Origin of the sequence: Alsobacter ponti, from assembly GCF_024294805.1 — a bacterium.
In the GTDB taxonomy this organism is placed as follows: domain Bacteria; phylum Pseudomonadota; class Alphaproteobacteria; order Rhizobiales; family Beijerinckiaceae; genus Alsobacter; species Alsobacter ponti.
The window spans coordinates 57,672-169,549 of the sequence record NZ_JANCLU010000003.1; the positions used below are offsets into that span (position 1 = coordinate 57,672).

Genomic DNA, 111,878 nt, shown 5'->3' on the forward strand with positions numbered 1-111,878 from the left:
GACGAATCAAAGCTTTACATCGCCGATACGGGAGCGACCCACGTCGAGGACGGGCCGCGCCATATCCGCGTTTTCAACGTCGGAGAGGGGGGCAAGCTAAAGGGCGGCGAGGTCTTTGCGACCTGCACCGCCGGGTTGTTCGATGGGTTTCGGGTCGACGAGGACGGGCGAATCTGGACGTCGGCGGCAGACGGCGTCCATTGCTACGAGCCGGACGGCACGTTGATCGGAAAAATCCGCGTGCCCGAAGTCGTCGCGAATGTCTGCTTCGGCGGGCTGCGCCGGAACCGACTGTTCATCTGTGGAACGACTTCGCTGTACAGCTACTACACGCTCGTCCGTGGAGCGAAGACTTACTGACGACCGTCAGCGCAGGCCGAAGAACGACAGGACCGCGATGACGACGACGATAAGTCCGACGATATAGATGACGCTGTTCATGGCGAGGCTCTCCCTTCGAATGCCCCGTCAATGCTTGAACGGGCCGGCGCGTTCCCCGGACGCGCCGGCGAGTTCCTAGGAACCGTCGCGAAAGAACCCGTCTTCGGCCGCGCATTCGGGCCGAATTCGGCGCGGAAAACCGCCGCGATCGACATTTCCGAAACGCGATCGAAACTTCGGGTCGAATTCCGACGCCGGCGGCTCAGTCCAGCATGGAAAGCGACCGCGTGAAGAAGTCGCGCCCGCCGAAATTGCCGGACTTCAGCGCCAGCGCGATGCGGTGGCCGTCGGCGGCGAGAGTCCATGGCACGCCCGGGTCGATCTCGGGGCCGATCTCCAGCATCGTCACCCCCAGCGCGCCGACCACCGCGCCGGAGGTCTCGCCGCCGGCCACGACGAGGCGCGAGACGCCGGCCTCGACGAGCCCTCGCGCCACCTCGCCCAGCAACCGCTCGACCATCGCGCCGGACGCCTCGCGGCCGAACCGCTCCTGGATGGCGCGCACCGCCTCGGGCTCGGCGGTGGAGTAGACGAGCACCGGCGTCGCGCCGAGCCGCGGCTTGGCCCAGGCCAGCACGTCGGCGGCGCTCAGGCGGCCTTCCGCCAGCGCCACGGGGTCGATGGCGAAGGCCGGCACGCCGCGCTCCTCGGCGTCGCGCACCTGCCCGCGCGTCGCCGCCGAGCAGCTTCCCGCCAGCACCGCCGAGAGGCCGCGCGGGGCCGCGAACGGCGCAGCCGCAGCGGCCGGGCGCAGCAGGCCGGCCCGGCGGAAATTCTCCGGCAGCCCGAGCGCGATGCCGGAGCCGCCGGTCAGCAGCGGCGCGCCATCGAAGGCTTCGCCCAGCGTGCGCAGGTCCGCGTCGGTCACGGCGTCGGCGACGCCGATGGCGGCCCCGTCCTTGGCCAGCGCCTCGAACGCCGCGCGCGTCGCCGCCGCGCCCTTGGCCACGGTCTGGTACGGCACGAGGCCGACCGGAAGGCGCGTCTGGCGGCCGAGCACGCGCACGAGGTTGGCGTCGCGCATCGGCGTCAGCGGGTGATCCTTCATCGGGCTGTCGGAGAGCAGCGCGGAGCCGACGAAGAGGTGGCCCTGATACACCGAGCGCCCGTTGGCGGGGAAGGCCGGGCAGGCGATCGTGTAGGCGGCTCCGAGCCGCGCCATCAACGCCTCCGCCACCGGGCCGATATTGCCCCGGTCGGTGGAATCGAAGGTCGAGCAATACTTGAACAGGATCTGCCGCGCGCCCGCCCCCAGCAGCGCCTCGCAGGAGGCGAGCGACCACGCCACCGCCTCGTCGGGCGGGTTGGTGCGCGACTTCAGCGACACGACCACGGCGTCGGCGTCCGGCAGCGCGGCGGCGGAAGCGGGCGTGCCCACGGTCTGCACCACGCGCATGCCCTCGCGGGCCAGCATCAGCGCCACGTCGGTCGCGCCCGTGAGGTCGTCGGCGATCACACCCAGCAGCATCGAAATCTCCTACCAGCGCGCGCCGAAGGCTTCGCGCAATTCGTCGATCCGGCTCTCGTCCAGCGGCGGCAGGCGCGCGCCGCGCGTCAGGAAGACGAGCCTGGCGGTCTCCTCCGCCTCCTCCAGCGCCGCCGCGGCGGCGGAGACCGTCTCGTGCCAGAAGGTCGGGCCGATGCGGGCCAGCATCACGCCCCGGCAGGTGCGCACGTGCGGCGTGACGAGTGCGACCGTCTCCGGCGCGCCCGGGCGCGCATAGGGCAGCAGCGGAATGCGGCCGGCCTTCATCACGTGGTAGGGCGTCAGCGGCGGCACGAGGTTGGCCGGGTCGACGCCCGGCGTCAGCGACAGCGCCACCAGGTGCGTCGAGTGGGTATGGACGATGCCGCGCACGGTGGGGTCGGCCGCGTAGATGGCGCGGTGCAGCAGGATGGTCTTGGAGGCGCGGTCGCCGGAGAGCTGCGCGCCGGCGGCGTCGAGCCGCGCCAGCCGCGCCGGGTCGAGGCGGCCGAGGCACGCGTCGGTCGGGGTGATGAGGAAGCCGTCGTCGAGCCGCGCCGAGATGTTGCCGGCCGAGCCCACCGTGTAGCCGCGGTCGAACAGGCTCCGGCCGACCCGGCAGATCTCCTCCCTCAGCGCGGCGTCGCGGCTCATGCGCCCTCCCCTGTCGCGTGGCGCCGCCACACTGCCCCAGAACGACGCCGGCACCAAGCCGCGTTCAGAACGTCAGGAAGGCGTGTTCGGGGGCCATGGTGAACTTCCACTGACGCACCGGGCCGGCCATGACGTTGAGGTAGTAGAGGTCGAAGCCGTGCGGCGCGCCGACGGGGTGGTAGCCGCGCGGCACCAGCACCACGTCGCGGTCGCCCACCGCCATCGTCTCGTCCAGCGAGCGGTCGTCGGTGTAAACGCGCTGCACGGCGAAGCCGCCGGGCCGGGCCAGCCGGTGGTAGTAGGTTTCCTCGAGGTAGGTCTCGCGCGGCGGGTCGTCGACGTCGTGCTTGTGGGGCGGGTAGCTCGACCAGTGGCCGCCCGGCGTGATGACCTCGACGACGAGCAGGCTTTCGGCGTGCGGGGAGCTGTCGGGCAGGATGTTGCGCACGTAGCGCGTGTTGGTGCCCTTGCCGCGCGTCTCCTGCCCCACCTCGTCCGGGCCGATGACGCGCACCGGCTTGCCGCCCTTCGCCGGCGCGGCGCACACGGCCAGCTCGCACGCTCCTTCGGCGGTCGCCGTCCACTCCGCGCCCGGCGGCACGTAGACGGAGGACGGGCTGCCCTCGAAGGGCGAGGCCCGCCCGCCCAGCACGCCGAGGTCCTGGCCGCCGGCGACGATGCGGGCGCGGCCGGAGACCAGCACGAGGCACACCTCGGTCGCGCCGGTGGGGCGCGTCACCGAGGCGCCGGGCGCGAGGTCGTAGACCTCAAAGCCGACATAGGTCCACCCGGCCGATTGCGGCGTGATGGCGTGGACGCGGCCGGCCGCGTCCGGCCTGGCGGGGTGGACGAGCAGGTTGGGCATGGCGGCTCCTCTCCGGCGGCCGGGCCTCAGGCGAGGCCGGCGGTCTTCAGCGCGGCCTTGAGATGGGCGACGCCGCGCTTGGCGTAGGCGAGCGGGTTGGCCTTCTTGGGGTCCTGCTCGGCCTCCACCACCACCCAGCCGGAGTAGCCGGGCAGCTCGCGGAACACGGCGACATAGTCGACCATGCCGTCGCCCGGCACGGTGTAGACGCCCAGCTCGTCGCCCTTGCCGAGAATGGCGTCGAGGAAGCTCCAGTCGCCCGCGTTGGCCTTCTCCATGATGTCCTTGCGGACGTCCTTGGCGTGGAAATGGCTGATGCGGTCGCGGTACTTGCGGGCGAGGCGCGCCGGGTCGGCGCCGCCCCAGGTGGCGTGGCCGGTGTCGAGCAGCAGGTGGAACGACGGCCCGGTGGCCGCCATCAGCGCGTCGATGTCCGCCTCGCTCTGCACGATCGTGCCCATGTGGTGGTGATAGACGACGCGCAACCCCTCCTCGAGCACGCGGTCGGCGAAGGCGGTGGCGCGGTGGCCGTACTCCGACCAATCGTCTGCCTCCAGCACCGGCCGCCGCGACAGCGGGACGGAGCGGTCGCCGTGGATGGCGTTCGAGGTCTCGGCCATGATGAACACCTTCGAGCCCATCGCCTTGAGCAGCTCGATGTGGTCGCGCGCGGCGGCGAACTCGTCGATGGCGGAGCGGTTGAGCAGGTCCACCGAGTGCCAGCCGGCGACGAGGTCCATGCCGTAGGGGTCCAGCGCCGCCTTCAGCGCCGCCGGCTTGCGCGGGAACTTGTTGCCCAGCTCCATGCCCTCGAACCCCGCCTCGCGGGCCTCGGCGAGGCAGACCTCCAGCGGCGTGTCGCCGCCGATTTCGAGGAGGTCGTCGTTCGACCAGCCGATGGGGTTGGCGCCGATGCGGATTGCCATGCTCGTGTGTCCAGTTGGTTCGGTGCGTACTTGGGTTCAATGAAGTGGGCGGCGTCAGCCGACGATGGTCTGCTTGCCCAGTGCCGCCTCGTAGCGGCGGCGCGCCTCCATCACTTCCTTGCGCTGCGACACCTCCGGCACCGCGACGTCCCACCAATTGCCGCCGGCATCGGTGGATTGCAGCGGGTCGGTGTCGAGCACGATGACGGTGGTGCGGTCGTTGCCGCGCGCGCGCTCCAGCGCCGTCTCCAGCGCGCCGATACCGGCCACCTTCTCGGCGATGGCCCCCAACGAGGCGGCGTGGGCGGCGAAGTCGATCTCGGGCAGGGCCTCGTGGCGCGCGTCGCGCAGCAGGTTGTTGAAGCTCTCGCCGCCGGTGGCGCGCTGCAGCCTGTTGATGCAGCCGAAGCCGCGATTGTCGAGCACGACGATCACCAGCTTGACGCCGAGCATCACCGAAGTGGCGATCTCGGAGTTCATCATCAGGTACGAGCCGTCGCCGAGCATGACGAACACCTCGCGCGCCGGGTCGGCCATCTTGACCCCGATGCCGCCGGCGATCTCGTAGCCCATGCAGCTATAGCCGTATTCCATGTGGTAGCCGCCGGGCGCGCCGGCCTGCCACAATTTGTGCATCTCGCCCGGCAGTCCGCCGGCGGCGCCGACGACGACGTCCGAGGCGCGGGCGTGGCGCTGCACCGCGCCGATCACCTGCGCGTCGGACGGCAGGTCGGCGTTGGTGGGGCCGGTATATTTGGCGGCGACGAGCCCCCACCCGGCCTTCTCCTCGGCGGCGCGCGACGTCCAGCCGGCTGAGGCCTTCCAGCCGCCCAGCGCGCGGTCTAGATCCTCGAGCCCGGCGCGGGCGTCGGCGACGAGCGGCAGCGAGCGGTGCTTGAACGCGTCGAAGGGCTGGGTGTTGAGCCCGATAATGCGACGGCCCGGATTGTCGAACAGCGACCACGAGCCGGTGGTGAAGTCCTGCAGCCTGGTGCCGACGGCGAGGATGACGTCGGCCTCGCGGGCAAGCGCGTTCGCGGCTGCGGTGCCGGTGACGCCGATGGCCCCCATGTTGAGGCCGTGGCTGTCGGGCAGCGTGCTCTTGCCGCCCTGCGTCTCGGCGACGGGCAGGCCGTGCGCCTCGCAGAACACTTTCAGCCGCTCCTCGGCCTGGGAGAAGAGCACGCCGCCGCCGGCCACGACGAGCGGCCGGTGGGCGGACTTCAGCAGCGCCGCCGCCTCGGCCAGCTCGCGATCGTCGGCGCGCGGGCGGCGCGGCGTCCACACGCGCTCGGCGAAGAAGCTCTCGGGGAAGTCGAACGCCTCGGCCTGCACGTCCTGGCACAGCGCCAGCGTCACCGGGCCGCACTCGGCCGGGTCGGTCAGCACCGTCATGGCGCGGTCGAAGGCGGGGATGATCTGCTCGGGCCGCGAGATGCGGTCGAAATAGCGCGACACCGGGCGGAAGCAGTCGTTGGCGGAAACGAGCGCGTCGCCGAAATCCTCGATCTGCTGCAACACCGGATCCGGCCGGCGGCTGGCGAACACGTCGCCCGGCAGCAGCAGCACCGGCAGGCGATTGACGTGGGCGACGGCCGCGGCCGTCACCATGTTGGTCGCGCCCGGCCCGATGGAGCTGGTGGCCGCCATGAAGCGGCGGCGGCGCGAGGCTTTGGCAAACGCCACGGCGGCATGCGCCATGGCCTGCTCGTTATGGGCGCGGAAGGTCGGCAGCGCGGCGCGCGCGGCGTGCAGCGCCTCGCCCATGCCGGCGACGTTGCCGTGGCCGAAAATGGCCCAGACGCCGGCGAAGATCGGCACGGTCCGCCCGTCGATCTCGGTCTTCTGCGCCGCCATCGCCCGCACGAGCGCCTGCGCCATGGTGAGGCGGATCGTCGCCATCAAAGCCTCCTTCGTCCGTTCGTCTCAGGCGGCCCGCGCCCGTTCCCAGGCGGCGGCCAGCCGGGCGAAGCGATCCGCCATCGCGGCGGTCGCGCCCGCGTCGTCCAGCCGCCCCGCCAGCCATTCGCGCGCCGGCTCCGCGAAGATCGTGCGCCCCACCGCGAAGCCTTTCACGACGGGGAACGGCGCGGCAAGCGCGAAAGCGCGCTCCAGCTCCGCTTCGGGCGCTTCGAGGCCGAGCATCATGACGCCCCGGCAGAGCGGATCGTGGCGCTCGATGCTGCCCTGGATGGCGGCCCACGCCGCCGCCGAGGGCTGCGGCTCCAGCTTCCACCAGTCGGGCTTGATGCCGAGCGCGTAGAGCCGGTCGAGCACGGTCGCGACCGTGCCGGAGTCGAGCGCCCCGTGCCGGCCGGCGATGATCTCGATCAGCAGCTCGCGCCCGACCGTGCGGCAGGCGTCGAACAGGCGGCGCAGCTCCGCCTCCTGCGCGTGCTTCAACTGCGCCGGGTCGTCCGGGTGGTAGAAGCACAGCGCCTTGACGGTGTGGATGACGGGCCATTCCGGCAGCTTCGCGCCGACGGCGGCGCTGCCGTCGATCAGCGTCTCCAGCGGGCGCGAGCCCGGCTTCTCGACCGGGCGGCCGATCCAGAACCCGTGGTCGGCGGCGCGGAACAGGGCCTCGCGCCCGTAGTCGCCGTCGAGCAGCATGCCGAAGCCGGGCCGCCCGGCGGCGACGCGGGCGGTGGCGTCGACGGCGAGGCGCTTGAACGCCGCGATGCGCTCGCGCGGCGCGCCGGCCGCGTCGGCCAGCTCCTCGAGCTGCGAGCGGTGGTCGATGGCGAAGGCGAGGATGCGGTCCGCGCCGGGGCGGCGCGTTGTCGCCCAGTGGATGTGGTTGATCGCCTCGTCGCGGCGCAGCGCCCGGTGGGGCGAGCCGTTGGCGAGGAAGAACTGCAGCTCGGCCCAGGTCGGGCTCTCCGGCGAGCACAGCAGGCGCGACACGGCGAACGCGCCGCAAGCGTTGGCGAAGGCGCAGCAGCGCTCGATCGGCTCGTCGCGCAGCCAGCCGCGCAGGAAGCCGGACATGAAGGCGTCGCCCGCGCCCAGCACGTTGTAGACCTCGACCGGGAAGCCGGGGCCCTTGACGCCGTCCTCCAGCGAGGCGGGGATCGGGCCGGGGAACACCACGCAGCCCATCGGGCCGCGCTTGCACACGATGGTGGCGGCGCTGAGCGCGCGCACGGCGCGCAGCGCCTCCAGCGTGTCCTCGGAGCCGCCGGCGATGTGCAGCTCCTCCTCGGTGCCGACGACGAGGTCGCAGCCGGGCAGGATCTCCTGCAGGTGCCGCGTCACCTCCTCCGAGCGCAGATAGCGCTCCTCGCCCGCGCCGTGGCCGGCGAGGCCCCAGAGATTGGGGCGGTAGTCGATGTCGAACGCCACCTTGCGGCCGTGCGCGCGGGCGATCCGCATCGCGGCCTTCTGCGCCGCGGCCGAGGCCGGGCGGGCGAAATGCGTGCCGGTGACGACGACGGCGCGCGCCGAGGCGATGAACGCCTCGTCGATGTCGCTCTCGTCGAGCGCCGCGTCGGCGCAGTCGGCGCGGTAGAAGATCAGCGGGAAGCTCTTCTCGTCGCGCACGCCGAGCACGACCAGCGCCGTCAGCCGCGCCGGGTCGGTATGGACGCCGCGCGTGTCGACGCCCTCGCGCTCGAGCTGCTCACGGATGAAGCGGCCCATGTGCTCGTCGCCGACGCGGGTGACGAGCGCCGACTTCAGCCCCAGCCTTGCGGTGCCGATGGCGATGTTGGCGGGGCAGCCGCCCACCGCCTTGGAGAAGGTCGCCATGTCCTCCAGCCGCCCGCCGACCTGCTGGCCGTAGAGGTCGACCGAGGACCGCCCGATGGTGACGACGTCCAGCGTGGGCTCGGCCATGGCCTCACACCTTGCTCTGCGGGTGCGGCGCGCTGTCGTAGGCGCCGAGCACGGACTGGTCGAAATCGATGTTGGAGCCCGTCATCATGCCGGAATCGTCGGAGGCGAGGTAGGCGACGGCGCGCGCCACCTCGCGGGGGTCGAGCAGGCGGCCGAAGGGCTGCTCGGCCGCCGCCTTCTCCAGCCAGCCGTCCTGCCCGCCGTGGTACTTGCGCACGATGGCGTCCTCGCCGGGCGTCGACATCCAGCCGATGTTGAGGCCGTTCACGCGGATGCGCCACGGCATCAGGCTGTAGGCGGCGTTGCGGGTCAGCGTCGCCAGCGCCCCCTTGGAGACGCAGTAGGCGCTGATGAAGGGCTGGCCGCCATGCGCCGACATCGACTGGATGTTGACCATGGCGCCCTGGATCTTGTCGCGCACCATCATCTTCGCCGCGTCCTGGATGAGGAAGAACGGCGCGCGGCAGTTCACCGCCATGATGCGGTCGTACAACTCCGGCGAGGTGTCGAAGATGGTGCCGCGGTCCGTGTCGCCGGCGGCGTTGACGAGGATGTCGACGCGGCCGAACGCCTTGTCGCAGGCGGGCATGATGGTCGCCGTCTCCTCGACGCTGGCGAGGTCGGCGCGCACGAACTCGGCGCGGCAGCCGGACGCGCGCAGGTCGCGCGCCACCGCCTCGCCGCGCTCGGCGTTGCGGCCGGTGATCACCAGCCCGGCGACGCCGCGCGCCACGAACTCGCGCGCGATCGCCTCGCCCAGCCCCTGCGTGCCGCCCGTGACGACGGCCACCTTGCCCCGCAGCGACGCCAAAGCGCCCCGACCCTCGTGATCCGCCATCGCCATCTCTCCCGCCGCGCGGAGCCGCCGCCCCGGCCGGACCGGCCGTCGCGGACGTCGCTCCGCAGTGTGGTCCCGTGACGCGAATGAAACAAAAATTCGATTACCACGTCAATTCGGAACATGTATTCTCCCGCCCGCACACGGATTTCCGCCCGGCCGCGCCGGGCCGTTGGAGGAGGACACGATGATTCGCATGGGGCTACTCGGCGCGGGCCGGATCGGCCGCATTCACGGCCACAACGTCGCGGCGCATCCCAGGGCCGAACTGGTCGCGGTGGCCGACGCGGTCGCCCAGGCCGCCGAGGCGCTGGCCGCCGAGACCAACGCCCGCGTCGCCTCCATCGACGCCATCGTCGGCGACCCCAACATCGACGCGGTGCTGATCTGCACGCCCACCGACATGCACGCCGACCTGATCGAGGCGGCGGCGAAGGCCGGCAAGGCGGTGTTCTGCGAAAAGCCGGTGGACCTCGGCTCGGACCGCATCCGCACCTGCCTCTCGGTGGTGGCGAAGGCCGGCACGCCGCTGATGATCGGCTTCAACCGCCGCTTCGACCCCAATTTCGCCAGCGTCAAGCGCCGCGTCGCCGCCGGCGAGGCGGGCAATGTCGAGCTGGTGACGGTGATCTCGCGCGATCCCGGCCCGCCGCCCGTGGAGTACGTCAAGCGCTCCGGCGGCCTGTTCCGCGACATGATGATCCACGACCTCGACATGGCGCGCTTCCTGCTGGACGAGGAGCCCGTCGAGGTTCACGCCGTCGGCTCGTCGCTGGTCGACCCGGCCATCGGCCAGGCGGGCGACGTCGACACCGCCGCGGTGCTGCTGAAGACGGCCTCCGGCAAGATCGCCCAGATCTCCAACTCGCGCCGCGCCACCTACGGCTACGACCAGCGCATCGAGGTGCACGGCTCGAAGGGCATGATCCGCGCCGGCAACGTCCACACCACCACGGTGGAGGTCGCCAACGGGGCCGGCTTCCAGGCCGATCCGGTGCAGAACTTCTTCCTGGAGCGCTACGCCGCCGCCTATCGCGAGGAGCTGGCCGCGTTCCTCGAAGCCCTCGCCACGGGCGCTTCGCCGAGCCCGTCGGGCGAGGACGGGTTGCGGGCCCAGATCCTGGCCGACGCGGCGACCGAGTCGGCCCAGACCGGGAAGGCCGTCCGGCTCTGACAGGAGGAGTGGCGGGGCCTCACCCCGCCACCGCGTCCTCCAGCCGGAAGCGCACGATGCGCAGCACCTGCGCCACGGCGGTCAGCGTCTCCTCCTCGCGCGTGCCGCCGACGCGGTTCTCGAACGCGGCGAGGATCTGGTGCTTGGTCGCGCCGCGCACCGCGACGATGAACGGCATGCCGAAGCGCGCCCGGTAGGCGTCGTTGAGCGTCTGGAAACGCGCGTATTCCTCTTGCGTCAGCCGGTCGAGCCCCGCGCCGGCCTGCTCCTGCGTCGATTCGCGGGTCAGCTCGCCGGCGAGCGCGGCTCGGCCGGCGAGGTCGGGATGGGCGCGCAGCAGCGCCATGCGTTCATCGTCGGAGGCGTCCAGCACGGCGCGCTGGAAAGCCAGCACCATCGCCGCGCGGTCGGCGTAGGGCCGCGCCGCGGCGGCGCGCTCGGCCACCCAGGCGGAATGCTCGGCGACGCCGCCGAACGCCGCCATGAAAGCCTCGCGCGTCAGCGCGTTCACCTCGGCCAGCGTCATCGCGCCGTCGCTCCCGTCACTGGCTCAGGAACGCGCCCAGCTTGGCGCGCTCCTCGTCCGTCATGCCCGTCTCGTTGCCGAGCGGCATGGCGCGGCCCTGCACGGCCTGCGCCATGATCTGCGGGGCGTTGCGCTTGATGCCGGCGACGCTGTCCAGCATCACGCCCTTCGGCGGCTCCGAACCCTTGAAGGCCTCGTGCGTCGGCTGCGCCTGGTGGCAGGCGATGCAGTGCGTCTGCGTGATCTTCAGCGCCTCGGCCTCGCTCACCGCGCCCCCCGTGCCGGGCCGGCTCGGCAGGGTCGCGACAATGGCCGCCAGCAGCGCGACCGCGCCGGCCGGGATCGCCCACGCGACCTTGCGCGCCGGCGCGCCGGCGTCGGTCTGGTTGAGGAAATGGCGGATCATGCCGCCGGCCACGACGATGAAGGCGACGACCAGCCACGAATAGCGGTGCGCGTAGAGGAACGGGTAGTGGTTCGACACCATGAACAGCAGCACGGGCAGCGTCAGGTAGTTGTTGTGGAGCGAGCGCTGCTTGCCCATCTTGCCGTACTTGGCGTCAGGGGTCCGGCCGGCCAGCAAATCGGCGGTGACGATCTTCTGGTTCGGGATGATGACCCGGAACACGTTGGCGGCCATGATCGTGCCGATCATCGCGCCGGCGTGGATGAACGCGCCGCGCCCGGAAAACACGTTGGCGAACAGCGCCGACGCCCCGACGATGAGCACGAACACGGAGACGGCGAGCGCCGCCGTGTTCTCTCCCAGCTTCGAGCGGCAGATCGCGTCGTAGACGAACCAGCCGGCGGCGAGCGAGGCCACCGACAGCGCCACCGCCTGCCAGCCCTGCATCGGCAGCACGGCGGGATCGACGAGGAAGGACGAGGCGTTCCAGTAGTACTGAACCGAGAGCAGCAGGAAGCCGGAGATGAAGGTGAGGTAGGCTTCCCACTTGAACCAGTGCAGGTCCGGCGGCAGCTGCGCCGGGGCGACCATGTATTTCTCGACATGGTAGAAGCCGCCGCCATGCACCATCCACGAGGTGCCGAGCACGCCGGGGCTCATCGCCTCGCGCTGGCGCAGGCTGAAGTCCAGCCAGACGAAATGGAAGCTCGCGCCGATCCACGCGATCCCCACCATCAGGTGGAACCAGCGCAGGCCGAGATTGATCCAGTCGATCGCGAAGGCGGTCATGTCAGGCCCCCCAGCCTATCCACGATTCAGTAGGTGATCTTGTCGGGCTTCGCCAGCCAGGCGGCGAAGGCGGCGGTGGCCTCCGGCGTCGGCACGTGCTCCATGCGGATGGCGCGCTCGCCCGGCGGCTTCGGCATCTCGTCGTAGATGAAGGCGTCGTCGAAGCCGATCGCGGCCGCGTCGTCGCGCGTGTTGCCGTAGACGATGCGCGAAATGCGCGCCCAGTAGGCGGAGGCGAGGCACATCGGGCAGGGCTCGCAGCTCGTGTAGAGCGTCGCCCCGTGCAGGCTGAAATCCCCCACCTCGCTGCAGGCGCGGCGGATGGCGACGACCTCGGCGTGCGCCGTGGGGTCGTTGCTCGACGTCACCTCGTTCCAGCCTTCGGCCAGCACCTTTCCGTCGCGCACGATCACCGCGCCGAACGGGCCGCCGAGATTGGCTTCCATGCGCTCGCGCGACAATTGCGCCGCGCGGGCGAGGTGGATCATGTCGTCGTCGTGGCTCATCGCGTGTCCGTGGGCTCGAAGGAAACGGTGGGGCGCCCGGCGGGCGCGAGGTCGGGAAAAGCCATGCTCATCGCGTCCGCGCGACGCGCGCCGGGCGGGCCCGCCGTTCCGCCAGGGTGGCGACAGGGCCCGGCGCGGCCCGCGCCGAAAGGGGCTCGGCCGGCGCGACGCCGGCGGCGAGGCCCCGCCATTGCAGGAGCTGCACGGCGACCGATGCGGCGATCACCGCCGGCTCCTTGCCGACGACGCCCGCCACGCCGATCGGGCAAGCCAGGCGCGCCAGCGCGGCGTCGCCGAGCCCGGCGGCGCGCATGCGTCGCAGGAAGCGGGCGCGCTTCGTCGCCGAGCCGATCAGCCCGACATGCGGAAGGTCGGACCGCGACAGCGCCGCCGTCGCCAGCGCGAGGTCGAGCGGGTGCGAGTGCGTCATGATCATCACGAGCGCGCCGGACGGCGCGGCGGCGATCTCGGCTTCGGGGTCGGCGGTCAGCACGGCCTCGGCGTTGGCGGGAACGAGCGGCGGAAAAGCGTCGGCGCGGCTGTCGATCCAGCGCACGCGGAACGGCAGGGGAGCCAGCGCCAGCGCCAGCGCGCGGCCGACATGGCCCGCCCCGAACAGCAGTACCGGCGTCGCGTCCTCGCCGAACCGCTCGACGAACGGCTCGCCGGCCCGCCGGGGCCCGGCGGCCACCGCGCCCGATGCAGTCCGCAAGGAGCGGCGGACGCGGCCGTCCTCGCCCAGCGTCGCCTCCGTCTCGAACGGTCCCGCCGCCTCGCGCGCCGCCCACGCCTCCACCTCGGCGAGGTCGCGCCGGTCGAACACTTCGGTGAGGGTGGCGACGCGGCCGCCGCAGCATTGGCCGAGCTCGGGGCCGAGCGACCAGTCGCGCAGGCGCGCGGGGGCGGCTTCGGCGGCGAGCAGGGCGCGGGCCTCGGCGATCAGTTCGTGCTCCAGCGCGCCGCCGCCCACCGTGCCCCAGAAGCCGCCATCCGGCCGCAGCACGATGCGCGCGCCCGCCTCGCGCGGCGCGGAGCCCGCCACCATGGCGACGCTCGCCAGGGCGGCGCGGCCCTGCGTCTCGATGGTCTCGCGGATGCGGCTCCAGACGAGCATCGCCAGGGTCCTCAGGCGGCGCGGCGGCGCGGCGTCATCACGCCGCCCCCGCCAGGCCGATGGCCTTCAGGATCGCCTCCGGCGTCGCCGGCGCGTCGAGCGGCACGACGCGCCCGGGCGCGACCGAATGGACGGCGTCGGCCAGCGCCGCGAACACCGAAATCGCCAGCATCAGCGGCGGTTCCCCCACCGCCTTGGAGTGGTAGATCGTGTCCTCCCGGTTGGCCCCGTCGAACAGCGCGACGCGGAAGTCGGCCGGCACGTCGGAGGCGACCGGGATCTTGTAGGTGGAGGGCGCGTGCGTGCGCAGCCGCCCCTCACCGTCGTAGACCAGCTCCTCGGTGGTGAGCCAGCCCATGCCCTGCACGAAGCCGCCCTCGATCTGACCGATGTCGATGGCCGGGTTCAGCGAGCGGCCGACGTCGTGCAGGATGTCGGCGCGCACCACGCGGTTCTCGCCGGTCAGCGTGTCGACGACGACCTCCGTGCAGGCCGCGCCGTAGGCGAAGTAATAGAAGGGCCGGCCTTCGGCCTTGGCGCGGTCCCACGTCACCTTCGGCGTGCGGTAGAAGCCGGCGGCGGAAAGCTGCACTCGGGCCTGGAAGGCGCGGCAAGCGAGGTCTCCGAAGGCGATGCTCTCGTTGCCGGCGAAGACGCGGTCGTCGCGGAACGCCACCTCCTCGGGGGGCACGTCGAACATCCCGGAGGCGACGAGCGCCATGCGGTCGCGGATCTGCCGCGCCGCGATGCGCGCCGCCATGCCGTTGAGGTCGGAGCCCGACGAGGCGGCCGTGGGCGCGGTGTTCGGCACCTTGTCGGTGACCGTCGCGGTGATGCGCACCCGGTCCATGCCGATGCCGAACTCCTCGGCCACCACCTGCGCCACCTTCTGGAACAGCCCCTGCCCCATCTCGGTGCCGCCGTGGTTCAGATGCACCGAGCCGTCCTGGTAGACGTGGACCAGCGCGCCGGCCTGGTTGAGGTGGGTGAGCGTGAACGAGATGCCGAACTTCACCGGCGTCAGCGCGATGCCGCGCCGCAGGATCGGCGAATGGGCGTTGAACTCGGCGATCTCGGCGCGCCGGGCGCGGTAGTGGCACTGCGCCTCGAGCTGGCGCATCAGCGCCGGCGCGACGTCGTGGTCCTCGACCTGCATGCCGTAGGGCGTGAGGTCGCGGCCCTCGCCGTAGAGATTGGCGTAGCGCACGTCGAGCGGGTCGAGCCCGGTGCGCCAGGCGATCGCGTCGATGACGCGCTCCATCGCCAGCATGCCCTGCGGGCCGCCGAAGCCGCGAAACGCGGTGTTCGACACCGTGTTGGTCTTCAGCCGCTTGGTGCCGATGCGCAGCTCCGGCAGAAAATAGGCGTTGTCGGCGTGGAACATGGTGCGGTCGACCACGCCCTGGCTGAGATCGGCCGAGCAGCCGCAGCGCGCCAGGAACTCCATGTCGACGCCGCCGATGCGCCCCTCCTCGTCGAAGCCCACCGACCAGTCGACGCGGAAGTCGTGGCGCTTGCCGGTCATCGCCATGTCGTCGTCGCGGTCGAGCCGCAGCTTGCAGGCGCGCCCGGTGACGCGGGCGGCGAGCGCGGCCATCGCCGCCCAGGTCGACGCCTGGCTCTCCTTGCCGCCGAAGCCGCCGCCCATGCGGCGCACCTCGCACGTCACCATCGCGTCCGGCACCGCCAGCACGCGCGCGCAGACGTGCTGCACCTCGGAGGGGTGCTGCGTCGACGAATGGACGTGCATGGCCCCGTCCTCGCCGGGAATGGCGAGCGCGACCTGGCCCTCGAGGTAGAAATGCTCCTGCCCGCCGATGCGGAACTGGCCGTCGAGCCGCAGCGGCGCGCCGGCGATGGCGGAGGACGCGTCGCCGCGCGTAAAGGCGTAGTCCGGCAGCACCGTCTCGCCGCGCTCCAGCGCGTCCTCGACGGTGACGCTCGGCCGCTCCGCCGCCACCTCGACGCGCCCGAGCCGCGCGGCCCGCCGCGCCGCGTCGCGCGTCGTGGCGACGACGGCGAACACCGGCTGGCCGTGGAACAGCACCTCGTCCGCCGCGAACAGCGGCTCGTCCTTGTGGCTCGGCGAGATGTCGTTGCGGCCCGGCACGTCGGCGGCGGTGAGCACCGCCACCACGCCCGGCGCGGCGCGAACCTCGTCGAGCCGCAGCGCGACGATGCGCCCGCGCGCCACCGGCGCGCCGCCGGGGACGACGTGCAGCGTGCCCTCCGGCTCGGGCAGGTCGTCGATATAGGGCGCGGCGCCGCGCGCGTGCTTGGCGGCGGAATCGTGCGGCAGCTTCTGGCGGACGTGGCGCAGCGCCGGCTCCTCGGCGCGCAGGGCCTCACTCGGCGGCATCGGCGGCCTCCCTCCAGCCGGCGATGCGGGTCGCGGAGCTGGGCGCGCCGGCGATCTCGGCCATCGCCTTGATGACGAGGTTGCGGGCGACCTGCGAGCGGTACGCCGCCGAGGCGCGGTGGTCGTCGAGCGGCGTGAAGTCGCGCGACACGGCGTCGGCGGCGCGCCGCCACGACGTGCCCTCGCCGAGCGAGGAGCCGAGCAGCGCCTCCTCGACATGGGCGGCGCGCTTCGGCACCCCGGCCATGCCGCCGAACGCGACGCGCGCGGCGGTGACGGCGTCGTCCTCGACGGTGACGCGGCAGGCCATCATCACCGCCGAGATGTCCTCGTCGAAGCGCTTGGTGACCTTGAAGGCGCGGAAGCGGTCGTTCGGGCCGAGCTTCGGCACGATGACGCGACGGACATATTCGCCCGGCTCCCTGTCCTGCTTGCGGTAGGCGAGGAAGAAGGATTCCAGCGGCAGCGTGCGGATGTGGTCGCCCTTGCGCAGCTCCAGCGTCGCGCCTAGCGCGATCAGCGCCGGCGGCAGGTCGCCGATCGGCGAGCCGTTGGCGATGTTGCCGCCCACCGTGCCCGCCGTCCGCACCTGCCGCGAGCCGAAGCGGCGCATCAGCTCGCCGAGGTCGGGGTCGATGGCGGCGAGCGCCGGCGTCGCCCGGGCGTGCGTGACCGTGGCCCCGAGGCTCAGCTCGCCCTCGCCGTCCTCGATCCGGTCGAGGTCGCGCACGCGGCCGAGCCAGACGATCTTGTCGACCGGCGCCAGCGCCTTGGTGATCCACAGCCCGACATCGGTCGCCCCGGAGACCAGCGTGGCGTCGGGATGGGCGAGGCACAAAGCCGCCAGCTCGTCCTCGCTCGCCGGGGCGGCGAAGAAGGCGCGCTCGCCGCCGCAGAACGCGCCGGGCCCCGCCCCGATGCGGCGCAGCAGCGCCAGCGTCTCCGCCTCGCGCGCCGAGAAGGCGTCGGCGACCGGCGCGGCGCAGGCCTCCATCGCGGCCTCGACGATCGGCCGGTAGCCGGTGCAGCGGCACAGATTGCCGGCCAGCGCGTCGCAGACCTGCTGGCGCGACGGCGCGCCGCCGTCATGCGCCAGCGCGAACAGGCTCATCACGATGCCCGGCGTGCAGAAGCCGCACTGCGTGCCGTGATGGGCCACCAGCGCCGCCTGCACGGGATGGAGCGCGTCAGCCGCGCCCAGATCCTCCACCGTCACCACCTCCGCGCCGTCGGCCTGGCCGAGAAGCGTGATGCAGGCGTTGACCGGCTCGTAGACGAGCCGCCCGTCGCGCTCGCGGCCGAGCACGACGGTGCAGGCGCCGCAGTCGCCCTCGGCGCAGCCTTCCTTCGTGCCCGTGCGCCGCCGCGCCAGCCGCAGCCAGTCGAGCAGCGTCGTGGCGGGCGCGAAGTCGCGGACCTCCACTACCTCGCCCCGCATCGCCATCCGGATGCCATCGCGGAATGCGGCCACCGGTCAGCTCCCGCGATAGGTGGAGTAGGCGAAGGGCGAGACCAGCAGCGGCACGTGGTAGTGCCCGTCCTCGGCGATGCCGAAGCGCAGCGGCACCACGTCGAGGAAGGCGGGCTCGGGCAGGCTCCGCCCGGCGGCGCGGTAATATTCCGCCACCGAGAAGGCCAGCTCGTAGGTCTCGCCCACTCCTTCCGAGCCGGCCAGCAGCGGCTGGTCGACGCGGCCGTCGGCGTTGGTGCGGACGTCCGCCAGCCTGGCGCCGTCGCGGATGCGGGTCAGGACCACGCGCATGTTCGCCGCCGGCCTGCCGTTCGTCGTGTCGAGGACGTGTGTGGTCAGTCTCATGGCTCCACTGAATCACAGGCCGTGCGCTCGCAAAAGCGCAGAGTTTCGTCAGGAGTGCTCGAAAAACGCGCGCAGCCGCTCAGCCATGGGGCAGATAGCCCGGCAATTCCTGGCGGCAGTGGTCGAAGAAGGCGGCGGGGGCGAGCTTCAGGCTGCGCCCGGCGGCGGCGATCATCATGAAGCGGTCGGACGGCAGGCCGGAATCGGTCAGCCGCAGGAAGACGAGGCTGCCGTCGCGCATGTCGTCGGCGAGCCCCATCGGCGGCATGAAGGCGACCGCCGCGCCCTGCCGCGCCAGCGCCACCATGAACTTCAGCGAGTTGGCCTCGGCGAGGATGCGCGGGCGGCGGCCGAGCGCGGCGAGCCCGGCGTCGAGGATGTCGCGCAGCGACAGCCCTCGGGCGGGCAGCGCCAGCGGGTGCTCCAGGCACTCTGCCAGCGACACCGCCTCCCGGCCCGCGAGCGGATGGGTGGCCGCCACCACCGCGCCGACGGCGAGGTCGCGCCGCAGCGCCACCGACAGGCCGCGCACCGAGGGCGGGTTGAAGGTGAAGCCGAGGTCCGCCTCGCCCGCCTCCACCATCGCCGCGACCGCCGCCGACCCGGTGACGGTGACGCCGACCTCGACGCCGGGGAACCGCTCGGCGAAGCTGGTGACGAGGAACGGCAGCACGCCGCCCGCCACGCTCTCCACCGACGCCACGGCGACGCGGCCACGCTTGACGCCGCGCAGCAGGTCGATGTCGGCGAGCGTGCCCTCGAAGTCACGCTGGGTGTCGCGCACGTGGCGCAGCAGCATCTCGCCCGCGCCGGTCAGCCGCAGCCCCCGCCCCCGGCGCTCGAACAGCGAGACTCCCAGCGCCTCCTCGAGCAGCAGGATCTGCCGGTTCATCGCCGACGACGCGACGTTCAACCGCCGCGCCGCACCGCGAATCGACCCGGCGTCCGCCACCGCCGAGAAATAGAGGAAAGCCGGCGAAAAAAGCGCGCGAGACGGCTGCATGGCGCGAGCGTGGCAGCGCCCGCCGCGCCGCGCAAGGGCGGCCCGGTTATGTGGCCGCGAAGCGGCGCTTCATCAGCCTTTCGCAAGGACGCGCGGGCCGGAGACGCGCATGCGTAACGGGCGGACCTCGTCCGCCCGTCCCCGGAACCCCGGAGCGCAAGCGGAGGGGCATCCGGGGTCCAGCGCATGGATGATGCCGCGAAGCGGCGCTTCACCAGCCTTTTCATAAGGACGCGCTGACGCGCGAAATATTGCGCTGGGTCCCGGCTCCGGTTCCGCTCCGCTGCACCGGTCCGGGAACGGGCGGGCCGGAGGCCCGCCGGCGTCCGCCTCACCTCAGGTCAGACGCGTAGTGGAAGCCGTCGGTGAGGCAGTAGCTGACGCGCCATTCGACGGGGGATCCGTCCAGCGCGATGGCGAGGCGGTCGATCAGCAAGGCGGGCGCGCCGGGGGCGACGTCGAGATGGGCGGCCTGTTCCGGCGGCAGGCCCACCGCCTTCAGGCGCTCGCGGGCGTTGGCGACGGTGACGCCGTAGCCCGCCGCGTAAAGGCCGTAGAGGTTGTTGGGCACCTCGCGCGCGTCCAGGCCGGGGAACAAAGCGGCAGGCAGCGTCACGCGCTCGGAGATCGCCGGGCGGCCGCCCAGCAGCCGAACCCGGTCGATGCGGATCACCTGGGCGCGGCGCTTGAGGGCGAGCCGCGCCCCCTCCTCCGGCGTCGCCGCGCCGCGCGCGATGTGAATCACCCGGCTCTCGGGAAAGGCGCGCTCGCCGTCGTCGGGCGCGAGCTTGAAGAACTGGAAGAGAATGCGCGCCTCGTCGTGCTCGGCGACGAAGGTGCCGCGCCCCTGCCGGCGCACCACCAGGTTCTCGGCGGCGAGCGCGTCCAGAGCCTTGCGCACCGTGCCCTGGCTCACCCCGATCTCGGCCGCGAGCTCCATCTCGCTCGGCAGCGCCTGCCCCGGCGTCCACCGTCCGTCGACGAGCCGCCGCACGAACATGTCGCGCACCTGCTGGTAGAGCGGACGGAAGCCCAGCTTGGGGCTGGCGGCGCCGTCATTGTCAACGTGATCGGTCATCGTTGACACGATACGCCATCTTATATCTTATACAAGACCTCGGAAACGCCCGCCGCACCCCCGCCGGCATCCGCCCGCCTCGCGCGGCGGTGTTTCGACAGGGGACCGCGCCGCTTCCGCGCCCGAGAGGGACATCACGCGCCAGGGACATTTCGCGCCATGAGCATTCCGCACTGCCTCGTCCACAGCCCGAAGGATACGGTCGGCGTCGTGGTCGTCGAGGGACTGACGGCCGGCACCGACATGCTGTGCCTCATTACCGAGAACGACACGACCTTCCGGCTCAAGGCGCGCATGGACATCCCGATCGGCCACAAGGTCGCGCTGTCCAACGTCAAGAAGGGCGACACGATCTGGAAATATGGCGAGGACATCGGCCGCGCCATCGCCGACATCAAGAAGGGCGAGCACCTGCACGTCCAGAACGTCAAGACCAAGCGCTGGTGAGGAGGCCGACAATGGCGAAGGGGACCAAGAAGGCCTCCAGGACGGTGTTCGCCGACCCGGAGAAGGGCTCGGGCAAGGGCACAGGCAAGGCGAAGGCGGCGGCCAAGGGCGTCAACGCCAAGGCGGCCAAGGCCGGCAAGGGCAAGGCCGCGAAGCCCGCCCGGGCGGCGCACCGTCCGGCCGCGCCCGACATCGTCGTCGAGGCGAAGTCGCTCGCGGGCGGCAAGCTGACGTTCAAGGGCTGGCGGCGCGAGAACGGCCGCGTCGGGGTGCGCAACCACGTGCTCATCCTGCCGCTGGACGACCTCTCCAATTCCGTCTGCGAGGCGGTGGCCCACAACGTCAAGGGCACGCTCGCCATTCCGCACGCCTACGGACGGCTGCAGTTCGGCGAGGACCTCGAGCTGCATTTCCGCACGCTCATCGGCACCGGCTCCAACCCCAACGTCGCCGCTGTGGTGGTGGTCGGCATCGAGGACGGCTGGACCGGTCGCGTCGTCGACGGCATCGCCAAGACGGGCAAGCCGGTGGTCGGCTTCGGCATCGAGGGCCACGGCGACATCGCCACCATCGCCCGCGCCTCCTACGAGGCCAAGAAGATGGTGCAGTGGGCCACCGAGCTGCAGCGCGAGGAGTGCGACATCTCCGAGCTGTGGGTGTCGACCAAGTGCGGCGAGTCGGACACCACGACGGGCCTGTCCTCCTGCCCCACCGTCGGCAACATGTACGACAAGCTGATCCCGCGCGGCGTCACCGGCGTGTTCGGCGAGACTTCCGAGATCACCGGCGCGGAGCACCTGTGCAAGGCGCGCGCGGCGACGCCGAAAGTGGCCGAGAAGTGGTACGCCATGTGGAAGGCGTACCAGGAGGACGTGATCGAGGCGCACAAGACCGACGATCTTTCCGACAGCCAGCCCACCAAGGGCAACATCGCCGGCGGCCTCACGACCATCGAGGAAAAGGCTCTGGGCAACCTCGAGAAGATCGGCCGCAACTCGAAGTTCATCGACGCGCTGCAGCCGGCCGAGACGCCGGCCAAGGGTCCGGGCCTCTATTACATGGACACGTCGTCGGCGGCCGCCGAATGCGTGACGCTGATGGCGGCGGGCGGCTATGTCGTCCACACCTTCCCCACCGGGCAGGGCAACGTCATCGGCAACCCGATCGTCCCGGTGATCAAGATCTCCGGCAATCCGAAGACGATCCGCACCATGGGCGAGCACATCGACGTCGACGTGTCGGGCATCCTGCGGCGCGAGATGACCATCTCGCAGGCGGGTGACGCGCTGATCGACATGATCGTGCGCACGTCCAACGGACGCCTGACGGCGGCGGAGGCGCTGGGGCATCGGGAGTTCTCGATGACCAAGCTCTATCGCAGCGCCTGATCCTGGCGCGCCGCGGCATCCTTGCGGCGGCCGCGGCGTTCACGGGAAGTCGCCCCTCGGGGGCAGCAGGGAGACCGGCCGGCCCATGGCTGAACAGGCCCAAACCGGCGGCGTCGCCGCCATGCGCGCGGCGAGCGCCCGCAATCTCGCCCGCGTGCTGGCTCCCGGCGTCGCGCTGTCGGCCGCGGTCGCGGTCGCGTCGGTGCTTGTCGAGCCGCTGACGGGGCGCGCCATCGGCGCGCTCACCGGCCGGGCGGTGGTGGTGCCCGCCGTGGTGGTGGCGCTGCTGATCGGCATGGCGCTGCACCGCTTCGCGGCGCGTCCGCTGTTCGAGCCCGGCATGGCGTTCAGCGTCAAGAAGCTCCTGCGCATCGCCATCGCCCTGCTGGGCCTGCGCATCGCGCTCGGCGACATCTGGGCGCTCGGCTTCGGCACGGCGCTGCTGGTGGTGGCGGCGATGGCCGTGACGGTCGTCTCCGGCGTCGCCTTCGCGCGGCTGTTCGGCCGCGAGGCGGCCTATGGGGCGCTGGCCGGCGGGGCGACGGCCGTGTGCGGCGCGTCGGCGGCGCTGGCCACCGCGTCCGTGCTGCCGAAATATCCCAACCGCGACGCCGACACGGTGTTCACCGTCGTCGCCGTCAACGCGCTCTCCACCCTCGCCATGGTGGCCTACCCGGCACTCGGGCCGGTGTTCGGCTTCGACGACCGCACGCTCGGCATCCTGCTGGGCGCGACCATCCACGACGTCGCGCAGGTGGTCGGCGCCGGGTACTCGGTGTCGGAGACCACCGGCGACGCGGCGGTCATCGTCAAGCTGTTCCGGGTGTTCCTGCTGCTGCCTGTGGTGCTGGGCGTCGGCTGGTGGTTCGCCGGGCGCGGCGGCGCGCAGAACGCGCGCGTGCCCGTGCCGGTGTTCGCGCTGGTGTTCCTGGCGCTCGTGCTCGTCAACAGCGCGGGCCTCGCGCCCGCCGCCGTGAAGGCGGTGGTGAGCGAGGCGTCGCGCTGGGGCCTGCTGATCGCCATCGGCGCGCTGGGGCTCGGCACGTCGATCACCGCCATCCTGCGCGTCGGCTGGCGGCACGTCGCGGTGGTCTGCGGCACCACCGCCGTCATTCTCGGGGCCGTTCTCGCCGGCCTCCTCGTTCTGCGCTGAGGTTCGCCATGGCCGACATCGTGATTTCCGAATTCATGGACGAGGCCGCCGTCGCGGAGCTCGCCACGCGCCACGCCACGCTGTACGACCCCGGCCTCGTCGACCGGCCCGACGAGCTGGCGCGCGCGGTGCGCGACTGCCGCGCGCTGATCGTGCGCAACCGGACGCAGGTGCGCGGCGCGCTGCTCGCCGGCGCGGAGCGGCTGGCAGCGGTCGGGAGGCTCGGCGTCGGGCTCGACAATATCGACGTCGACGCCTGCAAGGCGCGCGGCGTGGCGGTGTTCCCGGCGACGGGGGCCAACGACGTGTCGGTGGCCGAATACGTCATCGCCACGGCGATGGTGCTGCTGCGGGGCGCGTATGCCGTCACGCCGAAGGTGGCGGCGGGCGGCTGGCCGCGCAACGCCCTCATCGGCGGGCGCGAGATTTCCGGCAAGACGCTGGGTCTCGTCGGCTTCGGGGCCATCGCGCGCGAGACGGCGCGGCGCGCCCGAGCGCTCGGCATGGAGGTGGTGGGCCACGACCCCTATGTCGCGGCGGACGACCCCGCCTGGGCGGCGCACGAAGCGCGCTCCGCGCCGCTCGACGCCCTGCTGGCCGAAAGCGACGTGGTAAGCCTGCACGTGCCGCTGACCGCGACGACGCGCAACCTGATCGACGCCGGCGCTTTGTCGCGCATGAAGCGCGACGCCGTGCTGATCAACGCGGCGCGCGGCGGCGTGGTCGACGAGGCGGCCCTGGCCGCGGCTTTGCGCGCCGGCGCGCTGGGCGGCGCGGCGCTTGACGTGTTCGACGAGGAGCCGCTGGACGCGGCGCGCGGCGCGGTGTTCGTCGACTGCGCGAACCTGCTGCTGACGCCCCACATCGCCGGCGTGACGGCGGAATCCAACGTGCGCGTCTCCTCCGTCACCGCCCGCAACGTGCTCAAGGCGCTGGAGGCGGCCCGATGACCCGCTACGCGCTGGACAGAGTTGAGAGCTGGGTCGCCGGCATCTTCGCGCGCGGCGGCGCGAACGAGGCGGCGGCGCGGGCCACTGCGCGCGCCCTCGTCGGCGCGGAGGCGGACGGGCTCAAGGGCCACGGGCTGACGCGCGTTCCGACCTACCTCGCCATGCTCGCGGCGGGCAAGATCGACGGCAAGGCCGCGCCGCGCGCCAGCCGTCCGCGCCCGGGCGTGCTCGCCATCGACGCCGCCGACGGCTTCGCCTACCCGGCGCTCGACCTCGCCATCACCGAACTGCCGGAGATGGCGCGCGCCCAGGGCATCGCGGCGGCCGCCATCGCGCGCTCCAACCATTGCGGCGCGGCGGGGCACCACGTCGAGCGGCTGGCCGACGCCGGGCTCGTGGCGCTGCTGTTCGCCAACACGCCGGCGGCCATCGCCCCGTGGGGCGGCGGACAGGCGGTGTTCGGCACCAACCCCATCGCCTTCGCCACGCCGCTGCCGGGCCGCGCCCCGGTCGTGGTCGACCTGGCGCTGTCCAAGGTGGCGCGCGGCGCGCTTGTCAACGCCAAGGCCAAGGGCGAGCCCATTCCGGAAGGCTGGGCGCTCGGCCCGGACGGCGCGCCCACCACCGACCCTGACGTGGGGCTGAAGGGGACCATGATCCCGCTCGGCGACGCCAAGGGCGCGGCGCTGGCCTTCATGGTCGAGGTGCTGGCGGCGGCTCTGGTCGGCGCGCACTTCGCGGCGGAGGCGTCGTCCTTCCTCGACGACAAGGGCGGCCCGCCGCGCACCGGCCAGCTGCTCATCGCGCTCGACCCGGCGGGCTTCGGCCACGCCGGCTTCGGCGAGCGCATCGCCACGCTGGCGGCGATGATCGAGGGACAGAAGGGCGCGCGGCTCTCCGGCGTGCGCCGGCTGGCGCTGCGCGACGCGGCGCGGCGCGACGGGCTGGAGGTTCCCGCCAGCCTGATCGCCGCCCACGGCGAGCCGTAGCAGGCGGGGCGCTCAGCCCCGCCAGACCGTCTCCACCTCCGGTGCGAAGCCGGTCTCGGCCGTGCTGCGCACCGCGGGGCCGAGCGGAATCGCCGCGCCGTCGCGGGCGAACACCGCCATCTCGTCGAGCGCCAGCCTGAGGCGCAGCACGCAGCCGCCCTCGATCGGCTCGCCGCCCTGCGGGAAGCGCCGCCAGCGCCCGGCCGGCAGGTAGACCTCCACCTCGCCGCCGGGGCGCGGGCAGGCGGCGACCAGCAGGTCCGGCCCGCACATGAATTGCTCGTCGAAGCCCCACGCGGCGGGATCGTCCGGCGCGGCGAGCGGCATGGCCCGCTGCACGGGCATGCCGGTGCGGGTCGCCTCCTCGACGCAGGCCCACAGATAGGGCAGCAGCCGGTAGCGCCACTCCAGCGCCAGCGTCACCGCCGCCTCGGCCTCGGGGCCGTAGGCCCAGGGCTCGCGGGGGCCGATGCCGTGGAAGCGCAGATGCGAGATGAAGATCGCCGCCTGCGTCCAGCGGACGTAGAGCTCGGGGTCGCGGCGGTCCTTGTAGAAGCCGCCGACGTCGCTGGCGTGGAACGGGCCGCCGCTGAGACCCCAGCAGAGGCCGCCGCGGATCGAGGCGGCCATGCCCTCCCAGTCCGCCTGCGGGTCGCCGCCCCACTGCACCGGATAGCGCTGGCTCCCGGCCCAGCCGGCGCGGCCGAACAGGAACGCGCCCGTCGGGCAGTACAGCCGCGCCGCCTCGTCGACGCAGGCGTTGTAGAGCAGCGGATAGACGTTGCGCAGCCGCTCGCCGGAATCGCCGTTGGCGGCGACGCAATCGGGGTCGACCTGCTCGCCGAAGTCCGACTTGATCATGTCGACGCCCAGCTCGAACAGCGGCCGGTGCGCGTCGCGCCAGAAGGCGTAGGCGTCGGGCTGCGTGAAGTCGACGAGGCCGGAGACGGGCAGCTGCGTCAGCACCTGGCCGAAGGGCTCGGGGTCGAAGTGGTAGAGGTACGGCTCGCCCGTGCGCCGGTCGCGCAGCAGCCAGCCCTTGGCGGCCATCTCGGCGAAGAGCGGCCCGTCGCGCGAGACGAGCGGGTATTCCCACACGCAGACCTTGAAGCCGAGCGCCTTCAGCTCGGCGAAGACGGGCTTCGGGTCGGCGTAGCGCGCGGGGTCGAAGTGGAAGTGGAAGCGCGTCGGCGTGTCCTGCCAGGCGCGGCCGTCGAAGGTGATGGTGTCGCAGCGCATGCCGCGCCGGCGCACCTCGCGCGCCGCCTCGAGGATCTCGTCCGCCGTGCGGTAATAGGCCTTGGAGAGGATCGCGCCGAGCGACCAGTAGGGCGGCGCGGGGGCGCGGCCGGTGAGGTCGGTATAGGCGCGCAGCAGCGCCGCGCCGTCCGCGCCGGCGAGGACGAAGAGGTCGAGCGCCGCGTCGTCGATCGCGAGGCCGTAGCTGCGCTGCGACCACAGCGGCGCGCCGACCGCGTGCGTGACGGTCGCGGGCGTGTGGACGAAGACGCCCCAGCCCGAGCGCGACACCGCGCCCGGCGACCACGCGAAGGGCGTGTTCTTGTAGGCGCGCTCGCCGTTGACGCCGAGCGCGTCGAAGACGAGCGAGCGGACGAACTGCCCGCGCTTGTTCAGCGGCCCCCATTTCTCGCCGAGGCCGTAGACCGGCTCCGAGGCGGCGAGGTCGAGCGCCACGAACCAGCCGCCGTCCTCGCGCCGCGCGAAGGGCGGCAGGCGGTGCTCGCGCACGAAGTGCCCGTCGGTGGCGCTGCGCTGCACGATGCGGCCGTCCCGCTCCAGCGCGAAGGTCAGCGGCTCGCGGCCGAGCGTCAGGCGGAAGCCGCCCCACGCCAGCGTCACGCCGGCGTCGTCCTCCGCCAGCGTCGCGCTCTCTTCGGCCGGGTCGCCGGCCAGGATGGGATAAAGCGGCAGGTCAGTGGGGCCGAGCCGCAGGCGGACGCCGTCGGCCAGCGCGGTGGCGAGCAGCGGGCCCGCGGTGGTCGGCAGCGAGATGGTCGAGGCCGACAGCTGCGTGGCCGGCCCGGTGACGGCGAGCGGCGGCAGGCGCGACCACAGCGGCTCTTCAGGCAGGGGAAGGACGGCGCTCATGTCAGCTCCACGATCTCCAGGCCCATGCGCTGGGCGGCGGCGCGCAGCGCCGGGCGGTGCTCGCCATAGGCCAGCGCCACATGGTGCTCCAGCCCCTGCTCCATCATCACCGCCGCCACCTCGCCGGCCGCCCGGTCGAAGCGCACGACGCCCGAGGTTCCGGTGAAGCTCAGCGGCGCGCGCAGCATTTCCGCGCCGGCCAGCACCATCTTCGGCGCGTTCATCGCCTGGCTGATGCGCGCCACGGTGACGCGCCCCGGCCGCAGGCCGAACTGCGCCAGCAGCGGCATGCGGCGGTTGGAGTGGATCTGCGCCTCCGGCGGGGTCGCCGGGTCGGCCATCGAGAGCGGCGCGGAGCCGCAGTGCCAGAACACGCCGGTATCGCTGGCGGCGTCCATGTCGACGATGTCGACGAGCCAGGCGGGCTCGCCGGCGATCTCCTGCAGCAGCAGGGAGGTCACCGTGCCGTAGACGTCCGCCTCGCAGGCGCAGGGCACGCCCTTCTCGGTCATCATCCCCATCGGCCCGCACGCGGCGCAGCCATAGTCGGTGAACATCTCCGGCCAGCAGCGCACCGCCAGGCCCTTGAGGTCGCGGTCGGCGGCGAAGCCCTCGAGCGCGCGATAGACCCGCAGCGAGCGGTCGAGCTGGTCCTGGTCGACGCCCTCGAGCCCGGCGATGTCGCGCGACACGCCGGCGCGCGTCTGCGCCACGGCGTCCGCCGGCATGGCCCTGGCGCGGGCGAACACCTCGTCGAGGCGGATCGGTTCCACCCCCACCCCAGCCAGCGCGGAGAGCGCCGCCGGCTCGTAGCGGCAAGTGTCGAAGCCCGCCGGATGCTCGCCCACAAGGCCGATGCGCGCGCCGCGAAGCGCCGCCAGCGCCGCGTCGGCGCGCCGGCCGTCCTCGGCGGAGGTCGCCTCGCTCCGCGCCACCGGCTCGGCCGCCGGCCCCTGCCCGCCCCGCGCCATGGCGAGGATGTCGGCAGCGGCCTCCGGCGCGTCCGGCGCGGCATAGAGCCAGCCCGCCTTGCGCCCGGCGCGGCCCAGCGCGTGCTTGGCGAGGTTGAGGCCGCAGAACGCGTTGAGCCGCAGCCTTCCGCCGGCGCGCGGCTCCGGGAACGCCCAGATGCCGAGCGGCGCGGCGACGCGCTCGGCGATCTTCACGGTCATGCTGGCGTCGGTGAACGTCACCTGCATCAGCAGCACGAAATCGACCTGCTCGCCGGCCAGGCCCTCCAGCGCGGCCTCGGTGGCGGCGGCGTCGAACAGCAGCTCGCGCGGGCCCACCGTGGCGATGCCGGCGCGGTCGAGCGCGGCGAAGGCGGCGGCCGCCATCTCCTGCGCGTAGGGAACGTCGAAGGTGGGCCGGGCCAGCGGCAGCACGGCGATGCGGGGCGTCATTTCAGTCTCCGAAACCCGAATAGAAGCGCCGGAACGAGGCGTCCGCGTGAGGCGGGCGGACGGAGCCGCCGAAGCGCGGATGCGCGAACCAGGGCACGGCGCGCGCGTCGGTCAGCGCGTTGATGTCGCGCATGTAGGGCACGCTGTCGCGGCGCAGCCCGTCGCGGATCTCGTCCCAATCCGGGAAGCGCTGGAACGGCTTGGCCCAGATGGCGCGCCCGGCGAGGTAGCCCGACGCGCCGGCCTTGTAGGCGTGGGTGAGGACGTTGCGGAACTCGGCCATGCCGGCGCCGGCCGAGAGCATCACCCAGGGCCGACCCGCGAGCCGCCCCATCTCGTCGAACAGGGCCTGCGCCTTCTCGGCGCCGGGATTGCCGACGCCCGGCACGTCGCGCGCCGGCAGCGGGCTCTCCAGCTTGAAGACGTCGATCCCGAACTTCGGGTCGGCGAACACGCGCACGCTCTCCAGCACGAGCTCGGACTTCTTGTCCGCCATCTCGATGTACTGGGTCGTCTGGTTGGCCTCGCCGGGCAGCGGATAGACGAGCAGCTCGAACAGGAACGGGATGTCGTAGCGGGCGCAGGCCTCGCCGATGCGGGCGGTGAAGTCCTGCTGCGCGCGGCAGACCGACGGCCCCGCGTCCGGCCGGTACCACGCCAGCACCTTCACCGCGTCGCCGCCGACGCGCTTGATCTTCTCGACGGACCAATCGTCGATCTCCGACGAGAGGCGGCCCTCGGCCGTCTCGCTGAAGATCGAATCCTCCAGCGTCACGATGAGGCCCTTGGTCGGCGACATCACGCTCAGCCCGCCGGGCAGGGCGAAATGAGGGTCCAGCAGGAGGGCGGAGCTGTCCGCCTGCAGTTCCTCGATCAGCATCAGCTTGAAGCCGGCGACGTCCTCGTAGGGCGCTTCCGGCAGGCCGCGCTTCTCGCGGATCGGGTTCTTGATCGGCGGGCGCTGGTCCACCGCCGTCATCTTGAAACGGCCCTGGGCGTCGGCCATGCGCCGCATCCCCCAGAGCTTGCCGGGCGAAAGGTCCATCAGGGCGTCTCCCTCTCGTATTGCGCGGCCTGGCGCAGGAAATCCTCAAGTTCGCGGCGGGTCGGGCAACCGGCGCGCCCGCCGAACCGCGTGCATTTGATGGCGGCGGCGGCGCTGGCGAAGCGCACCGCCGCACGCTCGCCCATGCCCTCGGCGAGGCCGAGCGCGAGGGCGCCGTGGAAAACGTCGCCCGCGCCGAGCGTGTCGACCGGGGCGATGCGGAAGGCGGGCTCCTGCGCGACGGCCCCGTTCTCGGTGAAGAACACGCCGCGCGCGCCGTCGGTGACGGCGATCCAGTTGGAGGCGGTCGCGGCGAGGCGCGCTAGCCCGCGCCGCGCGTCCTCCTCCCCCGTCATCTCGCGCACCGCCTGGGCCGCGTAGGCGACATGAGTTGCAAGCGGGCTCAGCTCGGGACTCTGCACCGCGCGGTCGGCGTCGAGCACGCCGAAGCCGCCCGAGGCGCGCGCCGCGCGGAAGGCGGCCAGCGCGCCGGTCTCCCACCGCGTGTCGGCCATCACCGCCCGCACGCCCTCGGGCAGGCGGGCCGGCATGTGCCCGGCGTCGTCGGGGGTGGCGGGGTCGGCGTAGTTGATGACCATGCGCTCGCCCGCGCTGTCGACCAGCACGGCGGAGAGCGAGGAGCGGACGCCCGTCGCGCGCAGCGTCAGCGAGCAGTCGACCCCGTCCGCCTCCAGCGCCTTGACGATGCCGTCGCCCACGCTGTCGTCGCCGAGGCGGCTGGCGAGCATGGCCCGGCCGCCGAGGCGGGCCACGGCGACGGCGGCGTTCGCGGCGATGCCGCCGCCCACCGCCGCGAGGTCGCGCGCCCGGTGCTTCTCGGCCCGCGAGGGCATCGCATCCATCCCGAACACGAAGTCCTGCGTGGCGATTCCCACGCACAAAACACCGGTCATTCCGTGCATCCCGGGCGCCCACGCAAGGGGCGCGAGGCGGCGCCGAAGGGGCCGCGACAAGGCGAAATTATCAGGTCTTGTATCTTTTACAAGACTTGGCGATGATAGGGGTGTCCGGGGCCGGGGGCGGCCCAGGCGCAACACCGCGAAAAGCGGAAACGGAGGAACGCGTGGCAGGCGTCGATATCCGCCAGGTGCGGAAGTCCTTCGGCCGTGTGGACGTCATCCACGGCATCGACATCACCGTGAAGGACGGCGAGTTCGTCGTCCTCGTAGGACCCTCGGGCTGCGGCAAATCCACTCTGCTGCGGATGATCGCGGGGCTGGAGGGAGTGAGCGACGGCGAGATCGCCATCGGCGGGCGCGTGGTCAACGACCTCCCCCCGCGCAGCCGCGACATCGCCATGGTGTTCCAGGACTACGCGCTCTATCCGCACAAGACGGTGGCGGAGAACATCGCGTTCGGCCTGCGCATGCGCGGCGCGTCGAAGCCCGACATCGAGAAGCTGGTCGGCGAGGCGGCCGACATCCTGCAGATCCGCCATTTGCTCGAGCGCAAGCCCGGGCAGCTCTCCGGCGGCCAGCGGCAGCGCGTCGCGATGGGGCGCGCCATCGTGCGCCGGCCGCTCGTCTTCCTGTTCGACGAGCCGCTGTCCAACCTCGACGCCCAGCTGCGCGCCGAGATGCGGATCGAGATCAAGAAGCTGCACCAGCGGTTCGGCACCACCATCGTCTACGTCACGCACGACCAGATCGAGGCGATGACGCTGGCCGACCGAATCGCCATCCTCAAGGGCGGGCACCTTCAGCAGTTCGACACGCCGGACGCGTGCTACGCGCGCCCCAGCAACCGCTTCGTGGCCGGCTTCATCGGCTCGCCGCCGATGAACTTCGCGACCGTGGACATCGCCGCCGACGCCTCGTCGGTGACGCTGGGGGCCGGCGCGAGCGCCGCGGTTCCGCAGGCGGCGCGCCCGCGCTTCGACGCGGCGGCCGGACGGCGCGCCGTGATGGGCCTGCGCCCGGAGCACGTGCGCCCGGCGTCCGGCGGCGAGGCCGCGACGGCGCACGGCGCGGTGGAACTGGTGGAGCCGCTCGGGGCGGAGACGCTGGTGCTTCTGCGCGTCGGCGACGCGGCGCTCACCGGGCGCTTCCCGCCGGAAGCGAAGCTGCGCCCCGGAGACCGCGTGCCGCTGAGCCTCGCGCTCGAGCACGCGCACGTCTTCGAGGAGGAAACCGGCCGCGCGCTGGCGCGCGCCGCCTGAACGAACGACCCGGACCACCGGGCGATCCGCAACACGCATGACCATGGAGGGAGTACGGACATGAAGAAAACACTCGTCACGGCGCTGCTGGGCGCCGCATTGAGCATGGCGGCCACGGGCGACCTCATGGCCCAGACGACGCTGCGCATCTTCACCGGCGGCCAGCAGCGCCCGGACGTGATGAAGCAGATCGTCGACGTCTACATGCAGCGCAACCCCGGCGTGAAGGTCGAGGTCGAGGTCGGCGGCGCCACCTCGGAGCAGCAGCAGCAGTACCTCAACACCGTGCTCGCCTCGCGCGACAGCACGCTCGACGTGGTGCTGATCGACGTGATCCGCCCGGCGCAGTGGGCCGCCGCCCAGTGGGCCGAGCCGCTCGACTCCTATCTCGGCGCCGAGAAGGACGCGACGATGGCGCGCTACGTCGCCGCCTACCGCGAGGCCAACATCGTCAACGGCAAGGTCATCGCCCTGCCCTACTTCGCCGACGCGCAGTTCCTCTACTACCGCAAGGACCTGTTCGAGAAGCACGGCGTGCAGCCGCCGAAGACCTGGACCGAGCTGCGCGACGGCCTCAAGAAGATCATGGACGCCGAGAAGAACCCGAACCTCTCGGGCTTCCAGACCGCCGGCGCGCCCATCGAGGGCACGGTGTGCACCTATCTCGTGCCGCTCTGGGAACTCGGCGGGCAGCTCACGGACGCCTCCGGCAAGCTGACCCTCACGGGCGAGACGGCGCGCAAGCCCTTCGACCTGTGGGGCGACCTCAAGAGCTCCGGCGTGCTGCCCAGCAACATCGCCGAGATCGTCACCGACCGCATGCGCCAGAACTACCAGGCCGGCAACCTGATCAGCACCATGAACTGGGGCTATGTCTGGAACCGCGTCGAGAACGACGCCGACTCGGTGGTGAAGGGCAAGACGGGCGTGGTGCCGATGCCCGCTTACGAGGCCGGCAAGTCGGCGACCTGCATCGGCGGCTGGCAGCTCGCCGTGACGGCCTTCTCGAAGAACAAGGCCGAAGCGGTGAAGCTGGTGCGCTTCCTGTCGAGCCCGGAAGTTTCGAAGATGCAGGCGATCCTGGCTTCGCACATGCCGGTCTTCCCGGAGGTCTACACCGACCCCGAGGTGCTGAAGGCGAACCCCTGGTTCAAGGACGCCCTGCCGGTGGTGCAGACGGCGCGCTCGCGCCCGGTGACGCCGCGCTACAACGAGGTGTCGGAGATCATCCGCACCAACATGAACGCCTTCCTGGCCGGCACCAAGACGGCGGACGCGGCGCTCTCCGACATGCAGAGCCGCCTGACGCCGATCTTCAAGTAAAGGCGGCGGACGGCGACGCCGTCCGCTCCGTGACGCGACTGGCGGCCGGGATCGTCCCGGCCGCTCCCCCACCCAGACGAGGGAGCGCAGCATGTCCAGCACGACCGCCGAAGCCGGCGCGCGACACGCCGCCACGCCGCCCGCCCGCAAGGGGCGCGCCCGCCTGTCGCCATTGGAGCGCGCCGAGCGCAGGCTCGGCCTGATGATGCTGGCCCCGGCGGTGCTGCTGCTGTGCGCCGTCGTCGTCTACCCCATCGTGGAGCTGGTGACGACCAGCCTGCGCTTCGAGCACCTGGCGCAGCCCTGGATGGGCACGCCCTTCGTCGGCCTCGACAATTTCGCGCGGGCGATGTCCGACGAGATCTTCTGGAGCTCGACGCTCAACACGGTGATCTACATCGTGGTCACGGTGCCCGGCGCCGTGCTGGTCGGCCTCGGGCTGGCGCTGCTCGCCAACCAGCCGTTCAAGATCAAGTGGCCGGTGCGCCTGGGCCTGCTGCTGCCATGGGCCCTGCCGCTGGTGTTCACCGGGCTGATCTTCCGCTGGTTCTTCGAGTTCAACCAGGGCATCGTCAACAACGCCCTGATGCTGGTGGGCATGTCGCCGCGGCAATGGCTCTCCGACCCGTTCCTCGCCTTCGTGGCGACCTGCATCGCGATCGTGTGGAAGAGCTCCAGCTTCGTCGCCCTCGTGCTGCTGGCGGGGCTGCAGACGATCCCGCGCTCGCTCTACGAGGCCGCCGAGATCGACGGCGCGGGGCGCTGGCAGCAGTTCGTCGAGATCACCCTGCCGATGCTGCGCCCGGCCATCGTGGTGGCGCTGATCTTCCGCACCATCACGGCCATCCAGACCTTCGACATCCCCTACGCCATGACCAATGGCGGGCCCGGCCATTCCACCGAGACGCTGGCCATGTACATCCACAAGACGACCATCGACTTCCTCGATCTCGGCTACGGCTCGGCGCTCGCCGTGCTGATGTTCGCCGTGTCCGTCGTCGCGACGTCCGGCTACCTGCGCTATACGAAGCGCGACCCGCGCAAGGAGGCTTGAGATGACGACCTTCGGCCGCCGCCGCACCGTCTGGCTCGCCGCGCTGATCGTCGCCGCCAACGGCTTCATCCCGGCCATCTGGATCCTGCTCACCTCGCTCAAGACCGAGAGCGAGCTGATGCGCATGCCGATCACGATCATGCCGGACGCGCCGACGCTGCAGAACTACGTGCGCGTGTTCGTCGACCAGCCGATCCTCACCTTCCTGTGGAACAGCATCGCGGTGGCGGCGCTGTCGACGGCCCTGTGCATCGTCGTCTCGGCGCTGGCCGCCTACGCGCTGGTGCGGCTGCGCCTGCCCGCGCCGGGGGCCATCCTCTCGGCGCTGCTCGCCGTCGCCATGGTTCCGCTGATCTCGCTGGTGGTGCCCCTGTTCCAGACGATGCGCACGCTGGACCTGCTCAACACCTGGCCGGCGCTGGTGCTGCCCTACGCGGTGCTCTCGATGCCAGTGTGCGTGATGGTGCTGGTTTCGTTCTTCCAGGACATCCCGAACGACCTCGAGAACGCCGCGATGATCGACGGCTGCACGCGCGCCGGGGCGCTGTGGCACGTCGTCATTCCGCTCACCGCGCCGGGCGTATTTACCGCCGCCATCCTCGCCTTCGTCAACGCCTGGGACGAGTTCCTGCTGGCGCTGACGCTGTCCTCGCGCGTCGCCAAGCGGACGCTGCCGGTCGGCATCACGCTCTACCAGGGCGAGTTCTCGTTCCCGTGGCCGATCATCTCCGCCGCGCTCGTGGTGGCCATCGTGCCCGTGTGCGTGATCATCGCCGTGTTCCAGGACCGCGTCGTCGGCGGCCTCACCAGCGGCGGCATGAAAGGCTAGAGCGGGGGCCGCGCCGCCGCTCGGCCCGTTCACGCAGGCTGGCCGGCGTCGCGGCAAGTCGCCGCCGCCCGGCCTTCGGGCACGCCCCGCCATCAGCCAAGGCAACGCGCCAGATCGCGCCGCGCGCAGTTTGGAAACTTTCCGATGTTTGCGTCGCGGTTGTTTTGCGGTTGCTTTTAGAATTATTCCAAGCGCATATGATCCGGTATCCCGCGATCGGAGATACTCACGTTATGTTCAGTCTTTCCATCGCCCTGCAGTCTGGGGCGATTTTGCTGCGCGAGGGGCTCGAGGCCCTTCTCGTCATCGCCGCCCTCGCCGCCTTCCTCCGCCGCGCCGGCGCCGACGCCGCCATCAGGGCCCTCTACGCGGGCGCGGGCCTCGCCATCCTCGCCAGCCTTGGCGCCGCCGTGGTGTTCGAGCTGTTCCTGAACGGGGCCCACGACGACCGGGTCGAGGCCGTCGTGATGATCGTCGCCGCGGCGCTGATGCTCTACATGAGCGGCTGGCTGTTCCTGCGCCAGGATCCGCACGCCTGGACCGCGGAGCTGAAGGCCAGCGCCGACCGCGCGCTCAGCCGCGGCGCGAGCGTGTCGCTCGGCCTCATCGCCTTCCTCGCCGTGTTCCGCGAGGGCGGCGAGACGGTGCTGTTCATCCATGCGCTGGCCGGCACGTCGGGCGGCTGGACGCCGGGACTGCTGGCCGGGCTGATCGGCGCGGCGGCGATCCTCGCGGCCATCGCGGTCGTCATGCAGCAGGTGGCCGTGCGCCTGCCGCTGCGTCCGGTGTTCGTCGCCACCTCGGCGCTGCTCTTCGTGATGGGCCTGCGCTTCATCGGCGGCGCGATCCAGGAGATGCAGGAGCAGGGATACCTGCCCGTCCACGATCTCGACCGGCTGGCCGACACGCTTCTGGCGCTGGGCTTCAACGCCACCTGGGAAGCGGTGGGCGCGCAGATCGCGGTGGGCCTCGCCGCCGTCGCCAGCGTCGCGGCCGTGCTGCTGGCGCGCCCCACGGCCCGCGTCGCCGGCTGATCCTTCCGACGCGCAACAAGAACGCCGCGACCCTTGCGGGGCGCGGCGTTTGTCGTTGCGGAGGCCGGCGCGAGGATGCGCCCGCCTCGCTCAGGACAGGCGGTATTCGCTGAGCTGCCGGTAGACGTGGCCGGGACGCAGCACCGGATCCGGGAAATGCGGCTTGTTGGGGCTGTCTGGGAACACCTGCGGCTCGATGGCCACGCCGCCGAAGGCGCCGTAGCGCGCGCCGCCGAGGCCCGCTACCGGAACGTTGAGCTTGGAGCCGGTATAGACCTGGATGCCCGGCTCCGTCGTGTGGACCTCCATCTCGAGCCCGCTCTTTCGCGAGCGCAGGGAGAGTGCGTGCCGCAGCCCGCCCGGCGCGGGGCGCGCGCCGGCCAGCACCCAGTTGTGATCGTAGGGGAACGGACCGTCCTGTCCCGGAAACCGGATCGGCCGGGGCGTGCGGAAGTCGAACGGCGTGCCGGCCACGGGTGCGATCTCGCCGGTGGTGATGAGGTCGGCGTCGACCGGCGTGTAGAACGCCGCGGCGATCTGCATGTCGTGGTCGAGCACGTCGGCGGAGCCGTCCAGGTTCCAGTAGCTGTGATGCGCCAGGTTGACGAGGGTCGGCGCGTCGGCGACGGCGGTCATCTCGACGCGCAGGGTCGCCGTGTGCACGAGCGAGTAGCGGGTCGTCACCGTCATCGTGCCGGGAAAGCCCATATCGCCGTCTGGGGAGACGAGCGTCAGCGTCACGGAATTGTCGTCGGCATGGGCGAGCTGCCACACGCGCTTGCCGAACCCCTTGGAGCCGCCGTGCAGCGTGTGCAGGCCGGCCTGGTTGCGGTCGAGCTGATAATGGTCGCCGTCGATTGAGAAGCGGCCATGCGCGATGCGGTTGGCATAGCGCCCGGCCGTGATGCCGAAGGACGGCGAATGCGCCAGGTAGTCCTCCATGCGGTCGAGCCCGAGCACGACGCGCTGCTCGCCGCCTTTCGCCAGCTTGACGGTGAAGTCGCGCACCAGCGCGCCATAGGTGAGGATGCGCGCCTGCGCGCCGGCGGCCGAGCGAATCGTGACCTCGTGGACGGGCTGCCCGTCCGCGGTTCCGAAGGAAGTGACCGTCATCGGTGGGACGTCTCCTGCTGGGCGCGGGCCGGCGTCGCGCCGGCCGGCCCGTTTCTATCGTGTCTGCGAAAGGGGGCTCACCACGTGCCGGTGTTGGGCATGGACAGCCACGGCTCGGCGGGGGCGAGTGGGTTGCCCTTCTGCAGCAGCTCGAAGGAGATGCCGTCCGGCGAGCGGACGAAGGCCATGTTGCCGTCGCGCGGCGGGCGGTTGATGGTGACGCCGGCCTTCATCAGGCGGTCGCACAGGTCGTAGATGTTGTCGACGCGGTAGGCCAGGTGGCCGAAATTGCGGCCGCCCGTGTAGGCGTGCTCATCCCAATTGTAGGTCAGCTCCAGCAGGGGCGCCTTGGTGTCGCGCGCCTTCTCCACGTCGCCCGGCGCGGCCAGGAACACGAGCGTGTAGCGGCCCTTCTCGTTCTCCGTGCGGCGGACCTCCACCAGCCCGAGCTTGTTGCAATAGAAGTCGAGCGAGGCGTCGAGGTCGGCGACGCGGACCATCGTGTGGAGATATTCCATCGGTTTCATCCCTGAACGGTTCGAAGGGGCGCTGCTGTTCCCGCCGCGCGGGCGGCGCACTAGGATGAACTTATAGGCCATCGCGCGAAGGAGCCAAGGTCGTGACGGGCATAACGGACATCGACGGCGGGCGGGACGGCGACGAGCCCGAGCCGTCGGCGACGCCGCCGTCGCCCTCAGTCGAGGCTGGCGCCGTGGTGGTGACGCGCGGCGGGGCGGTCGAGCCCGCGTCCCGCGTTCTCGCGGCCGAGACGCCGGTGTCCGTCACCTATAACGGCATCGCCTACGCCGTGATGATGGCGAGCCCGTGCGACATCGAGGACTTCGTCACCGGCTTCTCGCTGACCGAGCAGGTGGTGGCCGAGGCCGCCGAGATCGAATCCATCGACGTGCGCGCGCTGGAACGCGGGCTGCTGGCCCAGGCGCGCATCCCGGCGGCGCGCGGGCGCGGGCTGGTCGAGAACCGCCGCAACCTCGTCGGCCAGACCGGCTGCGGCATTTGCGGCATCGTGGAGCTGGACCAGGCGGTGCGCAGCTACGGCGTCAACGCCACCCGCCCGGCGATGGACGCCGACGCCGTGTTCGCGGCGCTGCGCGCGCTGGCCCCGCGCCAGGCGCTCAACGCCGAGACGGGCGCGACGCACGCCGCCGCCTTCGCCGACGCCGAGGGGCGGCTGCTGGCGGTGCGCGAGGATGTCGGCCGCCACAACGCCCTCGACAAGCTGATCGGGCATCTGGCGAGGACCGGGATTTCGCCGGCCGGCGGCTTTGTCGTCATGACGAGCCGCCTGTCGTTCGAGCTGGTGCAGAAGTGCCTCGCGACCGGCGTCACCGCGCTGGTCGGCATTTCGGCCCCCACCGAGCTGGCCGTGCGGCTGGCGCGCGAGCACGGGCTGACGCTGGTCGGGCTGGCGCGCGAGGACAGCTTTCAGGTGCTCTCCGATCCCTTCGACCTTTGGCGGGCGAGCGCCGGCGGCGGTTGACCTTGCCCCCCTGTTCCCGCTACGCGGGTTCTCCAACAGGGGCCATCTCATGTCCGATCACGCGCACGCCAAGGAACAGGCCGCCTTCTGGTCGATCGTCGCCAGCGGGCTGCTGACGCTCGGCAAGCTCGTGGCGGGGCTGATGTCGGGTTCGCTCGCGCTGATCTCCGAGGCCGGGCACGGCCTGCTCGACACCGGCGCGACGATCCTCACCTATTTCGCCATCCGTGCGGCCGACAAGCCGGCCGACGAGGAGCACCATTACGGGCACGGCAAGATTGAGGCCGTCGCGGCGCTGATCGAGACCGGGCTGCTGATGGTGCTGGCGGCCTACGTGCTGATGGAGGCGGTGCGCCGGCTGATGGGCCACCCGGCCGAGGTGGAGGCGACGCCGCTCGCCTTCGCGGTGCTGGTGATCTCCATCGTCGTCGACTTCTTCCGCTATCGCGCGCTGATGCGGGTCGCCAAGGAGACGCGCAGCGACGCGCTGGCCGCGGACGCGCTGCATTTCTCGTCCGACCTCGTGTCCTCGACGCTCGTGCTGATCGGGCTGGGCGCGACCAAGTTCGGCTTCGCCCAGGGCGACACGCTCGCCGCCGTGGGCGTCGCGCTGTTCATCGGCGTGGCCGGTTATCGGCTGGGCAAGCGCACCCTCAACACGCTGGTCGACGCCGCTCCGGCCGGCACCGCCGAGCAGATGCGCGCCATCGCGGCCGAGACTCCCGGCATCGTGGCGGTGGAGAGCGTGCGCGTTCGCCCCGCCGGGGCCCACGTCTTCGCCGAAATCGTGGTGTCCGTGGCGCGCACCCTGCCGCTCGACCGCGTGCTGGCCATCAAGCAGCGCCTCGCCGAGGCCATCGAGGTCGCGATCCCGGAAGCGAGCGTCAGCGTCACCGCCAACGGCGTGGCGCTCGACGAGGAGACGGTGCTGGAGCGCGTGCTGCTGATCGCCGCGCGGCGGCGCGTGCCGGTCCACCACGTCACCGTGCAGGACCTCGGTGGGCGGCGTTCCGTCAGCCTCGACATCGAAGTCGACGGGCGCATGAGCCTCGGCGCCGCGCATACCGTGGCGAGCCGCTTCGAAACCGCGATTCGGGAGGAACTTGGGCCCGACACCGAGGTCGAGACTCATATCGAGCCGCTGGTGGTGGCCAGCCTCGCCGGGCGCGACGCCGACCCGGCCGAGGCGGAGCGGGTGCGCGAGTCGCTGGTGCGCCACGCCGCCGAAACGGGCGCGATCAAGGACGTGCACAGCGTGCGGGTGCGCGAGACGCCGCACGGGCTCGTGGTCAACTACCACTGCCGCGTCGAGCCCACGATGGACGTCGCCAGCGTCCACGAATGCGTCGACCGCATGGAACACGGCGTGCGCTCGGACGCGCCGCGCATCATCCGCATCGTCAGCCACACCGAGCCGGTCCGCCCCGCGGCCTGAGCCGAATTGCGCCGCTCCGGGTTGAGACGCCGCGCGCGCCGCGCGATAACAACGCACGGCCCCGCGACCTTCACCCCGGACAGGACATGCGCACCGATACCGCCACCGTCATTCGCCTCGAGGACTACCGCCCCGCCGACTGGCTGATCGACACGGTCGACCTGACGGTGAGCCTGCATCCCACGGCGACCATGGTGCGCGCCACGCTGGCGCTGCGGCCCAATCCGGCCGGCGCGGTCGACGCTCCCCTGGCGCTCGACGGCGACGAGTTGACGCTGGTCTCGGCAGCGCTGGACGGCGCGCCGTTGGGCCTCGACGCCTACACCGCCACGTCGCAGGGCTTCACCCTGCCCCACCCTCCGCGCCGGGCGTTCACGCTGACGTTCGAGACGCTGCTGAACCCCACCGCCAACACCAAGCTGATGGGCCTCTACCGCTCGTCCGGCGTGTATTGCACGCAGTGCGAGGCGGAGGGCTTTCGCCGCATCACCTATTTCCTCGACCGGCCGGACGTGATGTCCGTCTACACGACGCGCATCGAGGCCGACGCGCGGGAGGCGCCGGTGCTGCTGGGCAACGGCAACCCGGTGGAGAGCGGCCCGCTCGACGGGGGGCGCCACTACGCCGTGTGGCACGATCCGCACCCCAAGCCGGCCTATCTGTTCGCGCTGGTCGGGGGACGGCTGGCGCGGGTGGGCCGGCGCTTCACCACGCGCTCCGGCCGCGAGGTGGAGCTGGGCGTTTATGTCGAGCCCGGCAAGGAGGACCGCGCCGGCTACGCCATGGACGCGCTGGTGCGCTCCATGCGCTGGGACGAGACGGCGTTCGGCTGCGAGTACGACCTCGACGTGTTCAACATCGTCGCCGTGTCCGACTTCAACATGGGCGCGATGGAGAACAAGGGCCTCAACATCTTCAACGACAAATACGTGCTGGCGAGCCCGCAGACGGCCACCGACGCCGACTACGCCAATATCGAGGCGATCATCGCCCACGAGTATTTCCACAACTGGACGGGCAACCGCATCACCTGCCGCGACTGGTTCCAGCTCTGCCTGAAGGAAGGGCTGACCGTGTTCCGCGACCACGAGTTCTCATCGGACGAGCGCTCGCGGCCGGTCAAGCGCATCGCCGACGTGCGCAACCTGCGCGCCCACCAGTTCGCGGAGGATTCCGGCCCCCTCGCCCATCCGGTGCGCCCGAACGCCTATCGCGAGATCAACAACTTCTACACGGCGACGGTCTACGAGAAGGGCTCCGAGCTGATCTCCATGCTGAAGATCCTGATCGGGTCCGAGGCGTTCAGGGCCGGCATGGACCTGTACCTCCGGCGCTGCGACGGCACGGCCGCCACCGTGGAGGAGTTCCTGGCCTGCTTCGCCGAGGCGAGCGGGCGCGACCTCTCCCACTTCGCGCTGTGGTACCGGCAGGCCGGCACGCCGTCGCTGATGGCCAAGGGCGCCTATGACGAGGCGGCGCGCACCTACACGCTCGAGCTGGCGCAGGCGACGCCGCCCACGCCCGGCCAGGAGACCAAGGAGCCCGTCGTCATCCCCGTGCGGCTCGGCCTGATCGCCGCCGACGGCGAGGAACTTCAGCTGCGCCTCGCGGACGGGCGCGAACTCGCCGACGGGCTGTTCGTGCTCGACGCGCCCGCCGCCAAGCTGACCTTCGTCGACGTGCCGACGCAGCCGACGCCCTCGCTGCTGCGCGGCTTCTCGGCCCCGGTGAAGCTGCGGATCGACCTCGACGAGGACGACCTGCTGCGCCTGTTCCGCCACGACAGCGACCCCTTCAACCGCTGGCAGGCGGCCCAGAGCGTGGCGACGCGGCTGCTGCTGCGCGCCGTCGACGCCGTGAAGAGCCAGGGCGAGCCGGGATTCAGCCCGCGCTTCGCCGAGGCGCTCGGCGCGTTGCTCGCGGCCACCGACGACCACGCCTTCGCCGCGCAGGTGATGGCGCTGCCGAGCGAGGCCGACATCGCGCGCGAGATCGGCCAGGACATCGACCCGGACGCCATCCTGGAGGCGCGGCGCGCCTTGCGCGCCAGCGTCGGCCGGCTGATCGGCCCGCGCCTGCGCCAGGTCTATGACGGGCTCGCCTCCGGCGAGGCCTACAGCCCGGACGCGGCGAGCGCCGGGCGGCGCGCCCTGCGCAACGCGGCGCTCGACCTGTTCGCCGCGGGCGACCCGGAGGCGGGGGCGGAGCTCGCCGCCGCGCAGTTCGAGGCGGCCGACAACATGACCGACCGCTTCGCCGCGCTGGCGGTGCTGGCGCAGATCCCGGGAGAGCGGCGCGAGCAGGCGCTGGCGCGCTTCGCCGCGCTCTACGAGACCGACCCGCTGGTGCTCGACAAGTGGTTCGCCCTGCAGGCGGCCATCCCCGAGCCGGGCACGCTGGAGCGGGTGCGCGCGCTGATGAGCCACCCGGCCTTCTCGCTCGCCAACCCCAACCGGACGCGCGCGCTGATCGGCAGCTTCGCCATGGCGAACCTGTCGCAGTTCAACCGCGCCGACGGCAAGGGCTACGACCTTCTGGCCGAGGTGGCGCTGAAACTCGACGACGCCAACCCGCAGCTCGCCGCGCGCCTGCTCGGCGCCTTCAGGAGCTGGCGTTCGCTCGAGCCGGGCCGCCGCGCGAAGGCCGAGTCCGCGCTTCGACGGGTGGAGGCGAAGACGCCGCTTTCCGCCGACGTCGCGGATATCGTGAGCCGCTGCCTCGCCTGAAAAAGGCCAAGCGAGTCAACGGCTTTGCGCGAAGTCTGTGGCTTCGTGGACATACCGCGGCACGCGCTGTAAAATTAGCCCGTCAATGGATCATTAACCACTTGCCAAATCGGCCGGTGGAGATTCAGATCACGTTGATTCGGACAGATGCGGCACGTCTTCCGAAGAGGCGTTGGGGATCCGAAAGGGGCTGTAATGGCGCGTTCGCTCGCGGCCATGGCGTTCGCTCGTGCGAGCGCGATACCGGGAATTGCGCGACCTCTCGCGCATCCGGCCTATCTTCGGATACGCGTCATCGAACCGTGGCTGCGGATCATCGTCCCGGCCCTGATGATCCTCTTTCTCGCGGCTCTCGGCAGCATGGCGTGGATCCACGCCACCAGCACCCGCGCCGAGACGCTGGACGACGCCTTCGGCGACATCGACGTCCTCGCCTCCCTCGTTGCGCTCGACCTGCGCGGTCGCTCCGGCGGCCCGCTGGCCGACCAGCTGACCACGGCCGTCCCCTCGCACGCCCTCAAGGAAGGGCGCGTGCTGCTGGTGACGGACGACGCCGGCCGCGTCGCCGCGAGCCTGCCGGCCGGCGTCGCCTCGGGCGCGTCGCTGGTCGAGGTGCTGGGCGGCGCGCAGCCGCTCACCACCTTCGCCGACCGCGCCGGGGTGATGCAGATCGTGCTGCCTGGCGGCGTCAAGGCGATCGCCACGGTTCGCGCGCTGGCCGCGCCCAACGGACAGCTGGCGGTGGTGCAGCCGGTGTCCGGCGCGCTCGTCAACTGGCGCACCAAGACGACTTCCTTCGTGCTGCTGCTCGGCGCGGCGGGCCTCGTGCTCGCCGGCATCAGCACGGCCTATTTCTGGCAGGCCTGGCGCGCCAGCCACGCCGACACAATGTGCGACCGGGTGCGCAAGCGCCTTGACACCGCGCTGTCGCGCGGCCGCTGCGGGCTGTGGGACTGGGACATCGCGCGCGGCCAGATCTACTGGTCGGACTCGATGTACGAGATGCTCGGCTACGAGCGCCAGAACGAGTTCCTCTCGTTCGGCGAGGTCAACCGCCTCGTCCACCCGGAGGACGGCGACCTCTACGCCCTCGCCGACCAGCTCGCCAGCAACAAGTCCACCAATGTCGACCACGCCTTCCGCATCCGGTCCGCTCAGGGCGACTGGGTGTGGCTTCGCGCCCGCGCCGAACTGGTGCGCGACGGCGACGCGCGCGACCCGCATCTGATCGGCATCACCATCGACATCACCGAGCAGCGCCGCCTCGCCCAGGAGACGGCGACGGCCGACATGCGCCTGCGCGACGCCATCGAGACGATCTCGGAGGCCTTCGTGCTGTGGGACTCCGAAAACCGGCTGGTGATGTGCAACTCGAAGTTCCAGATGCTGCACAACCTCACGCCCGAGCGCGTCGTCCCCGGCACGCCCTACGAGGCGCTGGCGGACGCGCTGACGCCGCCGGTGGTGGAGACGACCCTCGACAAGCGCGTCCCGGCGCGCGCCGGCTCGCGCAGCTACGAGGCGCAGCTTCCCGACGAACGCTGGCTGCAGATCAACGAGCGCCGCACCAAGGACGGCGGCTACGTGTCGGTGGGCACCGACATCACCATGCTCAAGCGGCAAGCGGAAAACCTGCTGGACAGCGAGCGCCGCCTGACCGCGATGATCCAGGACCTCAAGCGCTCGCGCCAGACGCTGGAATTGCAGGCGCAGCAGCTCGCCGACCTCGCCGAGCGCTACCTCGAGCAGAAGGCCGAGGCGGAGAGCGCCAACCGCGCCAAGTCCGAGTTCCTCGCCAAGATGAGCCACGAGCTGCGCACGCCGCTCAACGCCATCCTCGGCTTCTCGGAGATCATGGAGTCCGGCATCTTCGGCGCGCTGGGCTGCGACAAGTACACCGACTATTGCCGCGACATTCGCAAGAGCGGCGAGTACCTGCTGGGCCTGATCGCCGACATCCTCGACATGGCGGAGCTGGAAGCGGGCCACGTGCGCATGGAGCGGCGCACCGTCGAGCTGGCCGACGCCGTGCGCGAGGCGCTGTCTCTCCTCAACGCCGAGAGCCGCAGCCGGGACGTGACGCTCTCCGCCGACATCCAGTCCGACGTCACGGTTCACGCCGACCGCCGCGCGCTCGGCAAGATCCTCGGCCAGCTCCTCGCCAACGCCGTGAAATACTCGCAGGCCGGCGGGCGCGTCTGCGTCCGCGCGCGCCGCATCGGCGACTCGGTCAACCTCTACGTCGAGGACAGCGGCGTCGGGATCCCCAAGTCGGCCCTGCCGAAGCTCGGCCGCCCGTTCGAGTGGGTCAGCATGGACGCCTCGAAGCCGACGGAAGGCTCGGGCCTCGGCCTCGCCATCGCCCGCTCGCTCGCCGAGTTGCAGGGCGGCGGCATGCGCATCCGCTCCTGCGAGGGCGCCGGCACCATCGTGCTCGTGCAGCTTCCGGCCAAGCCGCAGACGGGCCTGGAGATCGTCTCCGCCCGCCACTGAGGCGGCGGCGCGGCGGCCTATCCCTTCATGAAGCGCTGGTAGACCTCGCGGACTTGCGCCCGCGTGTCGGCGAGGTCGCGCGCCAGCACCTTGAAGTCCGGCAGGCCGACGACGGTCGCCATGCGGCGCTTCAGACCGGAGGCGGCCTCGTTGGGATCGAAGCCGCCGCTGACGCTCAGGCGCTGCCACTGGAACAGGTCGCGCATCAGCGCATAGCCCTGCCGCAGCGTCTCGCCGTCATTGGCGTCGATGAGGCCGAGCCGGACGGCGCGCGACAGCACCTCGCCGGTGGCGGTGGCGGCGATCTCCGGATGGGCGGCGGCGTGGGCGAGCACCAGCGTCTGCGCCACGAACTCGATGTCGAGCAGGCCGCCGGAGACCAGCTTGAGGTCCCACGGATCGGCGTCGCCCTTCTCCCGCGCGATCAGCGCGCGCATGTCGCGCGCGTCGGCGCGCAGCTTCGCCGGATCGCGAGGCCGGGCGAGGACCGCAGAAATCGCCGCCTGGGCGTCGGCGATCAGGCCGGCGTCGCCCGCCACCGGGCGCGCGCGCACCAGCGCCAGGTGCTCCCACGTCTCGGCCTCGCTCTGCTGGTAGGAGACGAAGCCCTTGAACTGCGTCGCCGCCGGGCCCTTGTTGCCCGAGGGGCGCAGCCGCATGTCGACGGCGTAGAGCACGCCCTTGCGCGTCGGCACGGTGAGCGCGCTGATCAGGCGCTGCGTCAGGCGCGTGTAGTAGACCACCGCGTTGAGGGGCCGCGGCCCGTCGCTCTCGGCGCGGTCTTCCTCGAAATCGTAGAGCGAGACGAGATCGAGATCCGAGGTCGCGGTCATCTCGCGCGAGCCCAGCCGGCCCATGCCGACCACCGCCATGCGACCGCCGGGCACGCGGCCGTGCTCGGCCTCGAAGCGGCGCGCGACATCCGCCAGCGCCACGCGGATCACCGCTTCGGCGACGTCGGCATAGGCCGCGCCGGCCTGCTCCAGCGACAGCGTGCCGGAGATGGCGCGCGCGCCCACCACGAAGATCATGTGCTGGCCGGTCTCGCGTAGCCGGTCCAGCGCCTCCTCCAACAGTTCCGGCTCGCCGACCGCCTCCGCGAGACGCGCCGTCAGCGCCGCCGCGTCCGGCGGCGGCCCGGCGAACGCGGGATCGATGATGGCGTCGAGCAGATGCGGCCGTCCCGCCACTTGTTCGGCGAGGCGGGGCGCCGAGCCCAGGATATCGGCGAACAGCCGCAGCACGGATTTATGCGACTTGAGGATGGAGAACAGCTCCACCGCCGCCGGCATGCGGCCGAGCGCCCTGTCGAAGGCGACGAGCGCGCCATCCGGGTCGGGCGTCTCCCCGAACGCGGCGAGCAGTGGCGGCACCAGCTCGGTCAGCACCTCGCGGGCGCGGGGAGACGTGACGGCCTGGCGACGGCCGAAATGCCAGCCGCGCACCGTCTCGGCGACCTCTGCGGGGTGGATGAAGCCCATGCGCCGCAGGGTCGTCAGCGTCTCGGGGTCGTCTGTCGTGCCGGTGAAGACGAGGCTGCCCTCGGCGACGGTGAGTTCTCCGCCCTCCTCGAACAGCCGCGCGTAGTGCTTCTCGACGCGCTGGGCCTCGTCGGTGAGCGCCTTGGAGAACCGGCGCACGTCCGCGTAGCCGCAGAACCGCGCGAAGCGCGAGAGCGCGTCGGCGTCGGAGGGCAGCGTCTGGGTCTGCTCGTCCTCCAGCATCTGCAGCCTGTGCTCGAGCGTGCGCAGGAGCCGATAGGCGTCCGACAGCTCGGCCTCGGCCTCGGGCGAGATCCAGCCGTCCGCCCGCAGCGCGCCGAGCATGTCGAGCGTGCGCCGCCCGCGCAGGTTGGGACGTCGGCCGCCGAAGACGAGTTGCTGCGTCTGCACGAAGAACTCGATCTCGCGAATGCCGCCGCGGCCGAGCTTGATGTTGTGCCCGGCCACCGCGATCTTCTCGTGGCCGCGCACCGCGTGGATCTGCCGCTTCATCGCGTGGATGTCCGCGATGGCCGCGAAGTCGAAATATTTGCGCCAGATGAAGGGAGCGAGGTCGGCGAGGAACGCCTCGCCGATGGGCAGGTCGCCAGCCACCGGGCGGGCCTTGATCAGCGCCGCGCGCTCCCAGTTCTGCCCCACCGTCTCGTAATAGGCGAAAGCGGAGGCGAGCGCGATGGCGGTGGGCGTCGAGGCGGGGTCCGGGCGCAGGCGCAAATCGGTGCGGAACACGTAGCCGTCGGCCGTGCGCTCCTGCATCAGCTTCACGAGCCCCTTGACCAGCCGCACGAAGAACGGCCCGGCCTCGATATGCTCGGCCAGCGGCGCCCGTTCGGCGTCGAAGAACACCACCACGTCGATGTCGGAGGAGTAGTTCAGCTCGCGCGCGCCGTGCTTGCCGAGCGCGATGACCACCATGCCGCATTCGCGCGCCGGGTCGTCCGCGTCCCTTGGCAGACAACGGCCGCTCTCGGCGGCCTGCGCCAGCAGGAAGCGCACCGAGCAGGCGCAAGCGGCGTCGGCGTAGGCGGCCAGCGCCTCGGTGACGCGCTCGACGCCCCACGCTCCGCCGATGTCGGCGAGGGCGACGAGCAGCGCCAGTTCCTGCTTGCCGAGCCGCAGGGCGCGCATCACCTCGCTCTCGTGCGGCGAGCGCCAGGCGGCCTCGGTCGCCGCCAGCAGCGCCGCGAGGCGCTCGCCGGGGTCGGCGGCGAACAGGGCGGCGAGGCGCGCCGGGTCGAGCCGGCAGAGCCGCCACAGGAAGGGCGAGTGATCGGCGAGCCCCAGCAGCACGTCGCGCACGGCCGGCGACGCCTCCACCAGCGCCGGCAGCTCGGTCTCGCGCGCCTCCTCCAGCAGGTCGGCCAGGCGACGCTCGGCCGCCTTGCGGTCGGCTACGCGCGGCGCGGCGACCAGCGCCGACGCCAGACTCGTCGGACTCACGGCATCCATGGTCGGCGCACCCCCTCCTCGGCCCGGCGCTGCTTTATCACGCCCGCGCGGGTCTTTGAGGGGGAACCTTCGGCGAAGACGGGCGCACCGGCAAGGTCAGCACGGCGCGAAGTCCGGGCGCGTTGTCCTCCAGCCGGAGCTCGCCGCCATGCAGTCGCGCCACGGCCGCCGCGAGCGACAGGCCGAGCCCGAAGCCGGGGCGCGAGCGCGCCGTCTCCAGCCGCACGAAGCGGTCGAGAACGCGGCCGCGATCCGCCTCGGGGATGCCCGGACCCCGGTCGGCCACGACGATCTCCAGCGCGCCGTCGCGGGGCGTCGCGGCGATCGTCACTCCTGCCCCATGCGGCGCGTGGGCGCTCTCGCCCGCCGCCTGCGTCACGCGGGCGTACTTGATGGCGTTGTCGACGAGGTTGGCGAGCGCCTGGCCCACCAGCTCGCGCGACCCGTGCATGGGCATGCCTTGCGGCACGTTCACGGTAAGTGGCACGCCCGCCTCCTCGGCCAGCGGCTCGTAGAGCTCGGCAACGTCGCGCGCCACCTCGGCCGCATCGAAATCGACCATGCCCTCGCGCGCGCTGCCGGCCTCTGCGCGGGCGATCATCAGCAGGGCGTTGAACACACGGATGAGGTTGTCGGCCTCCTCGATCGTGCCTTCCAGGGCGTGGCGGTACTGCCCGGGGTCGTCGCTGCCGCGCAGCGCCTGCTCCGCGCCGTTGCGCAGACGGGTGAGCGGCGTCTTGAGGTCGTGGGCGATATTGTCTGACACCTCCTTCAGCCCCGCCATCAGCAGCTCGATGCGGTCGAGCATGGCGTTGAGGTTGGCCGCCAGCCGGTCCAGCTCGTCGTGCGAGCCGGTGACGGTGAGGCGGCCGGCGAGGTCGCCTTCCATGATCTGGCGCGTCGTCGCGGTCATCGCGTCGATGCGGCCGAGCACGCGGCTGGTGACGAACCAGCCGCCGATCAGCGCCAGCACCACGACCAGAGCCAGCGCGCCGCCGAAGGCGCGGCGGATCACGCCGCGCAGCGCCTCCGCCTCGGACATGTCGCGGCCGACGAGCAGGCTGAGCCCGCCCGGCAGGTCGAACACCTGGACGAGCGCCAGGCGCGGGCGCGAGTCCGGCTCGTCGTTGAGGGAATACATCGTCTCGCGCAGGCCCGGCTGGCTCAGCAGGTCCGCCGGCAGGCGCTCGACATTGCCGGCGATGCGCTCCCCGCGCGCCGAGGTGAGCAGATAGAGCGAGGAGCCCGGCTGGCGCGACCGCGCCTCGATGGTGCCGATCAGCCGGCGCACGCCGCCCGCGCCGTACTGCTCGGCGAGGCCCTGCACCTCCGCCTGCACAGCGCCGGCGACCTGGTCCGCGATCAGCCGGCGGGCATTCCAGGCGACGTAGCCGAGCAGGAGAAAGGCGAAGACGGTGAAGATGACGAGATAGGCCGCCGAGAGCTTGAAGGCGGTCGTGCGGACGAGTTTACCGAGCGCTGTCACGGACCATGTACCCCGCACCGCGCACCGTATGGATCAGCGGGCGGTCGAAGCCCTTGTCGATCTTGCCGCGCAGCCGCGAGAGATGCACGTCGATCACGTTGGTCTGGGGGTCGAAATGATAGTCCCAGACGTTCTCCAGCAGCATGGTGCGCGTCACCACCTGCCCGGCGTGCTTCATCAAATATTCCAGCAGGCGGAACTCGCGCGGCTGCAGGTCGACCGGCTTGCCGGCGCGCGTCACGCGGTGGGACAGGCGGTCGAGCTCGAGGTCGCCCACCTGGTAGCGCGTCTCCTCGGCGCGGCCGCCGCCGCGGCGACGGGCCAGCACCTCGACGCGGGCCAGCAGTTCCGAGAAGGCGTAGGGCTTGGCGAGATAGTCGTCGCCGCCGGCGCGCAGGCCCTTGACCCGGTCGTCGACCTGGCCGAGGGCCGAGAGGATCAGCACCGGCGTCTCGACCTTCTGCTCGCGCAGGCCGTGGATCAGCGAAAGCCCGTCGAGCTTCGGCAGCATCCGGTCGATGATGAGGACGTCGTAGTCGCCCTCGCGGGCCATGGCGTAGCCGTCCAGGCCGTCGCCGCTGTGGTCGGCGACGTGGCCGGACTCGCGGAACGCCTTGACGAGATAGGCCGCGGCTTCGGAATCGTCTTCGACTATGAGCAGCTTCATGACCATGGAACGTACTCCATGAAGCGGGACTGTGAAGGGTCTCCGCCCGTCGCGCGCGCTGTCATGAACGAAAAACGGCAGGCCGGAGGGGCTCCCGGCCTGCCGCGCGGGGACCCGCCGCCAGGGGCTTGGCGACGGCGGGTCCGTTCGGGGGCGATCAGCCGCGGCTCTCGGCCTTCGGGAAGGCGAGCGCGACGAAGCGCGACTGCTCGCCGGACTTCAGGCGCATCAGCACGGCCTTCTTGCCCTCCTTGCGGGCGTCGGCGAGGGCCTGCTTGACCTGCGTCGGCTCGGTCACGGCCTTGCCGCCGATCTCGAGGATGACGTCGCCGGCCTTGATGCCCTGGTCGGCGGCCGCGCCCTCAGGGTCGACCTGCGTCACCACCACGCCCTGCTGGCCCGCGCCCTTCACCGACTTGGCCGGGGCGAGCGCGAGGCCGAAGCTCACGCCTTCCTGCGTGTCGGCGCCGGTCTCGGCCTTCGCCGTCTTGTCGCCGGGCAGCGCGCCCAGCTTCAGGCTCAGCGTCTCCTCGCGGCCGTCGCGCACCAGGCCGACCTTGACGGCCGAGCCGGGCTTGAGCGTGGCGATCTCGCGGGACAGCTCCTTGGGACCCTGCACCGGCTTGCCGTCGACCGACACGATGGTGTCGCCCGCCTTGATGCCCGCATCGAGGGCCGGGCCGTCCTTGGCGACCTCGGCGACGAGCGCGCCCTTGGTCTCCTTGAGGCCGAGGCTGTCGGCGATCTCGCGGGTCACGGGCTGGATCTGCACGCCGATATAGCCGCGCGTCACCTTGCCGGTGTCCTTGATCGACTCGATCACGCTCTCGGCGGTCGAGGCCGGGATCGCGAAGGCGATGCCGACATTGCCGCCGGAGGGCGAGTAGATGGCGGTGTTGACGCCCACCACCTCGCCGGCCGCGTTGAAGGTCGGGCCGCCCGAGTTGCCGCGGTTCACCGCCGCGTCGATCTGCATGAAGTCGTCATACGGGCCGGCGCCGATGTCGCGGCCGCGCGCCGAGACGATGCCCGCCGTCACCGTGCCGCCGAGGCCGAACGGATTGCCGACCGCGATCACCCAGTCGCCGACGCGCGGCGAGGCCTGGGCGAACTTGACGAAGGGGTAGTCGCCGGCCTGCTTCACCTTGAGCAGCGCCAGGTCGGTCTTGGGGTCGGTCCCGACCACCTTGGCGTCGACCGTGCGGCCGTCGTCCATGGTCAGCGTGACCTCCACGGCGTGATCGACCACGTGGTTGTTGGTGACGACGTAGCCGTCAGGCGTGATGAAGAAGCCGGAGCCCTGCGCCATGCCGTACTGGTGGCCGCGCGGGGTGTTCTGGCCAAACGGCGAGCGCTGGCCGCCATTGCCGTTGGGCATCGGCATGCCGAAGCGCTTGAAGAATTCCTCCATGCCCGGGGGCAGGTTCTGAGGGGCTCCGTTGTCGTCGCTGTTGTCGTCGGCGACGCCGCCCGAACGGTCGGCCGCCGTCTCGACCTTCACCTTCACCGACACCACAGCCTTGCGCACCTGCTCGGCCACGTCCGCGAAGGACGCGGGGCCGGCCTGCGGCGCGAGCGGCGCGGTCACCGCCGGCGCGGACTGGGCATGGGCGGCGCTGTCGCCGAAGAAGACGTTCTGGCTGGCGCCGAAGCCGACTACGCCCAGCGCGCAAACGCCGGCCAGCAGCGAGGCGCGCAGGCGGCGGGACTTGGGATGAGACTCGTTCATTTTCGAAACCTCCGTCAGCAATGCGAGTGCCTTGCTTGCAACGGAGATTTACGTCTCGGGGCTTACGACTGCTTCACGGGCGCATGAAACTTTGGAAAGGTTTGCGGATGCCCGAGGAGATCTGGGAGGCGATCAGTGAATTCCTGACTTGCGGCCATGCTCGACAGCGCCGGGTACCCGCGCGACGTCGGATACCCACTGGTGCAACGCGTCGCCTTCGGAAGGCTGAGCGCCCGCCAGCGCCGCGTCCAGCGCGGCTCTCAATTTCTGCAGGTCGGCGCGGAGCGCCTGGCTGAGCTCGGCTTGCGACTGCAGCAACTCGTCCTGCCTACGGATCAGGTCGACCAGCTTGCGCCGCTCATCACCGATTTCGCGCGCAAAGCTGCCGGGCTCGGGGACCGGGCGGCCGAGCCTTCGTGTCTCGTCGCACCATTCGACAATCGCGTCGCGAAGGTTGGCGATCGCTTCCTCCGGCGTCTCGCCATCCGACATGCAGCCATAGAGATCGGGCGCATAGGCCGCGTATCCGCCGCCATCCTCATCGGCCAGCGCGACGACCACAACCGGATAGAACGCTTCCTTCATTCGTCAGTCCCCTCGGCCGATACACGCTGATGGGAAGTCAACAGGGCCACAAGCTGCTTGATGTACATGGGCTTTATAGGCCTTTTCGCGGGAATTGGCAGTACGCCCCGCAACAGCGGGCTCGACACGCGGAAGTGACTTCCCGAGCTCGGCGGCGTGCAGTTCACGCCACATTCGCGACAGACCCTCTGAACGTCTTCGATACGCCAGTCGCGTGGATTGTTCCGCATCTCCTCGAGGGTCTTCGAGGGTCGCGGCGCGCCGCCGGGGCGCTGCTTTCCAACCAATGATCGCTCTTGAAATCCAATCATCAAATTGGGAACGAGCGTATCGCGTCAGCCGAAACACCGCAATCGGGCTACCTCCCCGCTACTTCCTCCAGTTCCCGCTTCTCCTCGTCCGTGAGCGCGGACGGGGCGGCGGGGCGGCGGCGCCGGGCGTTGGCCCAGACCACGGCGGCGCCGCCGATCAGCACGGCGAAGGGGCCGAGCCAGAGCAGCGCCGTGCCCGCGTTGAAGGGCGGTCGCAGCAGCACGAACTCGCCGTAGCGGTCGACCAGGAAGGTGCGGATTTCGGCGTCGCTGGCCCCCTTGGTCAGCTTCTCGCGGACGATGAGCCGCAAATCGCGCGCAAGCGGCGCGTCGCTGTCGTCGATGGACTGGTTCTGGCAGACGAGGCAGCGCAGCTCGGCCGAGATGGCGCGGGCGCGCGCCTCCAGCACCGGGTCCTTGAGGATTTCGTCGGGCTGCACTGCGAGCGCCGGCGCGGCCTGGGACAAAGCGGCGAAGGCGAGCGCCAGGACGGCGGCGGCGAGGCGGCGGGCGCGCATGGGCGTCACTCCGCCGGGGCCGGAACGGCGGCGCGCGCCGGAGCGGGCGCGCCGATGCGGGCGCGCCGGTCGAGCAGCGACAGCCCGCCGCCGAGCGCCATCACCACCGCGCCGAGCCAGATCAGCAGCACCATCGGCTTCCAGTAGAGCCGCAGCCCCGCGGCGTTGGGCTCGATCTCGCCGACGCTCGCGTAGACCTGGCCGAGGCCGAGCGTCATCAGCCCCGCCTCGCTGGTCGGCATCGAACGGCCCACCATGACGCGCTTGCCCGGTTCCAGCACGCCGAGGGACTGGCCGTCGCGCGTCACGCGCAGGCGCGCCACCGTCTCGCGGTAATCCGGACCGTTGCGCGGCGTCACCGCCTCGAGCGTCACGGTGTAGTCTCCCAGGCGCGTGCTCTGGCCCGGCTGGAGCGTCACGATCGACTCGACGCCCCACGCCGTCGCGGCGATGCCGATGACGGTGACGCCGACGCCGGCGTGCGACAGCGCCGTGCCCCAGGCCGAGCGCGGCAGACCCGCCGCGCGGCGCAGCATCACGCCGAGCCCAGCGCCGCGCCGCCAGGCGCGCGTCGCGATCTCGGTGGCCGAGCCGAGGATGAGATAGACGCCGAGGCCGACGCCCACCGGCGCGAGCACGGGACCGCCCACCGTCAGGGCTAGGATGACGATGGCGACCACCACGCCCACGGCGATGGCGAAGGCGAGGCGCTGCGCCACGCCGAGCAGGTCGCCGCGCTTCCAGGCCAGCGACTGGCCGAACGGGATGGCCAGCATCAGCGGGAAGGCGAGCGGCAGGAAGGTGGCGTTGAAGAAGGGAGCGCCGACAGAGATCTTCGACGGATTGTCGGGGCTCCACCAGCCGGTCACGGCCTCCAGAGCCAGCGGGTAGAGCGTGCCGACGAACACCGTCGCGCACGCCGTGGCGAGCAGCAGGTTGTTGAGCACCAGCGCGCCCTCGCGCGACACGGGCGCGAACACGCCGCCCTGCCGCAGCACCGGCGCGCGCCACGCGAACAGGGTCAGCGCGCCGCCGATGAACACGACCAGGATGGCGAGGATGAAGACGCCGCGCGCGGGGTCGGAGGCGAAGCTGTGGACGGACGTCAGCACGCCCGAGCGCACCAGGAACGTGCCGATGAGCGACAGCGAGAAGGCGAGGATCGACAGCAGCATCGTCCAGACCTTCAGCGCGTCGCGCTTCTCCATCACGACGGTGGAATGCAGCAGCGCCGTGCCCGCCAGCCAAGGCATCAGCGAAGCATTCTCGACCGGGTCCCAGAACCACCAGCCGCCCCAGCCCAGCTCGTAATAGGCCCAGTAGGACCCCATCGCGATGCCGAGCGTCAGGAAGCACCAGGCGGTAAGCGTCCACGGCCGCACGAAGCGCGCCCACACGGCGTCGATGCGGCCCTCGATCAGCGCGCCCACGGCGAAGGAGAAGGCGATCGAGAAGCCGACATAGCCGAGGTAGAGCAGCGGCGGGTGGATCGCCAGGCCGGGGTCCTGCAGGATCGGGTTCAGGCCGTCGCCCTCGAACGGGGCCGGCGCGACGCGGGCGAACGGGTTGGACGTCGTCAGGATGAACAGCAGGAAGGCCGCGGCCACCGCCCCCTGCACCGCGAGCACGTTGGAGAGCAGGCGCGCCGGCATCCGCCCGCCGCGCGCCGCCACGAGGCCCGCGAACAGCGCCAGGATGAGCACCCAGAGCAGCATCGAGCCCTCGTGGTTCGCCCACACGCCGGAGATCTTGTAGGCGAGCGGCTTCATCGAGTGCGAGTTCTGGACGACGTTCATCACCGAGAAGTCCGAGCCGACATAGGCCCAGGTGAGCGCGCCGTAGCTCAGCGCCACCATCACCAGCATGGCGAAGGCCGCCGGACGGGCCACGGCCATGAGCGCGGGATCGCGCGCCGCGGCGCCCCACATCGGCACCACGGCGAGCACCAGCGAGAGGGCGAAGGCGAGGACGAGAGCGTAATGGCCGGCTTCGACGATCATGAGCCTGTTCCGTCGCGCCCGGGTTTGAAGGCCCGAGCCGGGGTCCCGGTTACTTCTGGGCGGAGGCCGGCGTGGCCCCCGTCTTTTCGGGCGCGTGCTGCCACACGCCCTGCTTCTTCAACGCATCCGCGACCTCGCGCGGCATGTATTTTTCGTCGTGCTTGGCGAGCACGCTGTCGGCCTTGAAGACGCCGTCGGCCTCCAGCACGCCTTCCGCCACCACGCCCTGCCCCTCGCGGAACAGGTCCGGCAGCAGCCCCCGGTAGCGAACGGGCACGTCCTTGGCCGTGTCCGTCACCTCGAAGCGCACCGTCTGGTCCGGCCCGCGCTGCAATGTGCCTTCCTTGACGAGCCCGCCGATGCGCAGCCGCGTGCCGGGCTGTACGCCCTTGGCCGCGATCTCGCTGGGGCCGTAGAAGAACACAATGGTGTCGCGCATGGCGAAGAGGACGAGCCCGGCGGCCACGCCGATTACGGCGAGCGCGGCGCCGATCACCGTCAGCCTGCGCTGCTTGCGCGTCATGGCTCAGGACCCTCCGATGTTGAGTTCGCGCCCGAGGCTGTCGAGCCGCCCCCGCCCGGCCTCGTCGCCGGAAAGCGCCGCGCGGCCGCGCGCCAGCGCGTCGCGCGCCTTGTCTGGCTCGCCGAGCACGGCGTAGGAGCGCACCAGCCTGATCCAGCCCTCGACGTCCGACCCGTCCTGCGCGAGCCGCGCGGACAGGTTCTCGACCATGCCGCGAATGGCGGCCATGCGCTCGCCCTCGGGCATCGCCGCGATGGCGCCGGCGGGCGAGTCCGCCGTGTCGGCCGGCGGCGCTCCCAGCGACGCGAGGCGGGCGTTGAGCGTGGCGGCGAGCGCGCTGCCCGCCGGGGCCTGCGAGGCCAGCGCGCGATAGGCGGCGATGGCCGCCTGGGCGTCGCCCTCCTGCTCGGAGGCGAGCGCCCGATAGAAGCGCGCCTTGACGGTCGCGGGGTCGATCTTCAGCGCGCTGTCGAAGGCCTGCCGCGCGTCGGCTGAGACGATGCCGTTGTTCGAGGCGACCAGCGCCTCGCCGTAGTTCTCGAGCCGGCGCGGCGTTTCGCCGAGGATGCGGATGGCGTTGGACCAGGCGCGCGCCGCGTCGTCGTAGCGGCCGGCGTTCATGTAGACCGGCGCGATGACCTCGTGGCCCTGGCCGTCGTCGGGCTTCTGGGCGAGATGCGCCTCGATGCGCGCCATCGCCTCTTGCAGGTCGATCTGGCCGGGATCCCTGGCGCGGTCCACCCTGGCCGAAAGCGGCATCGAGGGCATGTCCGGCTGGCCCAGGCGCAGGTAGAGCGGCAGGCTGAGGAGCGGAATGCCGACCAGCGCCAGCAGCGCGGCCACGCGGCGGCGGCGCAGGGACGCTCCGCCTCCGGCGTGTTCCGTCGCCTTGTCGCGCCGCGCCGCGCCGAGCAGGCGGCGCGCGGCCTCGACCCGCGCCGTCTCGGCGTCGGCGGGGTCGATGAGCCCGCGCTCGGCGTCGCGCTCGATCTCGGCGAGCTGCGTGCGATAGAAGGCGGCGTCGGTGGCCGTCTCGCCGGGCGCGGACGCCGCCGGGGCTTGGCGCGACAACGGCAAAAGGACGGCGAAAACCGCCGCCCCCGTCAGCAGAGCCAGGACGATCCAAACGAACATGGCCATCGCTTACAGGCGCTTTAAGGCAAGGTCACGCCCAAATTGACGAAGGCCCGGTCCGGGCTTTTCCGGACCGGGCCAATTCTCGCGAGCGCGAGGGGTCGGACGCTACCGCGCTTGGCGGATCAGCTCACGATTTCCCACGAGCCGTCCGGGTTGCGGCAGGCGGTGCCGGAGCCGGACTGCGGACGCCCGTCGATATAGATCGTGTGGGTGTAGCGGCGGCAGGTGCCGGAGTTGTCGACATAGACCGGGCCCGGATCGACATAGCCGTAGGCGCCGCTGGGGGCGCGCCACTGCGAACGGGAGCCGCTGGCGACCGCGCTGTACTGCGCGTTATAGGCGCGCGCCTGCGCCTCCTGGTCGAGGTTGCGCCCGATCTGGTTGCCGAGGAAGCCGCCGATCATGGTGCCCGCCATCACGGCCGCGACCTTGCCCGCGCCGCCGCCGAAGCGGCTGCCGATCAGGCCGCCGGCCACCGCGCCGATCACGGTGCCGCCGGCCTCGTTCGGACCGGTCTGTGGCGAACAGCCCGCCGCGCCCAGCGAAAGAAGGACCGCCATGCTCGCGGCGATGATTTTTGTCTTCATGTCGAGAATCGCTCCGGGTGAATGAGTCGCAGGGCACCAGCAAAAGTCGATCCGGCCTCCTGTCAAGCGTAGGCTGGACGCTGATCTTGCCCGCACGATGGCGAAACCGACCCGCGAACAGGCCGGAATGTGCGCGAATTCACGCCGGCGGGCGGCGCGGGGCGTCGTTTCGGGCGAAGCGGCCGGAGAATTCTCACACGGCGGGCAGGACGAGGCTGGCGCGCAGGCCGCCCAGCGGCGAATCGTCCAGCGTCAGACGGCCGCCATACAGCCCGGCGAGGTCGGCGACGATGGACAGGCCGAGCCCGGAGCCCGGCTTCGACTCGTCCAGCCGAACGCCCCGCCGCAGCATCTCGTCGCGCACGTCGCCGGGCAGGCCCGGGCCGTCGTCGTCGACCAGCACGCGCAGGAACGGCCGGCCGTCCTTGTCCGGCGCGGACCCCACGGTGACGAGCACGCGGCTCGCCGCCCATTTGCCCGCGTTGTCGACGAGGTTGCCGACCATCTCCTCGAGGTCCTGCCGCTCGCCGCGGAAGCGCAGCTCCGGCTCGCCCTCGCGGGCGAAGGCGACGTCCCGGTCGCGATAGATCTTGGCGGATGTGCGCAGGATGCCGTCGACCACGGGGGCGATGTCGGTCGCCGCGCCCACCGAGCCGGCGCGTGCCGCGGCCCTGGCCCGCTCCAGATACCAGCTCACCTGGTCGCGCATGATGGCGGCCTGCTCGCGCACCTTGTCGCCCAACGCGCCACGGTCCGGCGCGGCCTCGTTGACGATGACTGACAGCGGCGTCTTCAGCGCGTGGGCGAGGTTGCCGACCTGGGTGCGGGCGCGGTCGAGGATCTCGCGGTTGGAGTCGATGAGCAGGTTCACCTCGGCGGCGAGCGGCGACAGGTCGTCCGGGTAGCGGCCCTCCACGCGCTCGGCCTGGCCGCGCCGGATGGCGCCGACCTCGGCCGAGAGGCGCGACAGCGGCATCAGGCCGAAGCGCACCTGGAACAGCGTCGTGGCGGCGAGCGCCAGCGCCAGCAGCACGAAGGTGAAGCCCAGCGCCCAGCGGAAGCTGGTGATCGTGCTCTCGATTTCCGCCGCGTCGGCGGCGACCTGGATGAGGAAGCGCCCGTCCTCGCCGAGGTCGATGACGCGCTCCACCATGCGCAGCTGGCGCTCGTCGGGGCCGACGGCGTAGCCTTCGCGCAATTCGCCCGGCCGCGAGCGCTGCGTCGTCTGCGGCAGGGGCGGCAGCCGGCCGCCAAACAGCGAGGTCGAGCCCTTCACCTCGGGCGGCAGGCGGTCGATGCGGGTGATCTGCCAGTACCAGCCGGAGAGCGGAAGGTCGAAACGCGGCTCGCCGAGGCTGAACGGGTCCGGCCGGTCGCTCTCGTCGGGCGAGGCGACCACGGCGACCAGCGACTTCAAATAGACGTGCAGGCGCTCGTCGAAGCCGCGCTCCGTGTTGGAGCGGTAGATGGTGGAGAGGATGACGCCGGCGATGAGCAGGATCGCCAGGCTCCATGCGGCGGAGGAGACGAACAGGCGACGCGCGATCGACTGGTCCTGGAGCGACAGCTTGCGCCAGGTCCGGCTCAAGGCGCGGCCCCGCCCTTGCCGCCCGGCGGCTGCAGGATGTAGCCGAGCCCGCGCACGGTTTGGATCACGTCGACGCCGAGCTTGCGCCGCAGCCGCCCGACGAACACCTCGATGGTGTTGGAGTCGCGGTCGAAGTCCTGGTCGTAGAGGTGCTCGACGATCTCGGTGCGCGACACGACGCGCCCGGCGTGGTGCATGAGGTAGGCGATCAGCCGGTATTCGTGCGACGTCAGCTTCACCGGGTTGCCGTCGACGGTGACGCGGCCGGCCCGGGTGTCGAGGCGCACGGGGCCGCAGGTCAGCTCGCTGGTGGCGTGGCCGGCCGCGCGGCGCAGCACGGCGCGCACCCGCGCCAGGATTTCCTCGATGTGGAACGGCTTGGTGACGTAGTCGTCCGCGCCGGCGTCGAAGCCCTGCACCTTGTCGCTCCAGCGGTCGCGCGCGGTGAGGATGATGACGGGCATGACGCGGCCGTCGCGCCGCCACGCCTGGAGCACGGCGACGCCGTCCATCTTGGGAAGGCCGAGGTCGAGGATCACGGCGTCGTAGGGCTCGGTGTCGCCCAGGAAATGACCCTGCTCGCCGTCGAAGGCGCGGTCGACGGCGTAGCCCGCCTGTTCCAGCGCGGCGACGATCTGGCGGTTCAGGTCCTTGTCGTCTTCGACGACCAGCAGACGCAAGGCGAAATCCTCACTTCTCTGCGACGATGCGGCCGGACGTCGCGTCGACGAGCACCCGCACGACCTTGCCGTCGCGCTTCAGCGCGGTGATGGAATAGACGAGCCCCGCGTCCGAGCGGCACAGCCGCGCCCGCACCGCCTCGCCCCCCACCTGCGAGCGCGCGGCCCGCAGCGCGGCGACCTGCGCGATGACGCGCTTGGCCGCCACTTCCTCGCGGATTTCGGCCTCGTTGAGGCAGCCATGCGTCTTGCCGGCGGAAGCGGCTTCGGCGCCTTGCGCGGCGATCAGCGCAAGGAAGGCGGGAACGAGAGTCCGGGCGAACGTCATGGCCGGCACTCTAGCACCGCTTCGCATGAACGCTTGCTGAATTTCGCGTGCGCAGGGCCGGGGCTTCCCCCCTGGCCCGCCTCCGCTATCCTCCTCCGCACAACCTGGAGGCGCGAGATGAGCGACCACACCCATCACGGCGAGCACGAGCCCGCCTGGAAGCACGACGGCGTCCGCGTCATCAAGGGCGACCGGCTCGACTCCAACACGGCCCAGACGCCGGGCATGTTCCGGCAGGCGGCGATCAACCACGCCCGCGTGGGCGCGCAGAAGATCTGGGCTGGCACGGTGTCGATCCAGCCGGACGCCAAGACCGGCGTGCATCACCACGGCGCGCTGGAAAGCGTCATCTACGTCGTGCGCGGCAGGGCGAGGATGCGGTGGGGCGACCGGCTGGAGTTCGTGGCGGAGGCCGGGCCGGGCGACTTCATCTACGTGCCGCCCTACGTGCCCCACCAGGAGATCAACGCCGACCCCAACGAAGTCCTCGAATGCGTGCTGGTGCGCTCCGACAACGAGGCCGTGGTCGTCAACATCACGGATGTCGAGCCGGTCGAGAAGCCGGAGACGGTCTACTGGGTGGACCCGATCCACAAGCATCCCTGACGTCGCGGCGGTGGTCCCGCGCCCTCGCCCGGTGCATGGCGGCGGCGCGAAGGCGCGGCTTGCAAGGCCCCGTTCGGCCCGCCACTCTCGCCCGGCCGCCCCGCCAGAGGACGGCGCCGGGGACAGGGGAAACACAGATGGGACGGGCTGCCGAAATTCGAGTCGCCACCTTCGACGGGCCGGGCGCGCAGCCGGTGATCAGGACGGTTCCGTGGCCGAACGTGCCGCGCAAGGCGGCCCTGCTGCAGATCGGCGCGTGCGGCGTCTGCGGGACCGACCTGCACATCCTCAAGGGCCACTGGCCCAAGCCCCTGCCCTGGCCGTTCACGCTGGGGCACGAGGTCGGCGCGGTCATCGTCGAGAAGGGCGCGGACCTCACAGAGGACTTCATGGGCAAGCCGCTCGATGTCGGCTCCAAGGTGATGATCCCGCCGCTGATGCCGTGCGGGCGCTGCCACTGGTGCCTTCACTACCCGCAGACGGCGAACAAGTGCCTGACGCCCGTCTATTACGGCCGCTACCTGGGCTTCGAGAAGGCGCCGCATCTGTGGGGCGGCTGGGCCGAGTACGTCTATGTCGATCTCGACATGCTGCCGGGCACCAAGATCTACAAGCTGCCGGACGACATGTCGCTGCGCCTCGGCGCGCTGTCGGAGCCGTTGACTTCGTGCATCAGGGGCTTCAACCGGGCGGCGCGCGCCGGCGGTTTCACCTGGGGCGACACCGTGGTCGTGCAGGGCTCCGGGCCGATCGGCATCCTCGCCGTGGCGGCGGCGCAGGAAATGGGGGCCGGCAAGGTGATCTGCGTCGGCGCGCCGGAGAAGCCCCGCCTCGAGCTCGCCCGACGCTTCGGCGCGCACGCCACCGTCGACATCGAGACGTTCAAGACGTCCGACGAGCGCATCCGGCGCGTGCGCGAACTGGCCGGCGGCTATGGCGCGGACGTGGTGATGGACTGCTCCGGCCATCCCACCGCCGGGCCCGAGGGCATCGAGTTCCTGCGCGACGGCGGCACCTATATCGAGATGGGTCAGTTCACCGACGCGGGCTCCATCGAGACCTCCTGGCACCGCATCTGCACCAAGGACATCAACCTGCTCGGCTCGTGGGGCTTCACCGCCAACGACCTGCCGCTCGGCGTCGACATGCTCTACCGCGCGCGCGACAAGTACCCGTGGCTGGACATGCAGACGATCTATCCGTTCTCGGAGCAGGGCATCAGGGACGCCGTGGCCGACGCGCTGGCCATGAGGACGGTGAAGTCGACCATCGTGCCCTTCCCCGAACTCGTCTCCTGAGCGCGAGGTCGGGGGCTCGGAGGCGTCATTGCCAAGCACGAGCCGCCACCGCTAGTTTAGCGGGCCCGCCGTGACGGATGGCCGATCGGAGCCACGACGCCGATGGATGGACTCACCGCGCCCGACGGAGTGAGTGACGGCCCGGCGCTGGAACGGCGCCTCGCCGCCATCCTGGCCCTGGACGTGGTCGGCTTCAGCCGTCTCACGGGGCTCGACGAAGAGGGGACGCTGGCGGCTCTCAAGGACCATCGGCGCAACCTCATCGATCCCACGATCCTGGCCGCCCGAGGCCGCATCATCAAATCGACCGGCGACGGACTGCTGGCGGAATTCTCCAGCTCCGTCGCCGCCGTTCGGGCCGCCGTGGTGATCCAGAAGGGCATCGTGGACCGCCAGCAAGGCCGGCCCGCAGATCGGCTCATGGCCCTGCGGATCGGGGTCCATGTCGGGGATGTGGTGGTCGACGACGCGGACCTGCTGGGCGACGGCGTCAATATCGCCGCCCGCCTGGAGGGGATCGCCGATCCCGGCGGCGTGACCATCTCGGAGGACGTCTGGCGACAGGTCCAGGGCAAGGTGGCGGTCGAGTTCGCCGACGCCGGCGAGGTGCGGCTGAAAAACATCCTGCGGCCCCTGCGCGTGTTCCGCCTCGCGAGCGCCGAGTCGCCCGGCCCGGCGGCGTCCGGCCCGGCGGCGCCCGCCCCCGCGGGGCTGGCGCTTCCGCCGCGCGAGCTGCCGTCGCTCGCCGTCCTGCCATTCCAGAACATGAGCGGCGACCCCGAGCAGGAGTACTTCGCCGACGGTCTCGTCGAGGACATTCTCACGACGCTGTCGAAGCTGACCGGCCTTCGCGTCATCGCCCGCAACTCGAGCTTCGTCTACAAGGGGCGCGCGGTGGATGTCCGCGACGTCGGCAAGCAACTGGACGTCCGCTATGTGCTGGAGGGCAGCGTGCGGCGCGCCGGCGGCCGCGTCCGGATCACCGCCCAGCTCATCGAAGCCCGGTCCGGCGACCACGTCTGGGCGGAGCGCTACGACCGGCCGGTCGACGACCTTTTCGCCGTTCAGGACGAGATCACGCTCGTGCTCGCGACCGAGCTGCAGGTGAAGCTCACCGAAGGCGAGCAGGCCCGCCGGCACTACACCACCGCAGTCAATGTCGAGGCGTGGTCCTTGTGGATGCAGGGCCTGTCGCTCTATCGCGCGGCCGTCTCGAAGGACAATTGCAGCCGGGCGCTCGCCCTGTGGCGGCAGGCCCTGGCTCTGGATCCGGACGCGCCCGCCCTCAACGCGATGGTCGGCTTCATGCATTGCGCCGACGCGCGATTTGGCTGGTGGGAGGACCGCGCGGTCGCCATCGCGCAGGCCAGAAGCTTCACCGACAAGGCCCTGCGCGGCGACCCCGAGAACCCGGACGCGCATATTTGCCTCGGCATGATCTCGATGATCGAGGGCGACTGGCCGAACGCGGTGGCCCATGCCCGACGTGCTGTGGCGGCGGCGCCCGGTTCCGCCGACGCCTCCGCGCTGGGCTCGTTCCTGCTGGCCTGCGCCGGCCATCCGCATGAGTCCGTGCCGCTGATCGAGCGCGCCATGCAGCTCAGTCCCACCTACCCGGCCAACTATCTGGGGCACCTCGGCAACGCCTACCGCCTGACGGGGCGTTTCGAGGAAGCCATCGCGGCGTTCAAGGCGTTCGATGCGCGAGCGGCGGGCTTCGGCCTCACGGACCTCGCCATCGCCTATCAGCAGACGGATCGCCCGGACCTGGCGCGGGAGACCGCAAGGCGGCTCCTGAGCCTGCGCCCCTGCTTCACGCTCGCCGGGTGGCGCGCCACCCAGTTCCGGCGCAACCAGGCCCTCCTCGACGCCGAAGTGGAGGCGCTGCGCCTGGCGGGCCTCTCCTGAAACCCGTCGCCCGGCCGCCTCCGGCCGCTCAGCCGCGAGCCACGGCGATGCACTCGATCTCGTATTTCAAGCCCGCCAGGCACCCCGTGAGCGTCGTGCGGGCCGGCAAAGGCTGCGCGAAATAGGAGCGGTAGATGCTGTTGTAGGCGGCGAGGTCGGCTGGGTCGGCTACGTAGTTGCGGGTCTGCACGACGTCGGCCAGCGTGCAGCCGGCCGCCTCCAGCACCTGTCGCATGTTGTCGAGCGAGCGCCGCATCTCCCCCTCGAAGCTGTCGGGCACGATGGCGCCGCTGGCGTCGACCGAGGCCTGCCCGGACACGAAGACGAACCCTCCCACCTTGACGCAAGGGGAAAACGGCAGGTGCGAGCGCGGCGTGTCGGCGCGCGCCGGATACTCGGGGACGAGGGTCATGCGGGCCTCCATGGCGGGTCGAGCGGGAAGATCGGGCGGCGGATCTTCCGGTAGGGCAAGGTGGTGAGATCGCTCGGGCACGGACCCGGCGTCCTCACCCAGTAGCTGCGGCCGCCCAGCCGGTCATAGGCGCGGCGGTGGGCGACGGCCGCCTTCACGCCGACGAACGAGAGACGTTCCGGCTCGATGCCCTGGGAGCGCAGCTGGCCGAGGTCGAAGGGCGGCGTCTTGCGCGAGGTGAGCAGGATGGTGACGCCGCCGCAGCGCACGGTCGCGGACGGCCCCATCTCGATGTTGACGCCCTGCGCGGCGGCGAGATGGCTGTTCACGTCCTCCAGGCGGAAACGGCCATCCGAGCGCGACAGCAACTCCATCTCGAGCTCCAGCGGGCCGGGATCGAGGCGGCTGCTGCCGCCGATGGCGCGGCGGATGCGCGTCCCCGGCGCGACAGCCGAGAAGGCCTTGACGGCCGCGGCGTCGGCGATCACGACCGCGGCGTTGTCGAGCCCGCGCGCGACGAAGGCGCGCAGGATGCTGGTGCAGTCGCCGGGCGCGCCGCCGCCGATATTGTCGGCCGGCTCGACCAGGATGCACGGCCCTGCCGGCGGACGGGCGAGCGCGTCGTCGATGGCCGCGTCGAGCTCCCATTCGGCCGGGACGCCCAGCTCGCGCTCCCGCACGGCGATCTCGCCGATGGCGTCGAGGTGGCGTTCGGCGGCCGCCGCGTCGCCGTCGGTGATGACGACGGCGGCGACGCCCGTGTGGAACGTGTCGGCGAAGGAGTAGCCGCCGACGATGCTGACGGCCCACACGGCGGGATCGTCCCTCTCGATGGCGCGGGCGCACTCGCTCATCGAGCGCATGGGCCGGTCGGCCGTGCCGGTGCCCGTCGGTGGCCAGACGAGCGGGTAGTTGCGCGACACCATGCGCGGCCGGACCCGCGTGCGCAGCGAGCGCGCGAGGAGTTCCGCCGAGAGCACCGCGGCGTCGCGTGCGTCGGCGTGCGGGTTCTCGCGGTAGCCGACGAGCCCGTCGGCGAAGCGCGCCATGCGCGGCGTGAACGTGGCGTGCAGGTCGAACACCGCGAAGAGCGGCAGGTCCGCCGCGCCGGGCAGCGACCGGATGCGCTCCAGCAGCTCGCCTTCCGGGTCGTCGGAGCCTGTCGTCACCATGGCGCCGTGCAAGGCCAGCCAGATGCCGTCCAGGCCCTCCGCCAGCGCGGGCCGGGCCATCGCCTCGAAGCGCGTCCAGAAATCCTCGAAGATGGCGTGGTCCAGCGTGCCGGAGGGCAACGTCATCGTCTCGAGCGTCGGCACGACCGTCCAGCCGTGGCGCTCCGCGACGGCGAGAAAGCCGTCGACCGTCGAGGCGTCGCCGCGCCGCGCCAGCAGCTCCGCTCCGACGCGCGTGTGCATCGCGTCGGCGCGGGTGATGTCCTCGACGAAGGTGTGCGTCTCGTGGAAGAGGCCGCCGAGAAGGATGCGTGTCATGGGGACCCTTTCTGCCTGGTGGGATCGAGCAGGCTGCGGCGTGCTTCGTCCAACGTCTCGACCAGAAGCTCCCCGATGCGCTCGCGCGTCGCGGGGCTCATGCGTGTCAGCGGCCCGGCGATGCTGACCGCCGCGATCGCGTGGCCGCTGGCGTCGAGGAGGGGCGCTCCCACGCAGGCCGCGCCCAGCTCGTTTTCCTCGACCTCTTCGACGAAGCCGCGTGCGCGGCACAGGTCGAGAATGGCTTCGAGGCGCTTGCGGTCGATGGTGGTGCGCGGCGTCACCGGCGCCAGCTGCTCCATGGCCAGGATCTGCCGGCGGGACTGCGCGGGATCGTGCGCCAGAAGCGCCCGCCCGCAGGCGGTGGAATGATACGAGGCGCGAGTGCCGGCATAGGAGGTGACGCGCAGCGACTGCGAGCCCTCCAGACTGTCGACGATGAGCACGTCGGAAGGCCCGGGCAGCGCCAGGTTCACGGTCTCGCGTGTCGAGGCGCACAGGCGCACCAGGAACGGCCGCATGAAGCCGATAAGGTCCGTGCGCCGCTCGACCGCGCGGCCGAAGGCCATCAGCTCGATGCCGAGGCGATAGGCGCCCTGGGCCGGGTCGTGCTCGACCAGCCGCACCTCGACGAGCGCCATGACGAGGTTGAACACCGTCGTCTTCACCAGCCCGGTGGCCGCGGCGATCTCGCGCAACGTCACCCAGCCGGCGTCATGGGCGGCGAGCGCCTCCAGGATCGCCTTGGCGCGGGCGATCGACTGGATGCGCGCGGTCCCCGGCGCGGCGCGGAGCGACGCGGCGCGCCTTGCGGTGTCCCGGCTGAGTGTGTCCCGGCTGAGTTCGTCGTGAGCCACGCCGTTCTCCCCTCGCCCCGGCGTCGAGGCATCGTCCTACAATATAGGACGACATTTGATGCTGTCTTCCGGCAGTGAACAGGGCTTTGCCTTGCATTTCAAGGTCCGAAGGACGGATGTTCTTCTGTATTCGCGAGTCCGCGATTGACAGCCCGCGCCGCCAAGACAATCATCGTCCTGCAAGCCTGTCTTACATTCTGCGACGGCGACGGAGCCAGGTCCGGCATGGGCGCGGACCGAGCCCAAGGCCGGCGGCAGTCAGGCCAGCCAGGGAGGGATGGTGATGCGCGACGGCGAGGGAATGCTCGAGGGTCTTGGGGAAGCTCTGAGTCGCGGTATCGAGCGCAGGACCGCGCTACGCCTCCTCGTCATGGGCGGCACGCTCGCGGCGAGCCCGCGCCTGCTGGCCCAGGGCGCCGCCCCCAAGCGCGGCGGGCGGCTGACGATCGGCGCCGACGCCGACCCCATCGGCCTCGACCCGGTGACCACCGCGGCGTTCTCCTCCTACGACTTCACCTCGCTGCTCTACACCGGCCTGCTGCGCTGGAACGCCGAGATGAAGATCGAGCCGGACCTCGCCGTCGGCTTCGAGCAGCCCAACGAGACGACCTACGTCTTCAAGCTGCGCAGCGGCGTGAAATTCCACAACGGCAAGGCGCTCGACGCCGAGGACGTGAAGGCGACGTTCGACCGCATCAAGGACCCCGCCTCGGCCAGCCCCAACGCCACGCTGTTCTCGAACATCAAATCCGTGACGGTGGTGGACCCGCTCACCGTCAGGTTCGAGCTGAGCGCGCCGAGCGCGACCTTCCTCAGCTTCCTGGCGACGAACCCGATCGGCTGCATCACCCCGCGCGGCGTCGGCGATCTCGCCACCAAGCCGGTCGGCACCGGGCCGTTCGTGTTCGAATCCTACGAGCCGAACCAGCAATTCCTGCTGAAGGCCAATCCGAACTACTACGAATCCGGCCAGCCCTACCTGGAGTCGGTCGCCTTCCGGTTCTTCAAGGACCAGGCCTCGCTGACGACGGCCCTGCGATCCAAGGCCATCGACATGACGTGGTTCAAGGACCCGCGCGTGTCGGCGCAGATCGTGCGTACCTCGCCCGATCTCGTCTCCGCGCCGGGCAAGACGACCCGCACCTTCCCGGTGTGGATGAACATGAAGGACAAGCCGCTGAACGACGTGCGCGTGCGCCGCGCGCTCAGCCTCGCCGCCAACCGGCAGGCCTGCCTCCAGACGGTGCTCGGCGGATCGGGCAAGGTCGCCGCGATGATCCCGGAGAGCCATGTCGGCGGGTATGACGGCGTCGGCGATATGCCCTACTACAAGACCGATCCGGCCGGCGCGAAGGCGCTGCTGGCGGAGGCCGGCTATCCCAACGGCATCGACCTCGGCGAGTACATCGTGGTCGCCGCCAACCCGCTCGACGTCAGCTGCGCCCAGATCCTGCAGCAGCAATGGGCGGAGGCCGGCATCAAGGTCGCGATCAAGCCGATGGAGACCGCGCCCCTGCTCGCGATGTGGGTGAAGGGAGAGTATCCGACGCTGCTCTCGGTGGCGCTGTCGTGGAGCCCGGACCCGGACGCCATCGTCTCGCGCCTGCTCTCGAGCAACGCCTATGGCAAGTCGATGGGCATGAACGACGCCGAGCTCGACGCCATGATCGTGGGCGCGCGCGCCATCCTCGATCCGGCCAAGCGGGCCGCCGCCTACCAGCAGATCCAGCGGCGCATCTGCGACCAGGCCTACGTGCTCGACATCTACCAGTATCCCCTGCGCTGGGAGGCGTGGTGGAGCTACGTGAAGGGCTACGTGCCGCTCGCCTCCAACATCCGCTCCTTCGTGCGCACCACCTGGATCGACAAGTGAGCGAAGGCGGGCGGCGGGGGCGCTAGCATGGGGGCCGGGACGATGGGGCGGATGGTGCTGCTGCGCCTCGCCCTGACCATTCCGATCCTGCTCGGCGTGTCGGTCGTGGCGTTCATGCTCATGCGCGCCCTGCCGGGCGACTTCGCGCAGGCCGCGGCCGGCACGACGTCGATCTCGGCGGAGGCGCTCGACACCATCCGCCGCCAGCTCGGCATCGACCGCCCGCTGTGGGAGCAGTACCTCGCCTGGCTGTCCGGCGCGCTCGTCGGCGATCTCGGGCGCTCCTTCGTCACCAAACGGCCGGTCGCCGCCGATCTGCTGCCGCGTTTCCTCGTCACCGCGCAGCTCACGGCGATGGCCGGCGTCATCGCGTTCGTGCTCGGGTCGGCCACGGGGCTGGCTTCCGCGCGCCTGCGCGGCAGCGCGGACTGGCTGGTCCGCGGCCTCAACAGCCTGCTGCTGGCCGTGCCCAACTTCGTCGTCGCCACGCTGATCGTGCTGCTGTTCGGGCTGTATTTCCCCAGCGTCGGCATCTTCAACTACACGCCCTTTATGCAGGATCCGCTCGCCAACCTCACCAGCCTGCTGCTGCCCGCCCTGTCGCTCGGGCTCACGGTGTCGGTGACGATCTCGGAGAACACGCGCGCCGCCGTGCTGGAGGTCTCCAGCCAGGACTATGTGATGGTGGCGCGCGCCAAGGGCCTGCCGCGCCGCGCCATCCTGCTCCACTACCTCGTGCGCAACGCGCTGACGCCGGTCATCACCGTCGCCGGCCTGCAGCTCGCCGCGCTGCTGGGCGGCAGCATCCTGATCGAGACCATCTTCACCATCCCCGGCATGGGGCAATATTTGTTCGACTCCGTCACCACGCGCGACTACCCGGCCATCCAGGCCATCGTGCTGGTCGCCGCCACCGTCGTGCTGCTGATGAACGTCGCCGTCGACATCGCCTACGCGCGGGTCGACGCCAGGGTGTCCTATGAATGACGCCGCGCCCCGGCCCGGCGCGCGTGGACGCCTGCTGCTGACGATCGGGCTCGTCATGCTCGCCGTGCTCGTGGCCGTCATGGTGCTGGGGCCGTCGCTCGCGCCCTACAGCCCGTCGCGGACGACCCCCGACTCCCTGGCCGGGCCGACGGCGCAGCACTGGCTCGGCACCGACTCGATCGGACGCGACCTGCTGAGCCGCCTCATCGTGGGCGGACGCAGCACGCTGCTCATCACCTTCGCCTCGGTGGCGCTGGCGCTGTGCGCCGGCCTCGTGCTGGGCCTCGCCTCGGGTTATCTGGGCGGGCGCGTCGACCTCGTCGTCATGCGCCTGCTCGACGTCATCTTCGCCTTCCCGGTCTTCCTGCTCGCCATCGCCGTGGTCGCGGCGCTGGGGCCGACCGTGCCCAATCTCATCCTCACCATCGCGATCGTCTACACGCCGACGCTGGCGCGCGTGGTGCGCGCCCCGGTGCTCAGCGTGAAGCGGTGGGACCACGTGGAGGCGGCGCGCAGCGTCGGCGTGCGCGAGTTCGACATCGCGACGCGCCACGTGCTGCCGCTGGTGGTGTCGCCGATCATCGTGCAGACCAGCCTGACGCTGGCCAACACCATCTTCACCGTCACGGCGCTCTCCTTCCTGGGGCTCGGGCCGCCGCCGCCCGATCCCAACTGGGGCAGCATGCTGGCGGAGGCGCGCCAGTTCATGGAACTCGCGCCGCTCACCGTGATCGGCCCCGCCATCGCCATTGTGTTCGCCTCGCTGACCTTCATCGTGCTCGCCAACGGGCTGCGCGAAGCCCTCGACGTGGGGAGCCGGTGATGAGCGACGCCGGCCCGCTCCTGCAGGTGCGCGACCTGACGGCCGCCTTCGGCCGCGCCGGCGCGGCCGCGCCGGTGGTCAAGGGAATCTCGTTCGACGTCGCCCCGGGCGAGGCCGTCGGCTTCGTCGGCGAGTCCGGCTGCGGCAAGAGCGTGACGGCGCGCGCCATCCTGCGGCTGGCGCCGGAAGGGGCCTCGGTGACGCTGGGCGGGCGCGTGGCCTATCGCGGGCGCGACCTGCTGCAGCTTCCCGCGCGAGAGATGGAGCAGGTGCGCGGACGGCGCATCGCCATGGTGTTCCAGGACCCGATGGCCTCGCTCAACCCGGTGATGACCGTGGGCCAGCAGATCGACGACATGCTGCGCCATCACCAGAACTTGTCGCGCCGCGCGGCCCGGCGGCGCACCGTCGACCTGCTCGGGCTGGTGGGCATCCGCGACCCCGCTTCGCGCGCCGACGACTATCCGCACCAGTTCTCGGGTGGCATGCGCCAGCGCGTCATGATCGCCATGGCGGTGTCGTGCGAACCCGACCTGCTGATCGCCGACGAGCCGACCACCGCGCTCGACGTGACCGTGCAGGCGCAGATCCTGCGGCTGCTGCTGCGGCTGCGGCACGAGCTGGGGATGGCGCTGATGCTGATCACGCACGATTTCGGCGTGATCGCCGGCATGGTGGAGCAGGTCTTCGTGATGCACCGGGGCGAGATCGTCGAACGCGGGGCGGTCGACGCGATCTTCCGGGATCCGCAGCACCCCTACACGCGCGCGCTGCTGGCGGCGATCCCGCGCATCGAGACGGCGAGGCGGAGCTCATGATCGAGGAGCCCCTGCTCAGCGTGCGCGACCTCCGCGTCACCTTCCCGCCGCGGCGCGGGCGGCCGGCCGTGCGCGCCGTCGAGGGCGTCTCCTTCGATTTGCGCCGCGGCGAAACGCTCGGGCTGGTGGGCGAATCCGGGTCGGGCAAGACGACGACCGGCCGCGCCGTGCTGCAATTGCAGCGGCCGAGCGCGGGGTCGGTGCGGCTGCTCGGGCGCGAGTTGACCGACATGGCCTCGGGCGACCTGCGCGCCATGCGCCGGCACATGCAGTTCGTGCTTCAGAACCCCTATACCAGCCTGCACCCGCGCATGACGGTCGGGCAGATCCTCAGCGAGCCGCTCGCCGTCCACCGCGCCGTGCCGCCGAACCGACGCGCCGAGCGCGTGGCGGAACTGTTGTCCCTGGTCCACCTCGACCCCAAGGTCGTGGACCGCTATCCGCACGAGTTCTCCGGCGGCCAGCGCCAGCGCATCGTGATCGCCCGCGCGCTGGCGGTGAACCCCGACCTCGTGGTGTGCGACGAACCCGTCTCGGCGCTCGACGTGCGGACCCAGGCGCAAATCGTGCAGCTTCTGTCGGAGCTGCAGGACAAGCTCGGCTTGTCCTACCTGTTCATCGCCCACGACCTCGCCATCGTGCGCTCCCTCGCGCACCGGCTCGCCGTGATGTTCGGCGGGCGGATCGTCGAGCTGGGCGACGCCGACCGCATCTACGAAACGCCCGTCCACCCTTACACGCAGAGCCTGCTCGACGCCGTGCCGATTCCCGATCCCGCGCTCCAGCGCGCGCGCCTGGCCCGCGTCGCACCCGAGCCCCACATCCCCCGGCACGAGGCCGACCTGTCCCCCTGCTGCTTCGGCGAGGACCACCGCGCCACCGGTCGCCCGCGCTGGCACGAGGTGGGCCCGGGCCACCACGTCTCCTGCCATTTCTGGCCGACGGCCCAGGCCGGCGCGGACGGCGCGAATGCCGGCCAGGGATAAGGCTGCTTCGGCGGCGGAAACTCGTCGCGCCTCTTTGACAAATGCGGCCGGGCCTGCACAGTTCTGCAACTTACCCGAGCATTGGTTGTAGGCGTGGTCGATCAGGTAGAAACCGAACTGCCGGGTCGGCCCTGGTACCAGGAATTCGCGGCGGGCATCTCCGTCGCGACTGTCAGCATTCCAGCGGCGCTCGCCGCGGGCGTGCTCAGCTTTTCCGCGCTCGGATCGTCCTACCTGTTCGCGGGAGCCGTGTTCGGCCTGCTGGCCGGCGCCATCTCGGCCCTGCTTTCCGCGGCCGTGTTTCGCGCGAGCGCCGTCGCGGGGCCGGTCTCGACGGTTTGCGTCACCCAGGCCATCCTGATCTCGTCGCTGGCGTCCCATCCGGCCCTCGCCAACGACCCGCTCCGAATGATCGCCCTGATGACCGCCGGCGTGCTGTTCACCGGCCTCGCCCAGCTCGGCCTTGCGATGCTGAAGGCGGGCAGCATCATCGAGTTCACGCCGTACCCCGTGGTCGCCGGGTTTCTCAACGGCGTGGCGTTCCTCACGATCAGCTCGCAGGTGCTGTTCGTCCTCAACCGCTCGTCCCTCGGCGATCTCGTGACCCGGCCGCCGGCGGAACTGGCCGCGTGGGCGCCGCTCGTCTTCCTCGTCGTGTTCGTCAAGATCGGGCTGCTGCTGCCGCGCCTGGCCCCGCGCCTGCCCGCGGCGGCGGTGAACTTCGCCGCCGGCATCGCTCTCTACTACGCCGCGCTCACCGTGGTGCCGGAGCACTGGCTGGGACCTCGCCTGTCGGTGGCGGAAGGCCCTCTGGACGCCGTCCTGACCGGACCCTCCGAGCTGCTGGTGGCGCTCACGGGCTTGCCGAGCGCGGTGTTCGTAGACCTCGTGCTGGGCGCGCTGACCGTCGCCGCCATCGGCATTGTCGAGACGAGCATGACGGCCCGGATGGTCGAGAACGCGTCCCACCACCGGGTCGACAAGTACCGGCTGCTGATGTGGCTCGGCCTGACCAACATGCTGGCCTCGCCCATGGGCGTCCCCTCCAGCGGCAGCATGTCCCAGACCGCCGCGATGTGGCGGTCCGGGGGGCTCGGCCCGGCAAGCGACCTCGTTCGCGCCGGAGCGATGATCCTCGTCGCCACGGTCGGGATCGGACTGCTGAATTATGTTCCCTTCGTCGTGGTCAGCGGGCAGCTCGTGCTGATCGGCATCGGCATCTTCGACAGCTGGAGCGTCCGTCAGGTCATCCGGATGGCCCGCTCGCCGGACGACGCGTCCCGCCACATCGCCAAGCGCAGCATCGCCGTGATCGCGATCGTCATGGTCGTGACAGCCTCCGGCTACGTCGTGCTGGGCGCGGCGCTGGGCATGATGGCGGCATGCTGGATCTTCATCGCGGATTCGGCCAGCCTGCTGATCCGCTCGCGGCACTGGGGCGACGTGGCGCGCTCGAAGAAGACGCGGTCGATGCGCGACGTCTCCTACTTGCGCGAGCACGCGAAGGAGACGCTGGTTCTGGCGCTCCAGGGCCCCGTCTTTTTCGGCAACGTCGCCGAACTGAGCCGCGACACCCTCCGCGTCGATTCACGAACGAAGAATCTCGTTCTGGACCTTCGCCGGGTCACCTCCATCGACGCGTCCGCCATCGCGACCTTCGGCGCCATCGTTCGCCGCTGGCGATCCACCGCGCGCTCGGTTTCGGTTTGCGGCGTGCCCGTCGGCCTGGCATTCGCCCTGGAGGAGCTGAAGAGCTACGACCCGACGAACGATCAGCTCTTCTTCGTCGATCGCGACGCGGCGCTGGAGGCCTGCGAGGAGCGCATCCTGGGCCGCCTGGACGACAGGACCCATCCCAGTCTCGGGGCCACGCTCGGCGAGCTGGAAGTGACACGCGGCTTCAGCGCGGAACAGAACGAGAAGTTCGGGCGGCGACTGAGCGCCTTGAGCCTCGCCGGCGGCGACCTCCTGTGTCGCGAAGGCGACGACGGCGACGCCATATGGATCATCGTCGAAGGTTCGGTCGGCATCTGGATCAATGTCGGTTCGCAGGGAAAGGCCATCAGGGTCGGCAGTTACGGGGCGGGGACGGCGGTCGGTGAGATGGCGTTCCTTCGCGGCGCGCGCCGCACCGCGTCCATCGTCGCCGAGGGCCCATTAAGCTGTTTCGCCCTGTCGCAGGCCGATTTCGACGCCCTCGGACGGGAGGATCCCCTGCTCGCGACGCTGTTCTTCAAGAACATCGCCCGCATCCTGGCCGAGCGCCTGAGCGTGACCACCGATCAGATCAGGGCCGCCGAGGACGCCTAAGCGATGGTGGGCGGCATCGCTTGCCGGAAACGGGGTTCGGAGTGGGCGTCCCCCCGAGGCAGGCTTTCACGCGAGCCGAGCCCTCACGATCCGCCCCTGTGGCCCAGGTTCAGCGCCACTGCTTCCGCGATCAGGGCCTTGAAGGCGTCCTCGTCCACTGTCGCGCCTTCTCGGATGTCGATGGCGCGTCGCGTGCCGCCGCCGAAGCCGGCGTTGAACAGGCCCGCCGGGTCCGGCAAGGCGGCCCCCCGGGCGAAGGTGAGCTTCACGGTGGCCTTGTACACCTCCCCGGTGCACAGGATCCCCGCGTGCTCCCACGTGGGCACGCCCGAGGGGTTGGTGGGCTTCACCCATTTCACGGCCTCCACGACCTGCGGATCGGCCTCGTGGATCAGGGCGCGCATGCGCGCCAGCACCCCGCCTCGCCAGTCGGAAAGGCCGGTGACGATGGCGTCGATGCGGGCGGAGGGGGTGAGTGCGTCGGTCATGTGGGCTCCGGGGGATGTCGTGCGAGCGCTCGCCGGTCGGAAGGCTGTTCCTTGCCGGAGCGCTTCGCCGCCGCTAGCCTTCTCACCGGCGCGATGCCCGAGAGCGCTCGTCGCTGTTCCGCGTCGACGAAGGCGCGACCAGCAGCCTCGGTCAGGAAAGGATCACCTTCAAGCCCATTATGGGCGACCAGGGATCGGTCTGTGGATCGGTGAGTTCCGGCGTCGACGGCTCGGCCATGACCGATGGCGTGTCGTCCCGGCGGTCGGCCGGGCGCTTCCTCCGCTCCGGGCGACGTGCGAAGGGGCCACGCGAGACGAGATGAAGAGGAAGCGGAACCATGGATGGCACGCGTTCGGACGCCGTGATCGCCTTCATCGACATCGCCGGGTTCAGCGCGGCGACGGACGTCTACGGTGACGAGACCGCCCTCGCCATGCTCTCGGTATTCGAGGCCATCGTTCACGAGAGCCTGGGGAGCACCGCGCCTCTCAAATGGATCGGCGACGAAGTCATGCTGGCCTTCGACGATTGCGAGGCCGCCCTGTCGACGCTGGGAACCCTGCTCGGCCGCTGCCGGGAGGAGCCGCGAATCCCGCTGACCAGGACCGGCGTTCACTCCGGGTCCGTCCTCCGGCGGGGCTCCGATGTCTTCGGCGCGACCGTCAACACGGCGGCGAGGCTGACCGCGCTGGCGGGTCCCGGCGACCTGCTGGCCAGCGAAGCCTTCGCGGCCGCGGCGAAGGCCGCTGGCGTCGCAGTGGAAGACCGTGGGCCGCACCAGTTGCGCTCGCTGTCCAGCCCGATCGGCGTCTTCTCCATCGAGCTCGCGCGAGCCGCCGATCCCCGCTGGATCGATCCGGTCTGCAAGATGCACGCGCCGCTGTCGGCGTACAAAAGGGCCGACAAGGGACTCTGGTTCTGTTCTCCGCTTTGCGCGGAGGCCTATGCGCGCAATCCGTCGGCCTACCCGGTCTGAGCGCAGCCCGGGCGCAGGCGAGCAAAAAGGCCGGCGCGCGCCAGCCGGTCCGGACCCGTGGCCCGTGCCTTTGAAAAAATCCTCGATCCCGCGATCCGTTTTGGCGATGCGGAACGTCTTGGGATGGCGGGGCGCGTTTTGCCCCCGCTTCGATCCCACAGGAGCATCCCCATGGAAACCGGCACCGGCGCGCCCGTCACGCTCATCAACGTCCTCTCGGTCGACCCCGACAAGCAGCGGCAACTGGTTGATCTGCTGCGGGAGAACACCGAGACCGTCATCCGCACCCTCCCCGGCTGGATCGCGACGAGCCTGATCGCCAGCACCGACGGAAAGCAGGTCGTGATCCATTCGCAATGGGAGACCCCGGGCGACGTCGAAGGGATGCGGGCCGACCCGCGCATGCGCGCCTATTTCCCGAAAATCGCGGCGCTCGCCACCATGGCCTCGACGACCGGCACGGTCGTGATGGCGCATCGCCGCTGATCGGGCGCGACGGGGAGGCCGGCATGGCGGACAATGCGGATATTCGGGAGCGCTGCGCGGAACTGCGGCCGAGGCTTCATCGCTATTGCGCGCGCATGGTCGGCTCCTCCATCGAGGGCGAGGACATGGTGCAGGACGTGCTCCTGCGCGCGCTCGAGGCCGCGACGCGCGGCGAGACGATCGACAACCTGGAGGGCTGGCTGTTCCGGGCGGCGCACAATCGCTGCCTCGACCTGCTGCGGGCGCGGGCGCGCCATCCGCTCTCGCCGCTGGAGGGCGACCTCCCGGGGCCCGCTGGCGAGGCCCGGCCGGGGGAAGCCAGCCTGGGGTTTCGCCTGTTCCTGGAGCTTCCCGTCCTGCAGCGCTGCGCCGTGGTGCTGAAGGACGTTCTCGGCCACTCCGTCGAGGAGATCGCCGAGGTGGCCGGCTGCACCGTCCCGGCGGCGAAGTCGGCCTTGCAGCGCGGCCGCCTTCGGCTGCGGGAGCTGGCCCGCCGGCACGAGGGCGACCTGCGACTGCCGCTGCTGTCCGACGAGGACCGCGCGCGGATGCTGGCCTATGTCGGCTCGTTCCGCAGCGGAGACTTCGACCGCATCCGGGCGATGCTGGCGGAGGATGTCCGGCTCGATCTCGTCAACCGGCTCGATCTGCACGGACGCGACCGCGTCGCCCCCTACTTCACGCGCTATGCGGAGGCCACGCAGTGGCGCTTCGCCTTCGGCGCGGTGGAGGGACGCCCGGCGATGCTCGTCTTCGACGAGGCCCGCCCCGCCGACCCTCCGGCGCATTTCGTCCTGCTGGAGTGGCGCGGCGACGCCGTCGCGCGCATCCGGGATTACCTGTTCGCGCCCTACGTGATGGACGGCGTCGACTGGACCCGGCTGGGATGACCCGGCTGCACGTCAGCTGGCGATGACGTGCGCCCAGATCGCGGCGGCGGCGAGCGTCAGCACGCAGGACGCGACGGCCGCCGCGCGCTCGGCCGGCGTCCACAGGCGCCAGGTCAGCAACGCGCGCTGCAACGTTCCGCGAGAGGGGCGCTCGGCGCGCGGGCGGACAGAGCGGGGCGTCGCGAACATCGCCCGGCCCGGCAGGGACGACACACTGGCGAAGCTCTGGACCGACATCGACGTCTCCCCATCCGAAGGGCCGCAGCCCGTTGAGACATCAATTTAACGAAATGCATCGTCTCGACCAGCGAAACGCATTTTTAACGTTACGAACGCGAGGCGTTGCGCAAAGCAGAAGCTGCCGACGTGCCTAAGGCTCATCGTACGATTCTGAACCCTTGATTTAACGAAGTCTTGGCCGCCCGTCCCTAGCGTCGAGGGCATGACCCTGGAGGCGAAACACTTTCCCGGAGAACTGGCGACAGTCGAGGAGTTGTTCGCTCTCGCCGAACTTTACCGCGAGGCGGCCCAACTCTTGCAGCAACAGGGTTGTCGCGGACGCCCCTTGACCCGCGCCCCGTTCCGCTTCGCCGCCATTCATGCTCTCGAACTTTATCTCAACGTCTTTCTCCTGCGCCACGGCCACAGTCCCGCGCGGCTGCGGGGGCTGCAGCACGATCTGGGCGCGCGCACGACGCTGGCCGCCGAAGCCGGGCTCAAGCTGCGCGAGCGCACCGCCGCCCACCTCGCGACGCTGAGCCAGAGCCGGGAATATCTCGTCACGCGCTACGGACCGGAACGGGTGGCGACAGCTTCACCCCCGAACAGGCTCACAGCGACGCTCGACGAAGTGGCCGCGAAAGTCGCCGTGGCGCTGACGCGACCTCCGGCGCCGCGCGCCAGGCCCGGGGCGGCCGGCGCGGAACGCGCCCTCGGCGTGGGCCTCCCTGCCGCTTGAGCCTGTCCTTTCCCGCTCTTCGCCTCGCCGGATGACGCAACCATCCGTGGCGGCGATCGGTCGCATTCCATCCTCTCATTGGCATTCCGGGCGCGGCGCTGGCACAACGTGCTGACCCCGATACCCAGCCGGAGCCTGCCATGCCGCGCATTCCCTACGAGACGGTCGACGTCTTCACCGATCAGCCCTTCGGCGGCAATCCGCTCGCCGTGTTCACCGACGCGCGTGGGCTGAGCGACACCCAAATGCAGGCGCTGGCGGCGGAGATGAACTACAGCGAGACGACCTTCGTGCTGCCGCCAGAGGACCCCGCCCACGACGCCAGGGTCCGCATCTTCCATCGCACGGCGGAGATGCCGTTCGCCGGGCATCCCAATGTCGGCACGGCCTTCGTGCTGGCCCGCCATGGGCGCAACCGCGACGGCGTGCTGCGCTTCGAGCAGAAGGCCGGGCTGGTCGAGATCGCCGTGCGGCGCGACGCGGCGGGCGCGGTGACCGGCGCGGAGATCGCCGCGCCCCAGCCTCTGTCGCTCGGCCTGGAGCTGCCGGCCGACGCCATCGCCGCCTGCGTCGGGCTGGCCGCCGGGGATGTCGTCACGACGGCGCACGCCCCGGTGCAGGCCTCGGTCGGGGTCACGTTCGTGCTGGCGCAGGTCGAGCCCGAGGCCCTGGCGCGGGCCACGCCCGATCTCGCGACGTACCGCAAGCTCGCCGGGCTTCATCCCACGCTCGCCGGCCGCCTGTCGCTGTTCCTCTACACGCGTTCGGGGAGCGCGGTGCGGGCGCGCATGTTCGCGCCGCTGGCCGGCACCTGGGAGGACCCCGCCACCGGCAGCGCCAGCGCCGCGCTCGGCGCGCTGCTGCTGTCGCTCGACGGCGGCGATGAGGCGCGACTGACCGTGACGCAGGGCGTCGAGATGGGCCGGCCGAGCCTGCTCCACGTCACGTCGCGGCGCGCGGAGGACGGCGTCCGCTCCCGCGTCGCCGGCAACTGCGTCCCGATGCTGCGCGGCGAGGCGCTGCTGTAGGAGGGCCGCCGCCGCCCACCGGCATGGCGGCGCGGCGACGCGATGAGGCAGAGCGGGCTGCCGACTTTGGCTTCGTTTTCCTGGCCGACGCAATCCCGGCCTTGCCCGCCGCAGGTCAGCGCCCACTGCCGAACGAGGTTCCCCCGTAGCCGTAGTACGGCCGCCCGTCCTGGGCGGCGCCGGGAGTAGGCTGGACGGGCGCCGCGCAGCCGCCCACGCCCGCCGCTGCGCTCAGGCACGCTCCAAGTAGCAGCGCGCGCGCAACAGGTCTCCGTGTCCTCGCCCGTCTGACACTCATCCCAGTCCTCCCACGTGCAGGACTTCGAATTGCTGATCCCGTGCCTGCGGCAGATGTCTCCAATCGTAACCGCCGCCCGGTGCTCCTCAAGGATCCCGATCTGATCCTCAGTGAACCCGCTCTTGCTCATCCTCCGTCCCCTGTCGACGAATCCTAGGTTCTGAGCGGGGTCATTTCAGAGGGCAACGCCACGGGCACCAGACAAGCATGGCGACGTCGGCCACGAAGCCGACGAAAACACCACTGCCTCAACGGCCTGCTACGCCGTCCAGCACTGGTCAATCCAACGCGCCAGCAGTTCAACCCACTATTCTTACCTGCGCCTGCGCGATCAGGATGGTTTCGGTGATATCAAAAATGCTGACCGAGACATAGCCTGTACTTCCTGTCGCGACGGTCAGCATTGCCTGCGCCATCAATGTCGATTGCGGGGGAACCGGTTGGAAATCGATGGAGATCCCGGCCACTGTACTTTCGTCGAGCCCGGCACCTTTCACCACCGTACTGACAGCAGCATCGGCGAGAGAGGCGATTGCCGCCCGCCACGCGGTCGGCTCGATGTTGCGCTGACCGAGTTGCGTCGTCAGCCTTGCCGAGTTTTGGCTTTGATCCAAAACCACATGTTCTGGAGACGAATTGCGGCTGCGGCGCGCTTGCGCTGTCCGAAGCCGCGGCGGCGACAGTCCACCGCCATGGAAGCCGCCAGTCACAAACTTCATGTAGACGTCAACCACCCACCCCGGTAGGCGCGCCGGCTTGGCACTCCGAAAGCAGAAGCGGTAGCTGAGGTAGTTTCTGGCAGACAGAAGAATGTAGACCAGAACTTCCAGTTCGTGCGGTTCGAAGCCCCTCAGTTCCCCCTTCTGCGCGGCCTTTTCCAGCGCGCGCGTGTACCCTCTGGCCATGTTGGCCATATGGTCTCGGTATGCCTTGGGCGCGAAGGCCTCCGCATCGTTTAGCACGCGGTAGAAGGCGGGTTTTGACTCCAGAAAGGCGAAAAACGCCCGAAAGCCGAGTTCCTCCCGCTTGAGACTCTCACTCTCGGGGGAAACCCGTTCGCGAATGAACTCGATCAGTTCATTACCCATCGAGGGAAGCAGCTGGTTGAACAAATCCTCCTGAGACTCGAAATAGTTATAAAAGGTTCCTTGGGCAACGCCGGCCATTGCGGTGATCTTGCCCACCGACGCGCCGGAATAGCCAAATTCGCCAACCGCCTCGGCCGCCGCGGCGAGAAGCTTTCGCCGGGTGTCCTCCTGCCTCTCGGCCCTCGACATGCGCGAGAGCTTTTTCCGGTTCGCAACTACATTTCTCATCATTGATGCCTGCGCGTCGGTCGTGTCCAAGCTTCAATGCGGCACCGAACTGCCCGGCGACTCCAGTGGAGACCGATCATTGGGCCTTGAATGCTTCGGGAAGAGCAGTGGCCACCGGAGGGTACAGGAAAACCAGCGCCATGATGGCGAAGGCGCCGATCAGGAAAATGGACGATCCGGCAAAAATCTCGCCGAGTGATACCTCCTTGAAAATGCCCTTCATGACATAAACGTTGAAGCCAACTGGAGGAGTAATGAGACCGATCTCGATCGCAATGCACATCAGTACGCCGAACCATACGAGGTCAATATTCAGGGCGGTCAGGACGGGGGTCAGGAACGGCAGAGTCAGGAAAAGGATCGCATTCGACTCGAGAAAGCAACCCATCACGATTACGACAAAAATGAGCATAAGGACAATCACGTTCGAAGAAAGCCCAAGCCCCTTGAAGAAGTCTACAAGCAAGAAGGGGAGCCCGCCCATCGTGATGAACTTGCTGAAAATCGTTGCGCCGAGCACCACAAGCATAATGATCGCGCTGATGCTGACCGCTGCGCCCATCGAACGCGTTACCGTCCTGAACGTCGCGCCGGGAGTAGTGAGCACCATGAGGAACGCGACAAGCGCACCGAGGCCAGCGGCCTCCGTAGTGGTTGTCAGTCCGCTGTAGATTCCGCCGAGAACGACGAAGATAAGGATGCCAGGACGGGCCAAAAGCTTGAGGCTTTCGAAGCGCTCCAACCAGGAAGACCGGACCACGCTTCGGGGCGCATCCTGCGGACGCAAGATCGCCCAGCCCACGGCAACCGCCGCGTAAAGTGCGGCTGCCGCAATTCCTGGGATGATCCCGGCGATGAACAAGTGGGCGATCGGCACCTGGGTCAACATGCCATACACGATGAACATGGCACTGGGCGGGATGAGAATTCCGAGTGTGCCTGCGGTGGTCACGCTGCCTATTGCAAGTTTCCAACTATAGCCACTCTCACGCATTTCGGGGATTGCGATCTTGCCGACAGCGGCAGCAGTGGCGGTGCTGGAACCACAAATCGCGGCGAAGACGCCCGCGCCCAATATGCTCGCAACCGCTTCTCCGCCCGGGAGCCAGCCAAACCATCTCCGAAACGCATAGAACATTTTCGACACACCGCTCGCCGCGGCAAACTCGCTCATGGCGAGGAACAACGGCAGCACGATCAGTCCGTAAGCGATGATCGACGAATACGGGATCGTTCGCATCAGGCTGTCGACTGCCCTGCCGCCCCCAATAAGGTAGATGCCCCCGATGCCGACGATTGACATCGCGTGAGCGATGGGCACTCGAGCAACGAGGAGCAGCAACATCAAGACGGTGCCCAGAGCCGAAATCACCAGGGGATCCGAAAACAAGGGCAGTTCCTTTCTGCAAGCCGCGTCGAACTTCGCTCAGTGCGGAACCGCTGGCTCAGGCGCCTTGGGGTGTCGATAGGGATGGACGAAGGAGTAGGCTTGCCGCGGGATTGCCGCGATCGATCGGGCGAGTTCGTCCATGCGGTCCAGCAGGGCGTCCTCTGCCCCGTAGTCGAATGGATCGCCCAGTTGCCTCTCGATCTCGCCTCCGGGATCCGGGGGATGATCGCGGTACCAGGCGACCGTGCGGGCAATCGCCTCCTCGAACGGAACAAGGTCCTGGTAAGCCAGCAGGCGCTTCGCCTTCGAGATGTCCAGCATGCGGTGACCGGCCACGAAGGGGTCGCGGGCATAGGGAAAGCTGGGGAAAGCAAGTTGATAGGGCACGGAGACGAGATCGACATCGCGCACACCCAGGGCAGCGGCGATCGTCATCACCCACTCCCTCATCGTCGTCGTCCTTTCGTCCGCCGCATTGAAGACCTGCCCTGCGGCCTCGCGTGGATGGTCGAGGGCGAGCAGCATCATGTGGGCGGCATTCGCCGCATAGGCCCGCGTCTCCGCGATCATCCCGCCGTCGGGGAGAATGATGCGCCTGCGCTTGTCGATGAGCCGACGTATGATGGCCCACTCGACGCCAGCCAAAGCCCGCGGACCATAGATGCGCGGCAGTCGAAAATGACTCAGGGAGAACGCTCCCCGATCATGTAGTTCCCGGACGTGCTGCTCGGTGGCGACCGCCTTGCGCAGAAAGCTCGCCGCGGACTCGGAGGCCAGCGGGTGGTCCTCGTTGGCCGGCATCGCCAGCGTCGAGTAGACCACGTCATCCTCGCCCCTCACGGCGGCGTCTCGCCTGCTCCATCCCCGATAGAACACGCCGCCGCTGGAGATGAACTGGCCCGTCCGACCAGCCATGTGGTCCGCGACGTACCGCAGCCTGCCGTACAAGGCGAAGGTCACGTCGAATTCACGGTTGCCGAGCGCCGCCGCGATCGTCTCGGGAAAATGAGCGTCGCCGTGGATGTGTTCGACCGGTTCGTCGAACTCCACCTCATGTCTTCCGCTGTGGAAGATCGTGACGTGGTGGCCGCGGTGAATGAGGCCATTCACCACAAAGGGGCCGGTCACCCCGGTACCGCCGACCACGAGCACTTTCTTCGCTGCCATCGAATGACCCCTCGGCGATCGGTTAGATGATTCCGTCCACGCGCAGCGCCTTGATCTCGTCCTCGGAATACCCGATCTCCCGCAAGACTTCGTCGGTGTGTTGCCCCTTCTGAGGCGCCACGCGCTTCAGTTCGAACGGCGTTTCACTGAATTGGATCGGGAAGCCATTCCCCTTGATCTGGCCAAGAACGGGATGGTCCACATCGACGATATAGCCGTTGATCCGCGCCTGCTCATCGAGCACGGCCTCCTGCATCTCGTTGATCGGAGCATGGACCACATCCGCACGGCTCAGTGCGTCGATCCAGTGGTCCCTGGCCTTGGTCAGGAACAAAGCCTCGAGGAGGAGAATCAGGTCACGCGCATTGTCGGCCCGGAGACTTGGCGTCAGGAAACGAGGATCCGAAATGAGGTCGGGCCTGCCGACCGCTCCGCAGAACGGTTCCCAGTACTGTGGCTGTGCGCCGCCAATGAATATCCATTTCCCGTCGCCGCAGCGGTACTCCAGGTTGATCGGGGTATTGGTCTCATAGCGAGGCAGCTTGACGTACTGCTTACCAGTAACAAGAGTCGTGTAGACGTTGAGCTGCTGAAACCAGAGCATACTGCCGAACTGCGACGTCGCGATATCCTGACCAAACCCATGTCGCTCGCGCGCCAGGAGGGCGGCGAGGACCGCAATAACGTTGATCTCGGCCGCCTGCATGTCCGCGAAGGCGCCGATCGGGTATCGCGGCTCGGTGCCCGGCGGCGATGCAGCCAGCATGAAGCCGGACCGAGCCATGCCGACCGGGTCGAAAGCAGGGAGCCCCGCCTCCGGACCGTCTCGTCCCACGCCATTGGTAAGCAGCCTGATGATCCGGGGGTTCACCTGCTTCATCCGCTCGTAGGTGAAGCCCCACCGGTCCTCGACGGACGCCCGCCTGAGATTGCTGATGAACACGTCGCAGGTCTTCAGAAGCCGGAATGCAATTTCCTGCCCCTTGGGCTTACCGACATCGAGGGTAATCCCCCTCTTGCTCCGGTTCATCATGTCGATGTCGAGGTGGAACGGCTTTCCGTCGACCTCGATCTGCCGCTGGCTGCCCCACTGCTTCGCAGTCGCGCGGACCAGGTCTCCAGTAACCGGGTGCTCGATCTTGATCACATCGGCGCCCAAATCGCCGAGCATGGACGCGGCGAGAGGGGCCTGGCCAAAAACACCGAGTTCCAGCACCCGAATCCCATCGAGGATTTTCATGTGGCCGAATCCACATTGCCCAGCGACCGGTGCATTTTCCCGGTCAGGTATAGTCTCGTTGCATCGAGCACGAACTGTAGACACAGCAGCAGGCTGCCCAGCGCCAGCACGAAGCGCGACGGCCAGAACGGTACCTTGATCTTATCGTCGGACGCCTCGTGGGAGAGCCATGAGTCGAATGCCTGAGCAAAGCCGTACCAAGTGATGATGCCGATCGCGACGAATCCAACGAGCAATCCGAAGTAATCCGTCAGCACGATGCCCCGCCTCGGAAGGACCCCGTCCAGAATACCGACATGCAGATGAACGCCGTTGGCTTGGGCGTAAACGATCCCGCCGAATACCAGCCCTGCAACGAACAATTCTGTAATGGGCACTCCGCCCGGTAACGCGTAGCCGAATTTCCGTGAGATCGCGTCCGCGCTGACCAGAACCATGGCAAGGAGGAGGCAGATGATGCTCAGCCCGAGCATGAACCTGGCATTCAGGTCCGTCAGTTTCTCAACAAGCTTCAACATCACCTGCCTCGTCGATTTCATTCGTACTTCGACAGGGTCTTGCGGAACGCATCGAGCAGTTCCTGTCCAGGCACTCCGGCCTCCTTCATGCGCGTAACCCAGATTTGCACGCCCTCGTCACTCACCTTCTGGGACACGGCTGTTATTTGCGGTATTTCTTTGAACGTGACCCCATTGGCTTTCATCTTGTCAAAGAATTCGGAGAGACCGGCCTCATAGTCGGCAATCTGCTTGTCAAGGAACTCAGCACTCGTTTGAAGGATGATCTTCTGCATCTCGGGTGAAATGCCGTTCCAAACGTCCTCGTTGATCACGTAGATGAGCGGCGGCCCGAGCGGAATTCCGAGCGACCAACCGAACTTGGCGTAGTCCGTCCATTTCCACTCGTAGATGTCCTTGACCGAGCTGCTCAATCCATCAACAGTGCCCCTCTGAAGGGCGGTGTAGACGTCGGCGGCCCCCATGGTCACCACCTCGGCGCCCATTGCGCGCAGGATGTCGGCTCGCAGCCCGCCGGGCGACCGCAGGCGCAGACCCTTTACGTCGGCCGGTCCGGCGACCGGCTTGGTCGTCACGGCCATGCTCGGACCGTGATGGCCGAACACGGTGAGGCCGATCATCTTGCGCTTGTGCAGTTCCGCGCGAAGCGTCTTGTCGTTCTGGACCATGTCGGCAAATGCACGAATGGCGCCGACGCTTGTCTTCGCGACGGGGAGATCGAACACGCCGAGCGCGGGCACGAACGAGGCGTCGTAGATGTATACGTTCGAACCCATCTCCGGATAGCCCTTGGCGACACCGATGGGAATGTCCTTCCCGCCCACCAGGGCGCCGGCCCAATACGGTCGGATCTTCACGGCTCCGTTCGTCCGCTTCTCGATCTCATTGATCCACCACTCGACGTTCCGGGTCCGGATGGTCCCGGCAGGCTCGATATCGGCGTAATTCAGGACGAGTGGCTTATCCTTCGTCTGCGCAAGTCCGACGCCCGTCATCGCAACGGTCGCCATGAGCATGGACAGCAACGACACGATTTTCCGCGACATGAGTTTGTCTCCTCCCTCCGATGTTCGTTGTGCGCAGGCCAGCAGAGCGAACTCAGTCGACAAGTTCAAAGACGGGAAGTGTCAGGTCATTCTCGATCTGCTTGAAGGCTACCCTCACGGGCGCCCCGACCCTCATGTTCTCGTCCCGCGCATTGATGATGTTGGTGCCGAGCAGCGGTCCCTCGTCGAGTTCGACGATTGCGACCTGGTAAGGGACGAGGGCGCCGGGAAAGTACGGGCGATGGATAACTGCCCAAGACCAAAGCGTCCCGCGACCGGGCACCTCGGTCCAACTTGCGTGCGTGCTGAGGCAGCGCTTGCAGCAGGGCACCGGCGGGAAACGGTGACGACCGCAACCTTCGCAGCGAAGCACCATCAGCCTGTTCTGCTTCGCGCCGTCCCAGAAGGGTCTGTTTTGATCGGTGATCTGGGGCGGCGGCAGGTTGTAATGACTTGCGTTCACATCGTTCATGGCGCCCTCACACAGAGTATATGATAGTGCTCATGGGCACACCTGGGTTGGAATACTGTGCGATTTCCGCGTCTTTGACCTGCCGCGCACCGCACTCTCCACGGAGCTGACGAATGCATTCCGCATGGTGCGTCCAGCCAAGCAGGTAGCTCTCCGACAGGTGGCCGCCATGCGGATTGATGGGCAGATCGCCGCCCACCCGAATACGACCGCCCGCGATGAAGTCGGGCGCTTCGCCCTGCTTGCAGAAACCCAGGCCTTCGAGCTGGAAGAAGATGGTGGGCGCGAAATGATCGTAGGCGCACAGGAGATCGATGTCTCCGTGACTGACGTCGGCCATCTCGTAAGCCTGCTTCGCGGCCCGCTGCGTCCCCGAGAACCCGAAGTCGGGTCCCCAGAGGAGATCGTGCTCCTCGAAGTCCTCGAACTCGCCAAATCCGGCGATGTAGACAGGCTTCTTCTTCGCATCGGCCGCGCGGTCCTTGCGCGTCAGAATCAGGCAGACCGCCCCGTCGTTCACCAGGCAGCAGTCGTTGCGCCTCAGCGGCTCCACAATCCAGGGCGCGGCCCAATAATCGTCCAGCGTCATCGTCTTGCTGTGCATGATCGCGGCCGGATTCAAATTGGCATGATGCCTGAATGTCAGCGCAATCTCCGCGAGTTGTTCAGGCTTCGTGCCGTAGAAATGGGAATATCTGCGGTACAGCATCGCAAGCCGTGTCACCGCAGCCGTGTAACCCCACGGCTCGAAGGGGTCCTGCATGGGGCCCTTGCGAAAGCTCGGTCCACCGTAGACGTGGTTGCGCGATCCGCCATCGTCCGCGTAGATCAGCGCAATGCAGTTCGCGAGGCCAGCCTCCAGCGCCGCGACCGCTTGAATGACCTCGACACCGCTTTGAGCACCCCATCCGGCAGGGTGGCTCATGTATCGGGTCCTCAGTCCCAGCATTTCACTCATACGCTGGATGTGTGGGGCCCTGTGGACGACGAGGCCGTCGATTTGATCCCTGCTCACCCCACTGTCGTCGAGTGCTGCCAGGAACGCATCGACGCCCAGCGCCGTGGCATCCTTGTCGGGGAATTTCCCGTAAGCGCTGGTGCCGACCCCGACGACGGCAACCTTCCGCGACAGTGATTTCAGCCTGTCCATTTTCCCGCTACTCGCTCAGGTCGCCGTCTTTGATGGGATGGCCTTCACGTGGCCCAGTGCTACGCACGTCTGGCTCGACATCCGGCAGGCCCGACCATGGATCGTGCTCGTAGAGCAGATCGGCCAGGATCGCGGTGGTTCGCTCACCGGCCCGCCGGGTCGACAAGGTCTCACTGCTCGCAAGGCGACGCGCCAGTTCGAGCATGTCGCGCGCCGTCTGGAACTCGTCCGGGCTCATCGCTTTTGGACCTTCAGTTCGTTGGCGGCCGCTTCGCGAGAGCTGCCGCGGTCATCGGTCCATCTCCTGGCCTTGGTCTGTTCGAACCTGGGGAGGCTGCCTTGCTCGGCATCCGACAGGTCCATGGACACGTCGGTCATCGCCTTGATGCTGTCTCGCATCGTCTGCAGCACGAGCAGCCTCTCGTCGGGGGAGAGCGTGCCGCCGCGGAACTCTATGCGCACATCGACCCGCTCGCGCCCATCTTGGTCGATCCAGATGCGTCCCTGGTACTCCTCCGATGCGGGATGTTCGAAAATCACGGAATCGACGGCGTCGGGCCAGACGTTCTGACCGCGGATCTTGATCATGTCGTCGACCCGCGCGATCGAGCCGCACTCCACGCCGTGGAACGGCCGTCCGCAATCGCAATAGCTCGCAGGACGAAAACGGGCCCGATCGAAGGTCCGGAAGCGAATGATCGGGAAGTCTTCGTTGTACAGATTCGTGAGGAAGACTTCCCCGTCCTCGCCATCTTCCGCAGGAAGTCCGCTGCCGAATTTCAGGATGTCGAAGTGAATGCGATGCTCGATATTGTGGAGCATGCGGGGACGACCGTCCTGGAAGTGCAGCCCGGAGCACGAGAACATGTGGCTTCCGCCAGCCTGGGTGCTGCCATACCATTCCCCGAGCCTGGCGCCCCAGAACTCTTCCATGCGCCCGACCCATGCCGGCCCGCTATGCGCTTCACCTGCGATGAGGATCGCTTTCAGTTCTGGAAAAGCACGGCGGGGGTCGATGCCGGCCTCGCGACACATGATGCTGAGCCGCGTGAGATAGCTCGGTTGCGTCATGATCAGGTGAGGCGATGCGCTGGCGAGTGTTCGCAGCCGCTGCGCATTGTCGTATGGAGCGAGCTGAAATTGCACCAGCCCGAAGCGCTCACTCGCATTCTTCAACCAGTTCCCGCCGGCCTCCATGGCCACCCGGTTGAAATGAACGACGCGATCCCCGGGCTCTATGCCCGCCCACACGCATTGATAGAAGAACGCCGAGGACCAGAACTCCGTGTCGATCTCCGAAAGGCAGTGAAATTCCTGCCCCGCACCGCTCGTACCACTTGTATGGAAGACTGAACCCAGGCGCACGCCCGCTCCCTGGGCCCGGAGGCCGAACGGCGGATTCTCGCGCTGATCGGCAAGCAGAATCTGCTTGTCGATCGGAGGGATTCTCTTGCGAAAATCATCTATCGTCTTGATATCGTCAGGAGATACTTTCGCGCCGTCGTACAGAGCTCTGTAGAACGGGTTTTTCTCATACGCTCGAGCAACAACCCGCTGGATACGGCGCAGCTGCAATCCCTCGATTTCTGTTCGAGAGGCGCACTCTAGCCGCGGATTTACATAGGCACGCCGAGTCGCGTTGCGCATTGTTGCGGGCGCTCCTCTCAGGGCGTCGTCTTGTCGCGACGCCATATCTGAACGTTAGGCCCGCGCCCGCGCCGCTGTCAACTCCATGAATAATGATTCACGAGTCGCATCCACGATCAGTTTGTGTATGCTCTGGAGACCCGGCAACCGATCGAGATTGGCCTGATGGACAATTGGATCATGAGGGCGTCCGCGATTTCCGATTCCCAGGCGCGTCGATGCAAAGGCAAGCCGCGCAGGGCGGCTCGTTCTGAAGTCAGGCCGACGACTTGTCCCGCCAGCGTTTCTGTCGCGCCCATCGTGACGACGACCGATCCGGCGGGGGCATCCAGACACCTGCGCATTCAACGGAAAAAGCCGAGGCACACGTGTCCGCCAAGCCGATGAATACATCGAGACGGGCACAGGCCGGCAAGGCCGTCGACTTGCCCGCGCTGTACAAGTCCATGCTGCTGATCCGGCGTACCGAGGAGCGCCTGGCGACACTCTTCGCCGATGGCGAGGTCCCTGGCTTCATTCATCTGAGCATCGGACAGGAAGCCGTATCCGCCGGCGTGATGTCCAACCTGACGAAGGCCGACACCATCGCCTCCACGCACCGGGGACATGGACATGCGCTCGCAAAGGGCCTCTCGCTCGAAGGCTTCTTCTCGGAGCTCCTGGCCCGCCGTGAAGGACTGTGCCAGGGACGCGGCGGTTCGATGCATGTGGCCGACATGTCCGTCGGGATGCTCGGAGCCAACGGCATCGTCGGAGCGGGCCTTTCGATCGCACTTGGCAGCGCCCTCGCCCACAAGCGCCTGAGGCCCGGCACCATCGCGGTCGCCTTCTTCGGCGACGGCGCTCTCGCCGAGGGTCTTCTGCACGAAACCCTCAACATGGCGGCCCTCTGGAAGCTGCCTCTCCTGTTCGTTTGCGAGAACAACGGCTGGAGCGAATTCCTGCCGTCCGAGAAGCAGATTGCCTTCACTCTCGAGAGGCTGTCCGCCGCGTACGCGATCCCTTACGAGCGCGTCGACGGGAACGACGCGGAGGCCGTGGCCCTCCGTTCGCGCGAGATCATCGAGGCGGTGCGGCGCAGTGGGCCGGCGGTGCTGGAATGCGCCACGGTCCGCGTTCGGGGTCACTTCGAAGGTGATGCCCAGAAGTATCGGGACAGGGCAGATCTTGAAGACGTCGCCAAGGTCGACCCGATCATGCGGTGCGAAGCCGTCCTGAAGAAGACGCGGATGTCCGACGAAGCGCTCCAGGCGCTCGATGCCGACGTGAGGTCTGCGATCGAGAACGCCATCTCGGTCGCCCGTGCCGGGCAGGATCCCGACTTCGAGCGTGCCCGCGAAGACGTCTACACGCCACAAGGCTTCGCAAGCCCATGACCGAGATCCGCTACCTGCGCGCCATCAACATGGCGCTGGCCGACGCGATGGCCGAGGATGACACGGTCGTGGTGTTCGGCGAGGACGTCTCCGAGGCTGGAGGGTCCTTCGGCGCCAGCCGCGGCTTGCGTGATCGGTTCGGGCCGGACCGCATCTTCGACACCCCGATATCCGAGGCCGCCATCGCCGGAGCCGCCGTCGGCGTCGCCATGAGCGGTCTTCGCCCGGTGATCGAGATCATGTTCATGGATTTCATCACCCTGACCATGGACGCGCTGGTCAACCAGGCGGCCAAGGCGCGGTTCATGTTCGGCGGGCAAGGATCCGTCCCGATGGTCCTCCGCACGCCCCATGGGGCGGGACTGGGAGCAGGACCGCAACACTCCCAGTGCCTCGAAGCCTGGCTCGCCCATGTTCCCGGTCTCAAGGTCGTGTGCCCGTCGGACCCGGCTTCCGCCTACGGCCTCCTGCGAGCTGCGATCCGCGACCCCGACCCCGTCATCATGGTCGAGAACAAGGCCCTCTACGGGATGAAGGCCGAAGTCGCCGATGAGCTCCCCGTCCTTCCTATCGGAAAGGCGGCCATCCTGCGGAGAGGAAAGGAGGTGACGCTCGTGTCGTACGGCGCATCAGTGCACATCTGCAGCGCAGCCGCCGCCCAGCTCGAAGCGGACGGGATTTCCGCCGAAGTGATCGATCTGCGTTCTCTACAGCCTTGGGATGAGGCGACTGTGCTCGAGTCTCTCTCGAGCACTCATCGGTTGGTCGTGGTGCACGAGGCCGTAGAGGCCTTCGGCCCCGGCGCGGAGATCGCCGCCCGCATGGCCGATGTGGGTTTCGACGAACTCGACGGTCCCATCGTCCGCGTCGGAGCCCCTTTCATGCCCGTGCCGTTCTCGAAGGCCCTCGAAGGCCGCTATCTGCCCGACGCAGCCAAGGTGGTGGCAGCGGTCAGGCGTACCCTCGCGTGAAGGATCTCGCCATGGCGGACCTCGTCAAGATCGACCGGGAAGGCTCCATCGCCGTGATCACGATCGATCGCCCGGCGACTCTCAACGCCCTCGACATGAAGACGCTGGATGCCCTCGCGACCGCTGTCTCAGACTGCGACCGCGACCCCGAGGTGAAGGTCGTCGTCTTCACCGGCGCTGGCGACCGCGCGTTTGTCGCCGGCGGAGATATCGCCGACCTGAATTCGCGGCAGGGTCTGCCCCATTATCTCGAACTGGCCGAGAAACTGCACACGGTCTTCCGGGCGATCGAGCTCCTGGACAAGCCCACCATCGCCGCGATCAACGGCTGGGCGCTTGGCGGCGGCACGGAGTTGCTGCTCGCGATCGATCTGAGGATCGCGGCCCAGTCCGCACGCTTCGGTCTGCCCGAGATCACGCTTGGCCTGTTCCCGGGCGCCGGAGGCACGCAGCGGCTCATTCGTCAGGTGCCGCTCTGCAAAGCGAAGGAACTGATGTTCATGGGAAGCCGGCTCACGGCCGCGGACGCCGAGCGCATCGGCCTGATCAACAAGGTCGTGGCCGACGCCGATCTCATGACCGAGGTGATGTCGATGGCCAGGGCCATCGCGGAAAAATCGCCGCTGGTCCTCAAGCTGCTCAAGCGCACCCTGAACGATGGCGCGGACATGCCGCTTGGGGCCGCGCTTCGGCATGAGCAGGCGATGATCGGGCTCGTGCTCGACAGTGCGGACGCTCACGAGGGGTGCACGGCGTTCCTCGAAAAGCGCCCGGCTCAGTTCAGAGGGACGTGATGTCGGACCCGTCGGCGATCCTGATGCCGAAGCTCGGTCTGACCATGACCGAGGGCGTTCTGGCGAGTTGGTTGGTGAAGCCGGGTGAGCAGGTCCGGGAAGGCCAGACGATCTTCGTCGTCGAAACCGAAAAGATCTCGACCGAAGTCCCGGCCAACGCGGCCGGCGTGATCGTCGAGTTGCTCGTCGGGGAAGGAGAGACGGTCCCCGTCGGCGCCACGGTCGCACGCTGGACGTCCGCGGGCGCCGGCTTGCCGCCCACGACGGGCCGCGGCGCTGTCCCGGCGGCGACGGACACGGCGCAAATCCCGCATTCTCAATCGGGCGCGCATGCCCCGTCGCCGGCGGCAGGCGAACGCGTCCTCGCCACCCCACTGGCAAGGCGCATCGCGCGCACCCACGGGGTCGATCTTCGCACGCTCACCGGCACTGGCCCGCGAGGGCGGATCAAGGCGGCCGACGTCGAAGCAACCATCGTGGCCAGCGCCGCCAAAGGTCCCGAAAGCCTCGCGCAGGGCGATGCCGGGGCGGCGCAATCCGGCCGGGTCGGGCCTGGACGATCCAGGCCACTCAGCGGCTTCCAGAAGACCATGGCCCGCCGCCTGACGGAAGCCAAGCAGACCATTCCTCATTTCTATGTGCTGGCCACGGCCGACATCACCGATTTGCTGGAGTTGCGCAGGCGGCTGAATGAAGACAGTGCCGCTCCCAAAGTGAGCGTCACCCACTTCATCCTGATCGCCGTGGGCCGCGCCTTGCGGGACGATCCAGGTTTCGCGGCGGTATGGGTAGACGATGGCGTCCTCGAACTGGGCACGACGGATGTGGGCCTGGCGGTCGACACGCCGAGGGGGCTGCTTGCACCCGTGGTTCGGGATGTCGGGTCGCGCTCCCTCAACGGGCTGGCGACAGAGGCCGAGAGTGTCATCGAGCGTGCCAGGAGCGGAGCGCTTTTGCCCGACGATTTCCACGGTGGGGCGATCACGGTCTCCAATGTCGGGATGCACGGCGCAGCGTTCCTGGTGCCGATCATCAACCCCGGGCAATCCGCCATCCTCGGCGTGGGGGCGGCGAGCCGCGTGTTCCGCCCGGACAAACAGGGGGCGCCTCGGCTCCGCGAAGAGCTCGGCCTCGTACTGTCGTGCGACCACCGCGTGACGAACGGCGTCAGCGCCGCCCGCTTCCTTAACAGGATCGTCGCCGCGCTCCAGAACCCACTGGGGCTTCTACGCGGCTCATCTTAAGGACAAGAACGATGGATTTCGATCTCACACCTGAACAGGCCATGCTCGTCGAGACGGCGCGCAAGGTCGGCGAGCAGTATGGGCTCGACTACTGGCGGGAGATCGACGCGAAGAAATCCTATCCCCACGAACTCTGGCAGGCTGTCTGCGTTTCGGGGATCGCCGGTGTCGCCATTCCACAGGAGTTCGGCGGTTCTGGCCTCGGCATGGTGGAGATGGCGCTCGCCATCGAGGCGCTGAGCGCCGCAGGTGGAGGCTCCACCCTCGGTCAGCTCTTTATGGTGAACCCCATCTTCGGCGGGATCACCCTCAGCCGGTTCGGCTCGGATGCGGTGAAGAAGGCGCTCCTGCCCGGCCTGGTCGACGGCTCCGTGACGTTCTGCATGGCTCTGACGGAGCCCGACGCCGGAACGAACTCGCTTGCGGTCAGGACGTTCGCGACCCGCGACGGTTCGGGATGGCGTCTCAACGGACGCAAGATCTGGATCACCTCCGTTCCGCAAGCGACCAAGATGCTGGTGGTCGCACGGACGAAACGGCTCGAAGAGGCCCAACGCAAGACCCACGGCATTAGCCTCTTCTGCATCGACGTCGAGCGCGAAGGCCTGACCCACTCCCCGATCGAGAAGCTCGGGACGAACACGCTGCCCTCGAGCACTGTCTACTTCGATAACGTGCGCGTAGAGGCCGACGAGATCATCGGTCCGGAAGATCAGGGCTGGTCATGTCTGCTGGAGACGCTCAACACGGAGCGCATCGTGACCACGGCGGGTCTCGTCGGCACAGCCACGCTGTCGATCAAACTTGCCACGGAATACGCGAAAACCCGAAAGGTTTTCGGGGAGGCCCCGATCGGATCCTATCAGAGCCTGCAATTCCCACTCGCAGAAGCCTACATGCAGGCCGAATGTGCACGCCTGATGAACCACAAGGCGGCTCAACTCTGCGATCTTGGGCGCCCTTACGGCAGCGAAGCGAACATCGCAAAGTGGCTTGCTGGCCAAGCTGCCGCTCACGCCACCGACAGGGCTATCCAGACCCTCGGAGGCATGGGCTATTCGAAGGAGTACCACGTGGAGCGGCTCTGGCGCGATGCACGACTCTTCCGGGTTGCTCCTGTCTCCGAGGAAATGATCCTCAACTTCGTCGCGCAACATGACCTCGGCATGCCACGCTCCTACTAGCCAGCAGGCAGAGCTTGCCTTGCCTGGTGATGAGCTGGACGACGTCGACAGGTGATCGGCTGGAATCAGGTTCCTGGCTGACCTCCTGGAACATGCAGTCCGGACGCGGCTCAGTCCGCTCCGGTCATGCGGATGGCGGCGAAGGCGGCCTGGAGCCGTTGCGACTGGTCGGGCGAGAGCGGGCGGAACGGGGCGCGGCATTCGCCGCAGTCGACGCCCAAGGCCTTCAGCAACGCCTTCGTGCCGGGAAAGACGCCAACCTCGATCAGCACGTCGATCAGCGTGTTGGCGCGCACCTGCAGGGCGCGGGCGCGCGGCAGGTCGCCCACCCGGAAGGCGGCCTCCAGCGCGACGAACAGGTCGCCCATGACGTTGTAGGTCGTGCCGATGGCGCCGTCGGCGCCCATGGCGAGCCCGGCCAGGCACATCTCGTCATAGCCGTTGAAGATCACGGCGTCCGGCCGGTGGCGCTTGAAGCGCTCGAGCAGATAGAGGTCCTGCGAGGTGTGCTTGACGCCCGCCACCTTCGGCTCGTCGAGCAGGCGCAGCAGGTCGTCGGCGGTGAGGCGGCCGACGCGACCGCCAAAATTATAGACGATCAGGGGGAGAGACACCTCTTCGACGAGGCGCATGTAGTGGGCGAGGAGGTCGTCGCGGGAAAAGTCGTAGTAGAAGGGCGGGATGGCGGAAACGGCGTCGTAGCCGGCCTCGGCCGCCGCCGCGCCCATCCTCAGGCTGTCCTGCGTCGCGATGGCGCCGACATGGGCGATCAGCCGGCCCCGGCCGCGCGCGGCCCTGGCCACTTCGCGCAGAACATCGATGCGCTCCTGGGGCGTCTGGAGAAAGGCCTCGCCGGTGCTGCCGCCGACATAGAAGCCGTGCACGCCCTGCGCCAATTGCAGCTCCACCAGCGCCGGGATGGCGTCGAGGTTGACGGCCCCGTCCGGCCGGAACGGCGTGACGAGTGCGGAGAGGATGCCGCCGAGGCGCGGCGTCGCCGGGGATGTCATGGCCTGTCCTTTCTGGCGCGGCGCGGTCACGGCGAGACGTAGCGCGCCCTGGCGTCGTTGAGATGCTTCGTCATCGCCGCCACGGCGTCGGCCATGTCCCGGCGCTCGATGGCGGCGAGGATGGCGGCGTGATCGGCATAGCTCTTGCGGTTGTTGGCTTCGACGTTGGGCAGGATGGGCCGCTCGTTGATGATCCACTCCACCACCGCGTCGTGCAGGGCGACGAAGATGGGGTTTCGCGGCATCTCGGCGAGCGCGCGGTGGAAAGCGACGTCGGTGGCGACGAATTCCGGCCCGGCGCCGATCGCCGCCTCGTTGGCGGCGAGGGCCGCGCGCAGCGCCTCGATGTCGGCCGGCGTGGCGTAGCTGCACGCGTGCGTCACCAGGAAGACCTCCAGCGCAAGGCGCGCCTGTTCGAAATGGTCGAGGCCCTGCGGCTGCTCCAGCAGGCGGCGCGCCTGGGCGCCGAGTTCGTTGAGCAGATGCTTGGGAGACGGGCGCACGACCTTGGGCCGCTCGCCCGCGCCAAGTTGCACCAAACCCATCTTCTGCAGCGCGAACAACGCCTCGCGCACCGAGGGCCGGCCGACGCCGAACAGCGCCATCAGCTCGCGCTCGGGCGGCAGCGATGCGCCCGGCTTGTAGGCTCCGCTGCGGATGGCGGTCTCGAGGCGCTCGGCGACCTGATCCGAGAGCTTCCGCTTGCGGACGGGACCCAGCACCGCCTGGCGCGCCATTCGTCTCCTCCCCCGGCCCCGCGACCGCGCCGAGCCCCGTCGACCTTACGGTGAAGCCTATCGCCGCCGCGCCGGGCTTGACAAGGAAATCCTGGTATAGCTGTTATACCAAAACGGGGCCGACAAGCCGCTCCAAGGGAGGGACGTTCCATGACAAAGCTGAGCCGACGCAGCGTCACCGCGGGCCTCGCGGCCGGCGTGTTCCTCCCCGCCATCGGCGCCCGCGCCCAGGCCACCACGATCCGCTGGGGCGAGTCGCTGGCGGCCAATCACCCGCAGGTGATCATGGCCGAGCGCATCGCCAAGGAGGTCAAGGAGAAGAGCGGCGGCCGGCTCGACATCCAGGTCTTCCCGACGTCGCAGCTCGGCACCGGCAAGGAAATGATGGACGCCGTCTCGGCGGGCGTGCTGCAGCTTACGACCGAGGGCGCCGGCGCGATCTCGGTCTTCCTGCCGCAGCTTTCGGTGTTCGAAGCGCCCTATCTGTGGCGCGACGCGGCGCACCTCGCCAAGGCGCAAAGCTCGCCGCTCTTCGGCAAGATCAACGAGGAGCTCGCCGCCAAGCGCGGCATGCGGCTCATCGCCGTCACCTATTACGGCAAGCGCCACCTGACGACCGGGGCCAAGCCGGTGCGCACGCCCGCCGACGTGGCGGGGCTGAAGCTGCGCGTGCCGCCGGTGGACGTGTTCCGCGCCATGGTCGAGGCGTGGGGAGCGCAGGCGACGCCCATCGCCTTCCCCGAGCTCTATCTGGCCTTGAGCCAGGGCGCCGTCGACGGCCAGGAGAACCCGCTGCCGACGATCCAGAGCGGCAAGTTCTACGAGGTGCAGAAGAACCTCGTGCTGACCCAGCACGTCATCACGCCGCGCATGCCGATGATCAACGAAGCGTTCTGGAAGGGCCTGCCGGCCGCCGACCGCGACATGATCCGCGCCGCCATCGATTCCGCCGCGGCGTGGCAGGACAAGGAATTGCTGGCGCAGGAGGCCTCGCTCGTCGGCACGCTCAAGGCGGCCGGGATGAACGTGGTCGAGCCCGACATCGAGCTCTGGCGCAAGCCCGTGCTCGACTCCGTGCCGAAGCGCTTCGAGGAGCGCTGGGGCAAGGGCACCTTCGACACGCTCGCCAACCTCTGATCCGGACGTGCGTTGGCGCCAGCTCCGCGCGGCCTTCGACCGCGCCGTCGCGGCTTTCGCCGCGCTCCTGCTCGTCGTGCTGCTCGCCGTGGTGACGCTCGGCATCGTCACCCGCGCGCTGGCGCGTCCGCTGAGCTGGACCGACGAGATGAGCGGCTATCTCATGGTGTGGGTGTCCTGCCTCGGCTGGATCCTGGCGACGCGGCACAACGCCCATATCCGCATCCGCTATTTCCAGGACAAGCTGCCGCGCGCGGGCTGGCGGGCGACGGAGATCGCGATCCAGGCGGCGATGGCGGTGGCCGGGCTCGTGGTCGGCTACGAGAGCATCCTGCTCGTGCAGCGCAACGCCGACATCGAGGCGGTGAGCATCCCGGTCTCGACCGCCTGGATCTACGCGCCGCTCATTCCCGCCGGCTTCGTCACCGCCGCGCAGGCGATCACCGACCTCGCGGGACGCGCCGTCCGCGGCCCGGCCCCGACCGGGGCGGCGCCGGACCACGTGCCGGAGCACGGCGCATGATCCCGCTCATGGTGAAGATCTCCGGCGCGTGGCTCGTCGCCATCATCGCCGGCATGCCGCTCTACGCCTCGATGGTCGTGGCCGCGCTGGCCTTCCTCTATCTCGGCGGCGTTCCCATCACCCTGCTGCCGCAGAAGATGGCGGGAGCGATGAACTCCTTCCCGATCGTGGCGGCGCCGCTCTTCATCCTGATGGGCAACATCCTGGCGCGGGCGCAGATCACCGACCGCATCGTCGCTTTCGCCAGCGCGGTGATCGGCTGGGTGCGCGGCGGCTACGCCCACGCCAGCATCCTCACCAGCATGATCTTTGCCGGCATGGTCGGCTCCGCCGTGGCCGACGCGGCCGGCTCGGGCGCGATCGAGATCCGCGCCATGGCCAAGGCCGGCTACAAGCCGGAGACCGCCGCCGCGATCACGGCCGCCGCCGCCACCATCGGACCGATCATCCCGCCCTCGCTGCCCATGGTCATCTACGGCGTCTCGGCCGACGCCTCGATCGGCCGGCTCTTCGTCGGCGGCCTCATTCCCGGCGTGCTGATGGGCCTCGCCCTGATGGTGATGGTGAGCATCGTCGCCCGGCGCGAGGGCATGACGCGCAAGCCCTTCGCCGGCTGGCGGGAGGTCGGCCGCACCTTCCTCAACGGCTCGGGCGCGCTGATGACGCCGGCGCTGATCCTGGGCGGCATGTTCTCGGGCGTCTTCACGCCGACCGAAGCGGCGGCGGCGGCGTGCCTGTGGGCGCTGTTCCTCGGCTTCGTGGTCTACCGCACGCTGAAGCTGGAGGATCTCGGGCCGATCCTGGTCGAGACGGTCGAGACCACCGGCCTCGTCACCGTGCTGGTGATGGCGGCCGGCGCGCTCGGCTGGTGCATGTCGATCTCGCGGCTGCCCCAGACCCTGGCCCCGGCGATCGTCCACACGATCGAGAGCCCCCTCGCCTTCCTGGTCCTGTGCAACGTCATGCTGCTGGTGATCGGCTGCTTCATGGAAGCGCTGGCGGCGATGCTGATCCTGATCCCCATCCTCGTCCCCGCCGCGCACAGCTACGGCATCGACCCCACGCAGTTCGGCGTGATGGTGATCCTCAACCTGATTTTGGGGACGATCCACCCGCCCATCGGCGTGGTGCTGTTCGTGGTGACGCGCATCGCCAACGTCTCCTTCGAAACGATGTCGCGCGCCATCCTGCCCTGGCTCATCCCGCTCCTCGTCGTCCTCGCCGCCATCACGCTGTGGCCACCGCTGACGACCTTTCTGCCCAAGCTGGTTTTCGGGTAACGCAGCGCGCCTTGCGCCAGTCGGTCCGACTCTACCCGTCGTCCAGCTGCTCTACTCCCGTCTCTGCTCCCCATCCGCCAAGGCGCATGGATGCGCTGGCGCCTGCCGGACCGTTGGAGCTCTTCAGCCGGCCCGCCAGAGACGCGCCGGCCAGAGCAGCCGCGAGCATCGGCGCGGTCGCCGCGAAAACGGCATGCGTGCCGGCGGCCGCCGCCCTCGCGGGGCGGCGGCCGGGGGCGTCAGACGAGCTTCTTGGTGGCGAGCACGCGGAACACGGTGGAGGCGATGAAGCCGCCGGCGGCGATGGCCTGGAGGATGGCGTCGGTCAGCGCGCCGGTGTCGACGCCGGAGGTCTGGAAGCCCAGCGCGGAAAACGCCAGCGCCGCCAGGCCCACGATGTTGGACAGCACGGTGCGGCTGCCGAGGATCGACTTGAGTCCGTCCATGAAATTCTCCTTCTTCGAGGTGGAGACGGGGGCGGGGGAAGGTTTGGGCGGGGCTGCCCCGGTTATCGCCACGGCGCGCGCGGTGACGGCGGCGACGCGCCGTTCCCAGCCGCGGCCGAAAATGGCGAAGCCGGCGAGCCGGCGCAGAAAGCCGCGCCGCGCCTCGGCCAGCGCGGCGGCGAGGCGCGCCGGGTCCGCGCCGCGCGCGGCGGCCAGCGTCAGCGGGCCCAGCGCGCCGTCCGGCGTCACGCCGAGCGCGCGCTGCAGCAGGGTCACGGCGCGGCGCGGGCCGGAATTGACGGCGAGGTCGAACACGGCCAGGTCGATCCCCGCCGGCAGGTCGTCGCCGCGCACCGCGTCCCAGTAGAGGGCGCGGTAGATCTCGGCCGTTTCGCGCGCGCCGAGCGCCATCAGTTCGGCGCGCGACACCGGCCGGCCGCGCCAGGCGGCGAGCGTCTTCAGGGTCACGCCGCGCTGGGTGGGGCCGCCGGGGTCCAGCCTGTGGTCGCTCCAGCCGCCCTCGTGGCGCAGGACCTCGGCGAGCGCGATGTCGTAGTTGTCTTTCATGAGGGCTCCTTGCAGGGGGGCTCTTGGCTTGCGGGCTTCTTCACGGCGGGCCGCCCTAGAGCTCGGCGGCGTAGTCGTAGGGGCCGGTCCCGCTCTGCGTCGGCGTGGCGCGCATCTCGTAGGCGAGGTCGGCGGTGGAGAGCGCCGTCGCGGAGCGGCGGAAGAACCGCCGGCACAGCAGCAGTTCGACGGCGAACGGGCGGCGCTCGAACGGCGTCGCCACCGGGCTTTCCTCGATCTGCACGTCGGCGAGGTCGAGCGTGGCCGCGCTCGCGCCGCCGAGCACGAAGCGCAATGCCGTGTGCGAGCCCGCGCCCACCGTCTTGCCGGAGGTGGACGGCAACGCCACCGAGAAGGCGCGCCGCGTCCAGCCGCTCGCGGCGGCCAGGGCCGTGGGCTGGATGCCGGTGACGGCGGCGCTGCCGCCCGAGCCGAAATTCTGCGCCAGCTCGACCCGGAACCCGGCCGCCGTGGCGCGATACCAGAACGACACCGAGACCGTGCGGCCGCCGAGCCGCGTCACGTCTTCCAGCCGCGTCTGCAGCTCAGGCAGCGCTGTGGCCGTGGTGACGGTGACGGCGAAGCGGCCGTAGTACCGGCCGACCTGGGCGGTCACGCCCGCGCCGAGCCCGGCGCGCGAAAAGGAGGCGGTCGCCCCGCCCGCCTGCGCGATCTGCCAGCGGTCGAAGCCGAACACGGCGGCGGCGGCCAGCGCGAAGGGCCCGCCCCCGCGCTGGGCGACGGAGAAGTCGCCGTTGACGACCTGGTTGCGGAAGCCGCCGATCGATCCGCCGCCGACGTCGGCGAGGCCGCCGGGAAGGTTCACCGCGCCGGTCGCCGGATCGGCCACGAAGCTGTCGCGCCAGGTCGCGCCGTCGGCGGACACCTTGATGCGGTAGCAGTCGTCGCCCCCCAGCCCGGTTTCCGCCCTGCCCGACCAGCCCGACTGGTAGAGGTGCGAGACGACGTTCGCGCCGCCTTCGCGGTTCAGCGTGACCCGCAGGTTGCCGGAACCGCCCTCCCCGACGCCCCGCGCGGTGACGAACATGGCGTTGAGCTTGGCCGCGATGGGGTTGCCCGCGTCGGGCGCGACGCCGACGCCCAGCGCCGTCACGGAGGGCAGCGCGCGGACACAGGTTCCCGCGTCGCGCCACGCGCTTCCGTCGTGGACGACGAGCACGCCTTCCGACACGACGAGCGCGACCCAGCCGGCGCGCGGCGTCAGGAAGCGCCACGCGCCGTCGTCATAGGCGGCGAGCTTGCCGGCCTGCCCGGCGAATGCCCCGGTGGGCGACGCGCCGATCAGGTAGCGGTCGCCCTCGGCCGGTGCGTCGGGCGGCGCGGCGCGGTCGCGCGCGATCACCGCGAGCTGCACCAGCCCATCGAGAATCTGCAGGGCCTCGTTGTGGGTGACGTGCTTCTGCGACTGGGCGGCCGCCAGATAAGGCAGCCCCAGGCGGGTCGTGTCCGTCATGTCCTGTCCTTTCAGGCGGAGGGGTTGGCCACGGCGAGCGTGGCCGCGAGCGCCGCGCCGCGGCCGACGACGGCGCTGAGGGCGGCGACGCGCAGCGTCAGCGCCGCCTGCGCCGCGCCGAAATCGGCCAGCTCGGCGGCCGTCTCGTAGAGGGCGAACGGTTGATCGCAGGCGAGCGTGCGCTTCACGGGCGCGCCGAGGGCCGGCCCGGCGAGGATGTCGACCTCGTAGCGCTCCGCCGCCTCGTCGAGCGGGATGTCGAGGGGCTCCCAGGAATCGGCGTCGACGCGGCCCCGGCGCAGCCAGGAGATCGCCACGCCCGCCGGCGTGCGACGCGCGGCGGCGCGCACCGGGGCGAGCGGGCGCAGCGCGGCAGGGCCGGCGGCGGCGGAGAGCGTCGTCACCGCGTCGCCGCCCGTCCCCGCATCCGCCGCGCCGACGCGGTAGCGCCAGGCCCGGCCCAGCGCGTCCGGCCCGGTGGCGACGGGGAACAGGCGCTCGTCGAGCAGCACGACGGCGCTGTCGGCCGGGACGGCGCGCGCGGCGCAGGGCTCGGAGCCGCCGAGCCCGCGCAGCAGCCGCGTCAGCCGCCAGCGGCGCGACCCCACCAGTTCGGCGCGGGCGAAGGCGATGGCCTCCCACGCGCCGTCCGGGCCGCGCACCGCGACCGCCGAGACGCCGGCCAGCGCATCGATGTCGCCGGCGGCGGCGAGCGCGTCGTCGGAGAGCCGCACGTCGAGGACCGCGGCGCGGTCCCACCGCCACAGAGGACCGGGCGGCAGCGGCGCGCAGGTGACGCCCACCGTGGCGGGCGCGTCGACGAGGCCGAGCAGCGTGTCGCTCGCCCCGTCGGCCGAGCGCCAGACCGCCATCGCGCCCGGCCACGGCTCCGCCGCGACGGCGAGCGATTGCAGCACGGGCGGGTTGGCGAGGCCGGCCGGCCAGTCGACCGCGACCACCGCCGGCGCGCCGGCGACGTCGGGCCCGCCGCGCCCGGCGGGACGCGAGGCCGGGCGCGCTCCGCCGCCGGCCGGGCCGGCCCAGGCGGCGCGGGCCTCCATCTCGCGCGCTCCCGCGTCGCGGATGCGGGTGATGCGGAACGGGCGCTCGCCTTGGTCGAGCGGCAGGCCGACCACGTCGCCGACCTCCAGCGCCACCAGCCCGGGGCGGACTGCGAAGCTCGCCGTCTCGCGCCCGATCCAGACTTCGTGCAGCGCCGCCTCGGCGAGCCGCGCGGCCTCGGCGCGCGGCAGCACGGCGGCGACCTCCAGCGACGTCTCGCGCCGGCTCGGACCCTCGACCCGCCGCGAGGCCGCGGAGGCGATGGCGTAGTCGCCCTCCCCGTCCGCGAACGACACGGCGAGCGCGCGCGGCAGCTCGCTGGCCTGGGCGCGCGACAGGCGCAGCGTCGCGCCGTCGCGGTCGGGCACGAGGTCGTCGGGGCCGAGCGCGGCGACGGGCCGCGCGGCGCGCCCGGCGAAGCGCAGCCGGCCGCCGCTCGCCACCGCGTCGAAGCCGAACAAAGCGGCCAGCGGCTCCAGCGCGGCGCGCGCCGTCATCGGCCGGTCCACCACGTAGCCCTCGACGAAGCCGTCGAGCGCCAGTTCGGCCGCTTGCGGCGCGCCGAAATCGGCGAGGATGGCGGCGACCAGACGGTCGAGCGGCGCGCCCTCCAGCCGTCCGTTGAGCCAGTGCCCGACGTCCCACGCCGGCGCGTCCGCCCACACGTCGGCGAGCGCCGGGAAGGCCGGGAAGGGCCGCGCGTCCCACGCCCAGACGAAGACGCGCGAGGGGTCGACCATCGGCCCGCCATAGACGGGCGAGAGCGGGTTCGCGCCGGCGGGATGGCCGGGCGCGGCGGGGTCGAAGCGGGTCAGCGTGGCCGCCACGGCGCGGGCCTGCATCAGGTCGTCCCGCGCCCCGCTCGAGAACGGCGGCAGGCCGCCCTCGGACGATTTCGGGTCCGGGAAGGCGTTGGGCCCGTTCGCCCCCTTGTCGACCGCAGGGCAGCCGGTCTCGGTGAGCCAGATCGGCTTCGATTGCGGCGTCCAGGCCGTCGGCGAGGCCAGCTCGACCCCGCCGACGCGCTCGACATGCGGGTTCGACCACCAGCCGACGAGATCCTTGACGCGCCAGACCCACGGCTTGCCGGCTCCGTCCGCGATCGGCGAGCGGCGCTGCGCGGCGCGGTCGGCGTCGTCGGCGTAGTACCAGTCGAAGCCCTCGCCAGCCGCCTGGTTGGCGAGCAGATAGGCGGGGTCGTGGACGCCGCGGGCGCGCGCGGCGTCCGCGTGCAGCGGCCCGTCGCGCCAGTCTGCGAGCGGCCACCACGCGTCGACACCCACGGCGTCGATGTCGGGGCTCGCCCACAGCGGATCGAGAGGAAAGCGCAGCTCGCCCGGCGTGGGCGCGTGCGCGCCGTATTCCGTCCAGTCGGCGGCGTAGGAGATGCGCGTCGCCGGGCCGAGCACGGCGCGCGCGTCGCGCGCCAGCGCGGCCAGGTGCGCCGCCGCCGGGTAGACGCCCGGCGCGGAGCGCACGCGGGTGAGGCCGACCAGCTCCGAGCCGATCAGCAGCGCGTCGACCCCGCCCGCCGCCTTGGCCAGGTGCGCGCAGTGCAGCACCAGCCGCCGCCACGACCATTCGTCCGAGGCGCAGTCGATCCGGTCTCCCCGGACGGTGAAGGCGGAGGCCGGCACGGCGCCGAAGAAGGCGGCGAGCTGGCCGCCGGCCGCCGCCGTGGCGTCCGGCGTGCCGGGACGCCCCGGCGCGGGATCGCAGGTGACGCGCCCGCGCCACGGATAGGCCGGCTGCGAGGCCGCCCCCGTCCACGGGTCCGGCAGGGCGTTGCCTTCCGGCACGTCCATCATGGCGAAGGGGTAGAGCGTGACGGCGAGGCCGCGCTCCTTCAGCGCGCGGATAAGGGCGATGACGCTGGCGTCGTCCGGCGTGCCGCCGAAGGCGGGCCGGCCGTCGACCTGCGAGACGACGCGCGCCTGCGCCCGCGCCAGCCCGCCGCCGCGCCACTCGCGGCCGGCGGCTCCGGCCGAGGCCGTCTCGACGCGCGGCGCGATGCGGCACGCGCCGGCGCGCAGATCGTCGCCGAACCAGCTCACCACCAGCGACACGCGCTCGAGCCGCGGGCACAGCGCCTGCAGCGCGTCGAGCGAGGCGGCGATGTCGCTCGAACGGGTGAGCTGGCGGCGGTTCAGCCGCCGGCTCGCGCCCAGCGCGTCGGCGGCGAACACCGGCTCCTCGCAATAGACGAACTCCCCCGCGCCGGGGATCAGGCAGACGGCGCGGATGCGCTCGGCCAGCCCGGCGACCGGCTTCACCACCTCGAAGGAGAGCTGCGGCACGCGGTTGCCGAAATCGGCGAGCGGCAGGTCCTCGAACACGACGTAAGCCGCGCCGCGATAGGCGGGCGCGGCGTCCGCGCCTTCCTTGGCGACGATCAGCGGGTCGGGCTCCTGCGCCTCGTCGCCGCGATAGACGCGCATGACGAGGGTGGAGAGGTCCAGCTCGCGCCCGTCGGCCCAGACGCGCCGGACGAAGGCGATCGGCCCCTCGCACAGGCCGACGGCGAGGTTGGCGGTGTAGGACCAGGTGGTGGCGCGCACCTTGCCGGTTCCCTTGCCGCCGCTCTTGGTCACCTTGCGGCTCTCGCGGAAGCGCGTCGCCCAGATGAGCTGGCCGCCGACGCGGGCCCGGCCGTAGACGCGCGGCATCGGCGCGCCCTCGGTGGAGGCGAGGCCCGCCATGGCGGAAAGGCGCGGCCCCTGGACGCGGCGCGCCGGCGTCGCGGCGTCGAGGAGCGCGCTGTCGATGGCCGCGCCGGCCGCCGCGCCGACCGCCTGGCCGATGACGCTGCCGACGGGGCCGCCGAGCGCCGAGCCGACGAAGCTGCCGACGGCCTGAAGGACGAGCGTGGTCATGGCGACGGCCTCGCGGGATCGGGGAAGCGGAAGACGCCGACGAGCCGCCGGCGCCAGACGCCGAACGGCGTCTCGGCCACCGACGCGCCCTCCTGCGCGTGGATCATGCGGCCCGGCGCGCTCATCACGCCGAGATGCTTGGCCGGCGCGCCGGCGCGGAAGCGGAACAGCAGCACGTCGCCCGGCTCCGCCGCGTCCGGCGGCAGCGTTGCGAGCCAGCGGGCGAGCGCGTCGCGCAGCGCCTCGGTTCCGCCGGCCTCGGCCCAGTCGGGGGCGTAGGGCGGCGGCGGCTCCGGCTCCGCGCCGTGCAGCGCCCGCCAGACGCCGCGCGCCAGGCCCAGGCAGTCGCAGCCGACGCCGCGCAGCGAGGCGGCGTGGCGATAGGGCGTGCCGATCCAGCGCCGCGCCTCGGCCAGCGCCGCCTCGCGCGTCGCGGCGCTCACCGGAACAGGCTCCCGCCGTCGAGGCCGGGCTCGCCGTCGCGCGCCACGCGGACCACGAAATCGTTGCCGGGGATGTGCGGGAAGCCGCGGAAATTGACGCCGTTGCCGAAGCGCGCGCGGCAGGTGGCGAAGCTCTTGTCGCAGCCCGCCGTGACGTCGAACACGTCCCCCGGCGCGATCGGCGCGGCCATCGCCTCCCACAGCGCCAGCGTCGCGCCGTCGGGCTCGCGTCCGTGCGCCTTCACCTCGACGGCGACGCCGGCGTTGGCGCCGCCGGCGAAGGTGACGAGGCCGCCGGCCAGCACGCCGGAAGCGAAGGCGTCGAGCCCGCTTGCGACGATCCACGCCGCCCCGTCGGTGCGCGCCACGACGCCGCGGCCGCGCCAGGCGGCGAGCGCGACGCCGCAGCGCGCGTCGCCCAGCTCCGCGTCGCAGCCGGCCTGGAACAGCCGGCCGCGCGTCTCGTCGAGCCGGTGCGCCAGGCCGCGCAGCTCGGCGGTGAAGGCCGCGCCGGCGCGGCGCACCTCGCCGAGCGAGCCGACCTCCAGCAGCAGGCGGTTGTCCGGGTTCTCCCAGTCGACCAGCCACAGCTCGACGGCGGCGTCGTCCCAGCGGCCCGCCGCCAGGTCGGCCTCGGCGAGCCCCGGCGCGGAGAGCGCGCCCGACACCTCGCCGCCGCCGACGGCGAAGCCCAACTCGCTCTGCAGGTCGGCGGCCTCGAGCCCCGTGCCGGCGGCGTGGACGAGCCCGCCGAAGGCGATGTCGCGGTCGTGGTCGGTGAAGCCCAGCGTCAGGCCGTCGCGGCGCGCCAGCCGCCAGCAGCGGGCAAGCGTCGTCGCGCCGCCGGCGAGCGCGGCGGCGAGTCCTTCCGGAAGGTCGCGCATGGGGGCCTCAGGGCACGATTTCGATGAGCGGGATGCGGGGGATCTCCCCCGCGGCGAAGGCGTCGAGGTCCACCGACAGCTCGTCGGTGTCGAAGCGCACCGGCACGTCGAACAGGTAGCCCGCCGTCACGCGTGCGCCGGCCGGCGGCGTGAAGCCGGGCGCGAAGGCGACGACGCCGGTCGTGGGGTCCACGCTCACCTGGGCGTCCGTCCGCACGACGCCGTCGACCGCCACGCGCACGCTGCCGGGCACGGGCTTGACGATGGGCCGCGTATAGGCGGAGGGCCCCTCGCCATAGGTCTTCACGAGCTGGAAGCGCGAGCGCGCGCCGTCGCCGACGCCGATCGCCTGGTCGAGCGCGGTCGGCTCGCGTCCGGGCGCGCAGGAGCGGTCGTCCAGCCGGTCGCGCCAGCGAAAGCCGGTGAGGCGGCCGCGCCGCTCCTCGAAGAAGGCGACGATGGCGGCCAGCGCCTCCAGCGTCTTGACCCCCGAACCGGCGTCGTAAACGCGCCGCGCATGCGCCCAACGGGCGTTGCGCTCCTCGCGGCCCGAGCCGGTGGCCACCACGTCGGTCCGCCGCCTCGGCCCGCCGCTGCCGCGCAGCGCCACGTCGAGCGGAAACCGCACCTCGTCGAAGGGCGATGCCATCGTGTCTCCGATTTTCGCGTTGATCCTGCTCAAGGCGGCGCGGCGACCCGCGCGCTTGGATACGGGTCGACCCACCCCACAGGAGCCTGAGAATGTCCCACGTCCCCCATGGCCTGCACGAGGAGTTCCCCCTCTCGGCGTCGGCCATTTCCCGCCTGCGCATCGGCGACGCCCATTTCGCGCGCATCGCCGAGAGCTACGAGACGGTGAATCGCGAGATTCACCGCATCGAGTCGGACGTGGAGCCGGCCAGCGACGCCACGCTGGAGGACCTCAAGAAGAAGCGCCTGAAGCTGAAGGACGAAATCGCCGCCATGCTCCGCTCCGCCGCGTAGGCGGAAGAGGGCCACGCCCAAGCGCCGCCGCGCTGCGCCGGCCATTGAGCCGGAGCCCCAGCTTCCGTACCCTAAGATTTCCGAAGCGCGGACGAAGCCCGCCCGTCCCCGGACCGGTGCAGCGAAAGCGGAACCGGATCCGGGGCCCAGCGCAATATGTCGCGCGTCAGCGCGTCCGTATGGAAAAGGCTGATGAAGCGCCGCTTCGCGGCATCATCCATTCGCTAGGCCCCGGACACCCCTCCGCTGGCGCTCCGGGGTTCCGGGGACGGGCGGACTGGCGTCCGCACTTTGCGCTGGCGCTCCGGGGTTCCGGGGACGGGCGGACTGGCGTCCGCACTTTGCGCTCCTTCAGCCGCGCCCTCACCCTCGTCGCGAATTCACCTCCGCACGCCGCCTCACAGCGCCCTTTGTCCACGCGCCACGGCGCGGGCGAGGGCGGCGGAGATTTGGGCTTCGGAGCGGCGGAAGCTGTCGGCGTCCGGCGTGGCGATGCTGACATTGACCTGCACCGGCCTTGCGCCGCCCGAGGCCCGCACGCCGAGGCGGCCGTCGGAACCGCGCGACAGCGGCAGGATCGCCTCCGGCCCGGCCTCGCCGGCAAGCCCCACGTCGCGGCCGAGCGGGAACCAGGTCGGAGAGGCGATGACGCCGCCGTCGGCGAACGGGCGCACGCTGGCCCCGCCTGCGCCGCCGAAGCCGCCGGCCAGCGCCGACGCGGCGCTCCTCAGCACGCCCGACAGAGCCGCCTCGAAAGGCTGCATCGCCGCGCGCAGGCCGATGTCGATCAGCCGCGCGCCGACCCCCTGCAGCACCTGGTCGAAACTGCGCCCGCGCGCCACGCCGCCGGCGAAGGCGGCGGTGAGCGCCCCGCCGAAGCGTTCGGCCGAGCGCGTCAGCGCGTCGAACCGCTCGGGGTCGAGGCCGGGCAGGTCGGTGAGAGGGTCCATTCCGCTCTCCATCAGTTCAGGCGTCGGGGTGGGCGCGCATCAGCGCGGCGAGCGCGTCGCGGCCGGGCGGATCGCCGGAAGCCGACCGGCCGCCCGCGCCGCGCGCGGCGGCGGCCAGTTCGCGCAGCGTCATGCGCCAGAATGCGTCGGAAGAAAGCCGCAGGACGCCGAACCCGAGGGCCAAGGCCTCGTCCCAGGGGAACGGGTGGGAGGGAACGCCCTCCCCCGGAACGCGTCGGCGTCCTGCGGCGCTCAAGGGCGGACGGCTGACGCCGCCACGCCCGAGTCTACCCCGGACCCTCGCGGATCGGGGTCGCTCCCAATCGGCGGCGCGGGCGATGGTTCCGGCCGGTCGTCGGCGAATGTGGCGTCCAGCAGCCGCGCCGCCGCGTCGACCCAGGCGGCGAGCCCGCCGCCGAGCGGCAGCGCCGCGATTTCCGCGTCGGTGAGCGCCGCGCCGCCGCCGCGCGCGCCCGCGCCGAGAATGCGCAGCAGGTCGCGCGAGGACAGGCCGCCGCGCGCCAGCCTGCGGCCCAGCGCCGACAAATCGTCGACGCCGAACGCGGCCTCCAGCTCGGCCAGGGCGCCGAGCGTCAGGCACAGAACGAAGCGGCGGCCGCCCAGCTCGGCCTCGACCTCGCCGCGGCGGGGATTGGCGCGGCGCCCCTCGGGAAACGCGGACATGGCGGCCTCCTCAGGCGGGGGTGAAGGCGAGCGCGCCGGCGCTCTCCAGCGTCAGGTCGAAGGTGAGTTCCGTGGCGTGGTCGCCGCGATAGTCGAGCGCGCGGATCTGGAACGGGCCCTGGATCACGCCGAATCCGGGCACCACGATCTGCCAGTCGCGCAGCGCGTCGGCGAAGAAGCAGGCGCGCACCTGCGCGTCCGAGGCCTCGTTGCGGAACACGCCCGCGCCGCTGACGGTGGCGCGGCGCACGCCCGCCCCGGCGAGGAGTTCGCGCCAGCGGCCGGCCGACTCGGCGTGGGTGACGTCCACGGCGTCCGCGCCGAGGCTGATCTGGCGCGCCCGCAGCCCCGCCACGGTGACGAACGCGCCCGCGCCGTCGCCGAGCTTGAGCAGCAGGTCCTTCCCCTTCTGAGCGGGCATGAGCGGTCCTTTCTCGATGGTCAGAGCGGTTCGGTAAGGGCGGCGAGGCGCAGCGTGACGCGGCGCAACCCGGCGCGGTCCGGGCGCGCCGTCTCCAGGCCGGAGACGGAGAGCAGCACGAGGCGGTGCCCCTCCAGCGTCAGCGTGGCGTCGTCGAGCAGTTCCTCGAGCCGCGCGGCGATGGCGAGCGCCTCGGCGTCGCCGCCCTGGCGCGACCAGACGACGAGGCTGAGCGCGTGGCGTCGGCCGGCGACCGCGCCGGCGTTCCACGCTGCGGCGGAGGCCGGGCCGAAGGTGACATAGGGCGGCTCGGCGGCGCGCGGCGGCTCGTCGTGGACGCGCGGGCCGCCGAGCAGCGCCAGCAGCGCCGCGTCGTCCACGAGGCGCTGCCGCACGGCCTTGCGCAGGGCGGAGACGGGACCGGTCACGGCTTCACCTCCTCGCACAGGCAGACGAGGTCGCGCCGCCTCTCGTCGGGATCGAACACGGCCTGCACGGTGAACAGGCGCGCGCCACGCTGCAGGCGCATCGAGGCGTCGACGCCGCTGTCGCGGCGCAGCGTGACCCGGTGCGTCACGACCTGCCCCGGCGCGTCGGCGACCTGCGCGTCGGCGGCGCGCAGCGGCTCGAACGCGGCCCAGACGCAGGCGCGCGGCGAGAAGCTGCGCAGCACGCCGCCGAAGCCGTCCGGCGTCTCGACCGGGGCGAGCAGCGTCACGCGCGCGCGGCGGTCGGCGATGGCGGGGCGGCTCACAGGCGCACCCGGCGGAACGGCGCGACGAGCGCCAGCGCGGCGGGCGGAAGCACGGTGGATAAGGTCGACGACGCGTCGCCGCGCGCCTCGTAGAGCGCGGCGAGCGTGATCCGCACGGCCTGGATCAGCGGCGCGGGCACGGCCGCCGGCGCGCCGTAGCCGGCGGCGAGGTCGATTTCGACGCCGCCAAGCCCGGGCCCGGGCGGCGGCGGACCGCGCCACGCCAGCCGGGGCGGGTCCGACGCGGCGTCGAGATCGAACGCGTCGGCGGCGAGGTCCGTCACGAGCCCCGCCGCGTCGCGCACCCGCGCCGCCACGACGGCGCGCACCGGCGCGACCGGCAGGGCGAAGGGCGACATCGCGGGCCAGGCGTCGAGGCTCCATCGCCAGGATTGCGCGACGAGCAGGCGTCCGCTCGCCGCCTCGACGGCGGCGCGGGCGGCGGCGACGAGCGCGCCGATCAGCGCGTCCTCCTCGTCGCCGTCGACGCGCAGCCACAGCTTCGCCTCGGCGAGGGTCAGCGGCTCGGCGGCGGGCGGCGCGATTGGTGTGAGGGCCATGACGAAGCTCCGGCGCGGCTTGC

At 70.5% G+C, this 111,878-nt stretch carries 104 protein-coding genes (1 of these 104 only partly in view); 39 read left to right on the forward strand and 65 right to left on the reverse strand.

What is annotated here, in order from left to right:
* A protein-coding gene (locus NK718_RS04095; RefSeq protein ID WP_254738894.1) for an SMP-30/gluconolactonase/LRE family protein crosses the window boundary here: on the forward strand, positions 1–360 show its 3' end. 570 nt of this gene lie to the left of the window's left edge; only the last 360 of its 930 coding nucleotides appear in the window; the start codon falls outside the window, past its left edge; it ends in the stop codon at positions 358–360.
* Positions 361–643: 283 nt separating this feature from the next.
* Here the strand turns inward: NK718_RS04095 and otnK are convergent, their stop codons facing one another.
* The 7 genes from otnK to NK718_RS04130 all read right to left on the reverse strand — a co-directional run bounded on the left by otnK (position 644) and on the right by NK718_RS04130 (position 9,026).
* Positions 644–1,909, reverse strand: a complete 1,266-nt coding sequence (gene otnK, locus NK718_RS04100; protein WP_254738896.1) for a 3-oxo-tetronate kinase — start codon at positions 1,907–1,909, stop codon at positions 644–646.
* A 9-nt stretch (positions 1,910–1,918) separates the two neighbouring features.
* Positions 1,919–2,560 carry a 3-oxo-tetronate 4-phosphate decarboxylase gene (gene otnC / locus NK718_RS04105; RefSeq protein WP_254738898.1) on the reverse strand — a complete coding sequence of 214 codons (642 nt, stop codon included), beginning with the start codon at positions 2,558–2,560 and terminating at the stop codon, positions 1,919–1,921.
* Between the two features lie 64 nt (positions 2,561–2,624).
* A complete protein-coding gene (iolB, locus tag NK718_RS04110) occupies positions 2,625–3,425 on the reverse strand; it encodes a 5-deoxy-glucuronate isomerase (protein ID WP_254738900.1) in 801 nt (266 codons plus the stop codon).
* A 26-nt stretch (positions 3,426–3,451) separates the two neighbouring features.
* A complete protein-coding gene (gene iolE, locus NK718_RS04115; RefSeq protein WP_254738902.1) occupies positions 3,452–4,351 on the reverse strand; it encodes a myo-inosose-2 dehydratase in 900 nt (299 codons plus the stop codon).
* A gap of 54 nt (positions 4,352–4,405) precedes the next feature.
* Positions 4,406–6,253: a 3D-(3,5/4)-trihydroxycyclohexane-1,2-dione acylhydrolase (decyclizing) gene (gene iolD, locus NK718_RS04120; RefSeq protein ID WP_254738904.1), complete on the reverse strand. Its 1,848-nt coding sequence runs from the start codon at positions 6,251–6,253 to the stop codon at positions 4,406–4,408.
* 24 nt (positions 6,254–6,277) lie between these two features.
* Positions 6,278–8,188, reverse strand: coding sequence for a bifunctional 5-dehydro-2-deoxygluconokinase/5-dehydro-2-deoxyphosphogluconate aldolase (locus tag NK718_RS04125; RefSeq protein WP_254738906.1), 1,911 nt, complete (start codon positions 8,186–8,188; stop codon positions 6,278–6,280).
* Positions 8,189–8,192: 4 nt separating this feature from the next.
* The gene (locus NK718_RS04130; RefSeq protein ID WP_254738908.1) at positions 8,193–9,026 is read right to left on the reverse strand and encodes an SDR family oxidoreductase; all 834 of its coding nucleotides are present in this window, start codon (positions 9,024–9,026) and stop codon (positions 8,193–8,195) included.
* Positions 9,027–9,213: 187 nt separating this feature from the next.
* Here NK718_RS04130 and iolG point away from each other — a divergent pair, with 187 nt between their 5' ends.
* A complete protein-coding gene (gene iolG, locus NK718_RS04135; RefSeq protein ID WP_254738910.1) occupies positions 9,214–10,200 on the forward strand; it encodes an inositol 2-dehydrogenase in 987 nt (328 codons plus the stop codon).
* 19 nt (positions 10,201–10,219) lie between these two features.
* Here the strand turns inward: iolG and uraD are convergent, their stop codons facing one another.
* The 9 genes from uraD to NK718_RS04180 all read right to left on the reverse strand — a co-directional run bounded on the left by uraD (position 10,220) and on the right by NK718_RS04180 (position 19,797).
* On the reverse strand, positions 10,220–10,726 hold the full coding sequence (gene uraD / locus NK718_RS04140; RefSeq protein ID WP_254738912.1) for a 2-oxo-4-hydroxy-4-carboxy-5-ureidoimidazoline decarboxylase: 507 nt from the start codon (positions 10,724–10,726) through the stop codon (positions 10,220–10,222).
* 16 nt (positions 10,727–10,742) lie between these two features.
* Positions 10,743–11,921, reverse strand: a complete 1,179-nt coding sequence (locus NK718_RS04145) for a urate hydroxylase PuuD (RefSeq protein ID WP_254738914.1) — start codon at positions 11,919–11,921, stop codon at positions 10,743–10,745.
* Between the two features lie 26 nt (positions 11,922–11,947).
* On the reverse strand, positions 11,948–12,427 hold the full coding sequence (locus tag NK718_RS04150) for a nucleoside deaminase (RefSeq protein WP_254738916.1): 480 nt from the start codon (positions 12,425–12,427) through the stop codon (positions 11,948–11,950).
* Between the two features lie 67 nt (positions 12,428–12,494).
* A complete protein-coding gene (gene xdhC / locus NK718_RS04155; RefSeq protein WP_254738918.1) occupies positions 12,495–13,541 on the reverse strand; it encodes a xanthine dehydrogenase accessory protein XdhC in 1,047 nt (348 codons plus the stop codon).
* 37 nt (positions 13,542–13,578) lie between these two features.
* Entirely contained in the window at positions 13,579–15,900 is a 2,322-nt protein-coding gene (gene xdhB / locus NK718_RS04160; protein WP_254738920.1) for a xanthine dehydrogenase molybdopterin binding subunit, read from the reverse strand.
* Entirely contained in the window at positions 15,887–17,371 is a 1,485-nt protein-coding gene (gene xdhA, locus NK718_RS04165; RefSeq protein ID WP_254738922.1) for a xanthine dehydrogenase small subunit, read from the reverse strand. Before xdhA ends, xdhB begins: the two co-directional genes overlap by 14 nt.
* Positions 17,372–17,374: 3 nt before the next feature.
* Positions 17,375–17,716, reverse strand: a complete 342-nt coding sequence (gene uraH / locus NK718_RS04170; protein WP_254738924.1) for a hydroxyisourate hydrolase — start codon at positions 17,714–17,716, stop codon at positions 17,375–17,377.
* 79 nt (positions 17,717–17,795) lie between these two features.
* Complete coding sequence (locus tag NK718_RS04175; RefSeq protein WP_254738926.1) at positions 17,796–18,719, reverse strand: LysR family transcriptional regulator; 924 nt, start codon at positions 18,717–18,719, stop codon at positions 17,796–17,798.
* 331 nt (positions 18,720–19,050) lie between these two features.
* The gene (locus tag NK718_RS04180; protein WP_254738928.1) at positions 19,051–19,797 is read right to left on the reverse strand and encodes a GntR family transcriptional regulator; all 747 of its coding nucleotides are present in this window, start codon (positions 19,795–19,797) and stop codon (positions 19,051–19,053) included.
* Between the two features lie 159 nt (positions 19,798–19,956).
* On the opposite strand from NK718_RS04180, the gene NK718_RS04185 reads away from it, so the two are divergent.
* The 5 genes from NK718_RS04185 (at position 19,957) to NK718_RS04205 (ending at position 24,724) form a co-directional block, all read left to right on the forward strand.
* Entirely contained in the window at positions 19,957–20,244 is a 288-nt protein-coding gene (locus NK718_RS04185) for a UxaA family hydrolase (protein ID WP_254738930.1), read from the forward strand.
* A gap of 11 nt (positions 20,245–20,255) precedes the next feature.
* Positions 20,256–21,632, forward strand: a complete 1,377-nt coding sequence (locus tag NK718_RS04190) for a UxaA family hydrolase (protein WP_254738932.1) — start codon at positions 20,256–20,258, stop codon at positions 21,630–21,632.
* Between the two features lie 85 nt (positions 21,633–21,717).
* Positions 21,718–22,785: a YeiH family protein gene (locus NK718_RS04195; protein WP_254738934.1), complete on the forward strand. Its 1,068-nt coding sequence runs from the start codon at positions 21,718–21,720 to the stop codon at positions 22,783–22,785.
* A gap of 8 nt (positions 22,786–22,793) precedes the next feature.
* Positions 22,794–23,735: an NAD(P)-dependent oxidoreductase gene (locus NK718_RS04200; RefSeq protein ID WP_254738936.1), complete on the forward strand. Its 942-nt coding sequence runs from the start codon at positions 22,794–22,796 to the stop codon at positions 23,733–23,735.
* Positions 23,732–24,724 carry an Ldh family oxidoreductase gene (locus NK718_RS04205; protein WP_254738938.1) on the forward strand — a complete coding sequence of 331 codons (993 nt, stop codon included), beginning with the start codon at positions 23,732–23,734 and terminating at the stop codon, positions 24,722–24,724. The genes NK718_RS04200 and NK718_RS04205 overlap by 4 nt, the downstream gene beginning before the upstream one ends.
* 12 nt (positions 24,725–24,736) lie before the next feature.
* On the opposite strand, the gene NK718_RS04210 is transcribed toward NK718_RS04205, so the two are convergent.
* Genes NK718_RS04210 through NK718_RS04225 form a run of 4 tightly spaced genes read right to left on the reverse strand, consistent with a single transcriptional unit; the run spans position 24,737 to position 30,195 of the window.
* Complete coding sequence (locus NK718_RS04210) at positions 24,737–26,833, reverse strand: glycoside hydrolase family 31 protein (protein WP_254738940.1); 2,097 nt, start codon at positions 26,831–26,833, stop codon at positions 24,737–24,739.
* Positions 26,830–28,236 (reverse strand): L-fucose/L-arabinose isomerase family protein, encoded by a 1,407-nt coding sequence (locus NK718_RS04215; RefSeq protein WP_254738942.1) that lies wholly within the window; start codon positions 28,234–28,236, stop codon positions 26,830–26,832. Before NK718_RS04215 ends, NK718_RS04210 begins: the two co-directional genes overlap by 4 nt.
* Position 28,237: 1 nt before the next feature.
* A complete protein-coding gene (locus NK718_RS04220; RefSeq protein ID WP_254738944.1) occupies positions 28,238–29,281 on the reverse strand; it encodes a tagatose 1,6-diphosphate aldolase in 1,044 nt (347 codons plus the stop codon).
* Positions 29,281–30,195: a PfkB family carbohydrate kinase gene (locus tag NK718_RS04225; RefSeq protein ID WP_254738946.1), complete on the reverse strand. Its 915-nt coding sequence runs from the start codon at positions 30,193–30,195 to the stop codon at positions 29,281–29,283. The genes NK718_RS04220 and NK718_RS04225 overlap by 1 nt, the downstream gene beginning before the upstream one ends.
* Before the next feature lie 170 nt (positions 30,196–30,365).
* Between NK718_RS04225 and NK718_RS04230 the strand changes: the two genes are divergently transcribed.
* From NK718_RS04230 to NK718_RS04250, 5 genes are all read left to right on the forward strand, one after another.
* A complete protein-coding gene (locus NK718_RS04230; RefSeq protein ID WP_254738948.1) occupies positions 30,366–31,460 on the forward strand; it encodes an ABC transporter ATP-binding protein in 1,095 nt (364 codons plus the stop codon).
* Between the two features lie 60 nt (positions 31,461–31,520).
* Positions 31,521–32,783, forward strand: a complete 1,263-nt coding sequence (locus tag NK718_RS04235; RefSeq protein ID WP_254738950.1) for an ABC transporter substrate-binding protein — start codon at positions 31,521–31,523, stop codon at positions 32,781–32,783.
* A gap of 91 nt (positions 32,784–32,874) precedes the next feature.
* Positions 32,875–33,837 (forward strand): carbohydrate ABC transporter permease, encoded by a 963-nt coding sequence (locus NK718_RS04240; RefSeq protein ID WP_254738952.1) that lies wholly within the window; start codon positions 32,875–32,877, stop codon positions 33,835–33,837.
* Between the two features lies 1 nt (position 33,838).
* Complete coding sequence (locus tag NK718_RS04245; RefSeq protein WP_254738954.1) at positions 33,839–34,666, forward strand: carbohydrate ABC transporter permease; 828 nt, start codon at positions 33,839–33,841, stop codon at positions 34,664–34,666.
* 233 nt (positions 34,667–34,899) lie between these two features.
* Positions 34,900–35,700, forward strand: coding sequence for an FTR1 family protein (locus tag NK718_RS04250; RefSeq protein ID WP_254738956.1), 801 nt, complete (start codon positions 34,900–34,902; stop codon positions 35,698–35,700).
* A gap of 90 nt (positions 35,701–35,790) precedes the next feature.
* Here NK718_RS04250 and NK718_RS04255 read toward each other — a convergent pair whose 3' ends face one another.
* Together NK718_RS04255 and NK718_RS04260 are read right to left on the reverse strand one after the other, a co-directional pair.
* Positions 35,791–36,813 carry an aldose epimerase family protein gene (locus NK718_RS04255; protein ID WP_254738958.1) on the reverse strand — a complete coding sequence of 341 codons (1,023 nt, stop codon included), beginning with the start codon at positions 36,811–36,813 and terminating at the stop codon, positions 35,791–35,793.
* 77 nt (positions 36,814–36,890) lie between these two features.
* Positions 36,891–37,331 carry a VOC family protein gene (locus tag NK718_RS04260; RefSeq protein ID WP_254738960.1) on the reverse strand — a complete coding sequence of 147 codons (441 nt, stop codon included), beginning with the start codon at positions 37,329–37,331 and terminating at the stop codon, positions 36,891–36,893.
* A gap of 101 nt (positions 37,332–37,432) precedes the next feature.
* Here NK718_RS04260 and fdhD point away from each other — a divergent pair, with 101 nt between their 5' ends.
* The 4 genes from fdhD (at position 37,433) to NK718_RS04280 (ending at position 44,968) form a co-directional block, all read left to right on the forward strand.
* A complete protein-coding gene (gene fdhD, locus NK718_RS04265; RefSeq protein ID WP_254738962.1) occupies positions 37,433–38,314 on the forward strand; it encodes a formate dehydrogenase accessory sulfurtransferase FdhD in 882 nt (293 codons plus the stop codon).
* 49 nt (positions 38,315–38,363) lie between these two features.
* Positions 38,364–39,749, forward strand: coding sequence for a cation diffusion facilitator family transporter (locus NK718_RS04270; protein WP_254738964.1), 1,386 nt, complete (start codon positions 38,364–38,366; stop codon positions 39,747–39,749).
* Positions 39,750–39,835: 86 nt separating this feature from the next.
* Positions 39,836–42,475, forward strand: coding sequence for an aminopeptidase N (pepN, locus tag NK718_RS04275; RefSeq protein WP_254738966.1), 2,640 nt, complete (start codon positions 39,836–39,838; stop codon positions 42,473–42,475).
* Between the two features lie 330 nt (positions 42,476–42,805).
* The gene (locus tag NK718_RS04280; protein ID WP_254738968.1) at positions 42,806–44,968 is read left to right on the forward strand and encodes a PAS domain-containing sensor histidine kinase; all 2,163 of its coding nucleotides are present in this window, start codon (positions 42,806–42,808) and stop codon (positions 44,966–44,968) included.
* Positions 44,969–44,985: 17 nt separating this feature from the next.
* Here NK718_RS04280 and NK718_RS04285 read toward each other — a convergent pair whose 3' ends face one another.
* The 13 genes from NK718_RS04285 to NK718_RS04345 form a co-directional block, all read right to left on the reverse strand.
* Complete coding sequence (locus tag NK718_RS04285) at positions 44,986–47,919, reverse strand: bifunctional [glutamine synthetase] adenylyltransferase/[glutamine synthetase]-adenylyl-L-tyrosine phosphorylase (protein WP_254738970.1); 2,934 nt, start codon at positions 47,917–47,919, stop codon at positions 44,986–44,988.
* Positions 47,920–47,956: 37 nt separating this feature from the next.
* Positions 47,957–49,405 carry a sensor histidine kinase gene (locus NK718_RS04290; RefSeq protein WP_254738972.1) on the reverse strand — a complete coding sequence of 483 codons (1,449 nt, stop codon included), beginning with the start codon at positions 49,403–49,405 and terminating at the stop codon, positions 47,957–47,959.
* The gene (locus NK718_RS04295) at positions 49,389–50,072 is read right to left on the reverse strand and encodes a response regulator transcription factor (protein ID WP_254738974.1); all 684 of its coding nucleotides are present in this window, start codon (positions 50,070–50,072) and stop codon (positions 49,389–49,391) included. Before NK718_RS04295 ends, NK718_RS04290 begins: the two co-directional genes overlap by 17 nt.
* Before the next feature lie 157 nt (positions 50,073–50,229).
* Positions 50,230–51,801 (reverse strand): Do family serine endopeptidase, encoded by a 1,572-nt coding sequence (locus tag NK718_RS04300; protein ID WP_254738976.1) that lies wholly within the window; start codon positions 51,799–51,801, stop codon positions 50,230–50,232.
* A 132-nt stretch (positions 51,802–51,933) separates the two neighbouring features.
* Positions 51,934–52,386, reverse strand: coding sequence for a type II toxin-antitoxin system HicB family antitoxin (locus NK718_RS04305; protein WP_254738978.1), 453 nt, complete (start codon positions 52,384–52,386; stop codon positions 51,934–51,936).
* Positions 52,387–52,744: 358 nt separating this feature from the next.
* Complete coding sequence (locus NK718_RS04310; RefSeq protein WP_254738980.1) at positions 52,745–53,215, reverse strand: cytochrome c-type biogenesis protein; 471 nt, start codon at positions 53,213–53,215, stop codon at positions 52,745–52,747.
* Between the two features lie 5 nt (positions 53,216–53,220).
* A complete protein-coding gene (locus tag NK718_RS04315; protein ID WP_254738982.1) occupies positions 53,221–55,215 on the reverse strand; it encodes a heme lyase CcmF/NrfE family subunit in 1,995 nt (664 codons plus the stop codon).
* 49 nt (positions 55,216–55,264) lie between these two features.
* Positions 55,265–55,738, reverse strand: coding sequence for a cytochrome c maturation protein CcmE (gene ccmE / locus NK718_RS04320; RefSeq protein ID WP_254738984.1), 474 nt, complete (start codon positions 55,736–55,738; stop codon positions 55,265–55,267).
* A gap of 3 nt (positions 55,739–55,741) precedes the next feature.
* A complete protein-coding gene (gene ccmI / locus NK718_RS04325) occupies positions 55,742–56,872 on the reverse strand; it encodes a c-type cytochrome biogenesis protein CcmI (RefSeq protein ID WP_254738986.1) in 1,131 nt (376 codons plus the stop codon).
* A 125-nt stretch (positions 56,873–56,997) separates the two neighbouring features.
* Positions 56,998–57,462, reverse strand: a complete 465-nt coding sequence (locus NK718_RS04330) for an RT0821/Lpp0805 family surface protein (RefSeq protein WP_254738988.1) — start codon at positions 57,460–57,462, stop codon at positions 56,998–57,000.
* Between the two features lie 193 nt (positions 57,463–57,655).
* Complete coding sequence (locus NK718_RS04335; RefSeq protein WP_254738990.1) at positions 57,656–59,050, reverse strand: sensor histidine kinase; 1,395 nt, start codon at positions 59,048–59,050, stop codon at positions 57,656–57,658.
* Positions 59,047–59,730, reverse strand: coding sequence for a response regulator transcription factor (locus tag NK718_RS04340; protein ID WP_254738992.1), 684 nt, complete (start codon positions 59,728–59,730; stop codon positions 59,047–59,049). The genes NK718_RS04335 and NK718_RS04340 overlap by 4 nt, the downstream gene beginning before the upstream one ends.
* Before the next feature lie 10 nt (positions 59,731–59,740).
* On the reverse strand, positions 59,741–60,058 hold the full coding sequence (locus NK718_RS04345) for a PepSY domain-containing protein (RefSeq protein WP_254738994.1): 318 nt from the start codon (positions 60,056–60,058) through the stop codon (positions 59,741–59,743).
* Between the two features lie 117 nt (positions 60,059–60,175).
* Here NK718_RS04345 and NK718_RS04350 point away from each other — a divergent pair, with 117 nt between their 5' ends.
* From NK718_RS04350 to NK718_RS04360, 3 genes are all read left to right on the forward strand, one after another.
* Entirely contained in the window at positions 60,176–60,664 is a 489-nt protein-coding gene (locus NK718_RS04350; protein ID WP_254738996.1) for a cupin domain-containing protein, read from the forward strand.
* Between the two features lie 137 nt (positions 60,665–60,801).
* Positions 60,802–61,962, forward strand: coding sequence for a zinc-binding dehydrogenase (locus NK718_RS04355; RefSeq protein WP_254738998.1), 1,161 nt, complete (start codon positions 60,802–60,804; stop codon positions 61,960–61,962).
* Positions 61,963–62,064: 102 nt separating this feature from the next.
* Complete coding sequence (locus tag NK718_RS04360; protein WP_254739000.1) at positions 62,065–63,870, forward strand: tetratricopeptide repeat protein; 1,806 nt, start codon at positions 62,065–62,067, stop codon at positions 63,868–63,870.
* A 28-nt stretch (positions 63,871–63,898) separates the two neighbouring features.
* Here NK718_RS04360 and NK718_RS04365 read toward each other — a convergent pair whose 3' ends face one another.
* Genes NK718_RS04365 through NK718_RS21880 form a run of 3 tightly spaced genes read right to left on the reverse strand, consistent with a single transcriptional unit; the run spans position 63,899 to position 66,629 of the window.
* Positions 63,899–64,282, reverse strand: a complete 384-nt coding sequence (locus NK718_RS04365) for a RidA family protein (RefSeq protein ID WP_254739002.1) — start codon at positions 64,280–64,282, stop codon at positions 63,899–63,901.
* Positions 64,279–65,772, reverse strand: a complete 1,494-nt coding sequence (locus tag NK718_RS04370) for a M81 family metallopeptidase (protein ID WP_254739004.1) — start codon at positions 65,770–65,772, stop codon at positions 64,279–64,281. Before NK718_RS04370 ends, NK718_RS04365 begins: the two co-directional genes overlap by 4 nt.
* Complete coding sequence (locus NK718_RS21880; RefSeq protein ID WP_254739006.1) at positions 65,769–66,629, reverse strand: IclR family transcriptional regulator; 861 nt, start codon at positions 66,627–66,629, stop codon at positions 65,769–65,771. The genes NK718_RS04370 and NK718_RS21880 overlap by 4 nt, the downstream gene beginning before the upstream one ends.
* Positions 66,630–66,912: 283 nt before the next feature.
* Here NK718_RS21880 and NK718_RS04380 point away from each other — a divergent pair, with 283 nt between their 5' ends.
* The 6 genes from NK718_RS04380 to NK718_RS04405 all read left to right on the forward strand — a co-directional run bounded on the left by NK718_RS04380 (position 66,913) and on the right by NK718_RS04405 (position 74,426).
* Positions 66,913–68,502: an ABC transporter substrate-binding protein gene (locus NK718_RS04380; protein WP_254739008.1), complete on the forward strand. Its 1,590-nt coding sequence runs from the start codon at positions 66,913–66,915 to the stop codon at positions 68,500–68,502.
* A 27-nt stretch (positions 68,503–68,529) separates the two neighbouring features.
* Complete coding sequence (locus tag NK718_RS04385; protein WP_254739010.1) at positions 68,530–69,489, forward strand: ABC transporter permease; 960 nt, start codon at positions 68,530–68,532, stop codon at positions 69,487–69,489.
* A complete protein-coding gene (locus tag NK718_RS04390) occupies positions 69,482–70,312 on the forward strand; it encodes an ABC transporter permease (RefSeq protein ID WP_254739012.1) in 831 nt (276 codons plus the stop codon). Before NK718_RS04385 ends, NK718_RS04390 begins: the two co-directional genes overlap by 8 nt.
* Positions 70,312–71,130: an ABC transporter ATP-binding protein gene (locus NK718_RS04395; protein ID WP_254739014.1), complete on the forward strand. Its 819-nt coding sequence runs from the start codon at positions 70,312–70,314 to the stop codon at positions 71,128–71,130. The genes NK718_RS04390 and NK718_RS04395 overlap by 1 nt, the downstream gene beginning before the upstream one ends.
* Positions 71,127–72,116: an ABC transporter ATP-binding protein gene (locus NK718_RS04400; protein ID WP_254739016.1), complete on the forward strand. Its 990-nt coding sequence runs from the start codon at positions 71,127–71,129 to the stop codon at positions 72,114–72,116. Before NK718_RS04395 ends, NK718_RS04400 begins: the two co-directional genes overlap by 4 nt.
* 93 nt (positions 72,117–72,209) lie before the next feature.
* Positions 72,210–74,426: a SulP family inorganic anion transporter gene (locus NK718_RS04405; protein WP_254739018.1), complete on the forward strand. Its 2,217-nt coding sequence runs from the start codon at positions 72,210–72,212 to the stop codon at positions 74,424–74,426.
* Positions 74,427–74,509: 83 nt separating this feature from the next.
* Here the strand turns inward: NK718_RS04405 and NK718_RS04410 are convergent, their stop codons facing one another.
* On the reverse strand, positions 74,510–74,914 hold the full coding sequence (locus tag NK718_RS04410; RefSeq protein WP_254739020.1) for a DUF1801 domain-containing protein: 405 nt from the start codon (positions 74,912–74,914) through the stop codon (positions 74,510–74,512).
* 338 nt (positions 74,915–75,252) lie between these two features.
* On the opposite strand from NK718_RS04410, the gene NK718_RS04415 reads away from it, so the two are divergent.
* The 3 genes from NK718_RS04415 (at position 75,253) to NK718_RS04425 (ending at position 77,267) form a co-directional block, all read left to right on the forward strand.
* Positions 75,253–75,891, forward strand: coding sequence for an adenylate/guanylate cyclase domain-containing protein (locus tag NK718_RS04415; RefSeq protein ID WP_254739022.1), 639 nt, complete (start codon positions 75,253–75,255; stop codon positions 75,889–75,891).
* Between the two features lie 171 nt (positions 75,892–76,062).
* Entirely contained in the window at positions 76,063–76,377 is a 315-nt protein-coding gene (locus NK718_RS04420) for a putative quinol monooxygenase (protein ID WP_254739024.1), read from the forward strand.
* A 23-nt stretch (positions 76,378–76,400) separates the two neighbouring features.
* Positions 76,401–77,267 carry a sigma-70 family RNA polymerase sigma factor gene (locus tag NK718_RS04425; RefSeq protein WP_254739026.1) on the forward strand — a complete coding sequence of 289 codons (867 nt, stop codon included), beginning with the start codon at positions 76,401–76,403 and terminating at the stop codon, positions 77,265–77,267.
* Positions 77,268–77,279: 12 nt separating this feature from the next.
* On the opposite strand, the gene NK718_RS04430 is transcribed toward NK718_RS04425, so the two are convergent.
* A complete protein-coding gene (locus NK718_RS04430) occupies positions 77,280–77,504 on the reverse strand; it encodes a hypothetical protein (RefSeq protein WP_254739028.1) in 225 nt (74 codons plus the stop codon).
* A 205-nt stretch (positions 77,505–77,709) separates the two neighbouring features.
* Here NK718_RS04430 and NK718_RS04435 point away from each other — a divergent pair, with 205 nt between their 5' ends.
* Together NK718_RS04435 and NK718_RS04440 are read left to right on the forward strand one after the other, a co-directional pair.
* Positions 77,710–78,225, forward strand: coding sequence for a hypothetical protein (locus tag NK718_RS04435; protein WP_254739030.1), 516 nt, complete (start codon positions 77,710–77,712; stop codon positions 78,223–78,225).
* A gap of 140 nt (positions 78,226–78,365) precedes the next feature.
* Positions 78,366–79,253, forward strand: a complete 888-nt coding sequence (locus NK718_RS04440) for a PhzF family phenazine biosynthesis protein (RefSeq protein WP_254739032.1) — start codon at positions 78,366–78,368, stop codon at positions 79,251–79,253.
* A gap of 597 nt (positions 79,254–79,850) precedes the next feature.
* Here NK718_RS04440 and NK718_RS04445 read toward each other — a convergent pair.
* From NK718_RS04445 to NK718_RS04490, 10 genes are read right to left on the reverse strand one after another with little or no spacing between them, the layout of a single operon-like run.
* Positions 79,851–80,897, reverse strand: coding sequence for a TetR/AcrR family transcriptional regulator (locus NK718_RS04445; protein WP_254739034.1), 1,047 nt, complete (start codon positions 80,895–80,897; stop codon positions 79,851–79,853).
* A gap of 46 nt (positions 80,898–80,943) precedes the next feature.
* Positions 80,944–82,239 carry a TRAP transporter large permease gene (locus NK718_RS04450; RefSeq protein ID WP_254739036.1) on the reverse strand — a complete coding sequence of 432 codons (1,296 nt, stop codon included), beginning with the start codon at positions 82,237–82,239 and terminating at the stop codon, positions 80,944–80,946.
* Positions 82,240–82,293: 54 nt separating this feature from the next.
* Positions 82,294–83,424 carry a Rossmann-fold NAD(P)-binding domain-containing protein gene (locus NK718_RS04455; protein ID WP_254739040.1) on the reverse strand — a complete coding sequence of 377 codons (1,131 nt, stop codon included), beginning with the start codon at positions 83,422–83,424 and terminating at the stop codon, positions 82,294–82,296.
* A 22-nt stretch (positions 83,425–83,446) separates the two neighbouring features.
* Entirely contained in the window at positions 83,447–84,664 is a 1,218-nt protein-coding gene (locus NK718_RS04460) for a CaiB/BaiF CoA transferase family protein (RefSeq protein WP_254739044.1), read from the reverse strand.
* On the reverse strand, positions 84,661–85,182 hold the full coding sequence (locus tag NK718_RS04465; RefSeq protein WP_254739046.1) for a TRAP transporter small permease: 522 nt from the start codon (positions 85,180–85,182) through the stop codon (positions 84,661–84,663). The genes NK718_RS04460 and NK718_RS04465 overlap by 4 nt, the downstream gene beginning before the upstream one ends.
* 17 nt (positions 85,183–85,199) lie before the next feature.
* Positions 85,200–86,228 (reverse strand): TRAP transporter substrate-binding protein, encoded by a 1,029-nt coding sequence (locus NK718_RS04470; RefSeq protein WP_254739050.1) that lies wholly within the window; start codon positions 86,226–86,228, stop codon positions 85,200–85,202.
* Between the two features lie 52 nt (positions 86,229–86,280).
* Positions 86,281–86,700 (reverse strand): Zn-ribbon domain-containing OB-fold protein, encoded by a 420-nt coding sequence (locus NK718_RS04475; RefSeq protein ID WP_254739053.1) that lies wholly within the window; start codon positions 86,698–86,700, stop codon positions 86,281–86,283.
* A gap of 7 nt (positions 86,701–86,707) precedes the next feature.
* A complete protein-coding gene (locus NK718_RS04480; protein ID WP_254739055.1) occupies positions 86,708–87,850 on the reverse strand; it encodes a thiolase family protein in 1,143 nt (380 codons plus the stop codon).
* A gap of 7 nt (positions 87,851–87,857) precedes the next feature.
* Positions 87,858–88,088, reverse strand: coding sequence for a hypothetical protein (locus tag NK718_RS04485; RefSeq protein WP_254739057.1), 231 nt, complete (start codon positions 88,086–88,088; stop codon positions 87,858–87,860).
* Entirely contained in the window at positions 88,085–89,425 is a 1,341-nt protein-coding gene (locus NK718_RS04490; RefSeq protein ID WP_254739059.1) for a phenylacetate--CoA ligase family protein, read from the reverse strand. The genes NK718_RS04485 and NK718_RS04490 overlap by 4 nt, the downstream gene beginning before the upstream one ends.
* A gap of 440 nt (positions 89,426–89,865) precedes the next feature.
* Between NK718_RS04490 and NK718_RS04495 the strand changes: the two genes are divergently transcribed.
* Genes NK718_RS04495 through NK718_RS04515 form a run of 5 tightly spaced genes read left to right on the forward strand, consistent with a single transcriptional unit; the run spans position 89,866 to position 95,066 of the window.
* Positions 89,866–90,873, forward strand: a complete 1,008-nt coding sequence (locus tag NK718_RS04495; RefSeq protein WP_254739061.1) for a thiamine pyrophosphate-dependent dehydrogenase E1 component subunit alpha — start codon at positions 89,866–89,868, stop codon at positions 90,871–90,873.
* On the forward strand, positions 90,870–91,844 hold the full coding sequence (locus tag NK718_RS04500; RefSeq protein ID WP_254739063.1) for an alpha-ketoacid dehydrogenase subunit beta: 975 nt from the start codon (positions 90,870–90,872) through the stop codon (positions 91,842–91,844). Before NK718_RS04495 ends, NK718_RS04500 begins: the two co-directional genes overlap by 4 nt.
* A gap of 11 nt (positions 91,845–91,855) precedes the next feature.
* Positions 91,856–92,638 carry an enoyl-CoA hydratase/isomerase family protein gene (locus tag NK718_RS04505; protein WP_254739065.1) on the forward strand — a complete coding sequence of 261 codons (783 nt, stop codon included), beginning with the start codon at positions 91,856–91,858 and terminating at the stop codon, positions 92,636–92,638.
* Positions 92,638–93,882, forward strand: a complete 1,245-nt coding sequence (locus NK718_RS04510; protein ID WP_254739067.1) for a dihydrolipoamide acetyltransferase family protein — start codon at positions 92,638–92,640, stop codon at positions 93,880–93,882. The genes NK718_RS04505 and NK718_RS04510 overlap by 1 nt, the downstream gene beginning before the upstream one ends.
* 11 nt (positions 93,883–93,893) lie before the next feature.
* Complete coding sequence (locus tag NK718_RS04515) at positions 93,894–95,066, forward strand: acyl-CoA dehydrogenase family protein (protein WP_254739069.1); 1,173 nt, start codon at positions 93,894–93,896, stop codon at positions 95,064–95,066.
* 110 nt (positions 95,067–95,176) lie between these two features.
* Here NK718_RS04515 and NK718_RS04520 read toward each other — a convergent pair whose 3' ends face one another.
* On the reverse strand, positions 95,177–96,076 hold the full coding sequence (locus NK718_RS04520) for an N-acetylneuraminate lyase (RefSeq protein ID WP_254739071.1): 900 nt from the start codon (positions 96,074–96,076) through the stop codon (positions 95,177–95,179).
* 26 nt (positions 96,077–96,102) lie between these two features.
* Positions 96,103–96,813, reverse strand: coding sequence for a transcriptional regulator NanR (nanR, locus tag NK718_RS04525; protein WP_254739073.1), 711 nt, complete (start codon positions 96,811–96,813; stop codon positions 96,103–96,105).
* Positions 96,814–96,963: 150 nt separating this feature from the next.
* Here nanR and NK718_RS04530 point away from each other — a divergent pair, with 150 nt between their 5' ends.
* Genes NK718_RS04530 through NK718_RS04540 form a run of 3 tightly spaced genes read left to right on the forward strand, consistent with a single transcriptional unit; the run spans position 96,964 to position 99,753 of the window.
* Positions 96,964–97,950, forward strand: coding sequence for a sialic acid TRAP transporter substrate-binding protein SiaP (locus tag NK718_RS04530; protein ID WP_254739074.1), 987 nt, complete (start codon positions 96,964–96,966; stop codon positions 97,948–97,950).
* A gap of 7 nt (positions 97,951–97,957) precedes the next feature.
* Positions 97,958–98,473 carry a TRAP transporter small permease gene (locus NK718_RS04535; protein ID WP_254739076.1) on the forward strand — a complete coding sequence of 172 codons (516 nt, stop codon included), beginning with the start codon at positions 97,958–97,960 and terminating at the stop codon, positions 98,471–98,473.
* Positions 98,470–99,753 (forward strand): TRAP transporter large permease, encoded by a 1,284-nt coding sequence (locus NK718_RS04540; protein ID WP_254739078.1) that lies wholly within the window; start codon positions 98,470–98,472, stop codon positions 99,751–99,753. The genes NK718_RS04535 and NK718_RS04540 overlap by 4 nt, the downstream gene beginning before the upstream one ends.
* Positions 99,754–99,992: 239 nt before the next feature.
* Here the strand turns inward: NK718_RS04540 and NK718_RS04545 are convergent, their stop codons facing one another.
* The 6 genes from NK718_RS04545 to NK718_RS04570 are packed head-to-tail and all read right to left on the reverse strand — an operon-like array spanning position 99,993 to position 108,151.
* On the reverse strand, positions 99,993–100,766 hold the full coding sequence (locus tag NK718_RS04545; RefSeq protein ID WP_254739080.1) for a glycoside hydrolase family 108 protein: 774 nt from the start codon (positions 100,764–100,766) through the stop codon (positions 99,993–99,995).
* A 55-nt stretch (positions 100,767–100,821) separates the two neighbouring features.
* The gene (locus NK718_RS04550; RefSeq protein ID WP_254739082.1) at positions 100,822–102,240 is read right to left on the reverse strand and encodes a DUF2793 domain-containing protein; all 1,419 of its coding nucleotides are present in this window, start codon (positions 102,238–102,240) and stop codon (positions 100,822–100,824) included.
* An 11-nt stretch (positions 102,241–102,251) separates the two neighbouring features.
* Positions 102,252–106,175: a baseplate multidomain protein megatron gene (locus NK718_RS04555; protein WP_254739084.1), complete on the reverse strand. Its 3,924-nt coding sequence runs from the start codon at positions 106,173–106,175 to the stop codon at positions 102,252–102,254.
* On the reverse strand, positions 106,172–106,618 hold the full coding sequence (locus NK718_RS04560; protein WP_254739086.1) for an NlpC/P60 family protein: 447 nt from the start codon (positions 106,616–106,618) through the stop codon (positions 106,172–106,174). The genes NK718_RS04555 and NK718_RS04560 overlap by 4 nt, the downstream gene beginning before the upstream one ends.
* Complete coding sequence (locus tag NK718_RS04565) at positions 106,615–107,502, reverse strand: phage/gene transfer agent baseplate hub protein (protein ID WP_254739088.1); 888 nt, start codon at positions 107,500–107,502, stop codon at positions 106,615–106,617. The genes NK718_RS04560 and NK718_RS04565 overlap by 4 nt, the downstream gene beginning before the upstream one ends.
* Before the next feature lie 7 nt (positions 107,503–107,509).
* Positions 107,510–108,151 carry a DUF2460 domain-containing protein gene (locus NK718_RS04570; RefSeq protein WP_254739090.1) on the reverse strand — a complete coding sequence of 214 codons (642 nt, stop codon included), beginning with the start codon at positions 108,149–108,151 and terminating at the stop codon, positions 107,510–107,512.
* A 92-nt stretch (positions 108,152–108,243) separates the two neighbouring features.
* On the opposite strand from NK718_RS04570, the gene NK718_RS04575 reads away from it, so the two are divergent.
* Positions 108,244–108,486 (forward strand): HP1242/YdcH family protein, encoded by a 243-nt coding sequence (locus NK718_RS04575; RefSeq protein WP_254739092.1) that lies wholly within the window; start codon positions 108,244–108,246, stop codon positions 108,484–108,486.
* 398 nt (positions 108,487–108,884) lie between these two features.
* On the opposite strand, the gene NK718_RS04580 is transcribed toward NK718_RS04575, so the two are convergent.
* The 7 genes from NK718_RS04580 to NK718_RS04610 form a co-directional block, all read right to left on the reverse strand.
* Entirely contained in the window at positions 108,885–109,436 is a 552-nt protein-coding gene (locus NK718_RS04580) for a phage tail tape measure protein (RefSeq protein WP_254739094.1), read from the reverse strand.
* 16 nt (positions 109,437–109,452) lie between these two features.
* Complete coding sequence (locus NK718_RS04585) at positions 109,453–109,620, reverse strand: rcc01693 family protein (RefSeq protein ID WP_371877211.1); 168 nt, start codon at positions 109,618–109,620, stop codon at positions 109,453–109,455.
* A gap of 68 nt (positions 109,621–109,688) precedes the next feature.
* On the reverse strand, positions 109,689–110,120 hold the full coding sequence (locus NK718_RS04590) for a gene transfer agent family protein (protein ID WP_307730328.1): 432 nt from the start codon (positions 110,118–110,120) through the stop codon (positions 109,689–109,691).
* A 10-nt stretch (positions 110,121–110,130) separates the two neighbouring features.
* A complete protein-coding gene (locus NK718_RS04595; RefSeq protein WP_254739098.1) occupies positions 110,131–110,541 on the reverse strand; it encodes a phage major tail protein, TP901-1 family in 411 nt (136 codons plus the stop codon).
* Between the two features lie 20 nt (positions 110,542–110,561).
* Positions 110,562–110,969: a DUF3168 domain-containing protein gene (locus NK718_RS04600; RefSeq protein ID WP_254739100.1), complete on the reverse strand. Its 408-nt coding sequence runs from the start codon at positions 110,967–110,969 to the stop codon at positions 110,562–110,564.
* On the reverse strand, positions 110,966–111,295 hold the full coding sequence (locus tag NK718_RS04605; protein ID WP_254739102.1) for a phage head closure protein: 330 nt from the start codon (positions 111,293–111,295) through the stop codon (positions 110,966–110,968). The genes NK718_RS04600 and NK718_RS04605 overlap by 4 nt, the downstream gene beginning before the upstream one ends.
* Positions 111,292–111,855, reverse strand: a complete 564-nt coding sequence (locus NK718_RS04610) for a head-tail connector protein (protein WP_254739104.1) — start codon at positions 111,853–111,855, stop codon at positions 111,292–111,294. The genes NK718_RS04605 and NK718_RS04610 overlap by 4 nt, the downstream gene beginning before the upstream one ends.
* Positions 111,856–111,878: the final 23 nt, after the last annotated feature.

Bases quoted from the DNA above. Each gene is read 5' to 3' on its own strand.
- otnK (WP_254738896.1), bottom strand. From the start codon at position 1,909: ATGCTGCTGGGTGTGATCGCCGACGACCTCACGGGCGCGACCGACGTG.
- otnC (WP_254738898.1), bottom strand. From the start codon at position 2,560: ATGAGCCGCGACGCCGCGCTGAGGGAGGAGATCTGCCGGGTCGGCCGG.
- iolB (WP_254738900.1), bottom strand. From the start codon at position 3,425: ATGCCCAACCTGCTCGTCCACCCCGCCAGGCCGGACGCGGCCGGCCGC.
- iolE (WP_254738902.1), bottom strand. From the start codon at position 4,351: ATGGCAATCCGCATCGGCGCCAACCCCATCGGCTGGTCGAACGACGAC.
- iolD (WP_254738904.1), bottom strand. From the start codon at position 6,253: ATGGCGACGATCCGCCTCACCATGGCGCAGGCGCTCGTGCGGGCGATG.
- NK718_RS04125 (WP_254738906.1), bottom strand. From the start codon at position 8,188: ATGGCCGAGCCCACGCTGGACGTCGTCACCATCGGGCGGTCCTCGGTC.
- NK718_RS04130 (WP_254738908.1), bottom strand. From the start codon at position 9,026: ATGGCGGATCACGAGGGTCGGGGCGCTTTGGCGTCGCTGCGGGGCAAG.
- iolG (WP_254738910.1), top strand. From the start codon at position 9,214: ATGATTCGCATGGGGCTACTCGGCGCGGGCCGGATCGGCCGCATTCAC.
- uraD (WP_254738912.1), bottom strand. From the start codon at position 10,726: ATGACGCTGGCCGAGGTGAACGCGCTGACGCGCGAGGCTTTCATGGCG.
- NK718_RS04145 (WP_254738914.1), bottom strand. From the start codon at position 11,921: ATGACCGCCTTCGCGATCGACTGGATCAATCTCGGCCTGCGCTGGTTC.
- NK718_RS04150 (WP_254738916.1), bottom strand. From the start codon at position 12,427: ATGAGCCACGACGACGACATGATCCACCTCGCCCGCGCGGCGCAATTG.
- xdhC (WP_254738918.1), bottom strand. From the start codon at position 13,541: ATGCTCGTCTGGAGCCGCATCCGCGAGACCATCGAGACGCAGGGCCGC.
- xdhB (WP_254738920.1), bottom strand. From the start codon at position 15,900: ATGCCGCCGAGTGAGGCCCTGCGCGCCGAGGAGCCGGCGCTGCGCCAC.
- uraH (WP_254738924.1), bottom strand. From the start codon at position 17,716: ATGAGACTGACCACACACGTCCTCGACACGACGAACGGCAGGCCGGCG.
- NK718_RS04175 (WP_254738926.1), bottom strand. From the start codon at position 18,719: ATGCAGCCGTCTCGCGCGCTTTTTTCGCCGGCTTTCCTCTATTTCTCG.
- NK718_RS04180 (WP_254738928.1), bottom strand. From the start codon at position 19,797: ATGACCGATCACGTTGACAATGACGGCGCCGCCAGCCCCAAGCTGGGC.
- NK718_RS04185 (WP_254738930.1), top strand. From the start codon at position 19,957: ATGAGCATTCCGCACTGCCTCGTCCACAGCCCGAAGGATACGGTCGGC.
- NK718_RS04190 (WP_254738932.1), top strand. From the start codon at position 20,256: ATGGCGAAGGGGACCAAGAAGGCCTCCAGGACGGTGTTCGCCGACCCG.
- NK718_RS04195 (WP_254738934.1), top strand. From the start codon at position 21,718: ATGGCTGAACAGGCCCAAACCGGCGGCGTCGCCGCCATGCGCGCGGCG.
- NK718_RS04200 (WP_254738936.1), top strand. From the start codon at position 22,794: ATGGCCGACATCGTGATTTCCGAATTCATGGACGAGGCCGCCGTCGCG.
- NK718_RS04205 (WP_254738938.1), top strand. From the start codon at position 23,732: ATGACCCGCTACGCGCTGGACAGAGTTGAGAGCTGGGTCGCCGGCATC.
- NK718_RS04210 (WP_254738940.1), bottom strand. From the start codon at position 26,833: ATGAGCGCCGTCCTTCCCCTGCCTGAAGAGCCGCTGTGGTCGCGCCTG.
- NK718_RS04215 (WP_254738942.1), bottom strand. From the start codon at position 28,236: ATGACGCCCCGCATCGCCGTGCTGCCGCTGGCCCGGCCCACCTTCGAC.
- NK718_RS04220 (WP_254738944.1), bottom strand. From the start codon at position 29,281: ATGGACCTTTCGCCCGGCAAGCTCTGGGGGATGCGGCGCATGGCCGAC.
- NK718_RS04225 (WP_254738946.1), bottom strand. From the start codon at position 30,195: ATGACCGGTGTTTTGTGCGTGGGAATCGCCACGCAGGACTTCGTGTTC.
- NK718_RS04235 (WP_254738950.1), top strand. From the start codon at position 31,521: ATGAAGAAAACACTCGTCACGGCGCTGCTGGGCGCCGCATTGAGCATG.
- NK718_RS04240 (WP_254738952.1), top strand. From the start codon at position 32,875: ATGTCCAGCACGACCGCCGAAGCCGGCGCGCGACACGCCGCCACGCCG.
- NK718_RS04245 (WP_254738954.1), top strand. From the start codon at position 33,839: ATGACGACCTTCGGCCGCCGCCGCACCGTCTGGCTCGCCGCGCTGATC.
- NK718_RS04250 (WP_254738956.1), top strand. From the start codon at position 34,900: ATGTTCAGTCTTTCCATCGCCCTGCAGTCTGGGGCGATTTTGCTGCGC.
- NK718_RS04255 (WP_254738958.1), bottom strand. From the start codon at position 36,813: ATGACGGTCACTTCCTTCGGAACCGCGGACGGGCAGCCCGTCCACGAG.
- NK718_RS04260 (WP_254738960.1), bottom strand. From the start codon at position 37,331: ATGGAATATCTCCACACGATGGTCCGCGTCGCCGACCTCGACGCCTCG.
- NK718_RS04270 (WP_254738964.1), top strand. From the start codon at position 38,364: ATGTCCGATCACGCGCACGCCAAGGAACAGGCCGCCTTCTGGTCGATC.
- pepN (WP_254738966.1), top strand. From the start codon at position 39,836: ATGCGCACCGATACCGCCACCGTCATTCGCCTCGAGGACTACCGCCCC.
- NK718_RS04280 (WP_254738968.1), top strand. From the start codon at position 42,806: ATGATCCTCTTTCTCGCGGCTCTCGGCAGCATGGCGTGGATCCACGCC.
- NK718_RS04285 (WP_254738970.1), bottom strand. From the start codon at position 47,919: ATGGATGCCGTGAGTCCGACGAGTCTGGCGTCGGCGCTGGTCGCCGCG.
- NK718_RS04295 (WP_254738974.1), bottom strand. From the start codon at position 50,072: ATGAAGCTGCTCATAGTCGAAGACGATTCCGAAGCCGCGGCCTATCTC.
- NK718_RS04300 (WP_254738976.1), bottom strand. From the start codon at position 51,801: ATGAACGAGTCTCATCCCAAGTCCCGCCGCCTGCGCGCCTCGCTGCTG.
- NK718_RS04305 (WP_254738978.1), bottom strand. From the start codon at position 52,386: ATGAAGGAAGCGTTCTATCCGGTTGTGGTCGTCGCGCTGGCCGATGAG.
- NK718_RS04310 (WP_254738980.1), bottom strand. From the start codon at position 53,215: ATGCGCGCCCGCCGCCTCGCCGCCGCCGTCCTGGCGCTCGCCTTCGCC.
- NK718_RS04315 (WP_254738982.1), bottom strand. From the start codon at position 55,215: ATGATCGTCGAAGCCGGCCATTACGCTCTCGTCCTCGCCTTCGCCCTC.
- ccmE (WP_254738984.1), bottom strand. From the start codon at position 55,738: ATGACGCGCAAGCAGCGCAGGCTGACGGTGATCGGCGCCGCGCTCGCC.
- ccmI (WP_254738986.1), bottom strand. From the start codon at position 56,872: ATGTTCGTTTGGATCGTCCTGGCTCTGCTGACGGGGGCGGCGGTTTTC.
- NK718_RS04330 (WP_254738988.1), bottom strand. From the start codon at position 57,462: ATGAAGACAAAAATCATCGCCGCGAGCATGGCGGTCCTTCTTTCGCTG.
- NK718_RS04345 (WP_254738994.1), bottom strand. From the start codon at position 60,058: ATGACGTTCGCCCGGACTCTCGTTCCCGCCTTCCTTGCGCTGATCGCC.
- NK718_RS04350 (WP_254738996.1), top strand. From the start codon at position 60,176: ATGAGCGACCACACCCATCACGGCGAGCACGAGCCCGCCTGGAAGCAC.
- NK718_RS04355 (WP_254738998.1), top strand. From the start codon at position 60,802: ATGGGACGGGCTGCCGAAATTCGAGTCGCCACCTTCGACGGGCCGGGC.
- NK718_RS04360 (WP_254739000.1), top strand. From the start codon at position 62,065: ATGGATGGACTCACCGCGCCCGACGGAGTGAGTGACGGCCCGGCGCTG.
- NK718_RS04365 (WP_254739002.1), bottom strand. From the start codon at position 64,282: ATGACCCTCGTCCCCGAGTATCCGGCGCGCGCCGACACGCCGCGCTCG.
- NK718_RS04370 (WP_254739004.1), bottom strand. From the start codon at position 65,772: ATGACACGCATCCTTCTCGGCGGCCTCTTCCACGAGACGCACACCTTC.
- NK718_RS04380 (WP_254739008.1), top strand. From the start codon at position 66,913: ATGCGCGACGGCGAGGGAATGCTCGAGGGTCTTGGGGAAGCTCTGAGT.
- NK718_RS04385 (WP_254739010.1), top strand. From the start codon at position 68,530: ATGGGGGCCGGGACGATGGGGCGGATGGTGCTGCTGCGCCTCGCCCTG.
- NK718_RS04390 (WP_254739012.1), top strand. From the start codon at position 69,482: ATGAATGACGCCGCGCCCCGGCCCGGCGCGCGTGGACGCCTGCTGCTG.
- NK718_RS04395 (WP_254739014.1), top strand. From the start codon at position 70,312: ATGAGCGACGCCGGCCCGCTCCTGCAGGTGCGCGACCTGACGGCCGCC.
- NK718_RS04400 (WP_254739016.1), top strand. From the start codon at position 71,127: ATGATCGAGGAGCCCCTGCTCAGCGTGCGCGACCTCCGCGTCACCTTC.
- NK718_RS04410 (WP_254739020.1), bottom strand. From the start codon at position 74,914: ATGACCGACGCACTCACCCCCTCCGCCCGCATCGACGCCATCGTCACC.
- NK718_RS04415 (WP_254739022.1), top strand. From the start codon at position 75,253: ATGGATGGCACGCGTTCGGACGCCGTGATCGCCTTCATCGACATCGCC.
- NK718_RS04420 (WP_254739024.1), top strand. From the start codon at position 76,063: ATGGAAACCGGCACCGGCGCGCCCGTCACGCTCATCAACGTCCTCTCG.
- NK718_RS04425 (WP_254739026.1), top strand. From the start codon at position 76,401: ATGGCGGACAATGCGGATATTCGGGAGCGCTGCGCGGAACTGCGGCCG.
- NK718_RS04430 (WP_254739028.1), bottom strand. From the start codon at position 77,504: ATGTCGGTCCAGAGCTTCGCCAGTGTGTCGTCCCTGCCGGGCCGGGCG.
- NK718_RS04435 (WP_254739030.1), top strand. From the start codon at position 77,710: ATGACCCTGGAGGCGAAACACTTTCCCGGAGAACTGGCGACAGTCGAG.
- NK718_RS04440 (WP_254739032.1), top strand. From the start codon at position 78,366: ATGCCGCGCATTCCCTACGAGACGGTCGACGTCTTCACCGATCAGCCC.
- NK718_RS04455 (WP_254739040.1), bottom strand. From the start codon at position 83,424: ATGGCAGCGAAGAAAGTGCTCGTGGTCGGCGGTACCGGGGTGACCGGC.
- NK718_RS04460 (WP_254739044.1), bottom strand. From the start codon at position 84,664: ATGAAAATCCTCGATGGGATTCGGGTGCTGGAACTCGGTGTTTTTGGC.
- NK718_RS04465 (WP_254739046.1), bottom strand. From the start codon at position 85,182: ATGTTGAAGCTTGTTGAGAAACTGACGGACCTGAATGCCAGGTTCATG.
- NK718_RS04470 (WP_254739050.1), bottom strand. From the start codon at position 86,228: ATGTCGCGGAAAATCGTGTCGTTGCTGTCCATGCTCATGGCGACCGTT.
- NK718_RS04475 (WP_254739053.1), bottom strand. From the start codon at position 86,700: ATGAACGATGTGAACGCAAGTCATTACAACCTGCCGCCGCCCCAGATC.
- NK718_RS04480 (WP_254739055.1), bottom strand. From the start codon at position 87,850: ATGGACAGGCTGAAATCACTGTCGCGGAAGGTTGCCGTCGTCGGGGTC.
- NK718_RS04485 (WP_254739057.1), bottom strand. From the start codon at position 88,088: ATGAGCCCGGACGAGTTCCAGACGGCGCGCGACATGCTCGAACTGGCG.
- NK718_RS04500 (WP_254739063.1), top strand. From the start codon at position 90,870: ATGACCGAGATCCGCTACCTGCGCGCCATCAACATGGCGCTGGCCGAC.
- NK718_RS04505 (WP_254739065.1), top strand. From the start codon at position 91,856: ATGGCGGACCTCGTCAAGATCGACCGGGAAGGCTCCATCGCCGTGATC.
- NK718_RS04510 (WP_254739067.1), top strand. From the start codon at position 92,638: ATGTCGGACCCGTCGGCGATCCTGATGCCGAAGCTCGGTCTGACCATG.
- NK718_RS04515 (WP_254739069.1), top strand. From the start codon at position 93,894: ATGGATTTCGATCTCACACCTGAACAGGCCATGCTCGTCGAGACGGCG.
- NK718_RS04520 (WP_254739071.1), bottom strand. From the start codon at position 96,076: ATGACATCCCCGGCGACGCCGCGCCTCGGCGGCATCCTCTCCGCACTC.
- nanR (WP_254739073.1), bottom strand. From the start codon at position 96,813: ATGGCGCGCCAGGCGGTGCTGGGTCCCGTCCGCAAGCGGAAGCTCTCG.
- NK718_RS04530 (WP_254739074.1), top strand. From the start codon at position 96,964: ATGACAAAGCTGAGCCGACGCAGCGTCACCGCGGGCCTCGCGGCCGGC.
- NK718_RS04540 (WP_254739078.1), top strand. From the start codon at position 98,470: ATGATCCCGCTCATGGTGAAGATCTCCGGCGCGTGGCTCGTCGCCATC.
- NK718_RS04545 (WP_254739080.1), bottom strand. From the start codon at position 100,766: ATGAAAGACAACTACGACATCGCGCTCGCCGAGGTCCTGCGCCACGAG.
- NK718_RS04550 (WP_254739082.1), bottom strand. From the start codon at position 102,240: ATGACGGACACGACCCGCCTGGGGCTGCCTTATCTGGCGGCCGCCCAG.
- NK718_RS04555 (WP_254739084.1), bottom strand. From the start codon at position 106,175: ATGACCACGCTCGTCCTTCAGGCCGTCGGCAGCTTCGTCGGCTCGGCG.
- NK718_RS04565 (WP_254739088.1), bottom strand. From the start codon at position 107,502: ATGCGCGACCTTCCGGAAGGACTCGCCGCCGCGCTCGCCGGCGGCGCG.
- NK718_RS04570 (WP_254739090.1), bottom strand. From the start codon at position 108,151: ATGGCATCGCCCTTCGACGAGGTGCGGTTTCCGCTCGACGTGGCGCTG.
- NK718_RS04575 (WP_254739092.1), top strand. From the start codon at position 108,244: ATGTCCCACGTCCCCCATGGCCTGCACGAGGAGTTCCCCCTCTCGGCG.
- NK718_RS04580 (WP_254739094.1), bottom strand. From the start codon at position 109,436: ATGGACCCTCTCACCGACCTGCCCGGCCTCGACCCCGAGCGGTTCGAC.
- NK718_RS04590 (WP_307730328.1), bottom strand. From the start codon at position 110,120: ATGTCCGCGTTTCCCGAGGGGCGCCGCGCCAATCCCCGCCGCGGCGAG.
- NK718_RS04595 (WP_254739098.1), bottom strand. From the start codon at position 110,541: ATGCCCGCTCAGAAGGGGAAGGACCTGCTGCTCAAGCTCGGCGACGGC.
- NK718_RS04610 (WP_254739104.1), bottom strand. From the start codon at position 111,855: ATGGCCCTCACACCAATCGCGCCGCCCGCCGCCGAGCCGCTGACCCTC.